Source organism: Streptomyces sp. NPDC007205, assembly GCF_040634095.1.
Taxonomy (GTDB): domain Bacteria; phylum Actinomycetota; class Actinomycetes; order Streptomycetales; family Streptomycetaceae; genus Streptomyces.
In genome coordinates this window covers 1-114293 of the sequence record NZ_JBEYEW010000009.1, presented here as the reverse complement: position 1 = coordinate 114293, position 114293 = coordinate 1, and the positions used below count along the sequence as shown (strand labels likewise).

General features: G+C 69.5%; 98 protein-coding genes and 8 pseudogenes (1 of these 106 running past the window's edge). 49 read left to right on the top strand and 57 right to left on the bottom strand.

The genetic code is table 11. The features are described from left to right. On the top strand, nt 1-1993 hold the 3' portion of the coding sequence (locus ABZ624_RS17600; RefSeq protein ID WP_360088891.1) for an FUSC family protein. The gene continues 446 nt to the left of window position 1, outside the view; 1993 of the gene's 2439 nt are visible here — the last part of the coding sequence; its start codon lies off the left edge, out of view; the stop codon is at nt 1991-1993. 79 nt (nt 1994-2072) lie between these two features. Here the strand turns inward: ABZ624_RS17600 and ABZ624_RS17595 are convergent, their stop codons facing one another. Next, on the bottom strand, nt 2073-3005 hold the full coding sequence (locus ABZ624_RS17595; RefSeq protein ID WP_360088888.1) for an alpha/beta hydrolase: 933 nt from the start codon (nt 3003-3005) through the stop codon (nt 2073-2075). A gap of 197 nt (nt 3006-3202) precedes the next feature. Here ABZ624_RS17595 and ABZ624_RS17590 point away from each other — a divergent pair, with 197 nt between their 5' ends. Next, nucleotides 3203-3766 carry a hypothetical protein gene (locus ABZ624_RS17590; protein ID WP_360088885.1) on the top strand — a complete coding sequence of 188 codons (564 nt, stop codon included), beginning with the start codon at nt 3203-3205 and terminating at the stop codon, nt 3764-3766. Nucleotides 3767-3814: 48 nt separating this feature from the next. On the opposite strand, the gene ABZ624_RS17585 is transcribed toward ABZ624_RS17590, so the two are convergent. Beyond that, a complete protein-coding gene (locus ABZ624_RS17585; protein WP_360088882.1) occupies nt 3815-4723 on the bottom strand; it encodes a hypothetical protein in 909 nt (302 codons plus the stop codon). A 277-nt stretch (nt 4724-5000) separates the two neighbouring features. On the opposite strand from ABZ624_RS17585, the gene ABZ624_RS17580 reads away from it, so the two are divergent. The 4 genes from ABZ624_RS17580 to ABZ624_RS17565 all read left to right on the top strand — a co-directional run bounded on the left by ABZ624_RS17580 (nt 5001) and on the right by ABZ624_RS17565 (nt 11796). After that, nucleotides 5001-6410 carry a hypothetical protein gene (locus tag ABZ624_RS17580; protein ID WP_360088879.1) on the top strand — a complete coding sequence of 470 codons (1410 nt, stop codon included), beginning with the start codon at nt 5001-5003 and terminating at the stop codon, nt 6408-6410. A gap of 286 nt (nt 6411-6696) precedes the next feature. Next, nucleotides 6697-7683: an ABC transporter ATP-binding protein gene (locus ABZ624_RS17575; RefSeq protein WP_360088876.1), complete on the top strand. Its 987-nt coding sequence runs from the start codon at nt 6697-6699 to the stop codon at nt 7681-7683. Then, the gene (locus ABZ624_RS17570) at nt 7680-9044 is read left to right on the top strand and encodes an ABC transporter permease (protein WP_360088873.1); all 1365 of its coding nucleotides are present in this window, start codon (nt 7680-7682) and stop codon (nt 9042-9044) included. Before ABZ624_RS17575 ends, ABZ624_RS17570 begins: the two co-directional genes overlap by 4 nt. Nucleotides 9045-9048: 4 nt before the next feature. Further along, entirely contained in the window at nt 9049-11796 is a 2748-nt protein-coding gene (locus tag ABZ624_RS17565; protein WP_360088870.1) for an alkaline phosphatase family protein, read from the top strand. Nucleotides 11797-12249: 453 nt separating this feature from the next. Here ABZ624_RS17565 and ABZ624_RS17560 read toward each other — a convergent pair whose 3' ends face one another. The 3 genes from ABZ624_RS17560 to ABZ624_RS17550 all read right to left on the bottom strand — a co-directional run bounded on the left by ABZ624_RS17560 (nt 12250) and on the right by ABZ624_RS17550 (nt 14513). Continuing rightward, complete coding sequence (locus ABZ624_RS17560) at nt 12250-12762, bottom strand: DUF2231 domain-containing protein (RefSeq protein WP_360088867.1); 513 nt, start codon at nt 12760-12762, stop codon at nt 12250-12252. 294 nt (nt 12763-13056) lie between these two features. Continuing rightward, nucleotides 13057-13614: a GNAT family protein gene (locus ABZ624_RS17555; protein ID WP_360088864.1), complete on the bottom strand. Its 558-nt coding sequence runs from the start codon at nt 13612-13614 to the stop codon at nt 13057-13059. Between the two features lie 83 nt (nt 13615-13697). Then, nucleotides 13698-14513 (bottom strand): SAM-dependent methyltransferase, encoded by an 816-nt coding sequence (locus tag ABZ624_RS17550; RefSeq protein ID WP_360088861.1) that lies wholly within the window; start codon nt 14511-14513, stop codon nt 13698-13700. 94 nt (nt 14514-14607) lie between these two features. Between ABZ624_RS17550 and ABZ624_RS17545 the strand changes: the two genes are divergently transcribed. Together ABZ624_RS17545 and ABZ624_RS17540 are read left to right on the top strand one after the other, a co-directional pair. Next, the gene (locus ABZ624_RS17545; RefSeq protein ID WP_360088858.1) at nt 14608-15744 is read left to right on the top strand and encodes a CapA family protein; all 1137 of its coding nucleotides are present in this window, start codon (nt 14608-14610) and stop codon (nt 15742-15744) included. Between the two features lie 103 nt (nt 15745-15847). Further along, the gene (locus ABZ624_RS17540) at nt 15848-16165 is read left to right on the top strand and encodes a hypothetical protein (RefSeq protein WP_360089391.1); all 318 of its coding nucleotides are present in this window, start codon (nt 15848-15850) and stop codon (nt 16163-16165) included. A gap of 82 nt (nt 16166-16247) precedes the next feature. Here the strand turns inward: ABZ624_RS17540 and ABZ624_RS17535 are convergent. The 5 genes and pseudogenes from ABZ624_RS17535 to ABZ624_RS17515 form a co-directional block, all read right to left on the bottom strand. Further along, nucleotides 16248-16507 (bottom strand): annotated as a pseudogene (locus tag ABZ624_RS17535) (TetR-like C-terminal domain-containing protein); the annotation flags it as partial. A 211-nt stretch (nt 16508-16718) separates the two neighbouring features. Then, on the bottom strand, nt 16719-17414 hold the full coding sequence (gene pyrF / locus ABZ624_RS17530) for an orotidine-5'-phosphate decarboxylase (protein WP_360088855.1): 696 nt from the start codon (nt 17412-17414) through the stop codon (nt 16719-16721). Between the two features lie 4 nt (nt 17415-17418). Then, complete coding sequence (locus tag ABZ624_RS17525; protein ID WP_360088852.1) at nt 17419-18954, bottom strand: aldehyde dehydrogenase family protein; 1536 nt, start codon at nt 18952-18954, stop codon at nt 17419-17421. Nucleotides 18955-18978: 24 nt separating this feature from the next. Then, on the bottom strand, nt 18979-19290 hold the full coding sequence (locus ABZ624_RS17520; protein WP_360088849.1) for a hypothetical protein: 312 nt from the start codon (nt 19288-19290) through the stop codon (nt 18979-18981). Nucleotides 19291-19312: 22 nt separating this feature from the next. Then, nucleotides 19313-20485, bottom strand: a complete 1173-nt coding sequence (locus ABZ624_RS17515; RefSeq protein ID WP_360088846.1) for an FAD-binding oxidoreductase — start codon at nt 20483-20485, stop codon at nt 19313-19315. A gap of 388 nt (nt 20486-20873) precedes the next feature. Between ABZ624_RS17515 and ABZ624_RS17510 the strand changes: the two are divergent. The 3 genes and pseudogenes from ABZ624_RS17510 to ABZ624_RS17500 all read left to right on the top strand — a co-directional run. After that, nucleotides 20874-21161, top strand: a pseudogene (locus tag ABZ624_RS17510) (helix-turn-helix domain-containing protein); the annotation flags it as partial. 16 nt (nt 21162-21177) lie between these two features. After that, nucleotides 21178-21795, top strand: a complete 618-nt coding sequence (locus ABZ624_RS17505) for a TOPRIM nucleotidyl transferase/hydrolase domain-containing protein (protein ID WP_360088843.1) — start codon at nt 21178-21180, stop codon at nt 21793-21795. 211 nt (nt 21796-22006) lie between these two features. Further along, nucleotides 22007-22711 carry a hypothetical protein gene (locus tag ABZ624_RS17500; RefSeq protein ID WP_360088840.1) on the top strand — a complete coding sequence of 235 codons (705 nt, stop codon included), beginning with the start codon at nt 22007-22009 and terminating at the stop codon, nt 22709-22711. A gap of 62 nt (nt 22712-22773) precedes the next feature. Here the strand turns inward: ABZ624_RS17500 and ABZ624_RS17495 are convergent, their stop codons facing one another. After that, entirely contained in the window at nt 22774-23748 is a 975-nt protein-coding gene (locus tag ABZ624_RS17495) for an aminoglycoside phosphotransferase family protein (RefSeq protein ID WP_360089388.1), read from the bottom strand. On the opposite strand from ABZ624_RS17495, the pseudogene ABZ624_RS17490 reads away from it, so the two are divergent. Both ABZ624_RS17490 and ABZ624_RS17485 read left to right on the top strand, forming a co-directional pair. Continuing rightward, nucleotides 23723-23845 (top strand): annotated as a pseudogene (locus tag ABZ624_RS17490) (carbohydrate ABC transporter permease); the annotation flags it as partial. The gene ABZ624_RS17495 and the pseudogene ABZ624_RS17490 sit on opposite strands and share 26 nt — an antisense overlap. Before the next feature lie 148 nt (nt 23846-23993). Further along, nucleotides 23994-24413: a hypothetical protein gene (locus ABZ624_RS17485; protein ID WP_360088837.1), complete on the top strand. Its 420-nt coding sequence runs from the start codon at nt 23994-23996 to the stop codon at nt 24411-24413. 169 nt (nt 24414-24582) lie between these two features. On the opposite strand, the gene ABZ624_RS17480 is transcribed toward ABZ624_RS17485, so the two are convergent. Beyond that, nucleotides 24583-25545, bottom strand: coding sequence for a YafY family protein (locus ABZ624_RS17480; RefSeq protein WP_360088834.1), 963 nt, complete (start codon nt 25543-25545; stop codon nt 24583-24585). Nucleotides 25546-25638: 93 nt separating this feature from the next. Between ABZ624_RS17480 and ABZ624_RS17475 the strand changes: the two genes are divergently transcribed. From ABZ624_RS17475 to ABZ624_RS17465, 3 genes are read left to right on the top strand one after another with little or no spacing between them, the layout of a single operon-like run. Then, nucleotides 25639-26358, top strand: a complete 720-nt coding sequence (locus ABZ624_RS17475) for an NAD(P)-binding domain-containing protein (protein WP_360088831.1) — start codon at nt 25639-25641, stop codon at nt 26356-26358. Between the two features lie 41 nt (nt 26359-26399). Next, on the top strand, nt 26400-26801 hold the full coding sequence (locus ABZ624_RS17470) for a VOC family protein (RefSeq protein ID WP_360088828.1): 402 nt from the start codon (nt 26400-26402) through the stop codon (nt 26799-26801). Nucleotides 26802-26817: 16 nt separating this feature from the next. Next, the gene (locus tag ABZ624_RS17465; protein ID WP_360088825.1) at nt 26818-28059 is read left to right on the top strand and encodes a winged helix DNA-binding domain-containing protein; all 1242 of its coding nucleotides are present in this window, start codon (nt 26818-26820) and stop codon (nt 28057-28059) included. Here ABZ624_RS17465 and ABZ624_RS17460 read toward each other — a convergent pair. The 4 genes from ABZ624_RS17460 to ABZ624_RS17445 form a co-directional block, all read right to left on the bottom strand. Further along, nucleotides 28025-29731 carry a DUF885 domain-containing protein gene (locus tag ABZ624_RS17460; protein WP_360088822.1) on the bottom strand — a complete coding sequence of 569 codons (1707 nt, stop codon included), beginning with the start codon at nt 29729-29731 and terminating at the stop codon, nt 28025-28027. The genes ABZ624_RS17465 and ABZ624_RS17460 overlap by 35 nt on opposite strands. Before the next feature lie 133 nt (nt 29732-29864). After that, nucleotides 29865-30539, bottom strand: coding sequence for a phosphate signaling complex protein PhoU (gene phoU / locus ABZ624_RS17455; RefSeq protein WP_360088819.1), 675 nt, complete (start codon nt 30537-30539; stop codon nt 29865-29867). Between the two features lie 90 nt (nt 30540-30629). After that, nucleotides 30630-31811: a PP2C family protein-serine/threonine phosphatase gene (locus ABZ624_RS17450; protein WP_360088816.1), complete on the bottom strand. Its 1182-nt coding sequence runs from the start codon at nt 31809-31811 to the stop codon at nt 30630-30632. A 130-nt stretch (nt 31812-31941) separates the two neighbouring features. After that, nucleotides 31942-32265, bottom strand: coding sequence for a hypothetical protein (locus ABZ624_RS17445; RefSeq protein WP_360088814.1), 324 nt, complete (start codon nt 32263-32265; stop codon nt 31942-31944). Nucleotides 32266-32518: 253 nt separating this feature from the next. On the opposite strand from ABZ624_RS17445, the gene ABZ624_RS17440 reads away from it, so the two are divergent. Continuing rightward, entirely contained in the window at nt 32519-34162 is a 1644-nt protein-coding gene (locus ABZ624_RS17440; RefSeq protein ID WP_360088811.1) for a sigma-70 family RNA polymerase sigma factor, read from the top strand. Between the two features lie 545 nt (nt 34163-34707). Here ABZ624_RS17440 and ABZ624_RS17435 read toward each other — a convergent pair. Both ABZ624_RS17435 and ABZ624_RS17430 read right to left on the bottom strand, forming a co-directional pair. After that, nucleotides 34708-34884, bottom strand: a complete 177-nt coding sequence (locus tag ABZ624_RS17435; RefSeq protein ID WP_360088807.1) for a hypothetical protein — start codon at nt 34882-34884, stop codon at nt 34708-34710. Between the two features lie 212 nt (nt 34885-35096). Beyond that, nucleotides 35097-35558 carry an SRPBCC family protein gene (locus tag ABZ624_RS17430; protein WP_360088804.1) on the bottom strand — a complete coding sequence of 154 codons (462 nt, stop codon included), beginning with the start codon at nt 35556-35558 and terminating at the stop codon, nt 35097-35099. A 175-nt stretch (nt 35559-35733) separates the two neighbouring features. Here ABZ624_RS17430 and ABZ624_RS17425 point away from each other — a divergent pair. Beyond that, nucleotides 35734-36093 (top strand): annotated as a pseudogene (locus ABZ624_RS17425) (MBL fold metallo-hydrolase); the annotation flags it as partial. Between the two features lie 212 nt (nt 36094-36305). Here ABZ624_RS17425 and ABZ624_RS17420 read toward each other — a convergent pair. The 3 genes from ABZ624_RS17420 to ABZ624_RS17410 form a co-directional block, all read right to left on the bottom strand. Continuing rightward, complete coding sequence (locus ABZ624_RS17420) at nt 36306-38207, bottom strand: glycosyltransferase family 39 protein (protein ID WP_360088801.1); 1902 nt, start codon at nt 38205-38207, stop codon at nt 36306-36308. A gap of 23 nt (nt 38208-38230) precedes the next feature. Then, nucleotides 38231-38542, bottom strand: a complete 312-nt coding sequence (locus tag ABZ624_RS17415) for a hypothetical protein (protein WP_360088798.1) — start codon at nt 38540-38542, stop codon at nt 38231-38233. Nucleotides 38543-39138: 596 nt separating this feature from the next. Further along, nucleotides 39139-40383 carry a hydrolase gene (locus tag ABZ624_RS17410; protein WP_360088795.1) on the bottom strand — a complete coding sequence of 415 codons (1245 nt, stop codon included), beginning with the start codon at nt 40381-40383 and terminating at the stop codon, nt 39139-39141. A gap of 551 nt (nt 40384-40934) precedes the next feature. Between ABZ624_RS17410 and ABZ624_RS17405 the strand changes: the two genes are divergently transcribed. Next, nucleotides 40935-42266 carry a phosphatase PAP2 family protein gene (locus ABZ624_RS17405; protein WP_360089385.1) on the top strand — a complete coding sequence of 444 codons (1332 nt, stop codon included), beginning with the start codon at nt 40935-40937 and terminating at the stop codon, nt 42264-42266. A gap of 783 nt (nt 42267-43049) precedes the next feature. Here the strand turns inward: ABZ624_RS17405 and ABZ624_RS17400 are convergent. The 4 genes from ABZ624_RS17400 to ABZ624_RS17385 all read right to left on the bottom strand — a co-directional run bounded on the left by ABZ624_RS17400 (nt 43050) and on the right by ABZ624_RS17385 (nt 47655). Beyond that, nucleotides 43050-44054, bottom strand: coding sequence for an urea transporter (locus ABZ624_RS17400; protein ID WP_360089382.1), 1005 nt, complete (start codon nt 44052-44054; stop codon nt 43050-43052). A 147-nt stretch (nt 44055-44201) separates the two neighbouring features. Next, nucleotides 44202-44657, bottom strand: coding sequence for an SAM-dependent methyltransferase (locus tag ABZ624_RS17395; protein WP_360088792.1), 456 nt, complete (start codon nt 44655-44657; stop codon nt 44202-44204). A 382-nt stretch (nt 44658-45039) separates the two neighbouring features. Further along, a complete protein-coding gene (locus ABZ624_RS17390; RefSeq protein ID WP_360088789.1) occupies nt 45040-46449 on the bottom strand; it encodes an FAD-dependent oxidoreductase in 1410 nt (469 codons plus the stop codon). 33 nt (nt 46450-46482) lie between these two features. Beyond that, nucleotides 46483-47655 carry a polysaccharide pyruvyl transferase family protein gene (locus ABZ624_RS17385; RefSeq protein ID WP_360088786.1) on the bottom strand — a complete coding sequence of 391 codons (1173 nt, stop codon included), beginning with the start codon at nt 47653-47655 and terminating at the stop codon, nt 46483-46485. A gap of 235 nt (nt 47656-47890) precedes the next feature. Here ABZ624_RS17385 and ABZ624_RS17380 point away from each other — a divergent pair, with 235 nt between their 5' ends. Next, complete coding sequence (locus tag ABZ624_RS17380; protein ID WP_360088784.1) at nt 47891-48352, top strand: ATP-binding protein; 462 nt, start codon at nt 47891-47893, stop codon at nt 48350-48352. Nucleotides 48353-48598: 246 nt separating this feature from the next. On the opposite strand, the gene ABZ624_RS17375 is transcribed toward ABZ624_RS17380, so the two are convergent. Next, the gene (locus ABZ624_RS17375) at nt 48599-49183 is read right to left on the bottom strand and encodes a TetR/AcrR family transcriptional regulator (protein WP_360088781.1); all 585 of its coding nucleotides are present in this window, start codon (nt 49181-49183) and stop codon (nt 48599-48601) included. A gap of 140 nt (nt 49184-49323) precedes the next feature. On the opposite strand from ABZ624_RS17375, the gene ABZ624_RS17370 reads away from it, so the two are divergent. The 4 genes from ABZ624_RS17370 (at nt 49324) to ABZ624_RS17355 (ending at nt 53095) form a co-directional block, all read left to right on the top strand. After that, complete coding sequence (locus tag ABZ624_RS17370; RefSeq protein WP_360088778.1) at nt 49324-50211, top strand: methyltransferase domain-containing protein; 888 nt, start codon at nt 49324-49326, stop codon at nt 50209-50211. Between the two features lie 666 nt (nt 50212-50877). Continuing rightward, on the top strand, nt 50878-51480 hold the full coding sequence (locus ABZ624_RS17365) for an ATP-binding cassette domain-containing protein (protein ID WP_360088775.1): 603 nt from the start codon (nt 50878-50880) through the stop codon (nt 51478-51480). After that, on the top strand, nt 51480-51818 hold the full coding sequence (locus ABZ624_RS17360; RefSeq protein WP_360089379.1) for an oligopeptide/dipeptide ABC transporter ATP-binding protein: 339 nt from the start codon (nt 51480-51482) through the stop codon (nt 51816-51818). Before ABZ624_RS17365 ends, ABZ624_RS17360 begins: the two co-directional genes overlap by 1 nt. Further along, the gene (locus ABZ624_RS17355; RefSeq protein WP_360088772.1) at nt 51815-53095 is read left to right on the top strand and encodes an alpha/beta fold hydrolase; all 1281 of its coding nucleotides are present in this window, start codon (nt 51815-51817) and stop codon (nt 53093-53095) included. Before ABZ624_RS17360 ends, ABZ624_RS17355 begins: the two co-directional genes overlap by 4 nt. Nucleotides 53096-54173: 1078 nt before the next feature. Here the strand turns inward: ABZ624_RS17355 and ABZ624_RS17350 are convergent. The 3 genes from ABZ624_RS17350 to ABZ624_RS17340 form a co-directional block, all read right to left on the bottom strand. Further along, a complete protein-coding gene (locus ABZ624_RS17350; RefSeq protein ID WP_360088769.1) occupies nt 54174-55139 on the bottom strand; it encodes a LysR family transcriptional regulator in 966 nt (321 codons plus the stop codon). 198 nt (nt 55140-55337) lie between these two features. Further along, the gene (locus ABZ624_RS17345; protein ID WP_360088766.1) at nt 55338-55952 is read right to left on the bottom strand and encodes a DUF3995 domain-containing protein; all 615 of its coding nucleotides are present in this window, start codon (nt 55950-55952) and stop codon (nt 55338-55340) included. Between the two features lie 363 nt (nt 55953-56315). Then, nucleotides 56316-56984 carry an HAD-IA family hydrolase gene (locus ABZ624_RS17340; RefSeq protein WP_360088763.1) on the bottom strand — a complete coding sequence of 223 codons (669 nt, stop codon included), beginning with the start codon at nt 56982-56984 and terminating at the stop codon, nt 56316-56318. Between the two features lie 37 nt (nt 56985-57021). On the opposite strand from ABZ624_RS17340, the pseudogene ABZ624_RS17335 reads away from it, so the two are divergent. Next, a pseudogene (locus ABZ624_RS17335) lies at nt 57022-57114 on the top strand (N-acetyltransferase); the annotation flags it as partial. Between the two features lie 77 nt (nt 57115-57191). On the opposite strand, the gene ABZ624_RS17330 reads toward ABZ624_RS17335, so the two are convergent. After that, the gene (locus ABZ624_RS17330; RefSeq protein WP_360088760.1) at nt 57192-57485 is read right to left on the bottom strand and encodes a hypothetical protein; all 294 of its coding nucleotides are present in this window, start codon (nt 57483-57485) and stop codon (nt 57192-57194) included. A 720-nt stretch (nt 57486-58205) separates the two neighbouring features. Beyond that, complete coding sequence (locus ABZ624_RS17325) at nt 58206-58562, bottom strand: MerR family transcriptional regulator (RefSeq protein WP_360088757.1); 357 nt, start codon at nt 58560-58562, stop codon at nt 58206-58208. A gap of 99 nt (nt 58563-58661) precedes the next feature. On the opposite strand from ABZ624_RS17325, the gene ABZ624_RS17320 reads away from it, so the two are divergent. Beyond that, nucleotides 58662-59450: an amidohydrolase family protein gene (locus ABZ624_RS17320; RefSeq protein WP_360088754.1), complete on the top strand. Its 789-nt coding sequence runs from the start codon at nt 58662-58664 to the stop codon at nt 59448-59450. Between the two features lie 185 nt (nt 59451-59635). On the opposite strand, the gene ABZ624_RS17315 is transcribed toward ABZ624_RS17320, so the two are convergent. After that, on the bottom strand, nt 59636-60631 hold the full coding sequence (locus tag ABZ624_RS17315) for a hypothetical protein (protein ID WP_360088751.1): 996 nt from the start codon (nt 60629-60631) through the stop codon (nt 59636-59638). A gap of 474 nt (nt 60632-61105) precedes the next feature. Here ABZ624_RS17315 and ABZ624_RS17310 point away from each other — a divergent pair, with 474 nt between their 5' ends. From ABZ624_RS17310 to ABZ624_RS17295, 4 genes are all read left to right on the top strand, one after another. Beyond that, complete coding sequence (locus ABZ624_RS17310) at nt 61106-63277, top strand: hypothetical protein (protein ID WP_360088748.1); 2172 nt, start codon at nt 61106-61108, stop codon at nt 63275-63277. A gap of 647 nt (nt 63278-63924) precedes the next feature. Then, the gene (locus tag ABZ624_RS17305) at nt 63925-64557 is read left to right on the top strand and encodes a transglycosylase family protein (RefSeq protein ID WP_360088745.1); all 633 of its coding nucleotides are present in this window, start codon (nt 63925-63927) and stop codon (nt 64555-64557) included. A gap of 425 nt (nt 64558-64982) precedes the next feature. Beyond that, nucleotides 64983-65411: a hypothetical protein gene (locus ABZ624_RS17300; protein WP_360088742.1), complete on the top strand. Its 429-nt coding sequence runs from the start codon at nt 64983-64985 to the stop codon at nt 65409-65411. A gap of 337 nt (nt 65412-65748) precedes the next feature. After that, the gene (locus ABZ624_RS17295; RefSeq protein ID WP_360088739.1) at nt 65749-67809 is read left to right on the top strand and encodes a restriction endonuclease; all 2061 of its coding nucleotides are present in this window, start codon (nt 65749-65751) and stop codon (nt 67807-67809) included. 146 nt (nt 67810-67955) lie between these two features. Here the strand turns inward: ABZ624_RS17295 and ABZ624_RS17290 are convergent, their stop codons facing one another. Beyond that, complete coding sequence (locus ABZ624_RS17290) at nt 67956-68513, bottom strand: hypothetical protein (protein ID WP_360088737.1); 558 nt, start codon at nt 68511-68513, stop codon at nt 67956-67958. A 139-nt stretch (nt 68514-68652) separates the two neighbouring features. On the opposite strand from ABZ624_RS17290, the pseudogene ABZ624_RS17285 reads away from it, so the two are divergent. From ABZ624_RS17285 to ABZ624_RS17275, 3 genes and pseudogenes are all read left to right on the top strand, one after another. Continuing rightward, nucleotides 68653-68784: pseudogene (locus ABZ624_RS17285) on the top strand (IS5/IS1182 family transposase); the annotation flags it as partial. Nucleotides 68785-69043: 259 nt separating this feature from the next. Beyond that, nucleotides 69044-69859: an alkaline phosphatase family protein gene (locus ABZ624_RS17280; protein WP_360089376.1), complete on the top strand. Its 816-nt coding sequence runs from the start codon at nt 69044-69046 to the stop codon at nt 69857-69859. A gap of 153 nt (nt 69860-70012) precedes the next feature. Continuing rightward, the gene (locus tag ABZ624_RS17275) at nt 70013-70411 is read left to right on the top strand and encodes a GNAT family protein (protein WP_360088734.1); all 399 of its coding nucleotides are present in this window, start codon (nt 70013-70015) and stop codon (nt 70409-70411) included. A 370-nt stretch (nt 70412-70781) separates the two neighbouring features. Here the strand turns inward: ABZ624_RS17275 and ABZ624_RS17270 are convergent, their stop codons facing one another. Then, nucleotides 70782-71177, bottom strand: a complete 396-nt coding sequence (locus ABZ624_RS17270; protein WP_360088731.1) for a hypothetical protein — start codon at nt 71175-71177, stop codon at nt 70782-70784. A 406-nt stretch (nt 71178-71583) separates the two neighbouring features. Between ABZ624_RS17270 and ABZ624_RS17265 the strand changes: the two genes are divergently transcribed. Next, on the top strand, nt 71584-72156 hold the full coding sequence (locus tag ABZ624_RS17265; RefSeq protein ID WP_360088728.1) for a PadR family transcriptional regulator: 573 nt from the start codon (nt 71584-71586) through the stop codon (nt 72154-72156). Nucleotides 72157-72275: 119 nt separating this feature from the next. Then, nucleotides 72276-74000 carry an acyl-CoA dehydrogenase family protein gene (locus tag ABZ624_RS17260; protein ID WP_360088725.1) on the top strand — a complete coding sequence of 575 codons (1725 nt, stop codon included), beginning with the start codon at nt 72276-72278 and terminating at the stop codon, nt 73998-74000. A 157-nt stretch (nt 74001-74157) separates the two neighbouring features. Here ABZ624_RS17260 and ABZ624_RS17255 read toward each other — a convergent pair whose 3' ends face one another. After that, on the bottom strand, nt 74158-76821 hold the full coding sequence (locus tag ABZ624_RS17255) for a SpoIIE family protein phosphatase (protein WP_360088722.1): 2664 nt from the start codon (nt 76819-76821) through the stop codon (nt 74158-74160). Nucleotides 76822-77253: 432 nt separating this feature from the next. Between ABZ624_RS17255 and ABZ624_RS17250 the strand changes: the two genes are divergently transcribed. Further along, the gene (locus ABZ624_RS17250; protein WP_031161015.1) at nt 77254-77457 is read left to right on the top strand and encodes a cold-shock protein; all 204 of its coding nucleotides are present in this window, start codon (nt 77254-77256) and stop codon (nt 77455-77457) included. Nucleotides 77458-77544: 87 nt separating this feature from the next. Next, a complete protein-coding gene (locus ABZ624_RS17245; RefSeq protein WP_360088719.1) occupies nt 77545-79263 on the top strand; it encodes a DEAD/DEAH box helicase in 1719 nt (572 codons plus the stop codon). Between the two features lie 523 nt (nt 79264-79786). Here the strand turns inward: ABZ624_RS17245 and ABZ624_RS17240 are convergent. From ABZ624_RS17240 to ABZ624_RS17205, 8 genes are all read right to left on the bottom strand, one after another. Further along, on the bottom strand, nt 79787-82960 hold the full coding sequence (locus tag ABZ624_RS17240) for an MFS transporter (protein ID WP_360088716.1): 3174 nt from the start codon (nt 82958-82960) through the stop codon (nt 79787-79789). A 56-nt stretch (nt 82961-83016) separates the two neighbouring features. After that, nucleotides 83017-83493 (bottom strand): carbamoyltransferase C-terminal domain-containing protein, encoded by a 477-nt coding sequence (locus ABZ624_RS17235; RefSeq protein ID WP_360088713.1) that lies wholly within the window; start codon nt 83491-83493, stop codon nt 83017-83019. Continuing rightward, nucleotides 83490-84038 carry a hypothetical protein gene (locus tag ABZ624_RS17230; RefSeq protein ID WP_360088710.1) on the bottom strand — a complete coding sequence of 183 codons (549 nt, stop codon included), beginning with the start codon at nt 84036-84038 and terminating at the stop codon, nt 83490-83492. Before ABZ624_RS17230 ends, ABZ624_RS17235 begins: the two co-directional genes overlap by 4 nt. Before the next feature lie 386 nt (nt 84039-84424). After that, on the bottom strand, nt 84425-85066 hold the full coding sequence (locus tag ABZ624_RS17225; RefSeq protein ID WP_360088706.1) for a 2OG-Fe(II) oxygenase: 642 nt from the start codon (nt 85064-85066) through the stop codon (nt 84425-84427). 10 nt (nt 85067-85076) lie between these two features. Next, on the bottom strand, nt 85077-85811 hold the full coding sequence (locus ABZ624_RS17220; RefSeq protein ID WP_360088703.1) for a tyrosine-protein phosphatase: 735 nt from the start codon (nt 85809-85811) through the stop codon (nt 85077-85079). After that, complete coding sequence (locus ABZ624_RS17215) at nt 85808-86932, bottom strand: pyridoxal phosphate-dependent aminotransferase (RefSeq protein WP_360088700.1); 1125 nt, start codon at nt 86930-86932, stop codon at nt 85808-85810. Before ABZ624_RS17215 ends, ABZ624_RS17220 begins: the two co-directional genes overlap by 4 nt. Then, the gene (locus tag ABZ624_RS17210) at nt 86929-88293 is read right to left on the bottom strand and encodes a radical SAM protein (protein ID WP_360088697.1); all 1365 of its coding nucleotides are present in this window, start codon (nt 88291-88293) and stop codon (nt 86929-86931) included. Before ABZ624_RS17210 ends, ABZ624_RS17215 begins: the two co-directional genes overlap by 4 nt. Before the next feature lie 47 nt (nt 88294-88340). After that, entirely contained in the window at nt 88341-88997 is a 657-nt protein-coding gene (locus ABZ624_RS17205; RefSeq protein WP_360088694.1) for a 2OG-Fe(II) oxygenase, read from the bottom strand. Nucleotides 88998-89270: 273 nt separating this feature from the next. Between ABZ624_RS17205 and ABZ624_RS17200 the strand changes: the two genes are divergently transcribed. After that, nucleotides 89271-89897: a 2OG-Fe(II) oxygenase gene (locus tag ABZ624_RS17200; RefSeq protein WP_360088691.1), complete on the top strand. Its 627-nt coding sequence runs from the start codon at nt 89271-89273 to the stop codon at nt 89895-89897. Between the two features lie 301 nt (nt 89898-90198). Here ABZ624_RS17200 and ABZ624_RS17195 read toward each other — a convergent pair whose 3' ends face one another. From ABZ624_RS17195 to ABZ624_RS17150, 10 genes are all read right to left on the bottom strand, one after another. After that, nucleotides 90199-90540, bottom strand: a complete 342-nt coding sequence (locus ABZ624_RS17195) for a recombinase family protein (protein ID WP_360088688.1) — start codon at nt 90538-90540, stop codon at nt 90199-90201. Next, on the bottom strand, nt 90537-90767 hold the full coding sequence (locus ABZ624_RS17190) for a hypothetical protein (protein WP_360088685.1): 231 nt from the start codon (nt 90765-90767) through the stop codon (nt 90537-90539). The genes ABZ624_RS17195 and ABZ624_RS17190 overlap by 4 nt, the downstream gene beginning before the upstream one ends. A 275-nt stretch (nt 90768-91042) precedes the next feature. After that, nucleotides 91043-91237 carry a ferredoxin gene (locus tag ABZ624_RS17185; RefSeq protein WP_360088682.1) on the bottom strand — a complete coding sequence of 65 codons (195 nt, stop codon included), beginning with the start codon at nt 91235-91237 and terminating at the stop codon, nt 91043-91045. 16 nt (nt 91238-91253) lie between these two features. Then, complete coding sequence (locus ABZ624_RS17180; protein WP_360088679.1) at nt 91254-92477, bottom strand: cytochrome P450; 1224 nt, start codon at nt 92475-92477, stop codon at nt 91254-91256. A gap of 114 nt (nt 92478-92591) precedes the next feature. Then, a complete protein-coding gene (locus ABZ624_RS17175) occupies nt 92592-94265 on the bottom strand; it encodes an AMP-binding protein (protein WP_360088676.1) in 1674 nt (557 codons plus the stop codon). A 166-nt stretch (nt 94266-94431) separates the two neighbouring features. After that, nucleotides 94432-95601, bottom strand: a complete 1170-nt coding sequence (locus ABZ624_RS17170; protein WP_360088673.1) for an FAD-dependent oxidoreductase — start codon at nt 95599-95601, stop codon at nt 94432-94434. After that, nucleotides 95598-96878: a DegT/DnrJ/EryC1/StrS family aminotransferase gene (locus tag ABZ624_RS17165; RefSeq protein ID WP_360088670.1), complete on the bottom strand. Its 1281-nt coding sequence runs from the start codon at nt 96876-96878 to the stop codon at nt 95598-95600. Before ABZ624_RS17165 ends, ABZ624_RS17170 begins: the two co-directional genes overlap by 4 nt. A gap of 159 nt (nt 96879-97037) precedes the next feature. Next, nucleotides 97038-98096, bottom strand: coding sequence for a 4-hydroxy-2-oxovalerate aldolase (gene dmpG / locus ABZ624_RS17160; RefSeq protein WP_360088667.1), 1059 nt, complete (start codon nt 98094-98096; stop codon nt 97038-97040). Next, entirely contained in the window at nt 98093-98983 is an 891-nt protein-coding gene (locus tag ABZ624_RS17155; protein WP_360088664.1) for an acetaldehyde dehydrogenase (acetylating), read from the bottom strand. The genes dmpG and ABZ624_RS17155 overlap by 4 nt, the downstream gene beginning before the upstream one ends. A gap of 292 nt (nt 98984-99275) precedes the next feature. Beyond that, nucleotides 99276-99785 carry an IS3 family transposase gene (locus ABZ624_RS17150; protein ID WP_360088661.1) on the bottom strand — a complete coding sequence of 170 codons (510 nt, stop codon included), beginning with the start codon at nt 99783-99785 and terminating at the stop codon, nt 99276-99278. A gap of 117 nt (nt 99786-99902) precedes the next feature. Between ABZ624_RS17150 and ABZ624_RS17145 the strand changes: the two are divergent. Continuing rightward, nucleotides 99903-99995: pseudogene (locus tag ABZ624_RS17145) on the top strand (IS5/IS1182 family transposase); the annotation flags it as partial. Nucleotides 99996-100038: 43 nt separating this feature from the next. On the opposite strand, the gene ABZ624_RS17140 reads toward ABZ624_RS17145, so the two are convergent. Beyond that, nucleotides 100039-100254, bottom strand: a complete 216-nt coding sequence (locus ABZ624_RS17140; RefSeq protein ID WP_360089418.1) for a hypothetical protein — start codon at nt 100252-100254, stop codon at nt 100039-100041. A gap of 522 nt (nt 100255-100776) precedes the next feature. Between ABZ624_RS17140 and ABZ624_RS17135 the strand changes: the two genes are divergently transcribed. From ABZ624_RS17135 to upp, 4 genes are all read left to right on the top strand, one after another. After that, on the top strand, nt 100777-102810 hold the full coding sequence (locus tag ABZ624_RS17135; protein ID WP_360088658.1) for an amino acid adenylation domain-containing protein: 2034 nt from the start codon (nt 100777-100779) through the stop codon (nt 102808-102810). Between the two features lie 108 nt (nt 102811-102918). Continuing rightward, a complete protein-coding gene (locus ABZ624_RS17130) occupies nt 102919-103677 on the top strand; it encodes an alpha/beta fold hydrolase (RefSeq protein ID WP_360088655.1) in 759 nt (252 codons plus the stop codon). Beyond that, nucleotides 103677-104867 (top strand): cytochrome P450, encoded by a 1191-nt coding sequence (locus tag ABZ624_RS17125; protein ID WP_360088652.1) that lies wholly within the window; start codon nt 103677-103679, stop codon nt 104865-104867. The genes ABZ624_RS17130 and ABZ624_RS17125 overlap by 1 nt, the downstream gene beginning before the upstream one ends. Before the next feature lie 13 nt (nt 104868-104880). Continuing rightward, a complete protein-coding gene (gene upp / locus ABZ624_RS17120) occupies nt 104881-105561 on the top strand; it encodes a uracil phosphoribosyltransferase (protein WP_360088649.1) in 681 nt (226 codons plus the stop codon). 297 nt (nt 105562-105858) lie between these two features. Here upp and ABZ624_RS17115 read toward each other — a convergent pair whose 3' ends face one another. Next, a complete protein-coding gene (locus ABZ624_RS17115; RefSeq protein ID WP_360088646.1) occupies nt 105859-106179 on the bottom strand; it encodes a hypothetical protein in 321 nt (106 codons plus the stop codon). Between the two features lie 997 nt (nt 106180-107176). Here ABZ624_RS17115 and ABZ624_RS17110 point away from each other — a divergent pair. The 3 genes from ABZ624_RS17110 (at nt 107177) to ABZ624_RS17100 (ending at nt 110908) form a co-directional block, all read left to right on the top strand. Next, a complete protein-coding gene (locus ABZ624_RS17110; RefSeq protein ID WP_360088643.1) occupies nt 107177-108478 on the top strand; it encodes a hypothetical protein in 1302 nt (433 codons plus the stop codon). Nucleotides 108479-108554: 76 nt separating this feature from the next. Then, complete coding sequence (locus ABZ624_RS17105; RefSeq protein WP_360088640.1) at nt 108555-109931, top strand: histidinol-phosphate transaminase; 1377 nt, start codon at nt 108555-108557, stop codon at nt 109929-109931. Nucleotides 109932-110395: 464 nt separating this feature from the next. Then, entirely contained in the window at nt 110396-110908 is a 513-nt protein-coding gene (locus tag ABZ624_RS17100; RefSeq protein WP_360088637.1) for a hypothetical protein, read from the top strand. On the opposite strand, the pseudogene ABZ624_RS17095 reads toward ABZ624_RS17100, so the two are convergent. Continuing rightward, nucleotides 110838-111122 (bottom strand): annotated as a pseudogene (locus ABZ624_RS17095) (transposase family protein); the annotation flags it as partial. The gene ABZ624_RS17100 and the pseudogene ABZ624_RS17095 overlap by 71 nt on opposite strands. A 306-nt stretch (nt 111123-111428) precedes the next feature. After that, complete coding sequence (locus ABZ624_RS17090) at nt 111429-111773, bottom strand: hypothetical protein (RefSeq protein WP_360088634.1); 345 nt, start codon at nt 111771-111773, stop codon at nt 111429-111431. A gap of 71 nt (nt 111774-111844) precedes the next feature. Between ABZ624_RS17090 and ABZ624_RS17085 the strand changes: the two genes are divergently transcribed. The 3 genes from ABZ624_RS17085 to ABZ624_RS17075 are packed head-to-tail and all read left to right on the top strand — an operon-like array spanning nt 111845 to nt 114083. After that, on the top strand, nt 111845-113128 hold the full coding sequence (locus tag ABZ624_RS17085) for a methylaspartate mutase (protein WP_360088631.1): 1284 nt from the start codon (nt 111845-111847) through the stop codon (nt 113126-113128). A 19-nt stretch (nt 113129-113147) separates the two neighbouring features. Then, entirely contained in the window at nt 113148-113471 is a 324-nt protein-coding gene (locus ABZ624_RS17080; RefSeq protein WP_360088628.1) for a DUF6444 domain-containing protein, read from the top strand. 57 nt (nt 113472-113528) lie between these two features. Next, entirely contained in the window at nt 113529-114083 is a 555-nt protein-coding gene (locus tag ABZ624_RS17075) for a hypothetical protein (protein ID WP_360088625.1), read from the top strand. The last annotated feature ends 210 nt before the right edge of the window (nt 114084-114293 follow it).

The following is a 114293-nucleotide window of genomic DNA, read 5'->3' as shown; positions in this document are numbered from 1 at the left end:
GGCACGGGCCACCCACGCCGTGCGCACCGTCGCACACTGCGCGGCCCTTCTCGCGGCGCCGCCGTACGCCCTGACCGACCCGGACATCCGGGCAGCCTGGGAGAGCGGCCGGTCACTGCGGTCCCTGACCGTGCCGGAGGCGGAACGCCCGGCCGGACCAGGGGTGCGCGACCGCGCCCTCGCCCACACCGGCCTCGCCACGCGCACCCTCCTCAGCCGCCTGGTGCAGCTGCCCGCCGCGCCGGACGGGCACCCGGGCCCCGAGGTGACCGCCGTACTGCAGGCCGTGGCACGACTGGCCACGGCGACCGTGACCTGTCTGCACGCCGGGGCGTCGCCGCTGGCGCCGTACGAGGACCTGGTCAGGACGCGGGCGCACCTGTCGGCGGTGTCCGCGGGGCCCCTCCCCACCGGGGACTCCGCGTGCACGGGCCCGGCCGCCGCCGGTGGATCGGCGTCCGCGGGCCTGTCCCCCGCCGGTGGTTCGGCGTCTGCCGGCCTGGACCCCGCCGGTGGTTCGGCGTCTGCGAGCCCGGCCGCCAGCGGTGGTTCGGCGTCTGCCGGTCTGTCCCCCGCCGGGGGTTCCGCGTCTGCGGGCCTGTCCCCTGCCGGTGGTTCGGCGTCTGCCGGCCTGGGCCCCGCCGGGGGTTCCGCGTCCGCGGGCCGGGCTCCTGCCGGGGATCCCGCGTCCGTTTGTCCCGCCCCCGCCGACCCGCCCCCCGCCGGGAATCCCGTGCCCGGCACCGCTCGCGCGCCGGAGTTCCCGCCTGCCGTACTGCGTCGGCACGCCGCCGTCCTGGAGATCGCCGACGCCGCGCTCGCCATGGCCGCGGCAGCCGATCTGGCGGTGCACGGCAGACACGCCCCGGTGGGGATTCCGCACGGCCGCTTCTGGTACGCCAGAGCCCGGGCACCGATGCTGTGGTGGCACCGGGCGCGGGGCCATGCCGGGCGCCGGTCGGTGTTCTTCCAGAACGCCGTCCGCATCGCCCTGGCCCTCACCGCCGCCCGGCTCGTGGCGGGGGTGGACACGCTGCCCCATGGATTCTGGGCCACGCTGGCCACGCTCACCCTCACCCGGACCACCATGGACGAAACCTGGCACACCATCCGGCTGGCCCTCGCAGGCACCCTGGCCGGAGCCCTCCTCACGGCCGGCGCACTGAGCCTGGCCGGGACCGACACCGCCGTCTACGCCGTCGTACTGCCCGTGTGGATGCTGTTCGCCTTCACGGTCGGCCCGGTCAAGGGCGTCGGCTGGGCGCAGGGCCTGTTCACCGTGCTCGTGGCGCTGGTTTTCGCCCAGCTGGCCCCGCCGACCTGGCGACTGGCGGAGGTCAGGATGCTGGACGTGCTGGTCGGCAGCGCGATCGGCGCCGTCTTCGGCCTGCTGGCCTGGCCGCGCGGCGCCCATGACGAGCTGCGGCACGCTGCGGCGGAACTCCTGCGCCGCGCAGCCGAGATCGTGGTGGCGACCGGGGCCTCGGTGGCGGGCGGCGGTGCGGTGCTCGCTTCCTCGGGCGTACCCGGCCCCCGGTCGCTGCAGCGTGCCATCATCCTCGCCGAGTCCGCGTACGCGCAGTTCCAGAGCGAGCCGACGCCGTTCGGCGGCGCGGCGCGCCGAGCCGGCCTGGCAACCGTGGACTGGCAGGCCACCCTGATGGCCGGTCACCACACCCTGTGGGGGTCCGACCGGCTGCTGACCCCGCCGCTGACCGGACTGGGCCCCGCGGCGGCCGGGGCCGTCAGCGGGCTGGGGGAGCGGGTGGCCGGGCGGATGCTGCTGGTGTCGGCGGCCCTGGACCCCGGAGCGGACACCCCTACCGGGCGGATTCCGCTGGTCGATCCGACCCTCGAGGGGCCCGGCACCGAGCCGCCCGGCGCACCGCGCCTCTACTACGCCACCGTGTCGTGGCTGGACTCGCTGATGACCGACCTGAGACGGATCCCGCGGGGCAGCCCCGAGACCGGACAGGGCCCCGAGGCGCCGTGACCGCGCCGCGCCACCGGTCGGGACGGGCGCCGTCGTCCCGGCGTCAGCGACCCCTCACCCGACCTGACCTACGGTCTGGTCAGGTGAGGATGCGCCGAAGCCAGCGGGTGCGGGCGTCGCGTGCGTCCCGGCTGAGAGCCGCCCCCGGCGCGAAGGTGTCGAAGCCGTGGAAGGCACCGGGCCACACATGCAACTCGGCTCGTCCTCCGGCCCGCCAGATCGCCTGGGCATAGGCGACGTCCTCGTCCCTCAAGGTCTCCGCCGACCCGACCTCGATGTAGGCCGGGGGCAGCCCGGACAGATCCGTGGCGCGGGCGGGAGCGGCGTAGGGCGGCAGGTCCGCGGCGCCGTACCGGTCGCCCAACGCCGCCCGCCACGCGGTCGCGTTGGAGGTGCGGTCCCAGAGGTCGATGCCGGCCATCTGGTGACCGGAGAACGTGTTGTTGCGGTCATCGAGCATCGGGCACAGCAGCAGTTGCCCGATCGGCGCGGGGCCGCCCCGGTCACGGGCGAGCAGGGCGAGTGCCGCGGCCAGTCCGCCGCCGGCGCTCTTTCCCCCTACGACGACACGGCCGGCGTCGATGCCGAGTCCGGCCGCGTGCGCGGCCACCCAGGTGAGTCCGGCGTAACAGTCGTCCAGCGCCGCCGGGTACTGCGCCCCGGGTGCCAGCCGGAACTCGACGGAGACGACGGCCAGTTCGAGAGGTACCGCCCACTCACGCAGGAGCCGGGGAAGCACGGACCACGCGTTGCCCGTGATCATTCCACCGCCGTGCATGTAGTACAGCAGGGGCAGCGGCCCCGCGCTCCCGGCGGGCCGTCCGCTCACCAGCGTGACCTCCGGCCCACCCGGCGGCCCCGGCACCCGCAGCTCCTCCACCTCGAAACGGCCGTCGGCCCGCAGCTCCCGGACCGTCGGTCGGGGCCGGGCCAGGGCATCCCGCTCCTGACGTTCCGCAAGGTTCTGCGGGGTGAACGGCTCCCGGGCCTCCGCCGCCAAACCACTGAGCACAGCGGCCAGTTCGGGAGCGAACGGGGGCGCGCCCCGAGCTGTCGAGGCAGGGCCGGTTTCCGGTGCCGGCATGTCATCCGCGAGGTTCATACGCCGTAGCCAACCACCTGCCGGGTCCCCGGCGGTCGTCTCCTGTGGCCTTGGCCGGAAGCCGTCGAGCCTGGTAGGCATGGCCTGTGCGATTCGAGAGTGTTCCCATGCCCGCGGCGGTCGAGGCACGACCCCGTGACGCTCGTGGGTATCCGGTGCCGGCGATCACTCCCTGGGAAGGGGAGGAGCCCCAGTTCGCGCTGACCGACTACGAGCGCAGCGCCGTGTGCGCGCGGAAGCGTCTGTGCTCGGTGTGCGACCAGGGCATGCCGCAGGGGCCGGTGTGGCGTGTGGTGGGCGCCGCGGAGAGCGCGGCGATCGGGGACGCGCTGGCCGCCGGGCGGCCCTACCGCAATCTGGCGCCGACCCTCGAAGGACCGGGGCACCGCGCGTGCATGCTGTACGCCTCGATGGTGTGCCCCTACCTGGCCCGCCCCAACGCCCGGCGCGGCATGTCCGCGGCGGAGCCGGACGACATGACCTCCCATGTGGTGCGGGGCGCCGTCCGGGGCGCCTTGGGCGCGGTGGTGGGGTTCGGTGCGTACGAGTACGCGGTCACCGGCAGCCGGGTGCTCTTCCGGTTCCTCGACGTCGTCGAGTTCCTGCCGCACGACACGTCCGACGCGCACCTGGACGAACTGCGGGCCGAACTCGCCCGGACCGCGAAGTGACCCGCACCTCGCGCCCCGGACCCGTCCGGCCCGTTCCGTCGACCCAGGTCAGGGGCGGTACGCCGCCAGGCCGACCGTCGAGGTGACCTCGGTCGGGTGCCCGCTGCCGTCGGCCGGCAGCGTCACCGTGCCGGAGGGGGTGCGCACCGCCAGGGTCTTGCCGTCGGGCGACCAGGCCGGCTCGGTGTAGTCGGTCGTGGCGTGCGGCGTGAGGTCCTTGATGTGGTTGCCGTGCATGAAGTCCTCGACGAGCACGTGGTCGTGGCCGGCGACCGAGCGCACGAAGACGACCTCCTCCTCGTTCGGGGACAGGTCCGGCTGGGAGCCCTTGGTGAGCTTGCTGCCCTGCTGGCGCAGGTAGTCGTCCCGGATGTAGACGTCGCCGGTGTGGTCGTTGGCGTACACCGCGGTGCCGTAGTGGCCTGCCACGTTCGGCCAGACGTTGCCGGTCTGCGGAAGCGCACCGTCCGGACCGGGCTCGCCGTACAGGGACAGCGTCTTGGGCGTGCCGTGGACCGCCTTGGCGGAGATGACCTTCAGCCGGGAGACACCGTTCGCGCGCGCCGCGAAGATGAGGTTGTCCTTGGCGGGGATGTTGTTCTGGGTGTCCTTCGCGGCCACCTGCCACGTCGGGTGCGACCAGTTCTGGTTTCCGGGGTTCTTCGCGACGACGACGCGCCCGCTGCCGTCGGGGTCGGCGATGTCCAGGTTGCCGGAGCCGTCGATGAAGGCGGCCTTGGCGCCGTTCGGGGACCAGGCGAGGTCCCGGACGGGCACGCCGAAGTTCACCTTGTGGCCGCCGATCAGCACGTACTTGGTGCCGTTGCTGATGGTCAGGGTCCCGTGCGAGGCGCTGGTGGCCGCCGAGGCGGCGGACGAGGCGCCCAGCAGTGCCGAGCCGGTGACGGCCGCGGCCACGGCGATGGCGGCGGCCATGGTGCGGGTACGGGTGGTCATGACGGAGTTCCCCCAGGGACGTCGACAGGTCAGGTCGTTGGGTGCAGCTACGCAGAGCCGCTCCGGCGTCGTCCTGGTCGCTGAAGGCCATGCGACCGCCTGCCGCTCTGTTCGAAGCCGAGCCTGTCAGGCGGTGATCCTCGAATCGTCCGTTCAGCGTCACAGGGGCGTAACACAGTGAGGAGCGGTATCGGTGGTGAGCCCGGAGTGTTCAGGGGCTAGGGTCCACCTGATCGCGCACTTGTGTGCGCAACCTCCTTCCCATCAGAGGATGTTGATGAGACGAAGATCCCTCACGGGTACGGCGTCGGTGTTCCTGTCCGCCGCGGGCCTGGCCGCGGCACTACTGGGCGCCGCCCCGGCCGGCGCGGTCACCGGGCAGCCGGTGATCACCCTGGACACCCCGCAGCCGGTCGCCCTGCCGGCCGCGCCCGCCACCGCGGACGTGCACTTCGATTTCCGGACCACGGCGAAGAACCTCCAGGCGGACGACGCCACCCTGACCGTGGACGCCCGGGGCCTGTCGAAGATCGCCAAGGTGATGTTCTCGGACAACTGCACGGCCAAGGGCCTGGTGGCCACCTGCTCGGAGGAGTTCCAGTCCGACTCCTCTCCCACCACGCACATGGGCGCCATGACCGGGCTGACCCTGACCCCGCTCAAGGGCACCGCGCTCGGTGCGGCGGGCACGTACAAGGTCACAGGGCGGTCCGCGCACGCGCAGATCGTGGGCGGCACCGGCAAGGTCGAGGTGGGCGGCCCCTCCTTCGGCCTGGACAACCTCACCGACCACACCAACCTGAAGGTCGGCAGCACGGTGTCCGAGCCGGTCCGGTTCAGCAACGTGGGCAATCGGCCCGCCAAGGGCGTCCAGACGGTCCTGGCCGCCTCACCCGGCCTCGACTTCGCCGACCACTACGCCAACTGCAAGTACGGGTCCAACGGCACCATCCACTTCGCGGAGTGCTACCCCAAGGGCGCGATCGGCATCGGAGAGACGGCGGCCCTGGCCGCACCGGTGCGGCTGCACGTGAACTCCGCGGCGCTGTACACCACCCTCGACACCCTCACCGCGCCCCTCGGCCAGCCGGGCTGGCCGGACGGTCAGGGCATCAAGTGGACGTGGGGCAAGGGCGCCACGCTGAAGCTGAAGGTGATCAAGGCGGGCCGGCGGTCCCCGGCTCCGGCGGGCTCCGTCTCCCTGCCGCAGACGGGCGAGGTCACCGACTACCGGATCGCTTCCCTCAAGGCCCGCAACACCGCCGACTTCGGTGTCACCGGCGCCGGTGCACAAGCCGGGCAGGGCAAGAACGCCACCCTCGCCTTCCGCCTGTCCGCGAACGGCCCGGCGACCCTGTACGACCGCAGCGGCGGTGAAGGGGTGCCCACCGTCTGGGTGACGCTCCCGACCGGTACCACCGCGGTCGGCCACTCTGCCAACTGCGGTCCATGGCAGGTGAACAATCCGACGGCCGAGGCTCACGGCCCGTACGTCTGCGGCCCGTCGGGCCTGGTCCTGCCCAAGGGAAACGTCACCGACTTCACCCTGACCCTCCGGGTCGACACAGTGGTCACCCATGCCGAGGGAAGCGTCCAGGTGGTCTGGGGCCCGGATCCGTCCCACTCCCACCGGCCGGCGTTCGACCCGAACAGCCGCAACGACTCCGCGGCCCTCACGCTGAACTGAGCCACGACGGCCGCGACACACACGGACGGGGCCGCCCGGCTCGGGCGACCCCGCCTCGCAGCACCGACGAGTGACGGATACGGCGCCGGTGAGCACCAGAGCCTGGAGGCCCCGAGACTCAGCCCCGCCACAGCCGCCGGTCAACTCGCCTGCGTCTTACGGAATTTACCGTCTATTGGCATGCCGAACGGCTGTGGTCTTCCGTTCTCTGAGCGTTCAACCGGGAATCCCTGTGAGTGTTGTGTGCTCTCCCTAGCCTCCTTGAGGTTTCGGAAAGAAGGGGCTCATGGACGACTCATTCCTCGCGGTCCGGGCGCGCGGGATCACCAAGAGTTTCGGTGATGTCGTCGCACTCGACGGCATCGATCTGGATGTGGCGCAGGGACAGATCCACGGCCTGGTCGGACCGAACGGCGCCGGCAAGACGACACTCCTCGGGCTCCTGCTCGGCCTGGCCGTGGCCGGCACCGGTCACCTGGAGATCCTCGGTACGCCGGTGGGCCGGACGTTCGCCGCTCCCGACGGTGTCGCCGGGTTCGTGGACGGACCGGGCCTGTACCCCTCGCTCACCGCCAGGCAGAACCTCGCCGCGCTGGCCGCTCTGCGCGGCCAGGACGCGCGGACGGCAGGCATCGACGACGTGCTCCGCCAGGTCGGCCTGACCGATGTCGCCCACGACCGGGTCCGCGGCTTCTCCCTGGGCATGCGTCAACGGCTCGGACTTGGCGCCGCGCTGCTCACCAGGCCCCGGCTCCTCGTGCTCGACGAGCCCGCCAACGGCCTCGACCCGGCCGGCAAGAAACACGTACACGGTGTACTGAGCCGGCTTGCGGCGGAGGGCACCGCTGTCGTGCTGTCGAGTCACCGCATGGACGACCTCGAAGCGCTGTGTTCCGAGGTCACCATCCTCGCCACCGGACGGGTCGTCTTCTCCGGCCCGCTGAGCAAACTGGCCGCCGAGCACCGTGAACTCGACTACCGCCTGGTCACCTCCGACCCCCAGGCAGCCCGCCGGCTGGCCGCCGAGACGCCCGGGCTCCATCTGGCCGACGGCACGGGAGGGCGCCACGGAGGCGACGCGCTCGTCGTACGGGCGCTGGTGCCCACCCTCGACGAACTGGTGGTACGACTCGTGCAGTCGGGGATCGCCCTGCGCGAACTCGCCCCCGTGGTCTCCCCCCTGGAGGCCGCCTTCCTGGCCCTGACCGAGCCACCGGACGCCAAAGCCCAGCCGCAGGGGACCGACACCCAGCCACGGGAGGCCGGCCGATGACCGCGACCACAACCGCCGTGGCCCCCCGCCCCACCGCCGGTGCCGGCCGGGTCTCCGTGGCCCGTGGCTACCGCTTCGAACTCGTCAAGCTCGTCTCGCAATGGCGGATCCGGCTGCTGGTCCTCGCCTGCTGGATCGCACCGGCGCTCTTCGTCGCCGGAGTGAGTCAGCAGAGCACACTCCCCTCCGACACGCTCTTCGGCCGCTGGATGCTCGCCACCGGGTGGGCCGGGCCCCTGGTGATCCTCGGTTTCTCGGGCACCTGGGCGCTCCCGCTGCTGACCTCGGTGGTCGCCGGTGATGTGTTCGCCGCCGAGGACCGGCTGGGCACCTGGCGTCACCTGCTGGTGGCGGTCCGCTCGCCGCGCCGGATCTTCGCCGCGAAGGCACTGGCGAGCCTCACCGTGATCCTGCTGCTCGTGGTCGGGCTGGCCGCTTCGAGCACGGTCGGCGGGCTCCTGGCGGTCGGCAACCGGCCACTGGTCGGCCTCGACGGCCATCTGCTGACCCCGGGGGACGCCGCCGGCAAGGTGCTGCTCGCCTGGGCCTGTGTGCTCGCCCCCACCCTGGCCCTCGCCGGGATCGGCCTCCTCGGGTCCGTCGTACTGGGACGCTCCCCGATGGGGCTGCTGCTGCCGGTGGTCGTCGCGCTCGTGCTGCAGCTCGCCCAGATGCTGCCGCTGCCCGTCGCCGTACGACTCGCCCTGCCCAGCTGGGCGTTCATCGCCTGGAACGGTCTGTTCACCAGCCCCGCACAGCTCGGGCCGCTCATGACCGGCATCGTCGTCAGCCTGGTGTGGGCCCTGACCGCCACCGTGCTGGCGTATCTCCTCTTCCTGCGGCGCGACTTCACCAACCTGACCGACGACGGCTCGGGACGCCGGGCGGTCACCGCCGGACTCCTGCCGCTCGCCGGGCTGGTCGCCGCGACCGTCGCCGTGGTGGCGGCAGCGACCGGGGCCACCGGCTCCGGGATCTCGCAGGACAAGGTGCAGCGCTCGCTCGCCACGGAGTTCGCCCACCTCTACCGCATGCAGACCGCACAGCTCAACCGTCCTGCCGTCACCGAAGCGCGGCTGAAGGCCACGGCGGCGTGCGACAAGGGCAGCGTCAGGGTCGCCGCCGAGGGGCCCGGCAACGACTGGCGCTGTGTCGTCTCCTGGCACCTCCCCGGCGTCGAGGCCACCGGGACGGCCGTCTACCAGCTCGACGTCACCTCGGACGGGCGGTTCGTGGCCGACGGTGACGGGCCGAAGGAAGTGAACGGCTACTTCCTGGTGCGGACCCCCCACGGAGACGCACCCAACCCGCTTTGGCAGTTCGACGGCACCGTCGGACTTCTTCGCACCTCGAAGGGATGACTTCATGCAGGTAACCCGCAACCGCCGCCCCGCCACGAGGGCGGTTCCCGGCAGACGCATCGGCCGTCGGGGCACCCTCACGGCCGGCGCCACCGCGGTCGTCCTCGCCGTCACCGCCGGCATCGGTTACGCCCAGACCCGCCAGTTCGGCACCGACCAGGTCGGCCAGATGACCGACCGGGGCCAGGTCATCTCCAGCGACCAGTACCTCGCCCCGTACGGCGACCGCCTCCTTCTCAACAACGGCAAGATCATGTCGTCTACGGTCAGCCCGGACGGCACCCACCTCGCCGCCGCGGTCACCGACGGCGGCAGCGCACTGACCATCGTCGACGTGCAGAACTGGAAGGTGCAGCAGGTCGTCGGCACCGCCGCGTCGTCGATCCCGCGCCTCAGCAGCAACTCCGTGGGCCAGGAGGGCCCGACGTACTCGCCCGACGGCAAGCAGCTGTGGCTGGGCCAGACCGACGGCTACACCAGGTTCACGGTCCACCCGGACGGCACGGTCGCCGACCCGACGCCGGTCACGATCCCGGCGGACGGAGCCAAGCGCGCCCTGGTCGGCCAGGCCGTGTTCTCGTCCGACGGCTCCACCGTGTACTCCGCGGTCAACGGCCAGAACCGGGTGGTCGCCATCGACGCGGCGACCGGCGCCATCGAGCAGAGCTGGCCCGTGGGCAACGCCCCACGCGACATGGTCCTGGCCGGCGGCAAGCTCTACGTCAGCAACGAGGGCGGACGCCCGGCGCAGTCCGGCGACACGACCATGAACTCGTACGGCACCCAGGTGCCGGCCGACCCGAAGACCGGTGCCACCACCACCGGCACGGTCAGCGTCATCGACCTGGCGAACCCGACCGCGGCCCCCGCGAGCATCGACGTCGGTCTGCACCCGACCGCCCTGTACGCCAGGGGCAGGTCCCTGTTCGTCACCAACACGGCCGGCAACGACGTGTCGGTCATCGACACCTCCCGCGACAAGGTCGTACAGACCATCTCCACCCAGCCGTGGCCGGAGGCATCGGTGGGCTACGAGCCCAACGCGGTGACGCTCACCGACGACGGCCGTCTCCTGGTGACGCTCGGCCGCGCCAACGCGGTCGCCGTCTACCGGTACGAGAACCCGCTGGAGCCGGTGCGCTTCGTCGGCCTGCTCCCGACGGACTACTTCCCCGCGGAGATCACGACCGTAGGCGACCAGGTGCTGGTCTCCAACACCCGTGGCATCGACGCCCGCCGCCCGAACAACCCCGCCGGGCACGGCACCCACGACACGACGTCGAGCGTGCAGCGGTTCACGCTGCCGGACGACAGCGTCATCCGGTCCGAGACGGTCAAGGTCTTCCGGCAGAACGGCTGGACCCCCGGCTCGGTCGAGCAGGCCAAGGGCAAGGGCCACGCCTGGCCGATTCCGGTCCCGACACGGCTCGGCGACCCCTCGACGATCAAGCACGTCTTCCTGATCGTCAAGGAGAACCGGACCTACGACCAGGTCTACGGTGACATGCCCCAGGGCAACGGCGACCCGTCGGTGACGCAGTTCGGCGAGAACGTGACGCCGAACCAGCACGAGCTGGCCCGGCAGTTCGGCCTGTACGACAACACCTACGACATCGGCACCAACTCCGCCGAGGGCCACAACTGGCTGATGCAGGCCGACGACCCGGAGTACACCGAGTCCTCGGCCGGTGAGTACCAGCGCAGCTACGACACCGAGAACGACGTCCTCGGCCACCAGAAGTCCGGCTTCATCTGGACGGGTGCGCAGGCGGCGGGCAAGACGGTACGGGACTTCGGCGAGTTCCAGTCGATCGAGAGCAAGCCGGCCGGCGCGACCTGGCAGAACCTGTACTGCGACGCCAAGGACATGGACGCGACCGGCCAGTCCACCGCCTACCCCATACAGACGGGCTCGGCGATCCCGTCGCTCAACGCCGTGTCCGCGCCCGGGTTCCCGATGTTCGACCTCGACGTCCCGGACATCTACAAGTACGAGATCTGGAAGCAGGACTTCGAGAAGAACGGGCCGGCGAACCTGAACATGTTCTGGCTCTCCAACGACCACACCGGTGGTCCGGCGAGCCCGGCGGCCCAGGTGGCGGACAACGACCTCGCGGTCGGCAGGATGGTCGACGAGATCTCCCACAGCGCGTACTGGAAGGACTCGGCGATCTTCGTGGTCGAGGACGACTCCCAGGCCGGCCTCGACCACGTCGACGGCCACCGTGCCCCGATCCAGATCATCAGCCCCTGGGCCCGGCGTGACACGGTCGACAGTCACTACTACTCCCAGATCACGGTGATCCGCACCATCGAGCAGATCCTCGGGATCCACCCGATGAACCAGAAGGACAGCGCGGCCACCCCGATGACCCGCGCCTTCACCTGGCGTCCGGACCTCACGCCGTTCACCGCGCTGCCCAACCGGACCTCGCTGACCGACGGCCTGAAGACGCCGCCCTCCTGCGGCGTGGACACCCCCGCGCCGCAGAACCCGAGCGCGGCGGCCGTGCCGTCGGCTAAGGTACCCGCGGACAAGCAGAAGCTCGCGGCCGAGTGGGACGCCTGGAAGTCCAAGCAGCACCTGACCGGTCCGCACGCCATACCCGACTTCGCCAATCCCGCGCAGATGAACCACCTCACGTGGTACCAGACGCACAACTGGACCAAGCCGTACCCCGGCGAGAAGAAGATCTACGCACCGAACGACGTACCGGGTGCCTACATCCCGTCGTCGGAGTCCGACGGCTGACGCAGACCGACCCCGTCGAGGACCCCTGGCCGGCCATACCGCCTGCCAGGGGTTCCGGTGAGTCCCGAAAGAGCCTCCTATGGGCGCATGAGGATGCGCGACGCTGACGAGACCTGTGGCATCGCTCCGGCCGCCCCCGTCCTGGGGGGCTGGTGGAACGTGCCGGTGCTGCGGGGGCGCATGACCTTGCCGCTGCGGGTGTGCGGCAGGTGCTGGTCGAAGGCGCTTACAGCCTGGGCCCGCCCGGCCCGCCACACCACGGGCCGCTCGGGCCCGACCGGGGGGCCTTCGGCCCATGTCTGCGGCGTCGCAGGCACCGGCTGACCGCCTCGCGAAGCACGGCTGTGGGCTGATGGGGCTCCGGCGGAGCGCCGTCGCCTCCTCGGCCCAGGTCAGGGGCGAGGCCGGTGGTACGACGCTCCCGAACGGCGCATCGGCTGCGCCGGCCGCGGATCAGGAGCCGTCCTGTGACCGCGTCGCCGTCTTGGAGTAGGCGTCATGCCAGGCAGCCTTCGCCCCCGAGTCGCCGATCCGGTAGACGTCCACGACCGCCCCCGCTGCGACCGCCAGCGAGAGCACGCCCACGACGATCCGCACCGGCAGGGCGGACCAGCGCGCGGCGCCGCCCTGTCCAGGCACGGCCGGAGCCCTCCGCCCCGCCCACCACACGAGCGCCGCCAGCACGAACAGACCCAGGGCCCACGGCAGCAGTCCGTCGCCCAGCTCGGTGTGCCGGCGTACCAGTGCGTCGTCGTCCACGTGCTGTTCGAGCCACTCACCGGCGTGCGTGGTCAGCGGAACGCTGACCAGAGCCACCAGAGCCAGCAGCGGCAGCAGGGGACCCAGCCGCCGGGCGGCGCGCGGCCACAGCGCGGCCGTCACCAGGGCCAGCGCGGTGAGGGGTATCAGCACGACGACCACATGGACCAGCAGGACATGGGCGGGCAGACCGTTGACCAGATTCATCAGTGGGCTCCAGAGGGGGCGAGGGCGCGCCAGCCTGGCACAGCAACCTCTCAGTTGCCTCTCAGCCGGTCCGGCGGGAGGCATCCCCGGGCGGGCCGCGAACTCGACTTCCTGGACGCGGGTACGGGCAACGGCACCCCGCGCGCCCGTCCGGCGCCGCGGTCCGCACCGGTCGGGGTCGGCGCCGGCCGGCCGGCAGCTGGGCCGCGGTTCCCGTGAACCACTCGATCGCCGGTCAGAGGACGAGAACCCCGCGGCCTTCGCGCACACCCGGGTCGCCGCTCACGACCGGCCTCATGCCTCGCGCATCGGATGCCGTCGGGCGAACTCTTCGGAGAGCATGCCCATCATGACGAGATCGCGGTGCCGGCCGGAGAGGAACACCCGATCGCGCAGCCGGCCCTCCTCGACGAACCCCAGCCGCTGGTGCAGCGCGAGCGACGCTTCGTTGTGCGCGAAGATCCGTGCTTCGCACCGGTGAAAACGCCGCTCGGCGAACATGAAGCGCAACAGCAGTACGGCGGCCTGTGCCGCATAGCCCTTGCGCCGGTGTTCCGCGCCGATCGTGATGCCGTACTCGAACCAGCCCGCGCATGGGTCGGCGTGGTACGAGCCGACAGCACCGACCAGTTCCCCCGAGTCGACGGCCTCGATGGCGAGTTGGAAGCAGTCACCGTCGGGTGTGGTGACGGCCTGCTCCTTGGCCCAGGTGCGCAAGCCCTCGGCGGAGCGCGGCGGGTTCAGCAGGTCTCCCAACTGCTCCTCGTCTTCGGCGAAGCGCATGAACGCGGCCCAGTCGTCGGGTTCGATACCGCGCAGGCGTATCCGCTCGCCCCTCCAGAACGATGTCATCACGCCATCCGATCATGGTGAAAGACGCGACGTCCAGGGCTTGCGCGGCTCAGCCGTGTGAACGGCGCTCCGCCGGTCGCTGGTCACGGCTTGCGGGCGAGTCCGCCGTGCTCGGCGATGACCTCCGGAGCGGGCGGGCCGGGCTCCGGACGCCACTGCGTGACGGACACGACGCCCGGCTCGATGAGCTCCAAGCCGTCGAAGAACGCGCTGATCTCGTCGACGGTCCGCAGGTTGTACGGCACGGCGCCGCTGTTGTTGTAGGCATCCTGGGCCTGCTCGAAGACGGGGTCGATGCCCCGCGAACCATCGTTGACAGAGAGGTAACTCCCCGACGGCAGGGCGTCCATGAGACGGGTGGCGATGGAGCGGGCCTGATCGTGGTCGGCGACGTGTCCGAGGATGTTGCTCAGGACCAGCGCGGTGGGGCGGCCGAAGTCGAGTGTCTCGGCGGCGGCCGCGAGGATGCGCTCCGGGTCGGTCACATCGGCGTCGATGTAGGCGGTCGCACCCTCCGGGGAGGAGTAGAGCAGGGCTCGGGCGTGCGCGAGGACCATCGGGTCGTTGTCGACGTAGACGATCCGTGCTTCAGGAGCGAGCCGCTGGGCGACCTCATGCGTGTTCTCGGCGGTCGGCAGGCCGGTGCCGACGTCCAGGAACTGCCGGATGCCCGCCTCACGGACCAGATACGAGATGGTGCGGTGCAGGAAGGCCCGGCTGCTGCGGGCGATCGTGACGATGCCGGGGAAGACCGCGGTGTACGCGTCGCCGGCCTCCTCGTCGACGGGGTAGTTGTCCTTGCCGCCGAGCCAGTAGTTCCAGATGCGGGCGGAGTGCGGCACCGAAGTGTCGATCTTCAGCCGGGTCGCTGCTTCGGGCGTCGTCGCGGGGTCGGTCATCAGTCGTGTCCGTCTTTTCCGTCGGGTTGTCCGTCGTGGCGTGGATCATTCACGGCACAACCTACGCCCGGGAGAACGAGCCTAGTGTGGGGTTATGGCCGGCGGTGTGGTGACGCTGTTCCTGTGCGGGGACGTGATGCTCGGGCGCGGCGTCGACCAGATCCTTCCGCACCCCGGAAGTCCGGTGCTGCGCGAGGGGTACGTGACGGATGCCCGGTCGTACGTCCAGCTGGCCGAGGCGGTCAGCGGCCCGATTCCCGCGCCCGTCGACCCGGCCTGGCCGTGGGGCGACGCGCTGCGGCTGCTCGACCGGTCCGTCCCGGACGCCCGGATCGTGAACCTGGAGACGGCTGTCACGGTGAGTGAGGAATTCGCGCAGGGGAAGGCGGTCCACTACCGGATGCACCCGGCCAACCTGCCGGCTCTGACGGTGGCCCGGCCCGACGTGTGCGTACTGGCCAACAACCATGTGCTGGACTTCGGCCGGCCGGGCCTGGAAGAAACACTGGACTCGCTCGCCGGCGCCGGGCTGCGGGCGGCGGGCGCGGGACGCACCGCCGACGAGGCCTGCGCGCCCGTCGCGGTCCCCGTGAGGCCCGGCCGCCGTATCCTGGTCCTCGCCCTGGGAACACTGTCCAGCGGCATCCCGCCTGACTGGGCCGCGACGCCGGACCGGCCCGGCGTCGCCTACGCCCGTGAGCTGTCGTCGTCGGCTGCCGAAGCGGCCGTCCGGCGCGTGCGGCGGTCGAAGCGGCCGGGAGACATCGTGGTCGTGTCGGTGCACTGGGGATCCAACTGGGGCTACCTCGTTCCCCGCGACCAGACGCGTTTCGCGCGCGCCCTGGTCGACGGTGGCGTCGACATCGTCCACGGGCACTCCTCACACCACCCCCGCCCCGTCGAGGTGTACCGGGACCGGTTGATCCTCTACGGCTGCGGCGACTTCATCGACGACTACGAGGGCATCTCGGGCTACGCGGAGTACCGCGACGACCTCCGGCTCGGCTACCTCGTCTCGGTGGACGCGGACACCGGGTGTACGACCGGCCTCCGGATGTTCCCCCTGCAGGCGCGGCGGATGCGGCTGGAGCCCGCGGCGGACCAGGACCGCGCATGGCTGCGTGCGACCCTCGACCGGATCAGCCACGGCGTACGGATCGGTGCGGAGGCCGACGGCATGCTCAGCCTCACACCCGGTGCGGCCGCCCCCCGGCCGGGGCCCTGCCGCTGAGCCGCGGGAGCGATGCCCGGTGCACCGCCCTTCGGGCCCGGTACGGCCGGAGAGGCGCGGGTACCCGTCCGGTCGGCAGACGTTCCCTGAGGAGATGACTCGGATGCTGTTCCTCGGACTGCTCCTGCTCGCGGGCACGGGCGCCTTCACCGCCCTGGCGATCGTCGGCAACATGTCCGGCGGCCCCGACTACACCGTTTCCGTCCTCGGCCACGACATCGCCACCATGAACGGCCTGGCCCTGTTCAGCTCCGGCCTCGCGCTGGCGCTCATCTTCTGCCTGGGCCTGGCGATGACGGCCATGAGCGCCGCCCACCGCCACCGCCACCGCCGCCCTCGCGCTCCCTGGACACGCAGGACGCAGGACACGACCACACTCGGCGGGATGACAGGGCCGGCAGGACCGGGGGCGCAGGCCTGAACCCATACGACAGGCGCTCGGCTCGGCTTCCAGTTCACATACGAGCTGGGTGCCGCGCCGGCCCGTCGCGACCGACCGCCCGTCACGCCGGCGCTTTGCCGTCCCGTACGCACGCCCCCGCGCGTGCGGCGATCGCGGCGGCCTCGTCGAGCGGGCCGCCGCTGATGAGCAGGTGGTAGCAGAGCGGGGTGGAGACCGCGCGGACCACCTCCTGGGCATCGGTGCCTCGGGCACCTCGCCCCGCTCGACGGCCTGTCGGACGCAGGGTGCCCATTCGCCGACGCGGATGTCGTAGAAGCGGTGCAGGGCCGCGGCCGTCTTCGCGTCGCCGGTGGCCGCGGCGGCACCGGTCGAAGAGGTGCTGGCGCCACTCTCGGCACCCTCGTACAGGCGGGAAAGGTGCGCTACGTCGGCCGCCGGCTGGTGGGCTGCCGGCGTCGACGGAGACCGAGCCGTGCACCGGATGGTCGAGACCCGAGCGGATCGCGGGGAGAAACGTCCCGCGTTGCTGGGGACCACCAACGTGACGGACCTGTCGGCCGGGTTGCCCCGCTCACCGGTCGAGGCTTGTACGGACGAGACGGAATGCGGCTGCCGGGTCCGCGGCCCGGGTGACGGTTCGGCCGACGACGACGTGGGAGGCGCCGGCGGCGATGGCGGCACGCGGTGTTCCGGGGCGGGCATGATCGGCCGGAGCGTCCCCGGGCAGGGTGACTCCGGGAGTGACGATCAGGGCATCGGTACCGAGCGTGCTGCGCAAGACCGCGGCATCCTGAGGCGAGGCGATCACACCATGACACCCGGCCTTGGCCGCCAGGCGGGCAAGCCTGAGCACCTGCTCCTCGACCGAGTCACCGACGCCGATGTCGGCAAGGTCCTCGCCGGTCATGCTGGTGACCACGGTCAAGGCAAGGATCCGCAGGCCGGGGAAGGCGCGGGCGGCGTCGACGGCGGCGGCCAGGATGCCCGTCCCACCCATGCCGTGCACCGTCACCATGGAGACGCCCAGTGCCCCTGCCGCGCGGACCGCACCTGCGACCGAGTGGGGGATCTCGAAGAGCTTGAGGTCCAGGAAGACCTCCTTGCCCTGGGCGACGAGGTGCTTGACGAAGTCGGGACCGGCCACGGTGAGGAGCTCCAGGCCGACCTTGTAGAAGCGGCACTCGTCGCCCAGCCGGTCGACTGTCCTCTCGGCGGTGGCGCGGTTGTCGCAGTCCAGCGCGACGATGATCGGGTTGTCTTGATCCACGCCGTCATTCTGCTGGGAAGCTGACGCCCTGGGCCAGGGTGAGTTCGCCGGAGTAGTTGATGGTGTTGGTGGCCGGGCGCATGTAGGACTTCCAGGCGTCGGAGCCCGACTCCCGGCCGCCTCCGGTGTCCTTCTCGCCGCCGAAGGCACCGCCGATCTCCGCGCCGGAGGTACCGATGTTGACGTTGGCGATGCCGCAGTCGGAACCGGCGGCGGACAGGAAGACCTCGGCTTCCTGCTGGTCGCGGGTGAAGATGCTCGACGACAGCCCCTGGGGAACGTCGTTGTGCAGGGTGATCGCCTCGTCGAGGGTGTCATAGGTGAGGACGTAGAGGATCGGCGCGAAGGTCTCCTCCCGTACGACGTCGGTCTGTTCGCCGACGCGGACGAGGACCGGTTCGGCGTAGGCCGCCGCGGGTGCGGCCTCGGCCAGGCGCCGGTTTCCGCCGGCCAGGACCTTGCCGCCCTGGGCCTGGACCCGGGAGAGTGCGTCGTGCATGGTGTCCAGCGCCTTGGCGGAGATGAGCGGGCCGACCAGCGTGGTGTCGTCGAACGGGTCACCGATGGGCAGCCGGGTGTAGGCGGCGGTCAGCCGCTCGATGACGGTGTCGGCGATGTCGCGGTGGACGATGAGGCGCCGCAGCGTCGTACAGCGCTGGCCCGCTGTGCCGGCCGCGGCGAAGACGATGGCCGGGACGGCGAGGTCCAGGTCGGCGGAAGGGGCGACGATCGCGGCGTTGTTGCCGCCGAGTTCCAGCAGGCTGCGGCCGAACCGGGCGGCCACGCGGGGGCCGACCTCGCGGCCCATGCGGGTGGAGCCGGTGGCGCTGACCAGGGCGACGCGGGGGTCGTCGACGAGCTTCTCGCCGACCGCGCGGCCACCGAGCAGCAGGCGGTGCACGTCCCGTGGTGCGCCCACCTCGTCGGCGGCGCGGGCGAGCAGGTGGTCGCAGGCCAGGGAGACCAGCGGCGTGAGCTCCGAAGGCTTCCAGATCACGGTGTCGCCGCAGACGAGGGCGATGGCGGTGTTCCATGACCACACCGCGGCGGGGAAGTTGAAGGCGGAGATGACACCGACCACGCCGAGCGGATGCCAGGTCTCCGCCAGCCGGTGACCAGGACGTTCCGAGGCGATCGTGCGGCCGTACAGCTGTCGGGACAGGCCTGCGGCGAAGTCGCAGATGTCGATCATCTCCTGGATCTCGCCCAGCGCTTCGGAGCGGATCTTGCCCGCCTCGATGGTCACGAGGTCGGCAAGATCGCCCTTGTGGCCGCGCAGCAACTCGCCCAGCCGGCGCACGAGTCCACCGCGGCGTGGCGCGGGCGTCGTGCGCCAGGTGAGGAAGGCCGTACGGGCGGCGGCGACGGCCTCTTCGGTGTCGGTGTCCATGGCCGCCGTCAGCCCGAAGAGGTGCTCGCCGGTCAGGGGCGTACGGGCGTGCAGGCCGCCGCCCTCGGGCACGCCGACGCCGATGTTCTCCAGCGCGGCACGGGCGCGGGCACGCAGGTCGTCCGTGGTGGGCAGTGCGGTGCTGGTCATGGCGGTCCTTGGAGGTGTGAGGGGTCAGCCGAGGGGGTGCGGGAGGTCGAGCTCACCGGCGACGCGGGAGAGGGAGCGGGTCTGCTGCTGCTCGTAGAGGGGGTAGGGGTCCAGGACGTCGAGGCCGATGGCGCCGGAGAGCCAGGCGTCGTCGTAGCCGGCGCCTGGCCGGTCGTCGTGGCGGATGCCCTCGCCACTCAGGTTGGACTGGAAGATGCCGACGGCGCAGCGGGGCAGGAAGTCCTCGTGGACGAGGGGTTCGGCGGTGACCCAGCCCTGCAGCGACAGCCGCGCCGCGAAGGCGGCCCGCAGCCGCCACTGACTGATCGTCGACATGCTTCGGCCTCTCGATCGGGGTTCACACCACGTGGGCTTCGGGGCGGGTTCCGGCGCCGTGACGGAACCGGTCGGCGCTGAGCGGGGAGATGTCGGTGAACGGCTCGCGCTCCAGATACAGGTCGCGTACGACCTCGCCGACCGCGGGCGCCTGGAGGAAGCCGTGCCCCGAGAACCCAGTGGCGTACAGGAAGCCGGGCAGTTCGCCGGAGCGGCCGATGAGCGCGTTGTGATCCGGCGTGACCTCGTACAGGCCGGCCCATCCACCGGCGGTCCGCAGGCCGGCCAGGGCCGGGGCACGGCGGCGGGCGACGGTGCGGAACAGCTCCAGCCAGTGCGGGGTCCAGGCGGTGTCGAAGCCGTCCTCCTCACCGGGATCGGCCAGCCCGAACAGCAGACCGTCGTCGCTGTTGTGGAAGTACGCGGTCGAGGAGAAGTCGATGGTGAACGGGATGCGCGGAGCGGGCGGCGTGAGCGGCTCGGTGAACGCCAGCTGCCGCCGTACGGGCCGGACCGGGAGGTCGACCCCGGCCATGGCGCCGATCCGCGCCGACCAGGCCCCCGCCGTACAGACGACAGTGGAACACGCGATACGGCCGTGACTGGTGTGCACGGCGACGACACGGTTTCCGGCCGTGTCGATGCCCACGACCGCGGTGTGGGCGACGAGGGTGACACCGGCCCGGGCCGCGGCCCGCGCATAGCCCTGGACGACCAGTGCGGGCCGGGCGTGCCCGTCGGCGGGGGAGTACGCGGCGGCCACGAGGCCGTCGGTGCCGAGGTAGGGGCACAGGCGCTGGGCGTCGGCGGGGCTGATCATGCGGCTCGGCACGGCGAGGCTGTTCTGCAGCTCGATGCCGGCCTCGAAATCGGTCGCCTGCTGATCGCTGTCGAGCAGGAAGAGATATCCGACGGTGTCGAGCTTGATATCGGCGCCGGGCCGCCGGGGGAACTCCCGGTAGGCGTGCAGGCTGCGGTTGCCCAGCTCGATGTTGAGCGGATCGGAGAACTGGGCGCGGACGCCGCCGATCGGCTTGCCGGAACTGCCGCAGCCGAGGTCGCCGCGTTCGACGACGACGATGTCCCGCACACCGGCCTCGGCGAGATGGAACGCGGTGCTCACACCCATGACACCGCCCCCGATGATCACCACATCGGCGGAGTCCGGAACGGTACGGAAGCCGGAGGAGGACAAGGGGCCACTCCCTTCCAGAGGCCACCCGGGTTCCTTTCCAAGGACGGCCCGTCAGTAACAAAGTGATACCGATCAGCTGCCAGAGCCATTGACCCCGGCGACGGACCGGGCGGCCCGCGGGCGTCCCGCAGGGCGTCGGGCCGCGTCCTGGGGAGCGACCGTGCGCTGCTGCGCCACGACCTCGCGGAGCGCGACGCCCGGCTGCTGCTGCGGGCCCAACGGGTCATGCGCAACTGAGCATCACGGCCGCGGCCCCGGCCGTCACTCGGCGATGCGCCACACGGTCGTGAGCCGGGCTCCGGGTGGGCCGACTCGGTTGACCTTCACCTTGGGGCAGGCCGCACCATCGACGGGGCCGGGCGATGTGCTCGGCGAGGGAGAAGCGAGCATGGGGTTGCTGACCATCGGGGCGTTCGCGAAGGCGTCCCGGCTGTCACCGAAGGCGCTGCGCCTCTACGACGATCTCGGTCTTCTGACTCCCGCCCGCGTCGACCCGGTGACCGGGTACCGCCTCTACGCACCCGCACAACTCGGCCGGGCCCGACTGGTCGCCTGGCTCAGGCGCCTGGGGATGCCGCTGGCCCGGATCCAGCACGTCTGCACGCTGGAGCCCGGCCCGGCGGCCCAGGAGGTGCGTGCGTTCTGGGCCCACGTGGAGGCCGACACCGCCGGCAAGGGCGGAGACTCGTTCCATGGCGGACATGGGGTCGTTCCGGGAAGCGGTCACCGCATGGGCGGCCGGTGGCCCCGGCGACCCCGCGCGTGAGCTGGCCGCTCGGCTGCGTGTCCGGGCGGCCGTCCTGCTCGAAGGGCCGAGCGACGCCGCAGCGGTCGACGCGCTGGCCGCGAGTCGCGGCCGGAACCTGGCGGCCGAAGGTGTCTGCGTCCTGGCGATGGGCGGTGCGATGGGCGTCGGACGCTTCGCCCGCCTCCTCGGGCCACCCGGGCTGGGTCTCCGCCTCACGGGACTGTGCGACGAGCGGGAGCGTGGCTACTACGCCCGCGGATGGGAGCGGGCCGGTGCGGCACAGCAGGAGTTCTTCGTCTGCGCGGCGGATCTGGAGGACGAGCTCATCCGCGCGCTGGGCGTGACCCACGTGGCGGAGCTGGTCCGGGCCGAGGGTGACCTGCGCGCCCTGCACACCTTCCTGCGCCAGCCCGCACAGCGGGGCCGCACCTCACAGCAGCAGTTGCGGCGCTTCCTCGGCACGAAGAAGGGGCGCAAGATCCACTACGGCCGCGTCCTCGTCGAGGCGCTCGACCCCGGCCGCACACCCGCCCCACTCGCCGGCCTGCTCAGCAGGCTGTGACGACGCGTGAGTCGGTGGGGTCACGCCTTTGAGCCGCAGCGCCGGACGGTGTCAGCGGCCGGTTCCTCCGAGCGCTCTCCGGCACCTGGCTACCGCGTCACCGGCCAGACGTGACATCGTTGCCCACGGCTGTCCCCTGCCGGCGCGGATCGGTGATGACCGTATACCTCTACCGCGGGGGGACGGACAGGACCGTGGGGAGTGGACTCTGGTGACGAGGTGGCAGCAGCCGCGGCTGCCGGTACGGGGACAGCGCCGGCCGGTTCCCGGTTCGCGCAGGCCGCAGCGAACGCATGCGGTTTCCGAACTCCGGGCCCAGGGCCTGTACGGCCCCGAACTCCGCGAGGTTCTCCCCGCGTTCGTGGGCCTCGGTCTTGCCGTGCTGGTCCCCGTCTGCCTGCTCGTCTGGCTTCAGCGCACCTCTGGCGTCCTCGGACTGGCGCTCGGCATCATCCTGCTGGCTTCGACCGCCGTGGTGGCCCTGCGCGTGCGCCGGACGGTCGTCCGCCGGCGCGGCGGCCGCTACACCGCGGCGGAGCTCGCCCGGCTCGACGAGCGCGGGCTGGCGGAGGCGGCGGCGCGCATCCTGCAGCGCGACGGCTGGCGCGTGGTCGACCTGACCCTGCAGCAGGGGAGGCGGCGCCTGCACGCCCGGGACCGCCAGGGGCGCCAACTGGACGTCGCGTTCCGCTCCGAGACGACGGCCGAGGAAGGTCGGAACTGGCGCGCATCCCTCGTCGAGAGGGGCCGCCCGGGCGCCGACCGCCCGATCCAGGTCATTGTCCACCCCGGCCGCTTCAGCCGCGCAGACATGGTGTGGGCCTCCCGCCAAGGCGACGTCCGCCTCCTGCCTGGCCGCCAACTGCAGCGCTGGGCGGCCGGCACGTCCCTGGACGATCTGGGGCTGCCAGGCTGACGCGGTACAAAGCCCGTCGGCCGGTGGGCGTTCGCCGCTCAGCGGTCGACGAGTGGCGGCAGTCAGGACACCTGGGCGCCGAACACGGCGTTGTGGCGGAGCTGTTCGGTGCACCACCGGAAATGTCCGTCAGTGTTGTCCATACCGAAGAGATCGTACGTGGTGAGGGCGTAGACGGCCTGGTAGACCGCAAGGGCGGCGGGCGCGTAGCCGAGCTCCTGTGCGAAGAGCCGGGTGAGTTCCGCAGCGTGCTCCCTGGCATAGGGGCCGTACATGTCCCAGACGGCTGCCGTGACCGCTGCTTCGAAGGCCGGATCGCCTGCCGTGGTGCAGAAACCGAAGTCGAGTACGGCGACGGGTCCGCCGGCACCGTCGGTGTGGATGTTGGGCGGGACCAGGTCACCGTGGATCGCTGTGACCGGAGCGTCGGGAAGCGACCTGAGCGCGCTCAGCGTGCGTGCGACTCCCGAGTCGAAGTCCGGCACCTGCCCGGCCAGGGCCCCGCCGTGCCGGGCCACGGCGCGGGTGACGAGCGCCGCGAGCGCGTCCTGGAAGCGGTGGTGGCCCTGCCACAGCGGACGGTCGTCGCCCTGCACGGTCAGCCGGCGCATCGCGTCCGTGCCCGGTACCGAGGCGAGGCCACGCAGTACGGTGAGCAGCGCGTTCTTGTGCTGGACGGGCAGCTCCCGCTCGGGGTCCTCGTGCGCGGAGTCGCCCCGCATCGGGGCGCCGGGCAGTGCGCGCTCGTACGTCACGACGACACCCTGGTGCTCCTGGACTTCAAGGATCTCCGGGGTGGCGAACGGCAGTGGGTGCTGCGCAAGCTCCGCATACACCCGGCGGGTGAGCGCGGTCGGCGGCCGACCGGTCCACACCTTGGCGACCCGGCCGTCGCCCAGCCGGTAGACGACGCCCTCGACGCCGGAGCCGACGCGGCGGGCGTTCGGGTGCCCGCGATCGGCGAAGTACCCGGGCCACGGGTCGGTAGTGGGGGACGGTACATCGGCGCCCCACGTCGGCCACTGGGGTTCGGTGATGGCGGCGTCCGTCCTGTCCGCGGTGCCGGCGGCGATGCTCCTCGTCCTCGCCCAGAAGTACGTCGCCGCCGGAATCACCGGCGGCTCCGTCAAGTGACCTCCGCGGCAGCTGTTACAAGACAGCGACATCACGCCGATGAACGCCTGCACCCACAGTGACGTCACTTCTAATGCCTACATCAATCGGCATGTAGCGCGCTTTCGATGCAAAAGCTGTTCCAGTCACGGAAAGGGACATATCTGTGATGGTCTCGAAGCGGCGTTCCCTGCGCACAGCCGTCGTCGGTGCCCTCGGCGCCGCCTCCCTCGCCCTCGCCGGCACCGCGATGGCCGCCACCCCGGCCCCGCACACCGCGTCTCCCGTCGCCGGTGCGCACAAGGCCCAGGCTCCCCAGGCCGGCATCACCGCCACGCCGTCGGTGTCCTCCGTCCGCGCCTGGCAGCTGTTCCGGGTCACCGGCAAGACGACCGGCCTCAAGGCGGGCAGCAAGGTGACCCTGCAGCAGAGGCAGCACGGCGCGTGGGTCAGCCTGCCCGCGTCCGCGCCCGTCGCGCGCAACGGCTCCTACTCGCTGGGCGTCAAGCTCGGTCTGAAGGGCAAGAACGACCTGCATGTCGTCAGCGGCAACACGGCCTCACCGGTCTTCAACGTGACGGTCCGCTGAGCCGGGCCGGCTCCGCGGCTCCGGCAAGCCGCCATCGGCGCGGGGACAGCCCTGCCCGCTCCGGTGGCGGGCAGGACCGTTCGCCGAACGCATGGATCGGTACGACGAGTCCGGCCACCTCGCCGAATCCCCTGGACGCGGACGCCCGGTGAGCAAGCCGCTGCTGAGGTCAGGGGCGTATCGCCCGCAGGGTGCGGTGGGCGGTGGTGCGGAGGTGGGTGAGGACGTCCGGGTCGGCGTCGAGGGTGTAGTCGCTGTCGAGGCCGGCCAGGGTCTGGGCGATGCGGGGCAGATGGTCGTCGGATGCGTTGACGCGGCAGGTGCGGTCGTCGATGGGCTCCAGACGGGTGGCCAGGCCGCGGGTGCGGGCGCGGACGTCCTCCGCGGGGGCGTGGACGGTGGCTACGGCGCGGTAGCGGGTGGGGGCGGCGGAGAGCCGGGCGGCGACGAACGCGGCGGGGTCGTCGCCGGGTACGGGACGGGGCGGGACGCGCCGGCCGGTGGGCAGGACGTCGGTGATGCGGTCCAGGCGGAAGAGGCGCCAGTCCTCTTTGCCGGTGTCGTACGCCAGCAGGTACCACAGGCCACCGGAATCGACGAGGTGGCAGGGTTCGGCCCGGCGCGGGGTGCCGGTGCCGTGGCGGGTGGTGTAGCCGAAGCCGACGATCTCGTGGTCACGGCAGGCGACGGCGAGTGTGGCCAGCAGCGCCGGGTCGACGCGCGGCCCCCGCTCCTCCCACACGATCCCGGCGAGGGAGGTCTGGAGGGCGGCGACCCGCCCGCGCAGCCGCTGCGGGAGGACCTGCTCCAGCTTGCCGAGGGCCCGCAGGGCGCTCTCCTCGATCCCGGCCAGGCCGCCGGCGGCGGTCCGCAGTGCGACGGCGATGGCGATGGCTTCCTCGTCGTCGAGGAGGAGGGGCGGCAGGCCGCTGCCCGAGGTGAGGCGGTAGCCGCCGGCGTGCCCGCGGGCGCTGTCGACGGCGTAGCCCAGTTCGCGCAGCCGGTCGATGTCACGGCGGACGGTGCGGACGGTCACATGGAGGCGTTCGGCGAGATCGGCGCCGGACCACTCCCGGCGGGTCTGCAGCAGGGACAGCAGCCGCAGCATCCGGGCGGTCATGTCACTCGTCATGCATTCCATGATGCCGCGCTCAAAGGACACCTCCTGTCCTGAAATCGCTCTACGGTGGACCCGTCCGCACGGAGCAAATCGGGAGGTTTCCCCATGACGATCGCCGTTCTCGGTACCGGTGGCGGTGCCCGCTGTCACATCGCCAAGCTGCTGGAACTCGGCCACGACGTGGTGGTCGGAACCCGCGACCCGGGGGCCACGCTGGCCCGCACCGAGCCCGACATGATGGGCACCCCGCCCTTCCGGCAGTTCCTCGGCGAGCACCCGCGCATCGAACTGCAGGCCTTCGGCGACGCGGCAGCCGCCTCGAACGGCCTCGTCATCAGCGGCATCGACGGCCACAACGCCGTCCGTGCGCTGTCCGCCATCGCCGACCAGCTCGCCGGCAAGACCCTGATCGACTACGCGGTGCCGTTCGTCTACCGGCACGAGCCCGAACACCCCTGGCCGACCCCGTGGGGGATCATGCCGAAACTGGAGCCGGTGGACACCGACAGCCTCGGTGAGCAGATCCAGCGCGCCCTGCCCCGGACGAAGGTCGTGAAGTCCTTCGTCACCCAGGAGCAGAGCACCGTCGTCGACCCGAAGAGCGTCGGCGGCGGGGAGCACACCATGTTCGTCGCCGGTGAGGACGCGGACGCCAAGCAGCAGGCCGTCGACCTCCTCACGTCCTACGGCTGGACCGACATCCTCGACCTCGGCCCGCTCGTCGCCGCACGCGGCATGGAGATGTACGCGCACATGCACTCGGCCATCGGCTTCGGTCTGGGTCAGCAGTTCGGCGGCCACTTCGGCATCAAGGTCGTCCGGTGACCTCGCGCACGACCGGAACGCCAGACGGTACGGAAAGAGAGATGACCGTGACGGGCACGAACACCCCGGCCCTGGCGGGGCAGGTCGCCTGCCAGGCGGTATGGGCACCCGACGGGCGCGCGCTGGCGGACTTCTACGCCGCCGCCCTGGGTACCGAGGTCAGCGAGATCTACCCGGACCAGGACGGCAACGAGACCGCCTTCGCCTTCTCCACCGGCGAGACGAGGTACGTCTTCTACACGTCCGCGTCCTTCACCGCCCCCGACTGGCCGAAGGGCGAACTCCCCTTCCACATCGACCTCGCCTACGACGACGTCACGGCAGCGGAGCAGCGGCTGCTGGAGCTGGGTGCCGCCAAGCCCGTCCACCAGCCCGGCGGCCGGCGCTGGACCGTCCTCCTGGACCCCTCCGGCCAGCCCTTCTGCATCCACCCGACCCACTGACCCCGGTACCGATGGAATGACTGTCCTGCCTCGCATCACCGCCGCGCAACGCCGTGCCCGCCTCGTCCTCCGTCACCTCCTGGCACCTTGCGCACGCAAGGACACGGCGGAGGGAGTCGCCGAGTCGCTGGTCGGTCTGCACGCCACCGACCCCGCCACCGTCTACCTCGCCGCCGCGGCCCGCATGCACGCCCCGACCGCGGCCGCCATCGACCACTCCCTCTACCACGCCCCCGACGGCGTTCCCGGGCTGGAGCGCATCCGCTGTATGCGCCGCACCATGTTCGTCGTCCCCGCCCCCCTGGCCCCGGCGATCCGGTCCGCCACCACCGCCCGCGACGCCCACCGCCACCGTGCCCACGCCACCGCCCAGTTGCGTGAGGGCCTCGGCTGGGACGAACGCCGCTGCGCCGCGATGGAGCAGGCTGTCCTGGAGGCCCTGACCGTACGCGGTGGGGCCACGGCGTCCGAACTCGCCCTCGACATACCCGACTTGCGTGAGCAGTTCATCACCTTCCCCGGGAAACCGTACGAGTCCCGGCAGCGCGCCAGCGGGCCCGTCCTGGCCCTGCTGGCTGCGGAGGGACACATCCGCCGCACCCGGCCGGCCGGCTCCTGGACCTCCGCCCAGTTCCGCTGGGTCCGCGCCCGCCCCCTGCCGGCCATCCCCGCAGCGGAGGCGAAGAGCACGCTCGCCCGCCACTACGTCGCCGCGTTCGGGCCGGTCACGGTCGAGGACCTGAAGTGGTGGACGGGCTGGAACGTGACCGACACCCGCAAGGCCCTCGCCGCCACCGGCGCTCAAGCCGTGGAACTCGACGAAGGCACCGGCTACCTCCTGCCCGAAGACCTCGAACACCTCCAAGCCCTCGAAGCCGCCGAGGGCCCCGAGCCCGCGGCAGCCCTGCTGCCCGGCCTGGACCCCACCCCCATGGGCTGGCGCCACCGCCACTGGTACCTCGACCCCGAACACACCAAGGCCCTCTTCGACCGCAACGGCAACATCGGCCCGACCATCTGGTGGAACGGCCGCATCGTCGGCAGCTGGGCCCAGCACGCGGACGGTCACCTCAACCACCACCTGCTGGCCGACCTCGGCAACGAGGCCCGCACCGCCATCGACGCCGAACTCCACCGCACCCTCACCTTCCTCGACGGCACCCGCGTCACCCCCTGCTACCGGACCCCCCTCGAACGCCGCCTCGCCTGCGCCGGCCGTCCGCTTACAGCGACGCGAGATTGTCGGCCAGGTCGGTGAGACCGAGTGAGCCCTGGCTGAGCGCGTTCATGTGCCAGGCCCGCAGGTCGAAACCGGTGCCGAGGCGGCGGCGGGACGCCTCACGGCCCTGCAGCCACGCGCGCTCTCCCAGCTTGTAGCCGATGGCCTGGCCGGGCCGGCCGAGGTACCGGTCGATCTCGCTGGTACGGCGGGCTGTGCCACTGCCGTGGTGGGCGGCCATGAACGCGGTGGCGAGCTCCGGCGTCCAGCGTTCGCCCGGGTGGAAGCCGGAGTCGTCGGGGATGACCAGTTCCAGGTGCATGCCGATGTCGATGATCACGCGGATGATACGGAGCATCTGCTTGTCGAGATAGCCCAGGCGGCGGGCGGGGTCGGTGAAGAAGCCCAGTTCGTCCATCAGACGCTCGGCGTACAGGGCCCAGCCCTCCTTGTTGGCGCTGACCGCGCCCAGAGTCATCTGGTAGGGGCTGAGGCGGTCTGCGGCGGCGGTCCATCGGGCGGTCTGCAAGTGGTGCCCGGGGACGCCCTCGTGGTACCAGGTGCTGACGAGCTGCCAGGTGGGGAAGGTGTGTTGCCCCAGAGTGGGCAGGTACGTGCGGCCGGGGCGGCTGAAGTCCAGGCTGGGACCGTTGTAGTACGGAGCGCCGGCACTGCCCGTCGGTGCGATCCTCGTCTCCACCCGACGCAGGGGCCCGGAGATGTCGAAGTGGGTGCCGTCGAGGGCGTCGATCGCCTCGTCCATGATCTGCTGGAGCCAGGCGCGGATGTTCTCCTCGCCCACGACGGAGTGCCCGTGCCGGTTCAGGTGGTCCATGGTCTCCCGGGCACCCGCGTCCGGAAGGATCCGGTCGGCCTCGGTCTGCATCTCGGCGACCGTCCGGTGGAACTCCTCCCAGGCCCAGGCGTACGCCTCGGCGGGGTTCACCTCGGCGCCGTTGGCCCAGCGGGCCGAGCGCAGGTAGCGCTCACGGCCGACGGCGTCCGGGGTGCCGTCCGCGGCGGGCAGGTAGGTGTCGCGCAGCCAGTCGCGGAAGCCGGCCACCGCGGTCGTCGCCCGGTCGGCGGCGGCGTCCAGTTCGGGCCTGAGCCGGTCCGGTCCACCGGCCACGAACGTGGCGAACCAGCTCGCGCCGCCGACGTCCTGCCCGGTCCAGGCGGCGAGCTGCCCGACGACGGCCCGGGCCTGCCGGGGCGCGCAGAGCAGCCCACGGGCGATCCCCTCGGTGAGGGTCGCCCGATAGCCGTCCAGCGCGCCGGGCAGGTTGCGCAGCCTCCCGGCCACCGTCTCCCAGTCCTCGTCCGTGTCGGTGGACATCAGCGTGAAGATGCTCCGCACCCTGTGCACCGGCGAGTTGGCGTTGCTCAGCTGGCGGAAGTGGTCACCCGCCTCGTGCAGGGCGCCTTCCGCCGTCAGCCGCTCCCGCAGCAGCCGGGCGCAGTTCCGCTCCACGTCCTCGAACACCACACCGTCCTTCTCTGCGGTCCGCTCGGTGGCGTCGAGCGCGGAGAGCGTTCGCCGGGCCAGTTCGGCGAGCGCCTCGAAGCCCTGCGGAGACAGATCCGGCTGCCGGTCGTCCTCGGGATGCAGCCCGAGTCGGGTCGAGATCACCGGGTCGAGGGCGGCGACCTGCGCGACGTAGTCGTCGGCGATCCGGCGCGGGGTGCTCATCTTCTCGGACACGGCGCTCATGCTGACGTACCGTCACCGACGGTGTCAGCCACACGCCGTCGGTTTCCGGCCGCTCGGCAACACATGCGGAACCTGAGGCCGGCGGAGTCCCACTCTCCGGAGCCGTACAGGGGCGGAAATGTGACGACAGGGCCTAGGGAGCATGCGGCGTGTCGGCGGTGTACTCGTCCGCGTGTGTGCCGGTGACCAGGAAGACCATGCGTCGGGCGACCGACACGGCGTGGTCGGCGAAGCGTTCGTAGTAGCGGCCGACCAGCGTGACGTCGACGGCGGTTTCCACGCCGTGCTGCCACCGGCCGTCCATCAGGTGCCGGAAGATCATGCGGTGCAGCTCGTCCATGCGGTCGTCCTCCTGCTCCAGCTGCAGCGCCGCGTCGACGTCCCTGGTGAGGATCACCTCGCCGGCCTGCGCCATCAGGCGCTGTGCGAGCTGGCCCATTTCCAGAATCGTCCGGTGCAGATCGCCCGGTACCGCGCACCCGGGATACCGCAGCCGGGCCAGCTGGGCCACGTGCCGGGCCAAGTCCCCGCACCGCTCCAGGTCCGCACTCATCCGCAGGGAGGTCACCACGGTCCGCAGGTCGGTGGCGACGGGCTGCTGCCGGGCCAGCAGGGCGATCGCCCGGTCCTCCAGATCCCTCTGGAGGTCGTCGACCTGCACATCGGCCGAGATGACACCCTCGGCGACCTGCAGGTCGGCGTCGAGCAGCGCGGTGGTGGCACGGCCGATCGCGGAGCCCACCAGCCGGGCCATCTCCACCAGCCCGTCACTGAGCGCCGCCAGTTCCTCGTGGTATGTCTCTCGCATCGCGTTCTCTCCCGCACGTATGTGCTCCTGCGTTTCCCCGGCCCCGGAGTGCGCGTGCAGTCGCCCCGCCGGCCGGCAGCATGGGGTGCCTCAGCGAGGCACCGATCCGGTGCCGTGAGCGAACCCACCGACATGGAGGCCCGGCCCATGCCGATGGGTCCGGTGGGGGCTGGGCGTGCGGCACAGCGCGATGAGCGCGGCGTCGTCGTCGAGGCGTCCCTCGACGTGATCGAGCAGATCGCGGCGGATGTGGTGCACCAGCTTCTCCGGGCTGCTCCCGGCCCACTGGGCGGCCCGTTCCGGGAGCGGATAGAAGGCGCCGTCGGCATCCCGGGCCTCGATGACGCCGTCGGTGTAGAGCAGGAGGGTGTCGCCGGGCTCGAAGGAGAACACGTCGACGGTGTAGTCCCCGGGTGCCGTCCCGTGGATCCCGAGCGGAGGCGCCGGGTGTACGGGAACGGTCACAGCGCTCCCGGGACTGAGCAGCAGGGGCGGGGGGTGACCGCAGCTGAGTATCCGGGTGACGTGGCCCTCGTCGGAGATCTCCACCAGCATCACGGTGGCGAACCGCTCGCCCAGCTCTTCGTCCGGTTCGAGCTCGGGCAGATTGCGGGCCACACTGAGCTCCAGGGCGGCGGCCAGCGTGGGCAGCGAGGTGTGGTGGTGGGCGGCTTCACGGAAGGCTCCGATGAGGAGCGCGGCCTCACCGATGGCGGACAGGCCCTTGCCGCGCACGTCGCCGATCATGACCCGTACGCCGCTGTCGGTGGGCGTCGCGGCGTACAGATCACCGCCGATCTGCGCCTCGGCCTCGGCGGCCAAGTACAGACAAGCGATCCTCATCGAGCCGATCTGCTCCGGCAGCGGCCACAGCAGAACGTGCTGCGCGGCCTCGGCGACCATGCGCACCTGGGCCAGCTGGCGCGTGCGCCGCTCGCGCACCACGCAGTAGAACACGGTCAGAGCCGACAGCACGGCCAGCGCGAGGATCTGCACCAGCACATTGCGCGAGAACAGCACGCCGAAGTGCCAGCCGATGTACGCCTGCGCCCCCACGGCCAGGAAGCCGATCAACCCGGTCAGCCAGGGGCCGGCGAACGACGCCGTGATCGCGGGGGCGATGACCAGCAGCGGCCCGAGATGGATGTCGGCCGGGACCAGCTGGTCCACCACCGTGATGACGACGATGAGCACGATCGGGATCACCAGCAGCGCATGACTCGACTGCCATGGCTGTCGCACACCGGCAGCAACGTCTCGCCGGACATCCACGTCTTCCACAGTGCACCATCGAGGCACCGCTGACGAGCGGACACTCGCTGCTGGGCCCGTCGTCCTCTCGTGGCGACGGGGGCCCAGCCGGTTCGTGCCGCGGCACTGCGGTCATGCTGTGAGACGGCCGTTACTTGAGTTCGATCACCAGGCCGAAGTCGTTGCCCGGGTGCCAGCCGCTGATGATCTCCGGGCTGTGGTGAGTGCCGTCGGCCCAGCTGTAGAAGTGCTGCCAGGTCACGTCGTCGCCGTACCAGTCGTTGTAGTCCGTCTCCGCGTAGGCCTGGACCCCCTTGCCGTTGACCTTCTTCGTGCACTCCATGTATTTGGCGGCGCCACCGGTGATGTGGATCTCCTTCCAGCCGGAGCACTTGTTGGCCGCGGCCGGGGCGGCGGCGAGGCCACCCGCGAGGGCGAGTCCGGCGGCTGCGAGGGCGATGCGCTTGCGGGACATCACGGTCTGTCATCCTTTCCGTCGGCCGGCGGACGGTCCCCCCCGTCGGGTCCCTGCGTGGTCCGTCGGCCCACCACCGGGTCGCCCCGTCCCGCCCCAGCGTTCTCGGACACATGAGGCACTCGCGGGATTTCCACCCCTGTGACCTGCCGGGACCAGAACTCGCTCACGAAGAAGTGTTATCGGGGGCGCATCGAGCGGTCTCCCAGGTATCGGACACAATCGTTCGGCCTCGAGGATGGGAAGCACCTTTATGAGCACGCAGGACGCGGCGGAGACGGCGGTACTGGTCACAGCCGCCCGAGAGGGCGATACGCAGGCTCAGGACGCTCTGGTCAACGCGTACCTCCCCCTGGTCTACAACATCGTCGGCCGGGCTCTGAACGGCTCGGTGGATGTCGACGACGTGGTGCAGGAGACCATGCTGCGTGCCCTGGACGGGCTGGGCGGACTGCGGACGCCCGAGCGCTTCCGGTCCTGGCTGGTGGCGATCGCGATGAACCAGATCCGGGTGCACTGGGAGCATCGGCGCTCCGCCCCGGGCGCCGTGGAGGAGGCCGAGGACCTGGCCGATCCCGGTGCTGACTTCGTCGACCTGACCGTGGTGCAGCTCCAGCTCGCAGGACAACGCCAGGAGACAGCGCAGGCGACGCGCTGGCTGGAGCCCGACGACCGGGGACTGCTGTCTCTGTGGTGGCTGGAGTGCGCAGGCGAACTCACCCGCGCCGAGGTCGCCGCGGCGCTGGACCTGTCGCCACAGCACACAGCGGTCCGGGTGCAGCGGATGAAGGCGCAGCTCGAGGCGGCCCGCGTGGTGGTACGAGCGCTCGACGCACGGCCGCTGTGCGAGGAACTCCGGACCGTGCTGGCCCCCTGGGACGGCCGGCCCTCGGCTCTGTGGCGCAAACGAATAGCCCGGCACGCACGCGGCTGCCCCCGCTGCAGCGGACTGTGGAGCGGACTGATGCCCGCGGAAGGACTGCTGGCCGGCCTGGCGCTGGTCGCGGTGTCATCCACGCTGCTGGGCAGGGAGTTCTCCGCGTCCGGGACGCTTGTCCCGGCTGGATCCGCCGCACCGTTCGAGGGCGTCGGTGACGGTACCCGAATGCGCCCCGGCACTGGACGACGCGGGGTACCGGGCACGGCCGCCGGCTCGCGCAGCCGGTCCCGTCGACGTCGGCGCATGCGGCGCCGCGCCGTCGGCGGCGCCGTCGTCGCGGCCTGCGTCGTGGGGGGCGGCCTGTGGTACTTCGGTACGGACTCCGGGACCAGCCCCGACCGGACGAACGCCGACCAAAGAGCAGCCGTACCCGTCCCGGACCTCTCCACGCCCACCGCCGGCGATGAGTCTCGGTCGGCCTCGCCCTCTCCGTCTCCGTCCGCGGCGAAGAAGAAGACAAAGCCGCGCCCTGCCAAGTCAGCGAGCCCTGCCGGGAAGAGCGCACCCACGGCCCGGCAGTCCACCCGACCGGCTCCGGCCCCGGCGAAGACGACGCAGGGCCCTGCCCAGCCCACCGACACGGTCGACCAAGTGGTTGCGCTGGTGAACAAGGAGCGGGCAGCCGCCGGTTGTGGTCCGCTGGCTGAGGATCCGCAACTGCAGAAGGCCGCCCAGGGCCAGTCCGACGACATGGCCGCTCGCCATTTCTTCGACCACACCAACCCGGACGGTGCCGACCCCGGACAGCGCATCACCGCCGCCGGCTATCGCTGGTCCACCTACGGCGAGAACATCGCCCAGGGACAGCAGACCGCCGCAGCAGTCATGGACTCCTGGATGAACAGCCCGGGCCACCGGGCGAACATCCTCAACTGCTCCTTCAAGGACATCGGCGTGGGGGTCCACAAGGGCACCGGCGGCCCCTGGTGGACGCAGGACTTCGGCGCCAGGCTGTGAGAAACCTCGGACGCGGTCTCGGTGACTGAGTACGGTGCGAGTTCCCCTCGGAAAAACGCCGTGGGGCCCCGTCCTCGGTCACGATCCTGCGGCGGAGGGATCACGAGCCGACTCCTGACGGTGGCCCGGTACCGGGACGCGTCGTTGATCCCGGCATGAGCGCTGCGATGGAGGACGGAGACGGTATGCCCTTCGCTCAGCTGACCGACGCCTCTCGTCCGGACGACAGGGGAGGGGATTGTCGCTGGTGCCGGGCTCTGTTCGGGCATAGCGATCAGCGGCACGCGTCGGCCCGTGCGCGCTACGACCTCACCGGTCGACTGGTTCGGCTCCGCATGGTCATACTGCCGGTCGCCGTACTCACGGTCGTGGCCGCGGTCCTGGCGGAGATGCTCGGCTGAACCCTCGTCGAGCAGGCGTGACAGCGTGGCGTACGGCCGCCGAGCTTTCCCTGCGCCTGGGGCACTCCGGCACCCGTCACCGTCCCGACGGCAGCACGCCCCGCTCCCGATTCTGCCGGGGCGGGGCGCTGGTGAACGGGTCGGTCACCGAACGGCGATCACGTTCGTGGCCTTGTGGCCGACGATGTCGAAGACCACTCGCTGACCCTCGCACGTGGTTTGCGTCTCCATGCCGGAGAACGGGCGCCTCTCGCCGTCCTCGTCGGTGATGACGCCCACGCCGTCCGCCCTGTTGTACACGGCGATTGTTCCGAGAGGCATCGTCTGTTCCTCCGTGGGTTGGCGGCTACTGATCTCCCCCGGTGAGCAGAGCATCACCCGACGTGAGCGGATGATGAAAGGGTGCCTCGGCGCGTCGGCCAGTGTTTGACCGGAAGTCAGCCGTCCGATCAGCGGGCACTCCCCGCTGGAGACCCGCCCGTCTCAACGCCTGGGCGCCGGCGGGCGGGTCGTGGGGCTTCAGGGAGTTACCACTAGCCCCCGGGGCGGATACGTCCGCGCCATGCTCCGGACTCTTCTCCGCGCTCTTCGATGTACTGCTTGAAGCGCTTCATGTCACCCTTGACGCGCCGGTCGAGCGTCCCGAGCATGTCCGCGACCTTCTCCGCGGCTCCGCTCGGTTCGACATCCATGACGAGTTCCACCCGAGTGTGCAGGTCGTCCATGCGCTCGAAGCGGACCATGCCCTTCTGGGTCGTGTCGCCTGTGGTGGTGCGCCATGTGATGCGTTCGTCGGGGAGCTGGTCGACGATCTCAGTGTCGAACTCCCGCCGCACTCCACCGATCTTGGTGGTCCAGTGGTTGTGACGATCGTCCAGTTGCCTGACCTCCTCCACGCCCTCCATGAAGTCCGGGAACGTCTCGAACTGCGTCCACTGGTTGTAGGCGGTGTGGACCGGCACGTCGACTTCTACCGTTTCCCTGACCGTGCTCATCAGCGTTGCCTCCGTTGCGTCGGTCTTCTGCTGGAGCCGAGTACCCATGGAGCTCCGACCACCACCACCGGCCTCAATCCCCGCAGCCAGTCACGACTTGCGCACGCAGCGTCACTGGCTGTCGGCCAGGCAGTGCTGCTCCAGGTCTCACGTGCCGCCCCACGACCTCGCTGTGGATGTCCGCCTCGCCGCACCGATCCCGCTCTACGGGCCGCCCGATATCGCCGACCGGCTGGCGGGCTTCCTCACCAACACGTCGGTCCGCAGCCCGACCGAATCCGCCTTCGCGGTCACCGAGTTGTACGACGGCCATCAAGTGGCCGTGGGCCCGCTGAGGTTGACCAGCCGGGCGGTGGCGCATGGCATCCCGGCCCTCGCGCTGCGCGTCCAGGCCGCAGGCCGGTCGCTGGTGTACTCCGTGGACACGGCGCCCTGTGCCGGTCTGACGAGTCCGGCCGAGGGATGCGACGTGCTGCTGTGCGAAGCCGAGAGCGCGCAGGCGCCCAATGAGGGCGACCACGTGCAACACACCCCCGCACACTTTGACTGGTGCGAGCCAGTCCGGCATCAGCGGCAACGGCAGCGGATGGGTGATTGCGCACCTGGTACCGACCATCCAAGCAACCTCACCCGGGCGGACACGAGGTGCCACCGCCCCGCACGTCCGGCCACCGCGATCGACGCCGAGATCCAGGCGCCGGGGTCCACACCCGCAGAACCTTCGGCCTGAGGGTCTGCGGCCGCCGTTCAGTCCTGTCGGCCGCAGTCGTAGAGGGCGAAGCTGCCCCTGGTGCGCCATCCGTAGGCCTTGGGGCGCAGGCGCGTGCAGTGGGACTTCACCCAGGTTGTGGCAGGAGTCGCGGGCCGCCGGGGAGTGAGCAGCGCGTAGCGCAGCTGGCGCGTGCTGACGAGGGTGCCGAGCTGCTGGGCGGTGGGAAAGGGGGTCTTGCCGGTGAAGCCGCCCATGACGAGCGTGGGCTGGGACTCGGCGCGCAGAAGGCGCTCCGCGGGGTAGGCGGCCTGGGTGGCCAGCAGGTACTTCTCGCCGTGGCGGTGCCTGATGAGGTAGTCGAGCAGGGCGGTGTCGCGGCGGCTGGGCTGGTCGAGTCCCACCCGGCGGAGGGCGGATCGGTGGTCGAGGGCGGTGTGGTAGACCTTGCCGACCGGACCTGCCGTCGGCGAGGTGGAGGCGCCCGCGTAGAGCGGATCGAGGCAGGAGGCGGCCCAGCCGAGCGGCACGAGCAGGGTGGCCACGACTCCGGCGGCCAGAGATCCTTGGACCAGCCGGCGGGAGACGCGCGGCCCACGGATCCACAGGCCCAGCGCGCCGCACACCGCGAGGATCACGGCGAGCGCCAGCAGCCAGGAGACGAATCCGGTCGCCCAGTCGAGCACCAGCGCCCAGGCCACCGTCAGCACGATGGCTGCCGGCAGCGCCGCGCGCCGGGGACCGCCCGCCTCGTGCGCGGACCGGAAGAGGGCGAGCCCCCCGCCCGCCAGCGCCGCGAGCGCAGGGGCGATGACGGCGGTGTAGTAGGGGTGATTGCCGTTGGAGACGCTGAACACCACGGCGTGTACGGCCAGCCACCCGCCCCACAGGAGAAATCCGGTACGCAGCAGGTCGGTTCGCGGTTCACGGGCGCGCCAGACGAGGCCCAGTACGGTGGCGAGCACGGCGAGCGGCAGGAACCAGGCGATCTGCGGGCCGATCGTGTGGTTGACCAGCATTCCCCAGCCGGTGTTTCCGTCGGTCCGGCTGGCGGCCGTGCCCGCGACGGCGCCGAACGCGCTCGGATCGTCGCTGAAGCGGCTCATGCCGTTGTAGCCGAAGACCAGGCTGAACGGACTGTTGTTGGAGGTGCCGTCGACGTAGGGGCGGTCCGCGGCGGGTGTCACCCAGGCGAGCAGCACCCACGAGCAGGAGACGGCCAGCGCGACCACGCCGCCCAGCAGACAGCGCAGGGCTCGTTTCAACGGGGTGCCGGGCGCGGCGATTTGGTGGACGACGGCGAAGACCGGCAGCACCAGCCACGCCTGCAGCATCTTCGCCTGGAAGGCGAGCCCGACCCAGACACCACAGGTGATGAGCGGTAGCAGCCGCTCGGCCCGCACCGCTTTCTGCAGGGCTCCGGCGGCTGCCACCAGCAGCAGGGTCAGTGCGGTGTCCGGAATGGTGGCCCGGTTGAGTACCACGGTGACCGGCGTGAAGGTGAGTATCAGCGCGGCGACCAGCGCGGCGAACGGCCCGGCCCAGGCCCGTACGATCCGGTGGAGCAGCCAGACCGTGAGCACACCCTCGATGACCTGCGGCAACGCCGCCGCCCATGTGTGCGGCCCGAAGAGCCAGACGGAGACGGCCTCGGGCCAAAAGGCGCCGGGGAGCTTGTCGAGGGTGATCGAACCGCTGGGGTCGAGGCCGCCGAAGAGGAAAGCGCGCCAACTGCCGGCCATCGACCGTATCGCCGCGCTGTAGTAGGGATGGATCGCCGCGTGCCCCATGCCCCAGGCGTACAGCAACGTGGCGACGACCAGGACCGTGGCGAGCGCCGGGCGCTCCCAGCGCAAGGGGGCTTCCGGCCGGCCGTCGTGGCGGTGCGATGCCCGGCGGCCGGGGTAGCCGGTGGGCTGGGCGGTGGGAGTGGTGGCCATGGGGTGGGTCCTCGGATCGGTGGTCAGGCGGTGCGGCGGGTCACGCGGCGGGCGGCTCGGAGATCACAGACATGGTCGGTGGCGTCCAGCAGCACACCGCCCGGCAGTGCGTGCCTGCTCGGGCCGTTGGCGGCAGAGCGGCTGGAGGACAAGCGGTGGCGGCTCCTGTCGTCGAGGCACATGTACAGGCCGCGGTGCTCGTCGGCTGCGGTCGGCGACGCCGCCCCGCCGGCGTGGGTGACGTCGGCGTCGCTGTAGGCGTCGAGCATGTAGACGGTGCGCCCGTTGCCGTGGTTGCAGCAGGGGCCGGCCCCTGCGGGACGGTGAGCAGCCATGGCGCGCTGTCCGAGCGGCGGTCTGGTGCCGGCGTACGGCGTCCTTTGCCCGCGGCCACCCGGCGCGGTTGCGTCATGCCGTGGCCGGACGCCAGAGCGGCGACGTGGGCCACGATCAGCGACAGTGACGCACGGCCGTACGGCAGCCGGGTGCCCGTGCCCGGTTCGAGCACCGTACTGCCGAGTACGGCCGCCTTCCCGGCGGAGACCGGCGCATTGAGCGCGGCGCCGCGGGAGCCGGTGCACCGGGCGCCGTACACGTGTCGGCCGCGAGAGCGGCCACCAGCGGCAGCTGCACGACGAGCGGGACGGTCGGCAGGCGCACCCTCGCCGATCCGCGGCATAGGGGAGGGGCCGGGGGGTGCGGTGTCGGCGCGGCGCCCGGGAAGCGGTGGGCAGGGCAGTGGATCCTCTCTCAACCGGCGACGAGCGCTCGAATGTTCGACAAGCGCACACTTTAGCCGCATGAGATCGCGCAGCCGTCACCCTCGCGTCCTTGCGCCATGCCTCCTAGAGGACCGCGCGGCGGCTGGTCAAGTCGGACCTGGACCAGAAGGGAGGGCCCCCGGTCGGGGGCCCGTTCTTGGAGCGTCCGGTCAGCGGACGAAGGAGATCTCCGGGTAGCTCTTGGCAGGTCCGTCCAGCAGGGTGCTGTGCTTGCGGCGCAGCTCCTGGTCGAAGAAGGCCGCGAGGTAGACGCGCTGGATCATGATCGCTCGGTCGGGATCGATGGTGCCGAACTGCTGCTTCAGCTGGTCCTGGGAGAGCCCGAGCAGGCCGGCCTCCTGCGGCACCATCGCCTCGTTGTCGCTGAACGACAGATGCCTCGAGCCGTGGAGCTGGATGTCGACCCGGTATCCCTTGAGATGGGGCCACAGTTTGCGCCACGACGAGTCGTTGTTCCGATTGTGGGTGCCGGAACTGAAGAACATGAAGGGGCGGCTCAGGTCCTTGCCGGGTGCCGAGCCGAAGAGCTGGCCGTCCAGGTTGGCGCCGGCGTCGATGCGGTGGTCGAGCTGCATGGCGGTGTCGACCGCCGCGCCGCCCAGCGACCAGCCGAACATCCCGATACGGGATGTGTCCACGGCGTGCGACAGACCGGAGGGGAGCTTGGCGTGATCGAAGTCCGGGTTGCCGCCCTTGGCGATGGTGCCGAGCTGGTCGATGACGAAACGGATGTCGGCGGCGCGCACGTTGAGCGTGTCGGACGAGTGCGCGCCGGCCGGCATGCTGTTGACCTCGAGCCGTCCGCCCGGGAATTCGACCTCGTTGGCGTCGTGGGTGTGATCGACGGTGACGACGAGGTAGCCGCGGCTGGCGAGGTCCTGAGCGAGCGCCGTGCCCATCGCGCGGTCCGAGTGCAGACCGGTCGAGTACAGCAGCACGGGCAGCTTGCCGAGCTGGGTGTCGACCGGGGCGAGGGCGTGTCCGGCGGTCTGCGGCAGCGTGACCTGCTGCGGCGACAGGCCGCGCGAGTAGAGGAAATGATCACCCGAGAGCGACGGCATCCACGGTGGCTGAGCGTGTCCGGACGTGGAGGCGGCCGGATACCAGTACGTCACCATCAGCTCGCGTGCCCGATTGCCGGACACGTACGGGTCGTTGCGGGACTTGTCGACGAGGTGCTGGCTGAACGTGCCGACTCGGTAGCGACCGCTCGGCGCGGGAAGCGTCAGCTGGAGAGCGGGGCTGCGCCCAAGGCTGGGCGTGAGGGCCGGGTGCACCGCCTTCTGCGGTGGGATGCTGTCGTTCTCGGGTGCCCAGGGCGCGGCCTGACCGGGTGAGGACGCGGTGGCCGTGGGCTTGTGGGGTGCCTTCTCAGCGGCTGTCGCCGGCGTCATTCCGGCACCTACCGCGACGGCCAGAGCGCCTGCGGTACCGACCGCACGGGCTATGAGTCTGCGGCGGTGGCGCGGACGGCGGTGTGGCATGGAACTCCCCTGGTCGATCCTAGGGCGTTGGCCCGGTGATTGTCTGCGGCACACCGTACCGCTGCTCCCACCGCCCGCCCGACGACTCACCCGCGACGCCGTGCGGGACCGGCGCACCACCTGAGCGGCGTCAACACCAGCGTCTGCTGCGGCGCCAGAGGGTCCCCCGTGATTCGTCCACGCGGACATGGAATCCGCACGCGGTCACGGGAAATTGTGCTGTGCGCCGGCACCTGCCGATCGGGCGGCTCGGGCGCGATACCCCACGAGTCGCGGCTCCACATGCTAGGAGTGTTGAGCGAGGGATCGACCGGCCTATGCGCCACCCTTGACCGGCGAAACACGCCCGCTCCGTTCCGATAACATGATCGAACTCACGAACGATCGCCCTGAAATCTGACAAATCGGCTGAAAAATTGATATCCAAAGCGTCGCGGGAGTCCTCGCGAAAAAACTGCAGAATTGGGTTCGCCGCGTGGCGTCGACCACGGGCGATCCTGTGGGCCGCGGTGGGTGTGGCAGCCCTGGGGTTCCTTATCGCGCTGGAGATCGCCGCGCGTGGTTACGGTCAACCGGGGCCGCTCACCGATCAGGCACGAGAGGTGATCTTCGCGCCGAAATCGGGGCCGCTGCTGTACGCCGGTATGGCGTTGATGATGGTGGTGCTCACCTGGCGGCAACGGTTCATCGCGGCCGGTGTCGCGATCGGCATCGACGTCGTCTTCGTGCTGGTGCGGTGGGTGATCGGCGTCAAGGCGACCGAGGGCCACCCCTTCGGCAACGGCGCGTTGTGGGTGATGTTGGGCTGTGCGGTCATCGCCCTCACGCGCCGCACCGGCGCCGAACGTGCCCTGCTGCTGAAGGGCGTCGGGCTGGGCCTGCTGCTGGTGACCGGCCGGAAGACGGGCGACACCTGGCTGCTCATCACGTCCAGGACCCGGCCGTCGGTGCTCGACCAGTACGTGGCAACCGCCGATCACGCACTGGGCAACCCGTCATGGCTGGTGGGCCGGATCGTCGGGGCCACCGGCCCGATCGGCGCTCATCTTCTCGACTACATCTACGCGCAGCTCGCGGTGGCCGCGGTCGTCGTCGCGCTGTACCAGCTGCGCGACGTGGCGGTCGAGCGCCGCTTCCCGAGCCATCATCTGGTGCGCACCTTCCTGGTGATCGGCCTCGTCGGACCGGGCATCTACATGATCTTCCCGGTGGTGGGACCGGTCTTCGCCTACGGCCCGGGTGCCTTCGGCACCGGGGGCCTGCACTGGGCGGTGGCCGACCTGTGGCCCCACACACCGCCGCCGATCAGCAGCCCGCACCCGATCGCGTACGACGGGATCACTCCTCGCAACTGCATGCCCAGCCTGCATACAGCGTGGGCTACCACGATCTTCATTCACTCCCGCAAGGGCCCGCGGATTCTGCGGTTCGCGGGCACGTTCTGGCTGGTCGCCACGCTCACCGCAACACTGGGATTCGGTTACCACTACGGCGTGGATCTCGTCGCCGGCCTGGTATTCGCGTTCACGGTCGAGGCGGCCCTGCGCTCGCTCGACCGCGGCTGGGACCGGTCAGGAATCCAGCTGGTCCTCCATGGCGCGACGGTATTTGCCGCGCTCTTGGTGTCGTACCGCTTTCTGCCGGTGGAGATGGCCAGGTATCCGTGGGTGTTCGGGCCGCTTCTCCTTCTGGCGATGGCCTCAGTGGTCTACGGCTACCTGCGGACCACCAAACAGTGGGATTCGAAGGCCGCAACAGCCCGGCTACCGGAACCGCAACCCGCACTGGCCTGAGGTACGAGGCCTACCAGATCAGGCACCAGTAGCTGCCCTGGTTCCCGATGCCGATGCGGATGCCTTGCGGGACGAGAACGGGGTCGGGCCGGCCCACGGCGGCCAGCGAGCACGCGGGGTCCCCGACCGCCCCGGCGGCGGCCATGCGGTGAGCGGCGGCGACCGCTGCGGGGGAGGTGTACCACGTCGTGGTCGGCGCACCGGTGCGACTGGCCGTCGGCGTGGGGGCGGGGGACGGCGCGAAGGTCGACGGCCCCGTAGGTGTCGGCGCCGGGGACGTCCGGGTCCGTGAGGGCGGTGCCGGGGGCGGGGGCGCTGTGGACCGGGTGGGTTCCGGGGTCGCCTGTGGTGTCCGGGCGGTCGGCGTCGGTGCGGCTGACGGGGGAGCCGGCGTCTGGCGGTGCGTCGGCTGGTTGGTCGGTGCCCCTGGGCGCTGGTTCGTCGCCGTCGGTGCTGTGGGTGTCGGTGTCGGGCTGGGTGCGGCCGTGCCTGTCTGTGTCGACCCTGCGGTGCTGGATGTTTCCGGTGCGGGGGGTTGGGACTGTGGCGGTTTCGGCGTCGGCAGGGACAGGTTCCCCGAGGCCGACGGGTGCGGCCTGGGCGTTCCGCCGTTCGGCACCGCCAGCCATACGCCGAGGCCGCCGAGCACGAGCACAGCAGCTCCGGCCGCGATCCACGGGGCCCTCCTGGAAGGGCGCCGGTGACGGCTCATGTCTCCCACTGTCAGCCAGCCCGTCGGCGACTTCAACCGGGGGCGGATCCCGCGCCTCGGCTGGCCGCCGATCAGGATCCTGTTCCGGCGGGTTCCGTCCGCCCGGCCCGGGGTTGCCCGGTTGCTGGTGCTTCGAGGCCGGTCATGCGCGGAAAGGAGCGGGCTGCCAGCAGGAAGCCGAGGGTCGTCAGCACGAACGGCCAGGTGAGCGGGTGGCCGCCGGACGGGGCGAGCAGACTGGCGAGGGCAGGTGTGAGGGTGGTCGCGGTCGCGGCGCCGAGCAGCGCGTACGACAGGGTCGCCGGGGCGGCGGGCAGGAACACCCCGCACAGCGCCAGCGCGACGAGCACCGCGTTGTAGCCCATCGTGCCGTCGGCGATCCGTGCGGCCGGCGCCCCGAGCGCCCACGCCGTCAGGATTCCTGTCGCACTGCCGGAGCAGGCCACCCACCCCGCCACCCGGCTCGCCAGGAAGAGGCCGGCGAGCAGCAGAGCCCCCGCGTACCACTGGTCCAGGAAGAAGACCTGGGCCATGTTGCGGAAGAACGCTGCCCCCACGTCGTTCAGTCGCAGGACGCTGGGTCCGGACGCGGCGTGGGGCAGCGCCGCGAGGCTCTCGCCATGAGGCCAGATCCGCCGGAAGGCGGGCGCGGCAAGGGTGACCGCGCCCGCCAGCAGGCAGTAGGGGAGGGTCAGCGTCGGCAGAGCCCACAGGTGCAGCAGGCGGACCACGGCCGCTGCTGCGACGGTGACCACGAGGCAGGCCGCGGCGGCCAGCAGCACCGTGGACAGCCTGCCCGCCTCGAAGAACACAGCGAAGCAGAGCGCGGTCAGACAGGAGTTGAAGCCTTCCAGCCCCGTCCGCACCCGGTCACGGGCGACGCCCAGCAGCTGCGCTGTGCCGGCGCCCAGGGCGGCGCCGCCCACACCGTAGGCGCCGTAGCGCCAGTCCGCCGTGCACAGCGCGAGGCCGAAGACGGCGCCTGCCCAAGCGCTGTCGAGGAACACGACCTGTGCCACGCCGCGCAGCACGAACGCCCCGAACTCCAGCAGGTTCACCCGCACGTCGCGCCACATACCCAACCCCCCAGGATAATTTTCCGCTACGCGGCATTGTATTTCCGCCATGCGACATCGCTGTGCGCCGGAAGCAAACCGGGACGGACCTCGTCGCGTCGGTGGATCGTGGCTGGTCTCAGCTGTTCGGCAGACGGGTGCCGACTATCACGCTGAGGTGATCACCACCGTGCCGCCGGCGGCGAGCAGGCGCGCGGGGTCTGCGGTGCCGTCGCCCTTGGCTTGGCCTCCGCCGTCGAGCACAAGCAGGTCGTAGGGGCCGTACCTTTCGATGAGCCGCCAGTCGCCGTGGAGGACCTCGACATGGTCACAGCCCTGGAAGACTTCGGCCGCGATGCGGGCTCGTTCCGCATCCCGCTCGACGCTGATCAGGCGGGCGCCTTCAGGCGCGCCCGAGGCGAGCCAGGCGAGGCCGACACCGCAGCCTGTTCCGGTCTCGGCGATGCTGTGGCGCGCTCCAGAGGCCAGCACGCGGAGCAGCCGCCCCTGCTCGGGCCTGCAGGAGAACGCAAATCCGTGCCTGCGCGCCGCCCCGACCGCCCGCTGGACCAGCGCGGGCAGTGTGTCGTCGTCTCGGTAGGCGTCGATTCCCTGGAGCGACATGCGGCGCATTATGGCTGCGCGGCGTTCTGCCGAGCCAGCGGGGGTGCGGTCGGTGGGGAGGGCGATGGCCTCTGCGACACCGGACAACCCAGGTATATGCCCCTGAGCGCGAGCAAGAGGGGGCGTATGGCCGGTGCGTGTCCCGGGGTAGGCATGCTGAGCCAGCAGCCGGTCCTGCTCCCTTGAGCAGTGATGTCCGTGATGCCTCGGGCCCCCGCCTCATCGAGCGGCTGCCCGAGTTCGAGCGTGCATCGATGATGAGCAACTGCGCCGCCTTCCGGACCTGGCCCTGGCCGTGCCGCCGGCCGAGCTGAGCCGGCGGCCCGGCGGGCTCCGCGGTCAGGTGCAGCTTCCGGTCACGTTCACCCTCGGCGGCCGGGCGTCAGTGCAGGCTTGCGCCTTGTGAGCGGAGTTCTCGCTGGACGGCACTCACCGGGATGTCCCGGGGCTGTCGGCCCTGCGTTGCCGCCAGGGCCGCGCAGACGCCCGCCGCTTGTCCGGTGGCCATGGAGATCGGCATCACGCGGTAGGAGGAGTGCGCCACATGGTCACCGGAGATGCAGCGGCCCGCGACCAGAACCCGGTCCAGGCCGCGGGGGAGGAGGCAGCGCAGGGGGATGTCGTAGGACTCGCCGCGTGGCAGCCGCTTGAGCGTGGTGCCGCGGCCGCTCGGGTTGTGGATGTCCACCGGGTAGGCGCCGCGCGCGATGGCGTCGTCGAACTTGCGGGCCGTGAGCACGTCCTCGCCCGTCAGCTGGTATTCACCCACGATCCGGCGCGTTTCACGGACGCCGACCTGGACACCGCTCTGGACGACGTAGGAGTCGGCGAAGCCCGGCACACGGTCGCGCAGGAAACGGGCGATCTGCGCCATCTGCCGGTGTGCGGTGAACTCCGCGCGGGTGAGGTCCCAGACGCTCGTGCCGAGCACTTCGGTGACGCGGGTGGAATTGACCGCCACCTCACCGGTGTTCGGGGTGGCGAAGAAGAGGATGTCCTCGCGATGCAGGTCCAGTTCCCCCGCGTCGGTGGCGGCGCGGACCAGGTCCCACAGCCCGTGCACGCCTCTCCACTGGTCAGGGTGGGCGCGGGTGTAGGCGGTGAACTCGTCGTGGTCGAAGCGGACCATGCGGAACATCAGTGTCATGGGCTGTGTCCAGCCGTCCTCGGGCCGGCCGATCTCGTACGCCGCCCCGGCCGCCGCGGCGATGTCCCCGTCCCCGGTGCAGTCGACGATCACGTCGGCGTCCATGACGAGCGGGCCCGACTTGGTCTCGAACACCGCACGGGCGCGCTCGGGCAGGCTGAGGACACCGGAGGCGAAGGCGTGGAGGAGCGTACGGACCTCATGGTTCTCCAGCAGCTCGTAGGCCACCAGCTTGAACAGCTCCGCGTCGAAGGGCACGGTGTAACCGGTCTCCAGCGAGGGCCGGATCGCCGCGCCCGCCCGCACCAGCTGGTCGAGCAGTACCCACAGCACACCGCCGACGACCGGCTCGCCCTCGCCGTGATCGGGCGGCAGCAGACGCGTCGTGTCGCCGGCCACGGCCTGCTTGACCTCGTTGTGGAAACTCATCAGCGGCATCACCAGTGCCGCGGTGGCGTTGCCGCCGAGGAACCCGTAACGCTCGACGAGGACCACCTCGGCGCCCGCGTTCGCTGCCCCGAGGGCCGCGCCGATACCGGCCGGCCCGCCGCCGATCACCAGCACCTGGGTGGACCCGGCGTGCAGGGCCTGACGCGGCGGAAGTTCCACCTTCCTGGGTACGCGGGGCGGCATCAGGTAGGACACGGTCACTCCCTCGGAAACCGGTGGCCGTCGGGTTCAGCCCGCTGTGGAGGCGGGCACCGGCGTGCCGTATCGGATGACATGGTGTGAAGCGGTCTCGTCCAGATAGGCAAGGAGCCGGTCGGCGGTCTGCGCCGCCCGCAGTCGCAGCGATGCCGTACGCGCGGCCGTGTCGGCTGCCCGGGCGGGCCGCTCGTCCCACAGGCGATCCACTTCCGCCAGCAGCAGCCCGGTCGTCTCCCTGATCACCCCGCGCAGGGCGGGCGCGCCGATCTGCTGGGCGAAGTCGAAGACCTTTCCCGCGTAGGGCAGGGGCAGCAAGGGAATCCCGGAGAGAGCGGCGAAGATCAGAAAATGCAGCCTCATGCCGACGGCCAGGTCCAGCCGTGTGACGATGTCGAGCACCTGCTGCGGCGCGTAGTCGCCGTGCAGCACCGTGCAGCGGTCCGCTGAGGCCATGCGGGACACCACCGCGTGCGCGTGCCGGATGTCGCCGCGTTCCATGGAGACGAAGACGAGGTGAGCATCGAGCCGGTGGACGAGGAAATCGCCCACACTGGCAAGGAGCTGGTGGTAACCGTCCTCATCGAGATGCTCGGCTGCGCGCCCCGGTTCTCGTACGCTCATCCCCACCAGGCGCACCCCGTCCGGCACGGCCTCCGCCCGGAGCAGCTCCCCGCCATGATCGCCCGGGACGAGCAGCAGCGCCGGATCGGCAGTGACGGAGATGGGCCGGGTCAGTCCGGCCTCTTCGAGGACGAGTCTCGACTCCTCGTCACGCACGGTGACCTCGACCGCGTCGGAGAGCACCCGGCGGACCCACGCGCAGTCCGCCTCGTCGGCGAGCGGGCCGGCCCCCACGGCATAGGTGAACACGGGCACGCCGAGATCCTGGGCAGTGCGGGCCAACCGCAGATATCGACGCGCCTCGGTGTCGTAGAGGATCCCCCCACCACCGAGCACCAGCACACTCAGCCGGCGCAGATGCGCGGAGATGCCCTCCCTGCACACGCCCTCCCAGCCGACGACCTCGACATCCGGATGGACGCGGCGGGTGTGCACGGGATTGCGGGAGAAGACGACGAAGCGCGTCTGAGGCCGCCCGGCCCGTACGCGGTCCAGCAGGGCGGTGAGGATCGCCTCGTCACCCACATTCCGGCCCCCGTAGGAGCCAAGTACGCCCACGGTTACGCTGCCCGCGCTGTCCATGACCGCTCCCTCACGACGTTCACCAGAAGTGCTGCCACGATGCGAGAACCGGAAGGCAGGCCGTTTGTCATGTGCCCCTTTTTGGCAGTTCTGTACCAGACCGGTGTGTCCTTCGCGGATGAGAAACCAGCCGACCGTAGAGCGAACGGCTACGCACCGTGACCGGCCGCGAGCGTAGCCGGGTTCGTGACGGCGAGGTTTCGTCCGGCGCCGGTCGCGTGTCATCGTGGCGTTCATGGTGACGGGAGTGGATGTCGCCGTGCTGGTCGGACTGCAGGCTTCGGGGAAGTCCACGTTCTACGCGCAGTGTCTGTCCGACCGGTACGTGCTGGTCAGCAAGGACCTGTTTCCGCGACGCGCCAGGAACAAGCAGCTGCGGCAGTTGCGGCTGCTGGCGGAGCACCTGGCGGCCGAGCGGGCGGTGGCGGTGGACAACACCAATCCCTCGCCGCGGGAGTGGGCACCGCTGGTGGAGGTGGCCCACACATATGGAGCGACGGTGACGGCCTACTGGTTCCCTCCGGACGCGGCCGGCTCGCTGCGGCGCAACGCCGGCCGCGAGGGCCGGCAGCGCGTCCCGGACGTCGGCGTCCTGGCCACGCTGAAGCGTCTGCGCACACCGTCCCGGGCGGATGGATTCGATCAGGTGCGCGAGGTGCGGTTCGACGGCCAGGGTGGCTTCGAGGTGCGAGGGTGAGGCAGGAGGCAGGCCGACCGGCCCGGTGAGGAAAGGGTGCCGCGAGAGCGGCATCACCCCGGGCCAGGGCATCGCCGTTCCGTAGGCGCACGCGTCAAGGGGGCGGCGGGACTGGTCACGCCTGCCCCATCTGACCGACACCGACATGTTCCAGGACGGCGGACGCTCGACCGCAACGCCCGAGTCGCGTGTGCACACGGCTCCTCCTGCGCGCGCTGTCCACCCGGCAGACGCGCCGCAGAATCCTCAGCCGGCCACCAACACGGCCACCAGGCGCGTGATGGCCGGCCTCGGATCAGGTGCGCTCGGCCAACTGGTCATCAGCAGGTGGTGGACGGAGCCGACGATGGCCAGGGCCACGGTGCTCGGGTCGACGTTCCCCGCCACCCGGCCGAGCCGCTGTTCGGCCTGCACATAGCCGGTGACGGCCTCCTGGATCGCGTCGAAGCCAGGCGCTCCGCCTTCCAGGGCCTCGCGGATGCGCAGCACCGCGCCGGGCCGGGACATGGCGAGTCCTGAGATGGCCGGACCGCCGGAGTCGAACAGCGCAAGGGCGACGGCATCGAGATTGCCCGCCACCGTGTTATGCCCTGCGAGTCCTGACAGGGCCCGCGCCTTCGCAGCGGTCCGCGCGAACCGGTCGAGACACAGCTCGGCCACGAATGCGTCCATACCCGCGAAGTGGGCATGCAGCAGCCCCTTCGCACAACCGGCTTCGCTTGTGACGGCCCGACTGGTGAGTGCGCCGGGGCCGAACTTCTCCACGACGCGCTCGGCGGCTGAGAACAGCTGCTCGCACACGTCCGAAGTCGCCACTCCACGCGGTGACATGGGCCTCTCTTCCGTTCCGCTTCCGTCGCCCGTGTAGCGAGCAACTTCACTGATGGTAGCGGAGATTGCAGGTTTGGGCAGATGCCCATACTGTTTGGGCGAACGCCCATTCCGCGTCATCCACCATAGGAGGCAGCACCGTGCCCGATCTCGTCAACACGGAGCAGGCGCAAGCGTGGAACGGCCGCGAAGGCAGGTACTGGGCCCGCAACCAAGACCGTTGGAACGCAGTGAACGAGGGCTTCAACGAGCCATTGCTCAACGCCGCCGAAATCACCACGACCCATCGGGTACTGGATCTCGGCTGCGGCTCCGGGCAAACCGCACGCCTTGCCGCGCTCAGGGCACCCCAAGGGTGCGCACTGGGCCTTGACCTGTCCGGCCCGATGCTGGCCGAGGCGCGGGCCCGCACACAGCAGGAGGGCATCCCCAACGCCTCCTTCGCACAAGGCGACGCACAGGTCCATCCCTTCGAGGCGGAGGCGTTTGACGCGGTGATCAGCCGCTACGGGGTGATGTTCTTCGCCGACCCCGTGGCCGCCTTCGCCAACGTGGGCCGGGCGTTGAGGCCCGGCGGCCGCCTGGCGTTCGTCTGCCCCGCCGATGCCATGCTCAACGGCTGGGTGGTGGCGATGGCCTCGCTGCGCGACATCCTGCCGGTCGGCGACTTCGGGCAACCGGGACTGCCTGGCATGTTCTCCCTGGCCGCCCCGGACCGCATCCGTGAGGTCCTCACCGCAGCCGGCTTCACCGGCGTCACCGTCAGCCAGGCACAGGCACACGGGGTATGGGGCCAGGGGGCCGAGGATGCCGCGGACTTCCTGCTGGGCACCGGCCCCGGCCGCCACCTGATGGAACAGACCGACGCCTCTGGACGGAACCGTGCCCGCCGCGCCCTGATCGACCACCTGCGTCCCCACGAGGCGCCGGACGGCACCGTCCGGCTGCGCAGCACCTCGTGGCTCGTCACGGCACACCGTCCGACCGACCCATCGGACATCCCCGGCTCCGGAGCCGACCACTGCTGAGGCCCGGCTGACGTTCGGACCGCAGCCGGTTCATGATCCAGCCGGGTCGTGGTTCATCAGGAACGAGCCGTCACCATCATGGCCAGGACCTCGTAGCCCACGTAGCCCGGCCCAGCCGGTGAGAGTGCGGGGGGCGTTCGGCGAGGAAGAGGGTGCCGGGGGCGGTGCCGCCGAGGTGGACCGAGCCGAGATCGCAGCTGTGAACGGGCGGGCGGAACCGTCGACTTCGGCCGCCTGAGACCCAGCCCATACGAGGCTCGCAGGGACCCCCGATCCCGTTTCGCGTCCATGCCCGGAGCCACCCGGCCGGCAGCCCGCGAATCACACCGCACCGGGGACCGCTGCAAGCGGATCGCCGTCCACGCCAGTCACGGACGGCCCTGCGGCCGCTGTACACCGTCCGCCACACCGGCCACACCCTCTACCGCCCCTACCCCGTACGCAGGAAGCGTCGCTATCCCGACCAGCGCATGCAGGCAGCCCGTCAAGCTTCACCTCACGCTTGGCCTTGTCCGCTGCACACCGCCAAGACCAGCGTCCATAACCCGACGTTCTGGGTAACTGAGAGCTGGCTGTGCGGGCTGGTCGCCCACAACCTTGACTCAGCCAGCGAAATGTCACATCGGATAGGGGCCCATCGTGAGAGCACGACGTTCCGGGATGGTCATGGCTGCCGCCCTTGGACTCGTCACCATCGCCGGCTGCGGAGGAGCCGGCGGCGTTCACGGGCAGGGCGGGGCCGCGAGCAAGGGGGGCACGCTTCACGTGCTCTCCAGCCTCGACCTGGAGCACCTCGGCCCGGAGGGCCTGCTCGCCTGCGTGCCCCGCGTCGACGGGCCGTTGCCCGATCGCCTGCCCACCCTCTCCGCACCGGAGGTGACCGCGCCCCTGCTCGAAGCCCGCGGCCCGGTCAAGCGGTTCCCCGTGCGGCACGGCCTGACCCGGCGGCTCGCCGGACACGCCAAGGCGGTCGACGTCGTGTCGCTGAGGCTGGACGCGGGGGAGACGCTGGGTCTGGTCGGCGAGTCCGGCTGCGGCAAGTCCACGGCCGCCCGGCTGCTGACCCGGCTCATCGAACCCACCTCGGGCACGGGCTCCGTGGCCGGACGGGAACTGACCACGCTGGCCCAGCCCATGATCCGGCCGGTACGACGCGACCTGCAGATGATCTCCCAGGACCCGTTCTCCTCGCTCAACCCCCGCCAGACCGTCCGGCAGATCCTGACGCCCCGTACCGCTACCAGCAGATCAGCACCCGCGTCGCCGTGATGTACCTGGGCACGGTCGTGGAAACGGCCGACCGGGACACGCTCTGCGCGGGTGCCGCGCACCCCTACACCCACGCCCTGCTCTCCGCCGTACCGCTGCCCGACCCGGACGCCGAACGGTCCCGCGAGCGGATCGTGCTGAGCGGCGACCTGCCCAGTCCGCTCGACCCGCCCAGCGGCTGCCCGTTGCGCACCCGTTGCCCCAGGGCGGCCGACCGCCGGGCCGCCGAGCGGCCGGTGCTGCGCCCGATCGCCTCGGGGCACGAGGCCCCCTGCCACCACCCGGAACCGCTGACCCAGCCGGTCTCCGAGCCGTCTGCCGAGAAGAGGACCGCATGAGCCGCACCTACCGCCTGCCCGGACTGGCCGTGACGGACCATGAGTTCACGGTACCGCTCGATCACGCCGACCCCGCCGGAGCCTCGATTCAGGTGTTCGCCCGGGAAGTGTCCGACCCGGCCCGGGCCGACGAGCGACTGCCCTGGCTGCTGTTCCTTCAGGGCGGCCCCGGAGGGAAGTCGCCCCGGCCGCTGAACGCCACCTCCGGGTGGCTCGCCCGCGCTCTCAGGACCCACCGGGTGCTGCTGCTGGACCAACGCGGCACCGGCCGCAGCACCCCGGTCACGGCCCGGTCGGCCGAGCGGTTCCCCGACGCCCGGGGGCTGGCAGGCCATCTCGCCCTCTTCCGTGCGGACTCGATCGTCGCCGACGCGGAGCTGATCCGGCATCAGTTGTGCGGTGACGAGCCCTGGGAGACGCTCGGCCAGAGCTACGGCGGCTTCATCACCCTCACCTACCTCTCCCAGGCCCCCGAGGGCCTGCGTGCCTGCTACATCACCGGCGGACTGCCCGGCCTGGAGGCCACCGCCGACGACGTCTACGCGGCCACGTATCCCCGGGTCAGGGAGAAGGTGACCGCGTTCTACGCCCGTCACCCCAGCCACCGCGACCTGGTCCGGCGGATCGCCGACCTGCTCGACCGCCGGACGGTCCGCCTGCCGGACGGCGACCGGCTCACCGTCCGTCGGCTGCGCACGCTCGGCCTGATGCTGGGGATGGGGGACGGAGCCGAGCGCCTGCACTGGCTGCTGGACGAGGCCCTCGGCGCTGACGGCGACCTCTCGGCGACCTTCCTGCAGCAGGTGACGCACCTGACCGGACTTGTCGACAACCCGCTGTTCGCCGTGCTCCAGGAGGCCTGCTTCGCGCAAGGGGGCAAGCCCACCGACTGGGCCGCCGCTCGCGCGATCGCCGACCGCCCCGAGTTCGCCGAGGACGCCGATCCGCTGCTGTTCACCGGCGAGATGTTCTATCCCTGGATGTACGAGGAGATCGCCGGGATGCGGCCGTTCCTGGACGCCGCCCAGCTGCTGGCCGAGCGAGCCGACTGGCCCGCGCTGTACTCGCCGGCGCGGCTGGCGGCCAACCAGGTGCCGGTGGCCGCAGCGGTCTACCACGACGACATGTACGTCCCCACGGAACTGTCCCTGCCGACCGCGCGCTCGGTCGGCGCGCTGCGCGCCTGGGTCACCAACGAGTGGGAGCACGACGGGGTGACCGCGTCCGGCGAAGGCGTGCTGTCCCGCCTGATGGACATGGCCGCGGGACGCGCCTGACGTTCCCGCACCCACCGAACGACACAGACGAGGAGACATGTCCGGATCCCCCAGAGACTCAGAGCCCTTGCCGGGAGTGCCGCAGCGACGGCCTTCCTGACGCTCGGAACCACCGTTCCGGCCGCGACCGCAGCGCCGGCGCAGAGCATCGCCCCGGCCGCCGACTGCGCCCTTCCCGGCAGAACCGGCTGGACGGACGAGGGCCACACCACCGACTCCACCCAGTTCCAGCAGCCCCTCGCCACCAAGCACATGCTCATGCTGTTCGTCGACTTCCCAGGCGTACGTCCGCCAGGCAGTGGCGGCCGCGGACCCGTACGCCGACTTCTCCCGGTACGGCATGGTCTACATCGTCCCGGCGAAGTCCGCCGCCGCGATCAGCTTCTCGCCGACGTACCTGTACGACCCCACCACCGAGGGCATCACCGCCGACGGCAAGCGCCTCAAGCGGGCGGTGACGTTCGGGCAGGACATGTGGCACTGGGGCTTCAAGGCCGCCGACCACGAGACCGGCCACACCTTCGGCCTGCCCGACCTCTACGCGTTCACCGGAACGGAATACCACCGGTTCGTCGGCGGCTGGGACCTCATGGGTGACATCGCCGGGGGCGCCCCGCAGCACCTCGGCTGGGAGCGGTGGAAGCTCGGCTGGATCGACGACCGCCAGGTGACCTGCCTTGCCTCGGCCGGAAGCCGCACGGTCCGCCTGAAGGCGGTCGAGAGCCCCGGCGGACCGAAGATCGCGGTGATCCGTACCGGCGAGACCACCGCCTACGTCGCCGAGTCCCGCAGGGCCATCGGCGCGGACAACCACACCTGTTCCGCCGGCGTGCTCGTCCACAAGGTGGACGCCTCGACCCAGACCGGCTACGGCCCGGTCCAGGTCATGGACGGCAACCCGGGTGCGGCCCCGCCCTCGGGCTGCCGGGCACTGGACATGGCGGCGTTCCACTCCGGCCAGACCTTCACCGATCCCGCCACAGGAGTCAGGATCGATGTCGACAGCAGCCCCCTGCCCCCCTGCAGGACGAGATCGCGTTCACCCGGCAGTGAGAGCCGCTCCTCGTCGCGTGGTGGCTCAGCCGGACCGGCACGCCGACTCCGGACGGCGCCGACGCCACCGTGCGTAGGCCGGTGCGGCCGCACCGGTGGCGAGATACCCCGCGGCCACCCTGCGCACGATCTCGTCACCGTGCGCGGCCAGCGGTCCGTCGCGGCGCAGGCCGAGCATGTGGCGGTACCAGAAAGGGTCGCCGGCGAGCGGGCGTACGGCGACGCCCGGCACCTCGATGAAGGTGGCCTGACAGAGACTGACGGCCAGGCCTGCCCGTACGATGTCGATCAGCTGTCGCCCCTCCGCCTCATAGGGCGTGTGCGGCTGACGGCCCGTCCGGGCGAAGACGGACGCCCAGTACTCACGGGTGCGGTCGCTGTCCGGGTGCGGCATGGCCCAGTCCTCTGCGATGAGTACCTCCAGACTCACCTCTTCGTGGCCGGCCAGGGGATGGGTGGACGGCAGCAGTGCGAAGACGGGCTCGGTGACCACCGGCCGCAGCACGACTCCCTCGCGGGGCGCGAGTTCATACCCCGGGCTGTCCCCGAGGACCGCCGCCTCCAGACGCCCCGCCGAGAGGTCGTCCGCCAGCGGCGACGGCGAGTACTGACACCGGGTCGTCACGTCCGATCCGGGAAGCAACTCCCTTGTCGCCACGACCAGATCGGCGAGCAACGGAGCGCCCACCGACCCCAGGCGGACACAGCCGGGGGCCGTCCCGCAGCGAGCGGCACGGGCGGTGTCGGAGAGCAGACCGTCGATGCCCGGCAGGATGGCCCGCGCGCGGGGCAGCACCAGCTCACCCAGCGCGGTGGGCACGGCGCCGGCCTGCCCCCGGTCGAAGATCGGCCCTCCCAGCACGGCTTCGATACGCCGCAGTTGGGCACTGAGCCCCGGTTGGGTCATGCACAGCGACGCGGCGGCGCGGGTCAGACTTCCGGCCTCCGCGATCGCGCAGATCACTCGCAAGTGCCGTACCTCTAGATCCATGGCGCGGATGGTAGGGAGCCGCGGGAGCCTCCCGGCAGGGGTCCGGGCCACCCCAGTCCCATATGTAATGTCACACGCCACAGAAATGCTATGGGTGCGGAACCCAGCCAGGAAGCAGCCCTCACTGCCGACGAGTTGCAGCCACGGCGGCTGCCCCTCAGATCATCTCGCCCGTGACCAGCAGTTACGTGACAGCTCTCAACCGATCCCGGTAGCCGTCGAGGCCAGGGACAGGACCAGGGCACCGAACGCACCCACGGCGCCGTAGAGCCGCAGCCTGCGACGATCACCGCAGGGGCGGACATGCAGCGCGGTGGCCCCGGCGAAGGCCAGACCACCGACGATGAACCACGGTCCCCACAGGTAGAGATACCAATCAGTCAGCGCAGCCAGATCTGGCTCGACAGAGACGGCCCCAGCCTCGACCAGCACCCCATGGACGACGAAGAGGCCACCGTGCCACATGAGCAAGACCGCCGCGCCCCCGCCACAGAACACCGTGAGTCGGCTGATCCGCGGGCCCCGCGGTCGCGTCAGGCCGATACCGACCAGTGCCCCGAAGAGCTTCAGGAAGCCGGTGACGACCAGGACAGCCAGGAACCACGGCACCCCGTCGCGAGCGAGTTTCACCAACGACGGCGCCACCGTGGACCGCGCCCCGAAGGTGCTGCCCGTCGCCCAGACGAAACTGGGTACCGCGAACAGGAAACCCCACGCCGCGGCGACGTATCCGGGCCACTTGCTCAGATGGACACGGACCGCCCGGGGCGGGACGGGAGGCACCGCATGTTCCAGGGAACGCATGATCGACATGACTCGACCATGGCCGGAAACAGCGACCACGTGCGTCATCCGCACGGAGGATCCGCCTCCCCCGCCGGAGCTACCTCCCGGCGCCCGAACCGCAAGCAGTCCAACGGACTCCGAACAGGCAACGGACTGAGGCTGGGCGTGGCTGACCAGCGTCTCGCAGCTGATCCCACTGGTTCAGGAGGTACCACCGGTGCGGGGATCTGGGCGTGAAGCCACTGTTCGCCCTCCGGAGCACCGAGCCCGGCTCCGGACGGGGCGCCAGCGCCGGGTCGCCGAGCGCGCGTTGGCTCATGTGCACTGGTTCCGCCATCCTGCCGTCGGGTCGCCCGGACCGGCCGGTGATGCCCGGGCCGGCGGTCGAGCTCAGGCCACGGCGTTCCCGGAGGACTCGGACGCGAAGGCCAGGATGTGCGGCACTGCTTCGCGCAGGCTCTCGAAGTGGCGGTGCACTCCCTCGACCGCCGCAGCGGCGTTCACACTCCACACCGTCATACCGGCACGCAGCCCGGACTGCACTCCGGACGGGGCATCCTCGATGACCAGGCAGTCTCCCGGCTCGGCGCCCAGTCGCGCAGCGGCCTGCAGGTACGGGACGGGAGAGGGCTTGCCCTCTTCAACAGCGGCTGCATCGACGATCAGGTCCGGCGCCGGGAGGCCCGTCCGCAGGAAACGGCCGCGCACCCGGTGCTCGTAGTTCGAGGTCACCAGCGCCCAGGACCCCGGCGGCAGGCCGCGCAGCACCTCTGCGGCACCGTCGAAGGCCGAGTAGAAGCCGGACCGGACGTCGTCGTCCTCCAGTTCGTGCAGCGTGGCCAGGCACTCCTGCGGATCACGGCACGCAGCGACCTGCGCGAAGGTTTCGGCGGGCCTTGTCCGCAGAGCCACCCTGTAGACCTCGTCCGGGTCGAGTCCGTAGCGCTCCGCCCACGCTCGCCATACCCGGCGCTGGTTGTCCAGGGCGTCGATCAACGTGCCGTCGACATCGAACAGGACATACCTCGTCCGGCCGGACTGCGCAGATTCACTCATCACACAATGATCATGCCAGGAGCCGGACAACTGCCTTGGTAGCACGGTGCGCCCTCCCTCGGACGACACGCTGACGGCCACAGTGATCGCCCGGGTGCTCGCTCCTCACCGTGGGCGGGGGGTCGGCGGGGAACGCGGTGGTTTCCGTACCAGGCAGGCGGTCAGCCGTTTCGCTGACCGCCTGTGAACCTCTGGCCGTGACAAGCCCGCCTAGAAGGCGCTGTTGTTGCAGCCCATCGTCGAGCCGAGGTGGCTGCTCTGGCTACCCGCGTCGCCTTCGCCGTTGAGACCGTTGCCCAGCAGGCCGTTGAGCAGCCCGACCGCGCCGAGGACATCGATGTTCAGGTCGTGGGACTTGCACTGGGTGCTCTGCTGGACGCTGAATTGGTTGCCCCCGTGGCCGTCGCCTCGACCCGAGCCTGCGGCGTGGGCGGTACCGGCGGTCAGCACTGCGACGCTGCTGAGGGCAGCGACCAGGACGGCGGCCTTGCGAAGGTTGTACATGTCATCTCCGGTGAAGCGAAGTGGATCGGTGAGTGAAGGATCGACTCCTTACAGCAAAAGGAGATTAGTGAGAAATGTCCGAAATAATCCATCGGCGCGCCGGACTTCGTGATCTTGCATCGCAAGCGACTTGATGTCGCATCTCATGTGAATAAATGTCTGCCGCAGCCGCTCGAAGTTCGAAGGCCTGCACAGCGAATTACGCGGCAGATAGGCTGATCGACGAGCATGTCGCGCAGGTGGAGGAGGAGGCGGTAGCGGTGCGGCAGAATGCCGCTTTGGCTGCCGAGTTCCGTCGCAACGCGCTGGTGCGAGCCGAAGCGACGCCGCACGGAATCCGGCTGCGCAGGGCCAACCGAGAAGACCGGCTCTGCCGGCTGCTGTCGGAGGAGTTCCCCTACCACCGGCTGATGCTCACGTCGCTGCCCGAGGTCACCACCCGCGTGACGGTCCCGAAGGACCCGCTGCTGCGCGCTCTGGAAGAACACCCGGGTGAGCGGATCTCGCTATGCGTGAACCACTACGGCCTCCACGTCCGGACGGTCGGTGACGAACACCCCGACGCCCCGTTCCGGGCCACCGTGACGGGGCAGGAACTCCGGATCTCCTTCGAACTGACCACGCTCTATCCAGCCGTCAGTACCGCCATCGGCCCCGACCTCCTCCCTGAAACAGGTTCTGACCGCGGTTGCGTGCTGGCTCCGGCGCCCCACACCAGGCTCAGCTTGCCGCGTTCTCCGTGGCGGCGATCGTCTGGCGCAGAAGGCGGCGCGCGGAGTCCAGGTCGGCGGCACGCTGGTCGAGGACGTCCAACTGACTGCGGAGGCTGGCGAGAACACCGGGACAGGGGCGCAGCGTCACCTCGTCGAAGGTGCAGGGCAGGATCTGGCGGATGATGCGGCTGGGCAAGCCGGCGGCCAGTAGGGCGCGAATGCGCCGCACTCTCTCCACCGTCTGGTCGTCGTACTCGCGATAGCCGTTGACGCGGCGCTCTGAACTGATCAGCTCCATCCGCTCGTAGTAGCGCAGCAGGCGCTCACTGACTCCGGTACGACGTGACAGCTCCCCGATCAGCACCGACGGGCTCCCTTCGGCTTGACCTTCCCACGGTGTCAGGGAGCAACAGTGCACTGGTCGGCCACATTCCGGGCCGATCGCCAAGGAGGGAGCGAGTCATTGATCATCGATGCGCACAGCCACGTCCACGACCCGGTCGAGGCACATGTCGGGCTGCTGGACGAGGCCGGGGTGGACCGCGCCGTGCTGTTCGCAACCCGCCCACACCCGGAGCGGGCCGGCGACCTTATCTCGCTGCGCCGTGAGATGGCGGTCCTTGACGAGGCCATAGGGGGTCGCGTCGGCAGCGTCGAGGGGTATCGCAGAGCGTGGAGGGAGCTGGACGCCGCGCTCGCCGCACAGCCGCAGAGGTTCATCGGCTTCCTGTCCGTGCCGCTGGACCTGGAGCCGGAGCAGACTGCAGCGACCGTGGAACGCGAGGTCGTCGGGCGTGGGCTGCGCGGAATCGGCGAGCTGACACCGCCGCCGGGACGGGCAGAGGTGATCGAACCAGTGCTCCAGGCTGCGGCAGATCACGGGGGGCTGCCCGTGGTCGTGCACGGCTTCGCTCCGACCACGGCGGACGATCTGACGAAGTTGTCGGCGCTCGCCGGCCGTTATCCGACAGTTCCGCTGGTGGTCAGCCAGCTCGGAGGGCTGAACTGGATGCAGGCAGTCGAGCTGGTGAGGGACACCCCGAGCATGTACCTGGAACTGTCCACGGCCAACATCGTCTTCGCGGTCCGGCTGGCCATCAAGGAGATCCCGGACCGGACTCTGTTCGGATCGGACGCGCCGTACGGCGATCCCGTCCTCAGCCGGGCGATGGTGGAGCGGGTCACCAGCCCCGGAGAGGTACGCGACCGGGTGCTCGGCGGGACGATCGCCGAATTGGTCGGGCTCGGCTGACGCAGGGCTGAAGCGCCCTGGTCCCGACGGATCGGGCGCTTCAACGGCGAACCCCGCCACCGGAGAGGTCGGACCGTGGTTGCGTCATGCCTGCGGCCGGCTGAGGATGCGCCCTCTGATCAGTGAGAAGGATGCCCGCTCGTACATCCGGCGCTTGATGCAAGAGGCGACCGTTCTGTAATGGATCAGGAGTCCGACGGGCCGTTGTAAAGCCGTACCGTGGCGGCGATCTTCCGAATGGTCGAGTCCGGTACCTCGGCGGGCACGTTCCTGGCGCCGAAGAACGACCAGGAGACCAGGTCCCCATCAGCGTTCTTGAAGCCGAAGACCCATGCCTTCCCGTCCGTTGTGCACTTCTTGGACTTCTTCGCGCCTACGGACCAGGCGGTGCCCAGAGTGCCCTTGAGGCCGGAATTCGTGGTGAACGCCTCGGCGGTGCCGGTCTTCACCCTTGTCTTGTCCGGCTGGGCATATCCCCCGTACACCCAGGTCTGCGGGTCGGAGCCGGCGATGTCCTGAGCACTTCGGTAACCGTTGTTGCCCCTTGTCCCCACCTGGGCCAGCGGGGTGTTCTCCAGAGTGCCGTCCCGGTTGTCGTCCGAGGAACACCAATTCTTCTGCAGCATCGCGACATTGCGTATCGCGATGAGTGGTTTGTCGTCCGGATCCCCGTCCTTGGAGACGTAGCTGACCCAGCTGGGGGACTGGATCTCCCATTGGGGCGGGATATCGAATGCGATGTGCTGGGTCGGGTTCGTCACGACCTTCCAGCCCTTGATCGTGGCGGTGGAGGTGTCGGGTCTCCGAGGGTTGGTCGAACTCGGCGACGGTGATGTGGCGTTGGTCGGCTTCGGGTCGGGCTCGTCGTGCCGGTGGCCGCCGAGCACAAGGAAGCCGGTGACACCGGCGGCAAGCACGATGGCTGCCGCGGCGATGACGGCGACGAGTCCGGTCCGGTTCCGGCCGCCTCCCGTCGACGGGGGCGTGGGTGGGCCGGCGGCCGGCTGCGTGGGTGTCTGCCAGGGGCTGGGCTGCTGGTAGGAGTTCGGCTGGTAGGGGGTGGGACCCGGCTGCTGGTACGGGTTCGGCGGCCCAGGCTGCTGGTACGGGTTCGACTGGCTTCCCACCGGGTGCTGCTGCGGGTTCTGTCCGCCGTTCGACGACTGCTCTCCTGGCCACATGTGCCGTAACGATACGGCAGCCGCTTCCGGCAAGAACTCCCGGAGTTGGCGCTCGGGAGCTGTCAGGTGGGCTGGGTCCGGCTCACCGCTCCTTTTGCACGGAAGGGGCCACCAGGACGAGGCGTGGCCCAGCGAGGCACACCGCGCACGACCTGTGCACGCAGCTCCACCTTCAGTTCTGGCGCAACAAGCATCTCCGCCGCGTCGCACTCAGGGCACACTCCGTCTGCGCCGACCAGCCGCGTACCGTCGTAGGTCCGCTCGCTGCTCGCCGCCAAACCCGCCCGGCACATTGGCTGTGGTGTGAGTTTGGCTGTGGTGTGAGTCAGGCATCCGTCGGGTCCCCAGGGTGCACTGCGTCTCCCGGCCCGCCCCATGCGTGTCCGCCCGGGCTGCGTGGCCGTTGGTGTGCTGACCAGACCTGTTGGACGTCACGGATTTCCATGGCAAGGACGTGCCCTAGGCTGGGCCCTGATGAGCGGGATGATCGACTACGGACGGTTCGCAGAACGCCTCAAGAGCGTGATGCCGCGGTGGGGCGAACGTGACCGGATGTCTCCGGACGAATTCGCCGCGCACCTCGCGGACACGGCACCGCGGTGGGAACTGCTGCGCCGCTTCCAGGAGGAGTGGGGCTACGAGGTCCCCGAGGACGCCGTTCCGTGGCAACGCTGGTCCGAGAGCGAGCACCGGCAGTACCTGCGCCGCCTGAAGGGCGAGGCGGCGGGTGAGGAGGGCGACGATCCGTTCGAGAGCGTGGACCTCAGCCTGCCGGTCCCGGCCGCGCTGGACGAGTGGTGGGAGCTGCCGTTCAACTCCTTCACGCACAGCCCGCGCCTGTACTGGACGAACCCCGAGTACCCGCCGACACTGCGACCCGACCCGGGCGGATACGGCATCGCGGGCGGGCTTCCCGACGACACGCCCCTCGTGCCCGCCGGCGCGGACCGCCGGGTCTGCGTGTTCAAGGCCGAGTACGAGTACTGCAACGAGTGGGGGTATCCGGCGGCCGAGGCAGGACTGCCGGACCCACGGGTGCTGGTCACCGTCTTCGAGGAAGGCTGGGTGCTCCAGGCGGGGTCCCTCTCCGAGTTCTTCCTGCAACTCGCCGTGCAGCGGCTGCCCGCGCACTACGGCTGGACGGTGTACGGCGACGACGACACCGAACGGATCGTGGCGTGGGTCAAGGAAGAACTGCCCACGCTGGGCTTCCAGCCGTGGCGTGAACTCGGTCAACACATCACCGTGTACGGCGCGCCCGACGCACTCGTGTTCCACGACACCGGAGACGGCGACTTCGAGCTGGTCGTTCACGGCCGTACCCCGGAGGCGCTGAAGACGCTGGGCGCCCGCATGGGACTCGACTGGTCCGAGCGGATACGGACGCCCCTTTCGGTGCAGGAGGCCCCGAAGCCGATCGCACTGCGCGCTGGTGACACGGACCAGAGTGGCCGCTGGACGGTGCTTTCGACATCCCCGGACCCCAGGGAGTCCGTGGGCGTCAAGTCCGCCGACAAGTCCGCCGACAAGTCCGCCGACGAGTCCGGCGACCAGTCCTCGGCGAGCGACGACGACTCCTGGGCCGTCTCCGGAACGCTCGCCGTCACCAGCGAAGAGGACGGCACCCTGCGGGTGCGCAGGCTGGACAGTGACGCCGATCCCGTCCTCGCCAACCCGCAGGCTGGACCCGCAACCGCCCTGGCCTGCATCCAACTACCGGACGACGGGCCACTGATCGCGAGCGGGCATCGCGACGGGACGCTTTACCTATGGACGCCGGAATCCGACGAAGGGCCGCTTGAGGTGGCGCGTCAGAGCCCGAAGCTCACCGGGCTCGCACTGTCCGACACCGCCACCGGGACGGTCCTCGCCGCCTGCTGGCGCGACGACGTGGTGGCCCTGTGGGACATCGCGTCGGGCGAACGTGCCGACATCGACCTCGGCCCCGGCATCACCGGGGTGCAACTGGACGAAGAGCTGCGGCTGACGGTCGATGGTCCGAGCGGACACGCTGTCGTTCAGCTCGACGCCGACGCGCTCTGGCCGGCCCGCGAGCTCATGCTGCGGGTGGTCTCCTTCGAGAAGGCAGAGTGTGTGACGGACAGCGACCCGGAGGTGGTTCCCCGGCGCCTCGCGAAGCTGCTGTCATGGGACACCGACGACGCGCGGCGCGCGATGGCCGAGCTGGACCTGCTCCTCGCCCCGGGGAACGGGCTGTGCTCGGCCGCGGTACTGGCCTTCCTGTATCTGACGCAGATCGGCGCTGCAGTGGGAGTAGGCGCACCCCATTGTCACGTCCGGCGCCGGGTGCTCGGCCTGGCACTGCGCATCATCAAGGCCATGGAGGTGGGCGAGGGACACTGGCACACGGTCGCGCGCGAGATGCTCGCGGACCTCTCGCGCGTACTCCCCGACATGATGGAGGAGGAGGATCCCGCCACGCGCACGGCAGGCGCACTCCTCGCCGCGGCGCTGCCGGAACGGGACGAAAGGACCGACGTGCTGCTGCGGGCGCTCGCCGGTGATCCCCATCCGGAAGCCGCGGCCGCGGCCGCGCTGGCGCTGGGCGACGCCAGCGCCGCGGACACGCTGGTCTCGGCCGGCTGGGAGCGGACCGACCTGGACGCGCTGCCGCGAGGACGGTAATGCGGTCACCCTCCTACTGATGGCGGGGCAGCAGATCCTGCTTATCTTCCTCCCACGACGTGACGTGACGTGACTGGACGGGTCGGGACGTGGCGATCTTCCTGCTCCGCCGTGCCCATGACGACAGCCCCGTACCCGGCGGCTGCCCCGCCTCGGCCCGATGGGCCACGGAGAAGGAATCCGCGGCGACGAAGGTCCGGCTGAGCGGGGCTGCTCGACGGCGGGCCAGAGCCCTGTAGTCCATCCCCGTGTCCTGCCCAAGACGCGGATCATCGCGTGGCAGGTGGCCGTGTGCGCCTCCCGGCTCCTCCGCGCAGTGCCGGGCGCTGTTTCGGCGCTGTTGCGGTCGCCGCACGGGGGCGGTGCGCTCCCACACCGGCCGCGGATGTGCGCTGCTCCTGCGGCGTGCCTGCGAAGGGGACGGCCGTCTGGAGCGGGAGCGGCTCAGCTTCCCCGCGCCCGTGCCTACTTGCATGCCCGCACTCAACGAAGCTGAGGGGGCGTCACGAAAGTGCGGGGTGGCACTGAGCGGCGCATGACCATGCGTGAAGCCCTCGCGCCTTGTGAGCGGCGGGGCGGCGCTGCGGTACTGCCTACAGCCCGTCGGGACCACCGGTGGGCGGGATCCGCAGTGGAGAGGAAGGCCTATGACCGCACGACCGCGGCACCGCCGTACCGCGCCCTCACGACTCCTGTCGTCGCTGTGCACGGCGCTGACCATCGGCGGCTTCGGCATTGTCCTGCCGCTCCTTGCCCCGGGTACCGGCGAAGCGGCGTCCGGCACCGTCTGGGACCGGGTCGCCGGCTGCGAGAGCAGCGGCGACTGGAGCAGCAACACCGGCAACGGCAACTACGGCGGGCTGCAGTTCACCCAGCCGACCTGGGTGGCGTACGGGGGCACCGCGTACGCTCCGCGGGCAGATCTGGCGAGCCGGGCGGAGCAGATCACCGTGGCCGAAGCGGTACTCGCCCGGCAGGGGCCGGGAGCGTGGCCGGTCTGCTCGGTGCGCGCGCACCTCACGCGGGGCGGCGGGCAGCGCGAGCCGGTCGTGCGTCCCGCCCATCCGCGGCGCGGCCTGACCCGCTCGGGTGGCGGCGCCGACGGACGCACCGGCACGTCGTACACCGTGCGCGACGGCGACACCCTGTCCGGCGTCGCGCGGCAGGCCGGCGTTGCCGGCGGCTGGCAGCGGCTGTACGAGGCCAACCGCGACGTCATCGGCCCCGACCCGGATGTGATCTGCCCGGGGCAGCGGCTCACTCTGCCGTCCGCCGGCTAGCGCTTCCGCAAGGGGCCTTGGCCGTCGAGGCGTCACGGGCTGTGGCACCTGCGACAGCAGGCCGCTGAAGCAGGCTGTGGCACCGCTCATCAGGCCTGCGTCGCCACCCACGGCACGGGCCACGGCCTGGCTGGTTGGCATCGTCCATGTCTGGCGGTTCTCGCGGTACCGGGACGCACTCGACGTGGGGGAGTCCTGGTCGCCACCGCGCCGCCCGGGGCCGATGGGGCACGCAGACGCGGGCCGGCACGGCGACGAGTGCGTCGGGTCGGGGCAACAGCGCCCGGCTGCGAGGATCGCCACCCACCCGAGATCACATAGGATTCAAGTCCGGAATCGATCAACTGTTTCAGTCACCCGCCCAGTTGGAGACCTCTCCACGCCTCAGACCAAGGGTGACCGTGCAGGGGGAAGGAAGAAAGCCGATGAAGTCAACCCGTACCTGGAGACGCCTTGCCGGGACCGCGGCCACTGCCCTGATGGTCACAGCCGGCGTTCTCGCGGCCGCCCCGTCGGCAGTGGCGAAGGCCAACGTGCTGACCATCGACAAGGTGTCGTTGCAGAAGCCGAACATACAGGTGAAGGTCACCTACTCCTGTGACCCGGGCATGGACCACGAGCTCGTGGCCAACGCCAGGACGCTCGGCACGGGTGCCCATGACCAACGCATCGCCGCCGGCACCATCAAGAAGGACAAGCTGGTCTGTGACGCCGGCAACCACATCTCCCAGGTGACCATGCGCCCGGCCCAGGGCTCGCACTTCGCCAAGGGGGACAAGGTCAAGGTCACCGTCTTCTACTTCGACAACGACGGGTTCAGCTACGCCCGCGAGGCGACCGTCGCCGTTCTGTGAGCGAGCCTGCGCCCCGCCACCGCGGATGGGGCGCAGGCGCCGTGACGGGCACCGCCATGAAGGTGGGCCACCTCCGGGTGGCCCACCTCTGCGCGATCTGAAGCATCACGGGGTAGGGCCGGTCACCGGGCAGGAGCTGCACCCGGGCCGCCGGAACCCGCTTCAATTGGCACCGGCACGGCTGCGGTCACTCTCCAGCCATGCTGACCTGCGGAGACGACTGAGCGAGATGGCCTTGCCCGGGCGGATGTGCGAGACGGCCATCGCTGGGTAGAGTCGTTCCCTTACAACTGGTTGTGGGGACAACCAGGGCGCCTTTGGGGAGGGCCTGCAACACATGAGTCGTCGCTCTCACGGCTTGGACGGCGTCTGGGCCGAGATGCAGAGGCAGCAGCAGCGCCAGAGGGAGGCCGACGCAAGACGGCAGAGACAAGAAGCACAGCAAGCTCGTGCGTATCAACGGCAAGCTGCCCAGAACTACCGCGAGCACAGGCGTGCAGAGGCACTGCGTCGCACCGAGGAACTGGACGCGCAGGTCACGGCGCTCCAAAGCCTCCTCGCCTCGGGTTGCCAGGCTCCGGCGTTCAGGGCTTCCTCTCTCATGCGCCCTGAAGAGATCGAGCCCTTCGCCCCGGGACGATTGGCGCAGCCCGTGCCCATGCCGAAGTTCGATCATTACCAGACGGACCGCGGGTGGACTGCCGGTCGCCGTGCTCAGGCTCAGACCGAAACCAGGGCGCGCTTTGAGCGGGACTGGCACGCGGCCCAGACGGCGGAGGCGCAGCGGCAGCACCAGCTGGCGTCGTACGAACGGCAGTACCGGGAATGGGCCGATGGCCAGCTGGCCGAGGTGCGGCGGCACAACGCCGGCGTCGCCGAGCTGACGGAAGGAGTCAGCCGCCGCGATCCCGCTTCTGTGGTCGAGTACTTCTCGGCCGCTCTCTACTTCTCGACCGCGTGGCCGGAGGGTTTCCCGCGTCAGGTCGCAGCGGCCTACGACTCGGCAGCCGGACAGTTGGTGCTGGACTGGGAGCTGCCCGCCTACAGCGTCGTGCCCGAGGTGAAGTCTGTTCGATACCTGTCCGGTGTGGACCAGGACAAGGAGACGCCCCGGCCAGTGGGTCAGCGTCGAGCCCTGTACCGGGAGGTACTGGCGCAGTGCATGCTGCTCGTACTGCACGAACTCTTCGCCGCGGATGAGCTGGACGCGCTCGAGTCCGTGACCCTGAACGGGTTCGTGGACGGACATGACCCTACGACGGGCCGACCAGGCCACATCTACCTGGCAACCGTCATGGCTCCACGCTCGACATTCCGCGACCTGCACCTGGCACAGGTGGACGCCGGAAGCTGCCTGGCCGATGCCCTGCGCGGGCAACTCTCGGCCCGCCCCGACCAACTCGCGTCGGTGCGGGTGAGTCGCCTGCCGCAGGAAGTCGGGAGCCGCATTGTCACGCATGGCAGCGACGACGAACCCGATCTGTACGAGATGGATCCGATCGCCTTCGAAAATCTCGTTGCCGATCTCTTCCGCGCCATGGGGATGCAGGCAGTCACCACTCAACGGTCGAACGACGGCGGGGTGGATGTCGACGCGGTGGACCCGACGCCGATCCGTGGCGGCAAGATCGTCGTGCAGGTGAAGCGCTACCGCAACACGGTGCCGCCCACCGCTGTGCGTGACTTGTACGGGACCGTTCAGGACGCCGGCGCCAACAAGGGCGTCCTCGTGACGACGTCGAAGTTCGGCCCCGGCTCACACGCCTTCGCCAACGGGAAGCCGCTGGAACTGATTTCAGGAACTGAACTCGTCGACCTGCTGCATCGTCACGGGCTGCACGGGCGTCTGGGCGACAGTGCCCGACGATCTGCAGCACAGGCGACGCCGACGGTTTCGGACACTCGATTGCCCGCCGGTTACAACGTCCTGGGAATGTCGTGGACCGGAAGTGTCGCCTTGGACGTATGTGCTCTCGTCTGCCGCGGCAACCAGGTCCTCAGTGATGACCACTTCGTCTTCTTCAACAACCCGCAGACGCCGAACGGCTCCGTGCGCGCTCTCTCCGCCAGTGCACCCGACAAGGCCGCGATCTGCGTCTCCTTCGACGGGTTGCCGGATGAGGCCGACCGGTTCGTCCTCGTGGCCGCCGTCGACCCAGAGGTCAACCCGGACGCCGATCTCTCCGGCTTCACGGACGCGTGCCTACGCCTCCTCGATCCTGGGATGACGGAACTAGGACGACTTGAGGTGTCCGACGGCCGGTCCCATGAGACCGCCTTGGTTCTCGGCTCCTTCCGCCGCAGGACCAATGGAGACTGGGACTTCGTCCTCGGCGGCAAGGGCTACCCGGGCGGGCTGGAGGAACTCCTCAAGGACTACGGCATCGAGGTGGAGTAGGCGATCCGCCCTTGCGCCCGGAACGCGCCCCACCGGTCGGGGGAAGGGGCTGGCGCCTGCGGGGGCACTGCCGGGGGCCGGCTGATCGGCCTGGACGTCGTGGATATCGACCTCATGCTCGACCAACTGACCATGTAGGACACGGTCTAAGGTGTCTGATCCGGGTCCTCGGCCAGGAACTCGGTGACCAGCTCTGCCGGATTGGCGTGCGAGGTCAGCCGGAACATCGCGTCCGGGTCGAACATGTCGTAAAGGATCACCGGGACCGGTCGTCCCAGTGCCCGGACGATCTGGCCGCTGTCGTGGAGGTGCCGGGCGGCTGCGACGCACACGTCGTAGAACCACTCGACCAGCTTCTCGTGGCGATCGTCGGGCTCGTCGTCGTCCTCGTACCACAGCCCCCGGGACTTCGCCTCCTGCCGGTGCAACTCGGTACCGTCCGGGTCGCACGCTACGGTCTTCACCCCGTCGAGCCCCGTCGTCGGGAAGAACGCGTAGCTCCAGCGTGCCTCCCAGGCGTCGGAAGTCTCCTGTTGCGACGCGGCGGCGTCGGCCTCGGTTGTGTAGCCGATCGCCAGGTACGGAAACCGTGGATCCTGATCGACGCTGTCCATACGGAATGTCACCGCGTAGATCCCGCTGTCTGCCGGGAACGCTGCGACGGCCTCGCCGGCTGCCCGTTCAACGTGTTCCTGAAATGCCATGTGACGTCCTCCTCGGCCGGAGCGGAGATCATAGTGTGCGCCCCATCTCGCCCTCACGCCGCGTCCGCGACCACCGATGACCCGCCCGATGTGCCCGTGCCGAGCGTCCTGGCGTCGGCCACCAACTCGTTCTCCATGTCGGGGCGTCCGGGCCGTCAAGCCCCAGCCCGCAGACCAGATCACCGAGCGCGAACAGCGCGGCCGGACCGGTGGCAGGCCACCGACCTTCGACAAGACCACCTACCGACAGCGCCACCTAGTCGAGCGGTGTCCGGTGCAACCCTCCGGAAGGTGAATACAGGGGATGGATGAGCCCCCGGCAGACAACGGCTGTTTGACGGTTTTTCACTGCGAGTCACCTGAAGCCTCCGACTGTGCCGTTCTACTCTCCTACCGCCTGATCAGAAAGGACCTGATCAGTGGACAACCTCCCCGCTCTCCGCTCACACAGGAGGTCCACCGTGTCCTTGCTGTCCCGCATCAAGCGCTCGCGCCGGGCGTTCTCCCTCGTCCCCGCCCTCCCCGCCGCCCTGGTCGGGGTGTGGGTCGCCGCCCCGGCTGCGCAGGCCGCCGCTCTTCCCGCTCCCGACCACGTGGTCGTGGTGGTGTTCGAGAACCACTCCTACGAACAGGTCATCGGCAGCACGAGCGCCCCGTACCTGAACAACACACTGAAGGCCGGCGGCGGCAACCTCACCAACTCGTTCGCCATCACCCACCCCAGCCAGCCGAACTACCTGGACCTGTTCTCCGGCAACAGCCAGGGCGTCACCAACGACAACTGCTACACCCCGCAGTTCAGCAGCGCCGCGAACCTCGGATCCGAACTCGTCGCCGCCGGCAAGACCTGGGGCAGCTACAACGAGGGTCTGCCCTCCCAGGGCTCCACGGTGTGCACCAACTCCGCCACCCATTACGCCCGGAAGCACAACCCCTGGTTCGCCTTCAGCAACGTCGCGCTGAACACGGCGCACACGTTCGCGCAGTTCCCGACGGACTACACAACCCTGCCGAAAGTCTCGTTCGTCATCCCGAACCTGTGCAACGACATGCACGACTGCTCGATCACGACGGGCGACACGTGGCTGCAGAACAACCTGGGTGCCTACGCCACCTGGGCCCAGACACACAACAGCATCCTGGCCGTCACCTTCGACGAGGACGACAGCTCGCACAGCAACCACATCGCCACCGTGTTCTACGGTGCGCACGTCGCGCCGGGCAGCTCCACCTCGACGCACTACAACCACTACGACACGCTGCGCACCCTTGAGGACCTGGCCGGGCTGACGACCCACGCCGGGGCCGCGGCCAGTGCCTCCGACATCGCCGGCATCTGGAACTGACTTCGGGGCGGACTTCACACCAGCCGGCTCAGGCTCCCGGCGGTGAGACAGCATCAGGACCGTCGCCTCCCAGGAGGCGGCGGTCCCGCCGTACCGGGTGAGCCGAGTACCCGAAGGTCGCCCGTCGCCTGGTGTGCGCCGGACACTGGTGGTGTGCGCGAGTATGCAGAGATTCCCGGCCGGTGGACCAACGGTTCGGCGTACTCCTTCGCCGTGGTCAATGCCGACGGCGTGGTGTCGGGCAATGTTGCCGTGGGCGCGGTCAACCGGGTGCACGGCACCGGATGGGTGTCGTACTGGACCACCTCCGCGGGACGGGGGCGCGGGGTGGCAACGAGGGCGTGTGCCGCGCCGGCCGACTGGGCCTTCGAGGACGCGGGCCTGTTCCGGCTGGAGCTGGGGCACCGGGTGAACAACCCGGTCTCGTGCCGAGTCACCAGCGGCGCCGGGTTCGGGGTGGAGGGCCTTCAGCGCCAGAAGCTCGTCTATGACGGCGTGCGCCATGACGTAGAGCTGCACGCTCGCCTGGCCAGTGATCCCGTCCCCGTCTGACAGATCGTCGGGCGGATATTCGGTGGCATGCGGAGCCGGATGAGAAGCCGCGACGGTGACGGTGCCAAGGAAGGCGGCCGTCGTGTGCGCGGTGTTCTCCCCCTGGTCCGGGGTACGACCCGGCTCGCGAGCACCTGCCCGCAGCCGGCCGGCGAGGCGCCCGGCGGCAGCACCGACGAGAACTGTCCCCACCTGAACGTCGGTCGGCTACAGCGTCTGCGCCCAGCCCGCCTCCCCCGCCGTCACGGGGCTCTGCGACCGGACGATCATCGGGTGCGGCCCGTACACAGGCCGCCCCGGCCTGCCGTTCGCCCCGTCCACGGCGAGGGGTGGCAGCAACGGCTCGACCAACGCCGTAGGCTCCGCCCGGCTATTTCTTGCCCTTCTCGTCGTTTTTCTTGAAGCAGACGACGAACCAATTTGGGGGGTCCGACTGGGTGAGCGAGCCGGTCGTGCCCGGGACGTCGGAGCACGCCAAGGTGTCGACGACTGCGCCCTTGTTCATCTTCAGGACCTTGTAGTCGGCGTGCGGGTCAGTGCAGTCGAGCTTCTTGGTCTTCGCTTCCTTGTCCGTCCCGATGTTCTGGAAACAGTCACCGGCCTTGAGCGTCGAGGACTGGTCCTTCGTGTCGTACGGGCCCAAGGCCCAGAACGCCACCAAGCCCGCGACGACAAGGACCAGACCGAGGAAGACCAGGCGGTTGCGTCGTATCTGCTCCGGGGTATGTGAGCCGTTCAGGCCGCCCTGGGGCGGTATGTGGGACACGGGCACTTCCTCAGGCAGCGGGGACTTGTGAAGGCGACCATGAATCTAGCCCATCCGCCTGTACTCGTCGTCCGTAGCCCCCTGTTGGCCCTGCCCGTCGACATCGGGATTGCCGGTGGCCGCCCCTCTGAGGATCGCGCACCGGTCGGCCCCGCCGCCAGTGGCACCGCCAGCACCTCGTGTCGTACCCATGCGTCAGGGCCGCCGCCGATGCCACCGCCGCGGCCGGCAACGGACCGCCGGGTCGCCCAGTTCACGGCCCGGGTTTCTGGTCGTTGCCGTTCGTGCTGCAACCCCGGATCGGCCCTCATCTCGGACCGGATGACGCATGGTGCGGGGGGTGAGCCGCGTCGCATCGGAGGGGGCAGGCTTGCTATGCAACGAGTTGCATAGGAGGATCTGCGGCATGGCGCTCGAACACGCGATTCTGGTGTCGCTCCTGGAGAAGCCAGGGTCCGGCTACGAGCTGGCCCGGCGCTTCGAGCGGTCCATCGGCTACTTCTGGACCGCGACCCACCAACAGATCTATCGCGTGCTCAAGCGCATGGAGAACGACGGCTGGGTCGACGTCCGGGACGTTCCGCAGCAGGGCCGGCCGGACAAGAAGGAGTACTCCGTCGCCGACCTCGGCCGGGCCGCGCTGTCCTCCTGGTTGCACGATCCGATCGAGCCGGAGAGCGTCCGCCACGACCTGGCCGTCAAGATCCGGGGCGCCGCCTTCGACGAACCGACCGCCCTGATCCGCGAGGTGGAGCGGCACCGGCAGGCGCACCGCGACCGGCTGGAGCACTATCTCGCGGGAGAGGCACGGGACTTCACCGGGCCCGAGGCAAGCGCGGCCGGTCCAGAGGCGCCGCTCGACGCCGAGCGGGAGCTCCAGCACGTCGTACTGCGCGGCGGCATCGCCTACGAGCGGATGATGATCGCCTGGCTGGACGACGTGCTCGCCACGCTGGCCCGCTTCCGTCCGGGCCGCTGATCGCCGCCGCGCCCTCCGCCGGGCCTCCCGATCCGACCGGTCCAGCCGACGGACCTCACGAATCGAATCCCACGGTCCCACCTGTCCCACCCGTCCACCAGCCGAAAGGCGTCATCCCCATGGCTGACCAGCTGCTGTTCAACCCGCGCACCTACGACCCCGCACACTTCGACCCCGAGACGCGCCGCTTGCTGCGTGCCACCGTCGACTGGTTCGAGGAGCGTGGGAAGGGGCGGCTGATCGAGGACTACCGGACCCGCGCATGGCTCGGCGACTTCCTCGCCTTCGCAGCGAAGGAGAACCTCTTCGCCACCTTCCTGACGCCGTCGTCCGCCGCGGGGGAGGGGGAACCGGACAAGCGGTGGGACACCGCCCGGATCGCCGCGCTCAACGAGATCCTGGGCTTCTACGGCCTGGACTACTGGTACGCCTGGCAGGTCACGATCCTCGGCCTGGGCCCCGTCTGGCAGAGTGACAACGCCGCCGCCCGTTCCCGCGCCGCTGAACTCCTCGCCCAGGGAGAGGTGTTCGCGTTCGGCCTGTCCGAGAAGGCCCACGGCGCCGACATCTACTCGACCGACATGCTGCTCGAGCCCGACGGCAACGGCGGCTTCCGGGCCACCGGCTCCAAGTACTACATCGGCAACGGCAACGCCGCCGGACTCGTCTCCGTCTTCGGCCGCCGTACCGATGTCGAGGGCCCCGACGGCTACGTGTTCTTCGCCGCAGACAGCCGTCACCCGGCCTACCACCTGGTCAAGAACGTCGTCGACTCCTCGAAGTTCGTCAGCGAGTTCCGCCTGGAGGAGTATCCCGTAGCGGCCGAGGACGTCCTGCACACCGGCCGTGAGGCCTTCGACGCCGCCCTCAACACCGTCAACGTCGGCAAGTTCAACCTGTGCACCGCCTCGATCGGCATCTGCGAGCACGCGATGTACGAGGCCGTCACCCACGCCCACAACCGCATCCTCTACGGCCGTCCCGTCACCAGCTTCCCGCACGTGCGGCGCGAGCTGACCGACGCGTACGTCAGGCTCGTCGGCATGAAGTTGTTCAGCGACCGTGCTGTCGACTACTTCCGCTCCGCCGGCCCCGACGACCGCCGTTACCTGCTCTTCAACCCGATGACGAAGATGAAGGTGACCACGGAGGGCGAGAAGGTCATCGACCTGATGTGGGACGTCATCGCGGCCAAGGGCTTCGAGAAGGACAACTACTTCGGCCAGGCGGCCGTGGAGATCCGCGGCCTGCCGAAGCTCGAAGGCACGGTCCACGTCAACCTGGCGCTGATCCTGAAGTTCATGCGCAGCCACCTCCTCGACCCGGTCGAGTACCCCGCCGTCCCGACCCGCCTCGACGCGGCCGACGACGACTTCCTGTTCCGGCAGGGGCCGGCTCGCGGCCTCGGCGCGGTGCGCTTCCACGACTGGCGTCCCGCCTTCGACGCGTACGCGCACCTGCCCAACGTGACCCGCTTCCGCGAACAGGCCGACGCGCTCTGCGCGTTCGTCGCCACCGCCGCCCCCGACGCGGAGCAGAGCCGCGACCTCGACCTCGTCCTCGCGGTCGGTCAGCTCTTCGCCCTCGTCGTGCACGGGCAGCTCGTCCTGGAGCAGGTCGCCCTGACCGGCCTCGACGAGGACGTGCTCGACGAACTCTTCGCCGTCCTCGTGCGGGACTTCTCCGCGCACGCCGTCGAGCTGCACGGCAAGGACTCGGCGACCGAACAGCAGCAGGACTGGGCCCTGGGTGCGGTCCGGCGGCCGGTCGTCGACGAGACACGCACGGAGCGGGTCTGGCAGCGGGTCGAGGCGCTGTCCGGCGCGTACGAGATGGCCCCGTAGACACGCCGTACGCATCACCGGTGGCCGGGCCGTGCAGGCCCGGCCACCGGTCGGTCTGGGTTCAGCAGGGGGGAACTGGCTGACGGACTTTTCCGCCACTCCCCAGGTGTGCAGTCGGCGCGCACACATGCGACGAGATGCTCCAAGACCATCGGCCTCAGAAGGCCATGTCGTCGAACAGCGCGGACATGTCCGGTGTCGAGGTGCGGCCCAGTTTCTGTTCGGCCCAGATCACCTTTCCCTGCGTGGCGTAGCGCGTACCCCAGCCGTCCGCGAACTGGGAGACGAGGAAGAGGCCTCGCCCTCCTTCGTCGGTGGTGGCCGCCCGCCGGAGCCGAGGCGAGGTGTTGCTGCCGTCCGACACCTCGCAGACGAGACCGCGGCCCAGCAGCATTCTGACGCGCACGGGCGGGGCGCCGTAGCGGATCGCGTTGGTGAGGAGTTCACTGATGATCAGTTCCGTGGCGAACGCCTGGTCCTCCAGCCCCCAGTCGGTGAGTTGTCGGCCCACCTCGCCGCGTATCGGGGACACGGCCGTCACGTCGAACGGTACGTCCCACGTCGCGACGCAGGACGGGGCGAGCAGCCGTGTCCCGGCCACCAGCAGCGCCACGTCGTCGCTGGGGTGCTCGGGCAGCATGGTCTCCACGAGGGCACCGCAGATCTCCTCCGGAGTCTCACCTGCGTGGGCGATGGCGGAGCGGAGCATCTCCATGCCCTCGTCGATGTCCCGGCCGCGGTTCTCGATCAGGCCGTCGGTGAACAGCACGAGGCGGCTGCCCTCGGCGAGGTCCAGTTCGCCTGCCTCGAAGGGATGCCCGCCCACTCCCAGCGGCGGAGACAGCGGCAGGTCGGGAAAGGTCACCCCGCCCTCAGGAGACACCACCGCGGGTGCGACATGCCCGGCGCGGGCGAAGGCGCAATGCCCCCCGACGGGGTCATAAACGGCGTAGAGACAGGTGGCGCCGGTGAGCGGAGCACGGTCGTCGTCGGCGTGCGCCGTCTGCGCGTCCAGCCGGGTCACCATCTCGTCGAGATGTCCCAGCAGCTCGTCCGGGGCCAGGTCCAGCGAGGAGAAGTTCAGCACCGCGGTCCGCAGCCGTCCCATGGTCACCGCGGCCTGCAGTCCGTGTCCCACGATGTCACCGACGACCAGTGCGACGCGGAAGCCGGGCAGGGGAATGACGTCGAACCAGTCGCCGCCGACGCCGGACTCCGCCGGCAGATAGCGCGAGGCGATCTCCAGCGCGTCCTGTTCGGGTAGGCCCAGGGGCAGCAGGCTGCTCTGCAGTGTCACGGCCATCGCGTGCTCGCGGCCGTACCGACGCGCGTTGTCGATGGCGACGGCGGCACGGGCCACGAGTTCTTCGGCTACGGCGACGTCCTCCTCCTCGAACCGGGGTGAGGTTGCGGCCCGCCAGAAGTTGGCGATGCCGAGGACCACCCCGCGTGCCCGTACCGGCACGGTGATCAGGGATTGGATGCCGTACTCCAGCGCCTGGCGAGCGCCCTGCGGGTCCTGGGCCCGCCAGTCCTGGGCGGTGCGCAGGTCCGGCACCAGGACGGCCTTGCCGCGGTTGAGTGCCGCCACCATCGGGGTGTCGGCCATGACGAACCGGATCACGTCTCCCACTGGCTGCAGGGGATGGCCGGTCCGCGCTTCGCGCAGCGCCGTGCGGCGCATCCGGTGCACGGCTCCTGTCGGCTCGTCGCCGCGAAGGACGGATTCGAGGAGTTCCACGGTGACGAAGTCGGCCAATCGGGGGACCGCCACCTCGGAGAGCTCCTCCGCCGTACGGCGTACGTCGAGTGTGGTGCCGATCCGCATACCCGCCTCATACAGGAAGGAAAGGCGTCCACGGGCGACCGCGGCCTGGCCGGACAGCGCTGTCAGCTCCGTGGTGTCGCGGAAGGTGGCGACCAGACCTGGCACCTCGCCGAACGGCGCGGTGAGCCGGATGTTCACGGCCAGCAGCCGGTCACCCGCCGGGATCACCTCATCGGAGGCGGGCTGCCCCGACACCAGCAACCGCTTCAGCGCGGGCCCCAGGGCAAGATCCGTCACCGGTCGCTGTTCGACGTCCTCGGGAAGACCCAGCAGCCGCCGTGCCTCGTCGTTGGAGAGCAGCAGGCGCCCGTCGCCGCCGACGATCAGGACTCCCTCGCGCACCGCGTGCAGCACGGCGTCGTGATGCTCGTACATCCGGGTCATCTCTGCCGGACCGAGTCCACGGGTCTGTCTGCGCAGGCGGCGGCTGACCAGTGCCGTGCCGACGGTGGCCAGCGCGAGGGCTGCCGCGGCCGCCCCGAGCAGCATGGGCAGCTGCTGGTTCAGCACATGGCCCAGCGTGGCGTACTCGATACCGGCGCTGACCATCCCCACCACACGCCTGCTCGGATCCAGCACGGGTACGACCGCGCGCACGGCGTCGGCAGGCCGGCCGTGGAACGTCTCCGTGAACGTCTCTCCCGCGGCAGCCCGGCCGACACCCTGTGCTTTCGTACCGATCAGGGCGGGGTCGGGGTCAGTGAGCCGGATCCCGCGCTTGTCCAGGACGGTGATGAAGTCGACGCCGGCCCCCTTTCTCGCCTGCTCTGCCGCCGTCTCAAGCCGTGCCGTGGGATTCGGTGACATGAGCGCCGACACCGTGCCGGGCGCGTGTGCGAAGGCTTCGGCCGCGGCCAGCGACCGGTTCTGTGCGCTGCGCTCGCCGTCGTACCGGCCCTGCACGACCAGGGCCGCGGCCGCCACCGCGACCAGTACGAGCACGACCAGTGCCTGGAGCAGAAAAACCTGCGCGGCAAGGGTTCGGACGCTCATGGAGGGCGACATGCGGCGCCTGCCGGACGGACCGGGCCCTGGCCGTCGGAAAGGACCCCATGACCACCGTGTGCCGGGTGGCGGCGCCGCTCTGGCCCATGGCCTGCGGAAACGTCCGCTCATGTCCCTTTTCTAGCACTGGGTCTCCGTGGTCGGCGAGCGGTACGGCCGCGGGCCGTGTGGTCGAGAGGCGTCAGCTGTCAGGGCTGGCCCCGAGCGCGAAGCTCCGCACCGGGCGCCACATGTGCGGGAAGTGCGGGAAGATCGTGCGTGAAGCGGCGGTCGGGCGAACTTCGCTGTGCTACCGTCTTGCTGTTGCAGTTGTGGTACCCATGAAGCTATGTGCGCCTGACGGGAATGTTTCTCCTTCGGGCGCACTGTTTGTTTTCCGGCGTCTCCGGATGGGGCCTCTGCCTACAGAAGGAGAAGGTCATGGCACAGGGAACCGTGAAGTGGTTCAACGCCGAAAAGGGTTTCGGCTTCATCGCGCAGGACGGCGGCGGCCCCGACGTCTTCGCCCACTACTCGAACATCGCGACCCAGGGCTTCCGTGAGCTGCAGGAGGGCCAGCGGGTCTCCTTCGACGTCACGCAGGGCCAGAAGGGCCCGCAGGCGGAGAACATCGTCCCCGCCTGATCGCCGGACGCGTATCCGCTCTCCGGGGTCCGCACCGTCATGGTGCGGACCCCGGTTTGTGCTGTTTCCAGGAAGGCAGACAACCGCATGTCCCGTAGGCCCCAGAAGTCCAACCGACGCGCTTCGTCACCCCGACCGTCCGCGTCGTCGTCGACGGAGTTCCGGCTGCCGGAAGGCACGACACCCGCACTTCCCGCCGTCGAGGACTTCGCCGGTCTGGACATGCCCGCGGGGCTGCTGAAGACCCTCACCGCGCAGGGCGTGACCACCCCCTTCCCCATCCAGGCCGCCACGCTGCCCAACTCGCTCGCGGGCCGTGATCTGCTGGGGCGGGGGCGCACCGGCTCCGGCAAGACCCTCGCGTTCGGGCTTGCGCTCCTGGCCCGCACCGCCGGACTGAGCGCGGAGCCCAAGGCACCCCTTGCCCTCGTGCTGGTGCCCACCCGGGAACTCGCCCAGCAGGTGACCGACGCGCTGACCCCCTACGCGACGGCGGTCAACCTCAAGCTGGCCACTGTGGTCGGCGGGCTGTCCGTCACCAAGCAGGCCGCAGCGCTCCGGCGTGGCGCCGAGGTACTCGTGGCGACTCCGGGCAGGCTCAACGACCTCGTGGAACGCGGGGACTGTGTGCTCGACCACGTACGCATCACCGTGCTGGACGAAGCCGACCAGATGACCGACATGGGCTTCCTGCCGCAGATCACCAAGCTGATCCGGCAAGTACGGCCCGACGGACAGCGCATGCTCTTCTCGGCCACCCTGGACCGCAACATCGACCGCCTGGTGCAGCAGTTCCTGACCGACCCCGTGGTGCACTCCGTGGACCCGTCCGCGGGAGCGGTGACCACCATGGAGCACCACCTGCTCCACATCCAGGACGAGACCGACAAGAAGGCCGTCACCACGCGCATCGCCGCCCGTGACGGCCGGGTCATCCTGTTCCTCGACACCAAGAGGTCCGCCGACCGTCTCACCAAGCGGCTTCTGGCCGTAGGTGTCCGCGCGGCGGCACTGCACGGAGGCCGCTCCCAGCCGCAGCGCAACCGCACCCTGGAACAGTTCAAGAACGGTCAGGTCACCGCGCTGGTGGCGACGAACGTCGCGGCCCGGGGCATACACATCGAGGACCTCGACCTGGTCGTGAACGTCGATCCCCCCACCGACCACAAGGACTACCTCCACCGGGGCGGACGCACGGCCCGCGCCGGCGGCTCCGGCAGCGTGGTCACCCTGGTCCTGCCCGACCAGAACCGGGACGTCACCCGGCTCATGTCGGACGCGGGCATCCGCCCCCGGACGGCCCGCATCAAGTCCAGCGACGCGGAACTGGCCACCATCACCGGCGCCCGTGAGCCGTCCGGCGTACCCGTCATCATCGAGGTCCCCCAGCCGGCGACACCGTCGGGGTCCCGTTCGGACCGCAAGACTGGCACGAAGCCCGGCAGACGATCCGGCCGCCGACGCGGAAACGGCGGCGGGGCCGAAGCGGCGACAGACGCTCCCGCCAGGACGGCGAGCCGGACCTCCGACCGCCGCACCGCCGCCGGGGGGACAGCGTCGGGCGGCACTTCCGCAACCGGCGGACGCGGTTCTGCCCGCCGGGCGGGTTCCGGCGGCGCCAAGGGCGGTGCCGTCAAAGCGGGCGGCCGCACGTCCGAGCGCCCGTCCGCGACCGGCGCCGCCTCCGGCAAGGCTGTCCGCGGATCCGGCCGACGGGCGGCGGCCGGCGGAGCCACGGGCGGCGCTGCCGGGACCGGCGGCCCCAACTCCGACCGCCGAGGCGGCCGCCGCAGCTCTGCCACCTAGCTACAACCACCACCGCGGACACCCCGCGCTCAAGGGCCAGCTACCCGCCAGCCGTGTCCCCAACCTCTCAGGGCAACACAACTAGGCGGGGCAGGAGGAGATGCAGTAGGAGAAGTCGTCTAGGCGAGCCCGGATCGCGGCGAGCTGATCGACTCGCTGCAAGGCCCCAGGCGCGCAGCCGCGGACCGTACGCGGCGCGCCACGTCGACCCGTCGTCGGAGAAGTCGGCGGCCATCGGCAGGTACCGGTCGGGAACTCAAGGTCGTTCCGGCCGGCCAGGACCCAGAGCGTCTCCGCGATCTGGGCGAACACGTTGTTGTTGCGCTGCGGGACGGCGAGGGCGCGCTCGCTCGGACGGTCGATGGTGACGAGCGCGCCCAGGACCTCTTTACTGTTCGCCGCCGCGAGAGGGCACGGCCGATCCGTCCCGGTCGATGGTGGTGAGCACGTCCCGCAGGGCGTCGTTGATGTCGCGACTCATGATGTGAACTCCTGAACGGTGTGCGTTCGGACGGCTGAGGGGTCAGGCCGGGTCGGCACCCGCCGGTAGCTTCGTGAGGACGTCCGGTGCGGTCGTGTGCCGGATGTCGGCGCCTAGGCTCACCAGGTCCGCGACGAGGTCGCGGTAGCCGCGGGCGAGGTGGTGGTGGTTGCGCAGCGAGGTCCGGCCCGGTACCGCGAGAGCGGCGAGAAGCAGGACCGCGGCGGCGCGCAGGTCGGTGGCGTAGAGGTCGTTGCCGGGCCGGTGCGGCGGGCAAGGGCCGTCGACGCGCAGGATCGTGTCGTCGACCGCCGTCCGCATGCCGAGTGCCGCCAGCTCCGGGACGAAGCCGAAACGGTGCTCCCAGACGGCTTCCGTGATGTAGGTGGGGCCTTCGGCGTACGCCGCCAGCAGGGCGAAGAAGGGCTGGCTGTCGCTGAACACGCCCCGCGACGCGGCGGTGAACTCCACGGGCCGCAACGGCTTCGTCAACGGGTGCACGATCACCTCGTCGGTGCCGACGTCGACGCGGACTCCCATGCGGTCCAGCAGGTCGAACTCGGGCGCGAGCGCCCGGACCGCGCGGTCGATACTCGGGCCGGTGATCCGCAGCGGTTCGTCCGCCAGCACGACGCCGGCGCAGATCCAGGTGACCACCTCGATCAAGTCGGGGATCAGCGTGAGGTCGACGGGACGGTTGAGCGACTCCGGGCCGCGGCCGTGGATCACCCACGTTTCAGGCCCGGCTATCTCGATGTCGGCGCCGAGACTGCGGAGCACGGTGACCAGATCGGTCACGTCGGGCTTGAGGTACGGGTGGTGCAGCGTGGTCGTCCCGTGCGTGACCGCGCCCATCAGCAGTGCGGTCTTGACCGCACTGCTGTAGCACGGCCCGCTCATGAGCGCTTTGTTGCGCGTGTAGTCGAGCATGTCGATGGTGCACGGCGTGAACCGCTCCGCGGTGAGCTCCACGGAACCGTCCGCAGTGAGCCGGGTGGTGACTCCGAACCGCTCCATCACGCCCAGAAGGTGCTCGACGGGCCGCCCGCGGGGTCCTTCGCCGATCAGGCAGCCGCCGCTCGCGGGCAGCCGAGCCATGCCGTTGCGGGAGATGAGGGCGGGGAGCAGGTAGAGCGAACCGTGAATCCGGCTGACGAGATCGGCCGGCAGCTCTGCACTGTCCCAAGTGGACGCGTCGAGGGTGAACGTCTCGGTCGGCCCGTCGTAGTGCGCGTTTGCCCCCGTGGCGCGGAAGAGCTCGCCCAGCACAGTGGTTTCGACGATGTCCGGGCAGTTCCTGATACGCACCGGCGCGCTCGCGGTGGCCGCGGCGGCCGCGGTGGTGACCAGGGAGTGCTTGAACCCGGAGGTTCGGACGGACCCGGAGATCCGGTTCCCGCCATGGATCTCGAGCAGCGGCTCGCCCGGGCGAGCGGGTTCTCGTTGACGTTCCTGCATGGTGATACCTCCTGCGCTGAGTAGTGAGAGGTTGGGCGAAGCGGTCTGGTGAGGGCAGGCCGTGGCCGGAATCGAGCGCAGCCACTGCCGCGCCTCCCTCGCGCTGGTCAGGTGAACGACAGTGAGGTCGGGGTGCAGATCGAGAAACGCAGCCGTCTCGGCCCGCCGGGTGGCGTGCTGGGACCAGGCCCAGCGCAGCGGGTGGCGCGGGTTGCGCAGCATCGACCGCCAGGTTTCCCGGTTGCCGTGCCACAGCTGCCGACCGGTGGCGGCCCGGACCACCGAGCGCCGCAGTACGCGGCTCATGACTGTTCGGCGGGGCAGGTCGAGCCAGACGAACGTGTCGGCGCGATCGCCGAGCAAGTCACCGACGACCCAGTGGTACTGGGCGTCGCAGATCCACGACGGCGTCCGCGTGACGCGCTCCACGTCGCTCTCGAACTCCGCGCGGCGGGTCCACCCGGGCCCGTGGTAGAGCGCGTCCATTTCGATGTGGCGGATGCCCAGCACCCCGGCGAGGGCCGCGGCCAGAGTTGTCTTGCCCGCGCCGGAAATTCCGCCGATGACGATCCGCTGCATCGGCCCCGGCTCGGGCGCCGCCACCGGCCGGGTCGGCCGCGTGAGAAACCCGACCGCCGGAATCGTCACCGCGCAGACAACAGCCAGGCCGACCCACAGGACGGTGTTCCCCTGTGCCAGCAGTGCCGTCCCGGCCGCGGGAGCGACTGCGCCCGCGATTCCGAAGGACGTCTGGAAGGTCGCGTTGTAGCGACCTTCCAGACCGACCGGGGCGGCGGTGTTCGCCATCGTGGTGACGACCGGGGCGAACAACGCATCGCCGAGCGTGCCGACCAGCGCTGCGCAGAGTACAACCACGGTCGTGGCCGGCCCCGCCCAGCCGGTCGCCGCCATGACGAGGACCGACAGTCCGAAAAGGCCGGTCGCCAGGCGCAGTGCCCGCGGGGCGGAGACGCGCCGCGCGTAGGCGACCGCGGGCCGCCGAGCCACGGCCATCGACACACAGGCAACGGCGATCACCACCCCCGGCACCCACGACGGCTGCCCCAGCACCACGATGGCGACCACCGGGAGCATCGCCGTCAGGCAGTCGGAGATGAACGCCAGCGCGAGCGTCAGCAGGCACAACCGCAGGAAGCCGGGGTCGTCACGAAGGTCGCGCCACCGCCACGCTCGCCTGTCAGCCGAGGACTGGGCTTCGGGGGAGGCCCGGACGTGCCGGCGCACTGTGAGCACCAGGACCATGGCCGCCACGTAGGTCAGGCCGTTGACGTAGGCGACCATGTGCAGGCCTGTGGTGCTGCCGATCAGCAGCCCGCCGGCGGTCGCGCCGATCGCGCCGCCGACCGCCCACCCGATGACCTTCAGCACGCTCGACGTGCTCAGCACACCGATGAGCGCGTCGGCCGGGACCAACCGGGCCAGAAGCGGTGTACTGGCCGTCCAGAACAGCCGGTCCGCGGCCGCCGCGACGACGGCGAGCGCGCCGACCTCCCACGTGGCGGAGACGAAGGGGAACAGCGCGAAGACCGCGGTGCGCACGGCGTAGCTCAGGGCGGCCGCGTTCGCCGGACCCCACCGGTCCACCAACAGGCCGTTCACCGGTCCCGCCAGGAGGCCGAGGAGCCCGCCGATCGTCAGTGCGAGACCGACGTCTGCCAGGGAAAGGTGCTGCCCCTGGGTGAAGAAGATCAGCGCGACGGGGGTCCACAAGCCGTTGCCCACGCAGTCGATGGTCATGGCCAGCAGGTAGGTGCGTTTCCCGGGCGATTCACGTCCCCGGCGCACCCGGCTGATCACGGCGTCTCCGATTCGGTACCGACGCGCTGGTACAGCTTGCCTTCGCTCCAGACCCGGTCGACCCCGCCCCAGGCCGTGACGGAGGTGACGTCGGGGAAGAAGCCGCTGCCGTCGAGGTTCGCGCAGGTGTTGCACAGTATGTGCGGGTCCGGCGTGCCCGGGTCGAAGATCGCCGGGGCCTCGTTGACGAGGCAGATCGGTGCGACCGGCCGGAAGTGCTCACGGTACTTGAGGTCGTTCGGCCGGTCCTTGATCCGCGGTGAGGTCGCCGCGGCGAGAACGCTGCGCCCGCCCAGCTCCGCCCGGCCGTTGAGCACGACGACCGGTTCGCCGGTCTCGTGCAGGACCCGGGCCAGTTCCGCCGTCGTGCACGGTGCCGAGGTCCCGCCCTCCGGCACCTCGGTGGTAGGCAGCAGTGTCGGGCCGCTTCGCACGTTCCGCTCGATCGCCTCGATGCCGGTGTGGCGGATCATCCCAAGCTCCACTTGGTGTTCAGGGCACGGCCGCCGGCGAAGCAGAGGTTGAACCTCGCGAGCACGTCCCCGTCGGAGTGGCCGGAGCCGGACAGCCGGGTGCGGGCGGCGTCGAAGAAACGGTGCAGGACAGGCATGGACGGCTCGGCCGGGCTGCCGGACCCGCCGACCGAGTGGCGGAACCGCAGGGCGCGCTCCGGCTCCGACTCGCCGTCGAGCTCGTCGTCGAACACCTCGGACAGCAGCGTCACGATCGACTTGTGGACCTTGCCGAGCGCGAGGTACGCCATCAGGTCCCCGGACACGGAAAGGGCATCGACGCGGTCGGACCGCAGCTCCCGTCGGACGACCACGTCCGACGCCACCTCTCGGTCGCGGGTCCCGACCGTGCCCGGGACAGCGCCTTCGCCGCCGTTGACCACCCACTCGTCGACGTCTTCGGTCCGGAAACCGAAGTCCGCCGGCACCGAGGTCACCACGCGCAGGTCCGGGATCGCGCTGTGGCTGGGGTTGTCGGCCGGCTTCTCCATCTCGACGCTGAACACGAGGCGGGGCCATCGTCCACCAAAGCGATGGCGCCGTCATGAGTGAGACTAAGTCCGCACACGATCACGATCGAACGCTTCTTTCGTCGGGTAGGAGAGGGTGCCGAGGTCATCGGCCAGGCGGGGTGGCGGTCGGCAGCACCGTCGAACCGCACGTGGGAGAACCCGGCCCCGGGCGGGCCCGGTGCGATGCAGGTGACGACGTGCCCGTGCCCTTGCTCGACCAACCCGGGGAGCACGGCCGAGGTGACGTTGCGGCCAGGACTCGCGCCACCTGACGGCCTGAGCCGGACGAAATGCCCGTCACGACTACCGCGCCGCGTCGGCCTTCTGCCATGGTTCTCATCCCACCGAGGTCGTCCCGTCGCGGGTTCGGATCCGCCGGGTCACGGGCGGATGAAATGGACGAGCAATGCCAGCCGGTCCACGGGACAGGTCTCGGCGACCGGCGGGACGCCGTGCCAAGACCGGTCCGAACGGACGAGCACGACGGACGTTCCGGTGGTCGGCAGCACCCGCTTCGCGCAGTCGTCCATGTCGGCACTGCGGAGCAGGCGGAGATCGCCGCTCCAGTCCGCATTCCACCCGTCGTTGAAGTAGAAGAGGTGTGTCACCGCCTTGTCCGGGCGGTCGGTGTGTGGCTCAATCCAGCAACCACGGGCATAGCGGGTCATGCGAGCCTCGACCAGGCACTGGTCCAAGGACACGTCGGTGAGCGCGGACACCGCCTCGCGGTAGGACTTCGAAACGATGTCCTCGACGAGCAGCTGCCAACTCGCGGGGAGCGCGCGCACTTGGTCCTTGTCGACCACACCGGCAGTGACGAGGTTGCGGTTGAACATCCGGTACTGCTTGTCGGACCGGGTCACTTCCGTGCGCTCCGACTGCGCGAAGCCGACATCGCTGAATTCGCTGCGCAGGTTCTCGGCGATGTCGCCCGTGACGAACGAGCGAGGGATCACGGCGTGGCCGAACGGATCCTGCTCGAGCTCGGTCCGGCTGATGGTCTCGATGTCGACGAGGGACACTTCTTATTCCTCACAGGTGAACGGGGTGGGTGAACGCGCTGGCGACACTGCGCAGCCGGGTTTCCTCCTGGAGGCCGTGGAGCATGAGCAGCCGGGCGACGCTGCCGTGATCGGCTTCGATTCCGGCAATCAGCGCCTGCATCGTCGCCGCCGGCGTGGAGGTCCGCAGCCGCAGCTGCGCGAGTGTGTCCGTGCGGGTCCAGTTGGGGCGAGGATCACCACTCCGCAATGCGCGGTAGGCGCGGGCGGTCAGGGCGTAGTCCCGGGCGACGTCTGCCGTGCGCACCCCCAGCGCCCGCAGGACCAGGGCGCTGACGACACCGGTGCGGTCCTTGCCCATCGCGCAGCAGATGTAGAGGGGAACCTCCGCCTCGTCGGCGAGCAGGCCCACGATCTCCGCGGCGACCGGCGCCGCTCTGGCCAGCATGTCGCGGTAATTCGCGAGGTAGTCGCTGGGCAGCGGCCGCAGATTACCCCGGATCCGGCTCATGTCGCCGGCCACGGGACGGGGCAGCACGGTCGCACCGGTGCACTCAGGCCCCCGGTACTGTCGGCGTTCGTCGTCCAATCGCAGATCGATGACCGTGCGAATGCCCAGGTTGCCGATCGCCGGCGCCGTCTCCGGTGACGGTGCCGGCCCTCGGACGAGGATGCCCCGCCGGAGGTACCCTCTGCCAGGACCGCGCAGCCCTCCCAGGTCGCGCACGTTGGGCAGGCCCGGGACCGTGATCTTCCGGGTGCTCATGCCACCTCTCCGCGGTACCAGCCGCCCAGGGCGGCGACAACGTGACGGACGACGGGCTGGTTCGCGACCGCGATGCGGACCGCAGCGGGGAGCCCCGGCGCGCCCGACAGGTCCCGTACGACGACGCCCTGGTCCAGGAGGTACCGGCTCGCGGCCATGGCGGCTGTCCGGTCGGGGACGTCCCAGGTCACGAAGTTTCCGCCGCTCGGCCGGGCGTGCCAGCCGGGCACCGCGCGCTGGACCTCGGTCGCGAAATGCTCCCGCAGCTGTCGCACGTCGGCCCAGATCTTGGTGAAGACGGCCTGTTCCTGCAGCGAACGCTGTAGCAGCGCGAGCGCGAGAGTGGAGACCGAGCCTTCCGGATCAAGGTCGAACAGGTGGCGGGCGATCGCCGGGTGCGCGATCGTCACCGCGATTCGGGCGCCTGACAGCCCGTAGCACTTGGAGAACGTGTTGACGCGGACGACGTGGCGCAGACCGGCGAGCTCGCGCACGAGCTCTTCGCCGCCTTCGGTGAACGCCAAGTAGGCGGTGTCCACGATCAGGAGACTGCCGTGCTCCGCCACGGCGGCGGCCAACTCGGCCAGCTCCTCCGCGCCGTGTACCTGCCCGGTGAAGCTGTGCGGTGTGGTGACGACGACGAACGCCGGCGCTCCTGCGTACAGCCGCCGTGCGAGGTCACGGAGGTTGAACAGCCTGGTCTCGGGATCCGGGGCGACGGGGTCGAGGACACAACCCGAGATCGCCGCGAACTTCGCCCACCCGTCGAAGTTCGGCTGGTGGAGAACGATCCGCGACACCCCCGGGAACGCCCGGGTCAGCAGGTTCAACCCGGGATCGCTGCCCGCGGTGAGGACGAGGGAATCGACGTCCACACCGAACCGGTCGGCCAGCGTGCTGTAGACCGGTTGCAGGATGGGGTAGGTCAGCACGTCGTTCGGGTCGAACGCCGCCAGCGTGGCCCGGTGCACCGCCGCGGCCCGACTGTCGAGCAGCCCGCAGCTCTTGAGGTTGATTTCGTTGGGGATCCGGATACGCCGGTTGCGGAACCGACCGGTGCTTTCCCGCCGGAAAGGGGAACTCGCCCGTTCCCGCGCCGTCACGAGCGTCTCGTCGGTCATGCCGGGCGCAGGGCCGGGCCGGCGGTGCGGGCGGGGATGTTCTCGAACACCTGCGTGACATCCGGCTGGCTGCCGAAGATGATGTCGTAGCCGCGGGCCAGCTCGTCGTCGGTCAGCGTGTGGGTGCCTGGCACGAACAGTTGCCGGTTGAACGCGGCCATCTCGTGGTCGAGGAGGTCCGGGCGGGCCTCTTCCCAGGGGGCGTATACGGTCGGCCGGGCGCGGCCGCCGCGTTCCTGGACGGCTTCAATGGTCCGCTCGGCACCCTCGATCGTGGTGCCGGGCAACCCGACGATGACGAAGCAGTTCAGCTCGATGCCCGACTCCGTGCACCAGGCCGAAAGCCGGTCGAGGTCCATTGCGGACTTCTGCTTCGGCCGGGGCAGCGACGAGCTTTCCTCCGGGTCGAGCGTCTCCAGCCCGACGCTGATCCGGATGCAGCCGGCCGCACCCATTGATCGGATCAAACCTTCGCTGAGGTGGTGGATCGTCGTCGCGCACTTCCACGGGTACGGGGACCCGCGGCCGATCAGCTCCTGGCAGAGCTCCTCCATCCACTTCTTGTCCAGAGTGAACGTCGGCGCGTAGAACGCCACGTACTCGAACGGTGCCGCATCGAAGGACTCTTCGATGTACTGGATCGTCCGCTCGACCGTGAGCCGCCGTTCCTTCTTTGTGAAGATGAGCGGCACCTCGCAGTAGGAGCAGCCGATCGGGCACCCGCGAGCCGCGGGTACGACCAGTTCGCGACGGCGCGGGATGCCACAGAACTTGTTGGCGTCGTCGAAGTAGAGAGTGTCGTAGAGCGCGTGAGGAATCTCGTCGGGTGTGGGCAGGTACCAATCTTCCGCCGGGAGCAAGTCACCACGGCGAGTCGGAGCGACCCAGGAGCCGTCGCGACGCAGGTGGACCCCCGCGGCTTCGGTCGCACGGTCGCGGAAGGTCTCGATCGCGGCGCCGACGCCGGCCTCGAAGTCACCGTTCTCCACGATCGCGTCGATGTCAAAGCGCTCGAAGTAGCGGGGGTTGACCCCGGACAGCCTGCCGAACGTGACGATCGAGGTGTTCGGGTTCAACGCCTTGGCGTAGGCGACGAACCGGCGGAACCCGTCGATGCCGTCGAACTCGTTCATCACGGCGATCACGTCGTACCGCTCCTGGAAGAGCTTGTTGCCGAGGTCCTTCCACGTCAGTCGCTCGACACTGGCGTCGATCGTGGTCACCTGCGCGCCGGGATAGATGGCGCGCAGGTGACCGGCGACCTGGTAGAGCGCGAGGTGGTGCCCCGCGTTGAAGTAGCTGAGCACCTGCGGTGGCCAGATCACGAGGATCTTCCCGGGCTCATCCAAGATCTTTGCCATGTGTGGTCCTTTCGGTTCCAGCACCGTGGGTGCCAGGCGCCGGACAGTCAGTTCTGCGGCCGGTATGCGGAGCCGGCGAGCCCGGTGGTCAGCCAGTACTCGATCTGGACCGTGATCCGCTCGGTCCCATCCGGGTGCTCGATCCTGGAGACCGCGTGCCAGGACTTGTCGGTGGGAGGGAAGGCGAGCAGTTGGCCGCCGACAGGGCTGATCTCCTCCGTCGGGCCCGAGCGAGGAGATTCGAAGATCTGGAACTGCCCGCCGGCCTCGACCGGCCAGTCGCGGTTCAGGTAGAGGATCACGGTGATCGCTTTGGTCGGCTTGTCCTTGTGCACCGACAGGTAGTCGCCGTTGCGGTGGGTGTAGAGGCCGATGCTGCGCTGCAGGCCGGCCAGCTTGATCCCGGTCGCCTCTTCGAGCCAGGTCGTGAATTCCGCACCGCGCAGGTCTTCCACGAGGTCGCGCCAGATGGCCGGCAGGCGCGGGAACACGGGGGCGTCCTTTTCGAGGACGACGAGATCCACGAGGTTCATCCGATACTGCTTTTCGTGTCGCGGGTCTTCGACCGCGATCTCCGCGACGTCGGCGGTCGGCATGGTGGAGAGCAACTGTTCGAGTTGATCGCCACTGAGCAGGTCACGGCCGCGGAAGAGCTGGAACGGCTGGGTGCGTTCCTCCAGAGCCGAGTCGAGCGTCAGCACCACAGTGCCTCCTTGGGGTTGATGCGGGATTCTCAGGACGGCCGGTCGGCGGCCAGGAATCGATCTGGCCATAGCCTGTACGCGGTCCCCTGCCGACGCCTTGTCGATCCGCTGCCCGGCCGCTGTCGGTGACTTGCAGCCGCTGCCACGGATCCGCAAGGTCTTCGCAATCCGGTGCGCCATCGCACGGCAAGCGCGACGACGACACTGGCAGGGCAGCCCTGATATCCGAACAGGTGCACAAGCCGACGGACGGACCGCTGAAAGGTGCGACTCTTGATCAACCTGGACGCCCGGCTCGAGACCTGCGATCACCCTTTCCGGCATTTCCGCGGGGCCGGTCTTCTCTCTGCGCGCAGCCTGGCCGACCTCAACGCCACCGCACCGGATCCGGACCTGTTCAAGCGAATAGACACGTCGACTGGCGACGTCCGGCGTCGCTACCGCTCGTCCGTCCTGCCGTTGGCCGACAACAAGAGCGGGCTCACACCCGATCTGGACGTACTGGCGCCGCCTTGGCGCGAACTGGTTACCGATCTGCTGTCCGACGAGTTCACCGGCTGGATTCGACGCGAGACCGGGGTGGACACCACCGGGCTTCATCGCAGGAGCGAGATTTTTCGCCACTACGACGGTGACTTCGAGGATCTCAGCACCGGCAAGCTTCACAAGAAGCTGTATGTATCACTTCACGTCAATGAGAACTGGCCGAGCGACGGCGGCGGAGAATGGGAGTTCTGGTCCGGTCCGGACAAGTCGGCCGGCCCCGCCTCGACGATGTCACCGGCCGGGGGCACCGCCTGGCTCTATTCGGCCTCGACCTCGTCCTGGCACCAAATGGCGCCGGTCAGCGAGGGGCGAGGCCTGGTGCGGCAGTGGGTCTCCGTGTCCTTCTTCGCCTAGACGGCGAACTCCGGGAGCAGCGGACCGATGAGGTGCCGGACCGGTGGAAGGCGTCCCCCCGATATCGGAGCTGCTGTCCGCATAGGACGGGGCCCGCAACGCCGAGCAGTAGGGGACGGCCGGGGGCAATCTCTCCGCGAAGACTGACTTCCGCAGCTCGACACCGCTCCACCTCGTCGGGTTCCTCGGCCCGCCCGGCCGCCCGAAGGGACTGGGCGAGCAGGGCGAGATGCAGCAGAGACCGCGTGAGTGCGCCGATCCTCGACAACTCACCCATGCCGTGCTTCATCATGAGCTGGTGTCAGCCCCGGCCGGTCCGCGCCAGCCGGGACATCTCCACCCCCACCACCAGCCCGACCCTGCCCAAGGTCACCTCGGTCACCAGCTTGGCGAACCCCGTCCGGGGCTCGGCGACCGCCGCCGAGCAGCCCAGGTCGTCGTCGATCACCTCCACCCTCGAACGGGCCCAGCCCAGCACGACGGCCCGCTCGATCAGCCGGTACGGCATCCGCGTGGACTCGGCGTGCTCAACCACCTGCTGGCGGGTGGACTGAGGGACGTAGACCACGGCCGCCCGGTCCAGATGGCTGGAGCGGAACTTGTCCTGAGACCGGCCCCACGGCGGCAGCAACTTCGCGTTCACCTCTCCCGCCCCCATCCTGGCTCCGGCGCGTCGCCGCGCGCCGCCCAGGCCGCCGGCAGACGCACCGTCAGCTCCCGCCGCGCGGCGGGCAGCGTCGCCCACACTGCGGTCAAAGGGCTGGACGTCGGGGTCGGACACCGCACCCCACCCCCTGCCGCATCCGCCAGGGCGGCCCCGGTCTGGTCCTGCGCTCCCAGCACCCGGACGGCGTCGAACAAGAGGTCCACGCGTTCTTCCTGGTGCACCACGCGATCCGGGACCTGATGCACCAGGCCGCCCGGCGGTCCGATCGCGATCCGGGCCGCCTCTTTTTCACCACTCTGCGTGAGATCGGCGAACGTCTCCTGGAGCCCCGGCGGTTGCGTGCTAACCCCCGCGTGATCAAACGCAAGGTGTCCAACTGGGCGCTGAAGCGCGCCGAGTACCGCGCTCCGCCGCGACCCGACGCTCCGATCGTCGACATGGTGGTAGGAGATTCAGCCCGGCCGGCCGCCGGAGACGGTCACTCCTTGTCGGTCCGGATGGCCAATGAGGGGCACAGGTTGACCGCCTGCCGGACGGCCGGCTGGTCCCCCTCGGCCGGATCCACCGTCAGCGGCGCGACCAGTCCGTCGTCGTCCTGATCGAAGACGGCGGGCGCGGCCAGCACGCATTGGCCGGCGCCGACGCACTGGTCCCTGTCCGCGGTGATATGCATGGGTGTGCCTCTTCCCTCAGAAATTCACCGGCACCTGGTAGATACCGTAGATCCCGGCGTCGTTCTTGTACGGCAGGTCGTCGGCCGGCACGGCCAGCGACAGGCTTGGCACTCGCCGGAACAACGTCTCGAAGACGATCTCAAGCTCCACCCGGGCCAGATTCTGGCCGAGGCACTGGTGCACGCCGTAGCCGAATGCGACGTGGTGCCGCGCGCCGCGGTGGAAGTCCAACTGGTCCGGGTTCTCGAAGACCTCGTCGTCCCAGTCGGCGGCCAGGCTGGACACCATGATGCCCTCGTCCTTGCGGATGGTCACGCCGCCGAGCTCGATGTCCTCGGTGGCCACCCGAGCGGGCGCGTTCTCCACGATGCTGAAGTAGCGCAGCATCTCCTCGATCGCCGAGGGCAGCAGCGACGAGTCGGCCGTGACCTGCGCCTTGTGCTCCGGGTTCGCCAGCAGCGCGACCGTCCCCAGCGAGATCATGTTCGCGGTGGTCTGGTGCCCGGCGACCAGCAGCATGACGGCGGTGCCGACGATCTCGTCGTGCGTCATAACCGGGGTCTCCCGGTTGCGCGCGATGAGCCGGCCGATCACGTCGTCGGTGGGCTCGCCCTGCTCCTTCTCGGTGACCAGGGCCTCCAGGCAGTCGTTGAGCGCGTCGGAGGCCGCGGTGCGCTCCTCCGTCGAGATGGTCCGGCTGATCAGCTTGCGCGCCCACTCGTGGAAGTCGTGCCGCTGCTCGTAGGACACGCCCAGCAGCTCGCAGATCACCAGCGACGGCACCGCCTGCGACACGTGCTCGACCAGGTCGGCCGGCTGCGGTGCGGCCAGCAGGTCGTCGATGCTCTGGTCGACGATCTCCTGGATGCGCGGGCGCAGCGCGGCGATCCGACGCAGGGAGAACTCGCCGGTCAGAATCTTGCGGTGGGACCCGTGCTCGGCCCCGTCCAGGTGGATCATGGACCGGCGGATGCTGAGCCGGCGGATGCGCTGGACCGCCGAGCGCTGCTCGGCGGTCAGCCTTCCCGGGAACGCCGGGTGCCGGCGGTCGGCGCTGACCCGCGGGTCGACGAGCAGCTTGCGGGCCAGCTCGTACTTGGTGACCAGCCAGGCCAGCTGGCCGTCGGGCATGCGAACCCGGCTGACCGGCTCCTGCTTGCGGAGCTCCCGGTACTCGGCCGGCGGGCGCATGGGGCACTCGCGGGCCATCGGGAACGACGGCACTTCATGTTCGAGCATCTCGGTCATTGGACCCGTTCCCCAGCGTTCAAATCGGTCGGCGCCATTTCGGCACTCCTACTTATCCTGATATATCCGGCTGTTGTTCCCATCAGCTCACACCTGCAGCGCCCGTCACGCTTGGGCCTGCCGTTCCGCTGCCGCCGCACGAAGGGCGACCCGGTTGATCTTGCCGACACCGACCATCGGGAGAGCGCCGACGATCCTCAGTTCCTCGGGCAGTTTGAACGTGGCAACTCCGCGTTCGGTGAGGAAACGGCGGAGTTCGAGCAGTGTCGGCTGTGTCTCGGGGTCGAAGGGGACGGCAAAAACGCACACTGTCTGCCCCCAAACCGCGTGCGGCATCGCGACCGCTGCGACTGCTTGCAACAACGGATGTTCACTGAGCAATGATTCGATTTCACCGGCTGATATTTTCTCTCCTCCGCGGTTGATGACATCGCCGATCCGACCTTCCACTACTAGGCCACCTGACGGGTGAATCCGCACCAAGTCGCCGGTACGGTAAAAGCCGTTGTCAGTGAAGGCGCGCGCGTTAGCCTCCGGTGCCGCGTAATATCCGGCAACCGTGTACGGGCCCCTGGTCAGCAGTTCTCCCGCCTCACCCTGAGCCACTTCTTTGCCGTCCTCATCCACAATGCGGATCTCGTCGCCAGGTGAGGCCGGCCGCCCCTGAGTGTGGGCAATGACGTCACCGGAATCATCCAGAGCGGTGTAGGTCAGCAGCCCTTCGCTCATGCCGTAGCACTGCTGCACCGTGCAGCCGAGCAGCATCTGGGCCTCGGTCGCAGGGGCAGGCTCCAAACGGGCGCCACCGACCTGCAGCACGCGCAGCGACCCCGGCCCGTGGCCCCTTTGACGGACCTCGTTCAGCCACTGGGTGACCAGTGCGGGCACCAACGTCGTATGCGTCACCCGCTCGTGGTCGATGAGATCGAGTGTCGCAGCGGGATCTCCCGGCGAGCCCAGAACTACCCGGCCGCCGAAGGCCAGGGCGCCAAATATCCCAGGGCAGTTCAGGACGAATCCATGAGCCCCCGACATGACGGCGAGGTAGACCGTGTCCGGTGACAGCGCGGCCCACTGCGCGGCCGTCCGAATCATGTAGCCGTAGCCTTCGTGGGCGCGCGCGATTGCCTTCGGAGGACCGGTGGTCCCGCTGGACACAAGGAAGACGGCAGGCTCATCGTCCAGCGGCGGTCCCAGATCGGGCATGTGCCTGGCTTCGGGATCCGGTCGGCACATCTCGACCAGGTCTGTGGTACCAGGACCTGCGAGACCGACGTCCGGCGTGCGATCGGCGACCAGGATGTGCCGGATGCTCGGACAGTTCTGCTGTAGTTCCCTCGCCAGTGCGGCATGATCGAAACGCTGCCAGCGGCGCGGTACGGCCACGGCCGTAGGCCGGGTGGCCGCTACTACGGACAGCAGCTCGCGGCGACGCAACGAGGGCACCGCCATGACCGGGTGCGCACCCAACCTCATCAGCGCCAGCGGCAGTATGACCAACTCCAGGTCGTTCGGGAGTTGGACCAGCACGCGATCCCCCCGCGAGATCCCGAGGGCGGACAGCTTGGCGGCGGCGCCGGCGACCGCGTGCGCCAGCTCGCGCCTGGTCAGACGGCCGCTGGGGCCGGAGACGGCCTCTTTTTCAGGGTGGTCGGCCACATGTCGCAGCACCAGGCGGTCAACCCGCTCAGGAAGCCACCACCGACGGTGGCGATACTCCCGCGCGCGATCTGGCGGGATTCGCGGAAGATCGAGATCCTCGGGGCGGAATGAATTCACGCCCCGTCACCTGCCTGGGCCTCCGGTTCCACGCCAAGAATGATGACGATTGACGTCAGTTCTTCCAGGACCGTCACTGCACATGCCTTTCTCGCGACTACTGAGCGTAGGAACGCCAAGGAGTGCCAAGATGATTACTGGTGTCACGTTCACCCTGCGGACTGGCTCAGACAGTCGATTGCAGGGCGAGCCGTGAGATGTCGTATTTGATGGCATCCTCCACAGCCAGGTCGGCGCAGATCCGACCAAAAAGCGGTACAAACTTGAACGCCCAGCCTGCCCCGTAAACAACGAGTTTGTCTCCGTGCGTCATCAGGTCCTGCGCGGTGCCGAGGAAGAATTGCCGTTCGGGATCCGTGGGCAGCACGGCCAGGCAGGTTGAGGTCCGTGCTGGTTCGGGATCGACACTGGGCAAATGGTCCCGCAGCCATCCTGACAGCCGTTCCATCTGGCGCCGGTCGGCAACGCCTGTGGCCGTCGATGGGTGGCCAAGTGGATCCACTTCGAAGATCGGCCCGCAGCGCACAAACTCCCCGGGAGCCCATGGGTTGTGACCGAATCCGTAGAACAGGTTGGTGTCTTCCTGCGTTGGCTGCTGGAAGGCGAACCAGAACGGCGCCTCAGCTACCGGATCGGCCTGCCTGTAGGTCGCAATTGCCATCTCGTACACCGAGTACGCCAGTCGCGCCCCCAGCGGCTCCAGCAGGTCGTTGGTGTAGGGACCGCAGGCCAGCACGACTTTGCCGGCACGGTAGGTGCCCCGATCGGTGGTAATGGTCACGCCACTTGCGTCCGGCAGAAGTGCCGTCACCGTCTCAGCGGCATGCAAGGAGCAATTTGCCGCCTGCGCGAGAGTGAATAGAGCCGACAACGTACCCCTGACGTCGATCGTGCCGCCGTCAGGCTGGAGGAACCCCTCATAGTTTTTGGGAAGGCCGCGGAATCCGAATCGCCGCTCAATATCGGTGACGTTGAGCCATTCGTAGCGCACCGAGAGCTTGTCCATCATCGCCGCGGTCCCCGATATCTGGCCCTCGTTCGTAACTACGTCGGTGTCCCCGAACCAAAGGCTGCCGATCTCGTGGATGAGGCGACGCTCGCAACGGCTCTCCAACGCGCGCCACATCGGAAGGGTCTCCAATGTCAAGCGGAACAGGTCCTCCTGGGTGTATTGCAGTCGCCAGTGACGTTCGGCGCCGCTTGTTCCCACCATTTCGTTGAAGAACGTGTGCCGCTCCAAGACCAAGACCCGATGGCCGCGTTCAGCTACCTGCCAGGCGGTAGCCAGGCCGATGGGCCCGCCTCCCACGACCACCACATCATAGGACTCCGTCATGCCCGAGCCTCCTCGTAACTCGACGCTCCGCCATCGCCGATGCCTCGCCGTCCGGCGAGCGCGGACTTCAAAGCCAGCACCAGATGCTCAACCTGGCCGTCGATCATCGATGGGTAGCACGGCAGATTGACCTGCTCGTGAAACCAGATCCTTTCGGTAACCGGACACTCACCCAGACGATGACCTCGTCCTCGCCACTCAGGACGAAGATGGAGGGGGAAGTAGCGCACCTGTACTTGAACTCCAGCATCTTCGAGAGCGCGGATGACCTCGTCGCGGCTCTTCCCTTGGCCTTGCTGGATGAAGAAGGTAAACAAGTGGTAGGGATGGTAGATGTCCTCGGGTACTTCAGCCAGCCGCACGTACGGGAATTCCGCCAGCGTCTGGGTGAGGCGTCCAGCGATCCACCGCCGCCGCTCGGTCAGCTCCTTGAGACGCTGCAACTGGGTGAGTCCGACGGCCGCCCCAGCCTCGCTGAGAGTGGCATTACTACCGGGATGACGGACGCTGAGGCACTGTTTCTCGTATGAATCCCCCGCCCACATCATCCATGGTTCCGAGCGTTTGTACGGCCCGGCCAGCAATGGTGAAGGGACGAACACTCCGTCGGCGGCATTGGAGCGGATGCGGTCGATGCGCTCAGCCCACTCCGGGTCGTCGAAGGTGACCATCCCGCCCTCGCCGAGCGTCGTGATGTTCTTGCTGGAGTGGAAGCTGAAACACCCGATGTCGCCAAGCACGCCAGGCCGCCGGCCACGGTAAAGGGCGCCCAGCGCGTGAGCACAGTCCTCGATCACACGGACGCCGTGCCGGCGGGCCACACGCATGATCTCGTCCATCCGAGCCGGCCGGCCTCCATAGTGGACGAGGATCAGGGCCCTGGTTCTCGGGGTGATCAGCGACTCGAACGAGGCGACATCCACGTTCAGAGTGTCTGGCTCCACGTCGCAAAAACGAACGGTCACATCGTGGGCCAGCAATGGGTCAGCGGTAGCCTTGAAAGTCTGCGGAGTCACGATGACTTCGTCACCGGGCGCGAGGTCCAGCAGGTGCACCGCGAGCATGACTGCAACTGTTCCACTTGTGACAGTCATCGCATACCGGCTGCCAATGTGCTCGCGCATCGCCTGCTCGAACTTGTCCCTCCACCGTCCTTGCGAGAGGCTCTCGCCGGACCGGATAAGCCTGCTCAGCACTGCCAACTCGGCGTCCCCGAGGACACTTCCCACGCTGGGGGCCGGTATGAAGTACCTGGAATTTTCGTTCACAATCAGCATGCCGCCCGTATTGATGTGCCGCCCGCGGACTCGAGCACGACAGCATCCGCCGCGGCCGCGAGGTCGGATATGGCCCGGCCTGGCTCGATATCAGTGACGGCCCGGTCTGGCAACCGGTACCCGGTGCGGCAGATGACCGCGGGGTCTCCCGTCCCGATCTCACTGGCCGTCATGGCTTCCCCCGTTCCGGGCGGCGCGCAGGGCCAGCGCCACCTCCACGATGAGATCCTCTTGGCCCGCGACCGCTTGACGCCTGCCGAGTTCGAAGAAGACATCGCGCGGGTCGACTCCCTCGCGCTCGGAGATGTCGAGCACCGGTTTCTTGAATCCGGAGAATACGCCGGCCAGCCCGCTGACAATGGAGATGGAGTCGATTGTGGGCGGTGCGGACATCAGCTCTCGCCTGGCAATGTCCGAAGCGTCCAGGAGCCGATACAGGTCGATGCCCGTCCGGAACCCCAGTCGTTCGAGCACGGGCACCAGGACCTCAAGCTGGGTGTTGCCGGCGCCGGCGCCGAAGCCCCGAGCGCACGCGTCGAGGATGTCAGCTCCCGCTTCGGCGGCCGCGATCGAGTTCGCCACGGCCATACCGAGGTTGTTGTGCCCGTGGAACATTACCGGCACATCGACGGCGGCACGGATGGCCCGGATGCGCTCCGTGACGTCCACGGGAAGGAAATGCCCCGAAGAATCGAGAATGCCCACGCCGCTTGCACCGAACCCGACCAGGCGCGCACACTCCTCGGCGAGCTGATCCGGGCTCGCCATGTGAGTCATCAGGAGTATGCCGTGCGCCTCCACGCCCTCATCGCGTAGGAAGCCGAGGTGCCGCTCGGCGACGTTGGCCTCAGTGCAATGAGTTGCAATGCGTACTAAGTCGACCTCGTACGCGATGGCGTTCTTGATGTCCTGGGTCGTGGCCCATCCCGGAAACATGAGAACACCCAGCTTGCTGTTCGTCAGGGTTTCCCTGGCGATCGACAGCATCTCGTCATCGCTCAGCCGAGCCCGGCCGACCTGAAGGGAGGAGGCAGCCAGGCCGTTGCCGTGGCCGACCTCGACGACCGGAATGGACGCGGCGTCGGCGGCCCTCAGGTATGCACGCAACTGCTCTGGGCCGAGGTTATGCCGGACGGCATGCTGGCCGTCGCGCAGAGTCGGGTCGTGGATCTGGATCTGCCTGCCCGGGACGGCGTCCCGAACCGCTGCCTGACTCATGACGTCTCCCTACCTGCCAGCGAGAGCCGGTCCGCCGCATAACACTCGGCGGCCTGAATCGCGGCGGAATTGATGATGTCGAGATTCCCGGCATACTGAGGTAAGCGATCGCTGGATGACGTGACCTCCACGGAGACAAAGGCCATGGAATCATTGACGGTGCACACGTTGACGTCGAAGCCCCTGACGAACGAGCGGATTTCATCCGCGGCTCCTGTCACCAGCGAGCGCACCGAGTCAGTGGTGAGATCCCTTCCCAGCAGGTACATGGCGACCCGGAAGGTGGCTGCAGGCCGTGCTGGGCTGATATTGACGAGCGCCTTGACGTCTTCGACGCCGGTGAACGAGCGGATCGCATCCTGCGTGGTTTCTACGTACTCATCGAGGTTCAGGCGCGACGCGCGGCCCACGCTCAGGGTGGCGGCCGTGGTCACGACCTCGATGTAGTCGATCTCGTGCACCCTTGATATCGCGTGCAGGATCGGTACGCACGCCTGCCCACCACAGGTCACCATGCTGATGTCGCGGTGGGAGCCGATGTCCGCCCTGTTGACGGTCGGGACGATCATCTGCCCGACTCTGCTGGGCGTCAGGTCGATGAGCATCGCGCCGGACGCCGAGAGCTTCTCCGCGTGCTCGGCATGGAAGGACGCGTTGGTGGCATCGAACACCACATCGAAATCCTCCTCGGCGTCGACGAGGGACTGGATGCCCCCGGTCGCGACCGGCAGGCCGCGCCGGGCCGCCCGCCGGAGCTCTGCGGCATCATGCCGGCCCGCGACGAGCCGCAGGTCGAGACAGTCTGAACGCATGATCTTGGTCGCCAGGTCCATACCGATGAGTCCGGCGCCAAGTACCGATACGGACAGCCGTCCAGTTGCTTGCATTTTACGGTCGCCTTTCCGCCAAGGTGCAGCGTGATCCGTCCTAGGGCCAGTTGCAAAACGCGGTTCCGGAGGTCTCGTCCTCCCAGATCCAGGTCCGCCGATTGGTGAGGAGGACAGATGTAGTGATTCCACGGGCCGGTCGGACACCTCTTGTAGGGGTGTCGCGTCCCACGGTGGATGCGTGGTCAGCGCGGTACACGGCCGGTTCCGAACGACGACCAGCTTGTGCCCGGGACCTTGCCGACGGCTTGTCGTCGCGCTGACCAGTCGCCGCTGGGAACCTTGCCGCGACTCAAGCGAGGGGGATTGTGAACCGCCCTGGGTTCGATAGAGATCTCAGGGTCGCGGCGATGTCGGCGGCGTCCAGATGCTCGGCGTGCCGGAAACTCGTGTATTGCGACCCCGCATCCGAATGACGGATCAACTCGCCTGGCTGAACAGGGAGTTGGTCGCGGTCGCGCTGCCGGATCGCCATCTCCACAGCGTCGTCCAGGACGAAGACCGCCGCCTTCACGGTGGCCGCGGACCAGCCGACGAGCCGGCGGGAGAAGGTGGCCACGACGAAGTCGCGCTCCAGGCGGTCGGGAGCCCGTTCGGCCTGTCCGCCGGGGAGCGTGGTGATCACCTTCTTGCCGCGGACGGCGCCGCTGATGCCGAGTTCGCGCATGAGGCGCTCGACGGTGCGGCGGGCCACGGCATGTCCCTGCCGGTTCAGCTCGCGCCAGATCTTCCGTGCCCCGTAGACACGGTGGTTGGACGTCTGGAACTCCTGGACCCCCTCTTTGAGTTCCTCGTCGCGCACGGAACGGGCGGACGGAGTTTCGAGGCGTCTCTTGTAGGCGTAGTACGTGGAAGGGGCGGTCTTGCAGTCGTGCCCGGTGAGTGTCCTGCAGATCGGCTCGACACCGCCGACGGACGGCGCGGATTTGTCGTACTGGCCCGCAGGTGGGTTGTGGAACGCACGCTGAGCCGGCTCTCCCGCTCACGCCGTCTCAACCGAGACCACGATCGCCGTACCGATCACCACCGGCAGATGGTGTGGAGGGCCGCCGTGATCAGGCTGTCTTGCCAGCTGGTCGAGGACACTCCGCACTGGCCGGAGAAGTGTCCCGGCCGGCTGCTTCAGGTGCGGGCGTGAACCATCCGTTCTTCGCCCGCACCAGCCGGCCCCGCTTCTCGAGCGCGTAGGCACGGTGACGGATCTTCTCCACCTCGTTCTTGATCTCCGCCTCCCGGTCCACCGCCCGCGTCAACTGCACCTCCTTGCCCATGCCCGACCGCCACACCGGCGGCCGCTCGCCATAGCCCGCACCGGAGGCGCTCTATCCCACAGCGGCAGCCGCCTCACCACCGGCCAGCACGGAAGCCGGCGTATCCACCGTGCCCTCCTCGGCCGGCACCGACACGAACTCCTCACGCCCCACCCGGGCCCGCTCGACTCGCTCCCGCGCGGCATTCACCTCCGCTTGGGCCTGCTCCAGGACCCCGTCCAGGACTCCGGCTCCTGCCCCTGCCCCTGCCCCTGCCCCTGCCCCGAAGAGTATGCGGGAGGGACTCCCGCGGCCGGCTCGCCGTAACGCCTGGGCCGCCGCTGCAAGCGTCGGCAAGCGCACGGCGGGCAGTGGCCGCGAGCGGGGCAAGCGAGGCGTCGAGGCCCTTGCAGGGACGCGGCGCCATGCTGTGCGGGCATCGCCCTGGGAGCAGCGCCTGCCGCCTTCTTCGTGGGGGCTTTCCCCCCAGCACAACGCCAGTCCGTACGCCGCACATTCAACATCCGAAGGGGACTGCGAGCCGTGGTCAACCCGATTCATGACGTCAACGGTGCCTCTCTGGTCCTGGTGAACAGCGAGGGCCGGCACGCTCTGTGGGCCGGCGGTCTCGACGTACCACCGGGCTGGCGCGTCGCGCACCGGGCGGAGAGCCGCCGGGAGTGCCTGGAGTACGTCGGCGCCCACTGGACGGACATCCGGCCCGCCAGGTCGCCGGACGACGGGAAGGCCGCGGGCGCCTGCCTGCACGACCTGTTCGCCGCCCAGGCCGCGCGCACCCCGCGGGCACCGGCCCTGATTTGGCGGGACCAGCAGCTGACGTTCCGTCAACTCGACGATGCGTCCAACAGGTTGGCCGCGTTTCTGCGGCAACGCGGCATCGGGCCCGGCGCGTTCGTGGGGCTGTGCGTCGAGCGGTCACCGCAGATGATCACTGCCCTGCTCGGTGTCCTGAAGACCGGTGCGGCCTACGTGCCCCTCGACCCGGAGTACCCGGTCGGGCGGCTGCGGTATGTCCTGGCCGACACGGGAGCACGGCTGCTCCTGACCCAGGAGCCGCTCCGGCCGCTCTTTCCCGACTACGACGGTGAGATCGTCTGCCTCGACCGGCACCGGCGGGACATCGACGCACTGCCCACCGCGTCGGCGACGGACAGCCCCGCCCCGCTTCCGTCGGACGTCGCCTACGTCATCCACACCTCCGGATCCACGGGCCGGCCCAAGGGCGTCCTGGTGACGCACCGTTCGCTGACGAACCACAGCTCCGCGGTGAACCGGCACTTCACCTTCGCCCCCGGCGACCGCGTACTGCAGTGCAGGCCACTGAGCTTCGACGCCGCCGCCGAGGAGATCTTCCCTCCGCTCCTGCACGGCGCGGCCCTGGTCCTCGGCAGCGATCCTCTGCGCCAGACGTTCCGGGCCCTGACCCAGCAGGTGATCGACACCAAGACGACCTTCCTGAGCGTGCCGACGGCTTTCTGGCACAGCTGGGTGGCGGAGGAGGACTGTCTGCTCCGGCTGGCCACGGAGTCCTCGCTGCGCACGATGATCGTGGCCGGCGAGAAGGCATCGCGGCAGGCGCTGCTGACCTGGAAGAAACGGGTCGGTGAGGACATCCGCTGGTTCAATGTCTACGGCCCGACCGAGGGGACCATCACCTCGACGGTCCACGAGCCAGGAGCCGACTGGGAGGCCGGCGAGTACGCGTCCGTCCCGATCGGCCGCCCCATCGAGAACGTCCGGACGTACGTCCTCGACGACGCCATGCGGCCGGTCCCGGGGGGAACGCCCGGCGAGCTGTACATCGGCGGAGCGGGAGTGGCCGTCGGCTATCTGAACGCGCCGGAGACGACCGCCGAGCGGTTCCTGCCCGACCCCTTCTCCGGCGTACCCGGCAGCCGCCTGTACCGCACCGGGGACCTGGTGCGCGCGGAAGCCGACGGCTGCATCGAGTTCATCGGCCGCCGGGATCACCAGGTGAAGCTGCGCGGCTACCGCATCGAACTCGGCGAGATCGAGGCCGTGCTCGGCGAGCACCAGGACGTCCGGGCGTGCATCGCCCTGGTGAAGGGCGACGGCCCGGACAGCACCCTGGTGTGCTTCGTGGTCGCCGACGGGCGGGCCGCACCGCCGGCGGCCGAGCTGATCGCCCATCTGAGAAGGCAGCTGCCGTGGTACATGATCCCGGCGGCCGTCCATGTCCTGGACGCGTTCCCCATGACACCCAACGGGAAGACCGACCGGACCGCCCTGCTCGCCCTGGAACCGGACGACGACGGCGAGGCCGCCCACATCGCGCCACGCACCCCCGTGGAAGCGGCCCTGGCGGCCATCTGGGAGGAAATACTCGGCCAGCAGAACATCAGCGTCGACGCCGACTTCTTCCAGGTGGGCGGTCACTCCCTGCTCGCCGCGAGCCTGATCTCCCGGATCCGCGCCCGGTTCGACACCGGCATGACGGCCCGCGTGCTGTTCGAGTCCCCGACCATCGCCGGGCTCGCCGAGGCCGTCACCCGCGTGACGGGCGACGGCGCGGCGGACCGCGCCGGGCGGAGCTGACCGGCAGTGGTGCGGCGACAGACCGCTGCCACGAGGCCGGGACGGCGGCCGGACAGCCCGTGGATCCGCGCCTTCGGGCCGCCGGCGCCGTCGGTCCCGACTCGGCTCGTGTGCTTTCCGCACGCCGGGGGCGCGGCCAGCTACTTCCGGGACTGGGGTGGCCGGAACACCGCCGGGGCGGAGGTGTGGGCGGTCCAGTATCCGGGCCGGGAGAACAGGATCCGGGAGCCGTTCGCGCCCGACCTGCACACTCTGGCGGACCAGGTCACCGAGGAGCTGAGCGGGTTCCTCGACCGGCCCGCCGTCTTCTTCGGGCACAGCATGGGCGCGGTCGTCGGCTATGAGGTCGTCCGCCGCCTGACGGCCGACGGCCGGGACCACGCCGTGCGCCACCTCATGGTCTCGGGATGCGGCGCCCCCCACCGGGTGCGCCCCTTCGCCGGCCAGGAAGGGGCCCATCTCCTGGACGACGACCGGCTCGTGGCCCTGCTCAAGGACTTGGGCTCCGGCAACGCGGGGCTACTGGACGACCCGGACATGCGCTCAGCCTTCCTGCCGGCGGTCCGCGACGACTACCGGATCGTCCAGTCCTACGTCCCGCGCACCGGCGGCCCGGTCCTGCGGACCGACGTCACCGCGTTCGTGGGCCGCCAGGACGAGGCGGTGGGCGCCGACGACGCGGGTGCCTGGGCCGGCGCGACCCGGGGCCGCTTCGCGCTCCGCACGTTCCCCGGAGGCCACTTCTACCTGGGAGAGCACCCGGATGAGGTCCTGCGAGCCGTGCGCGAGGTACTCAGCCCGCTCGACCGGGCGGCGCACGCGGCGGCGCCGAGTCCTGCAAGCATCATCGACACCGGGGAGAGCTGATGAACGTTGACCTTTCGGACCCGCTTTTCTACCGGAACTCCGATCCGGTACCGGTCTGGTCGCAGTTGCGCGCCGAACACCCCGTGTACCGCAACCAGCGGGCGAACGGGGAGCGCTTCTGGGCGGTGATGACCCACGGCCTGTGCACGGACATGCTGACCAACCCCCGCCTGTTCAGCTCCGAGAACGGGATGCGGCTGGACTCCGACCCGCAGGTCCTCGCCGCCGCGGCCGGCAAGATGCTCAACATCACCGACCCGCCCCGGCACGACAAGATCCGGAAGGTCGTCAGCTCAGCGTTCACGCCGAAAATGGTGAGCCGGCTGGAGACCAACATGCGGGCGACGGCCGCCAAGGCCATCGACGAGGCGCTGGCCGCGGGTGAGTGCGAGTTCACGCGGGTCGCGCAGAAACTGCCGGTCTCGGTCATCTGCGACATGCTGGGTGTCGCGCCGGCCGACTGGGACTTCATGGTCGAGCGCACCCGCTTCGCCTGGAGCTCCACCGCGCTCGACGAGGCGGAAGAGGCGCGGAAGGTACAGGCCCACACCGAAATCCTGCTCTACTTCCAGGACTTGGCCGCCGAACGCAGGCGGGCGCCGAAGGACGACCTCATGAGCGCCCTGGTGTGCGGCGAGATCGACGGTGCCCCGCTGACCGACGAGGAGATCTTCTACAACTGCGACGCCCTCGTCTCCGGCGGCAACGAGACGACCCGGCACGCCACCGTGGGCGGACTGCTCGCCCTCATCGACAACCCGGACCAGTGGCACGCACTGCGGGACAACCCCGGCCTCATGCCCTCGGCGATCCAGGAGATCGTGCGCTACACCTCGCCCGTCATGCACGCGCTGCGCACCGCGACCGAGGACGTCGAGTTCGGCGGAGCGCGCATCAGCGCCGGCGACCACGTCGCCGCGTGGCTGCCCTCGGCCAACCGCGACGAGACGGTGTTCGACGATCCGGAACGCTTCGACATCGAGCGGGACCCCAACCGCCACCTGGGCTTCATCCAGGGCAACCACTACTGCATCGGCTCCTCGCTCGCCAAGCTGGAACTCACGGTGATGTTCGAGGAACTCCTGGGGCGGGTCGAGGTCGCCGAACTCACCGGCCAGGTCCGCCGCCTGCGCTCGAACCTGCTGTGGGGGTTCGACTCGCTTCCCGTGAAGTTCGTTCCGAGAGCCTGAGGAGACATACTCCATGACCGCGCCGACCACCCCCTCGATCGAGAAGTACCTCGGCACCAGCGTCCGTCTGCTGCCCCAGACCGACCAACTGCGCGCCCTGCACACCGTGATCCGCGACCGGGACGCCCGCCGGGAGGACTTCGTCCACTACTCGCGCCGGATCATCCGCATGCTGATCGAGGCCGGAATGGATCTGCTGCCCTTCGAGCCGCACGAGGTCCGCACCCCGACCGGCGCGGCCTACCAGGGGCTGCGCTTCGCCTCCGGGCTGTGCGGGGTGACCGTGGTGCGCGCCGGGGAGAGCATGGAGGGCGAACTGCGGGCCGTCTGCCCAGGGATCCGGATCGGGAAGATCCTCATCCAGCGGGACGAGACGACCAAAGAGGCCCGCCTGTACTACACCGCCCTGCCCGCCGACATCGCCGAGCGGCACGTCCTGCTGCTCGACCCGGTCATGGCGACCGGCGGGACCGCGCTGTCGGCGCTCCGGGTGCTGAGGGACCTCGGCGTGCCCGAGGAGAACATCGTCTTCGTCAACTTCATCACCGTCCCGGAGGGCATCGCCGCCGTGTGCGAGCAGCATCCGCAGGTCAGGATCGTGACCTCCGCCATCGAGGAGAGGCTGAACGAGAACGCGTGGATGCTGCCCGGCGTAGGGGACTTCGGGGACCGTTACTTCGGCACGGACACATAGCGCCGGCGCGGCTGCAGCAGCCCTCGTAGGGCCGGTGCGGCTGTGGCAGCCGATTGAACGACAGCGTGGGGCTGGCGTACGCCAGTTCTCCGCGGGATCTGATCTCCTGTTCCGCCCGGCGCAGTACAGGGCCAGCAGCCCGAGATGCAGCGGCAGACGGATTGGCACACGGCGTTCGCGCAGCTCGGCCACCGCAGATTCGAGGCCGGCGAGCGCGCCGGGTGCCGCCAACTGCTGCTGCGCCCAGCTCCGGCACACCCGGAGCATAGGGGACCAGTGCGTCGGTGGGTCAGTGCGTCAGTGCGTCAGTGCGTGGGCGTCGGCGATGTCGAGGCCCTGGCTGCTGGACGCCGCGGCCGTCTGGGGATCGCCGGCCAGCGCGGCCACCAGCGCGTGGAAGCAGTGGGCGCTCGCCCGGTCCACGGGCGTGCCGTCGTGACTGGTAAGCGGGATCAGGATCTCGCACACCCGAAGCGCCTCGTCGGTGGCGCCAAGGAGGCTCAGGCCGAGGGCGCGGTGGTTCATGGCGACGTGGCGCAAGTCGTGCTGAATTGTTGCGGTCAGCCCCGCGCGTTCGCCGGGGGAGAGGTTCTCGGCGGTATGCACCGCTTCGGTCACTGCGGCCAGGGCACAACGGGCGCTGCATCGTTGTCTTGTCGGCGGATGGCAGCGCGGACATTTCGAGGAGAAGCACTACGCCAACCAGGCAACGACCGAACGGCGGAGAGCCTGAACGCTTCTCGCGAACGCGAGACCCTGCCGGGTGCCGGAAGCTGGGCCACCGCAAGGGAAGCTGCTCCGGCGGCGTTCGGCCGGCTCCACCGCTACAACACCCGACGCCTTCATTCCTGCTTCGGGCAACGGTCCCCCGACCGTCTACGAGGACAGTCTCGACTCAACATCGGCTACGTCCCGAAGTCGCATAACCCTGTGTCCAACATCCAGGGTTAGCCGCTGGACCAAATCCGGCTGACCCCTTCTGGGAATCGCGTCGACCGGTTCGTGGACGGCAAGATCTTCGCAAGCTCCTGGGCCATTGGACGGCAACCGTGCCGATGACACTGGAGGTGTCCCAGTCGGCCTGCGAATCGAGCGGAAAGCAGCCGCGTGATCAACACCGATGCCCTCCTGACCGTTTTGGACCGGCCCTTCCCGGAGTTGACAGGGCCGATCAGCTCCGGGAACTGCACGACACCCGTCCGGAGCCCGACCGCCATGTGCGCGCCGACGGTTCGATCGGCACTGCACGGCGGCACCACCGCGTCCATGCGTGAAAGTTCTGGGACGGGAGTCGACAGGACTGCGACCGCCCGGCGAGCAGTTGGCTCCGTCCTGGCAGGAACTCGTCTCGGAGGTCGTGTCGGCGCGCTTCGACCGGTAGCCGCGCGAAGCGGCCGGCTTCACCGAGCACCGCAAGCATCGGACCTGCGGGACCTACGAACATCGACGGCGACTTCGAAGAGCTCAGCACCGGCAAGCCGCACAAACGGCGGGACGTGCGTCGTGTACTCGGCGTCGTTTCTTTTGGGGCACAACACCGCGCCAATGGCCAGTGGGCGTGGCCTGGAACGGGGTGTGCTGATCCTGTCCTACTTCAACGGCACCGGGGAAGACCGTGGAAACAACGACTGACCGAAGGGTGAAAATGGCGGCCGAACAGGGTCCGTTTCTCCTGCTGAACACCAAGCACATCGTCTCGCGCCTGCACGAGTGGTTCCCGGACGCCGCGCGAGAGCTGGTTGTGGTGACCACCAGAGCGGACATCCCTCCTGCCGACGATGCCGAATACGCACGGCGGTTCCGGCACCTGGAGGTGGTGACCAGCCTCGCAGAGGTATCGGACGACGCGTTTGTCGAACTCGCCCGACGGTTCGGCGTGCGCCGGATTCTGTCGCTCGGTGAACGTGAGGTGCTGCTTGCGGCGCGAATCCGGGCCGCACTCGGCCTGCCTGGACAGAGCCTCGCTTCGGCCACGGCGTATCGGGACAAGCACGTCATGAAGTCGACTTTGGCGGCAGCAGGGATCGACGTCGCACCCATGCGCAAGATCCAGACCAACGACGAGCTTGCCGATTTCACGCGACAGGTCGGCTACCCGGTCGTGGTCAAAGAACTCGACTCCGGCGCGTCGAACGGCACCCTGGTCCTGATGGACGAACAAGCCCTGTGCAGCCTCCCGGCTCTTCCCACCGGATCCTCCCGATTGGCCGAAGCCTGGATCGAGGGCGACTTCTACCATGTCAACGGCCTCATGAAGGGCGGTGAGGTGGTGTTGGGGGTGCCTTCCCGCAACCTCTACTCCGACTGGTTCTCGGTCGCGTTCGACGCCCCGGCCATGACGGGGATGCTGCCCGACGAGCACCCACTGTCCGAGAAGTTGCGGCGTGCTGCGCAGCGGGTCGTGGCTGCGCTGCCCGCAGTACCGGACCTGTGCGCTTTCCATCTCGAACTGTTCCATACCGCCGACGATCGCCTGGTCGTCTGCGAGATCGCCTGCCGGGCGGGCGCGGCACTCGTCACCGATGTACATGAAGCCGTGCTGGGGGTCAATTTCCACGGCGCAAGTCTGCTCGGCCAAGCCGGACGCGGCGATCAGGTCGATATTCGCCCGAGCGGCGAACGACTCGGCTTCGCCTGGTTCCCACCGGCCAGGGGAATCCTGCGCGCGCTGCCCGGCTCATGCTCGCTACCGCGGGTGGTGAGTTACCGATCCTGCGGCGACGTCGGACGCTCTTACGACGGCACCACCGGACTCGGCCCCCATATCGCAGAGATGGTCTTCCGGCTCACCGAGCGGGACACCGAGGCGGAACTGCGGCAGGTCGAACAGTGGTGGGACAACAACGTTGTCTGGGAACGCCGGACCAATCCGGTACCCGACCGCTGGAAGACGTCCCGACGGCCGGCACGGATGTGACGGGTGTCTTCGAGGGCATCAGCCGCATCTCTGTGACCAGCGCATAACAGCCCAGCTATCGGACACCGGAGGACCCATGTACGAACTGCTGAAGACGATCATGATTGACGATCTGCAATTGGAAGCCGACCAGGTGTCCCCGGACGTAAGCCGCGAAGATGCGGGCCTGGACTCACTCGCCACCTTTGAACTGTCCTTGGCGCTCAGCCAGCGCCTTGGCATCAAAATCGCTGACGAAGAACTGTTCAGTCTCAAGACACTGGCAGACATTGCTGAGTTCATCGAGAAGCGGACCGCCGGCCTCCCAAGTTTCCCAGGAGAAACCGGTTCCCAGGCGGTGGACCATGCCGAAGTCAGCGAGGATGCCGGACTCGCCCGATTGCTCGGCGTCCCGGACAGCTTCCGCCCTGACTGTCCCAGCGGTCTTGCCCGCGCCGCGGACGGCCGCGCCTATCTGCTTTCCCGCAACGAAACTCCGTTCCAGCCACCCGAGTCCGTAGTAAACGCGATCACCCGCGCTGCGGCCGAGGCCAACCGGTACCCGGACCCGGCATGCGGAGCGCTGCTAGCCGAACTCGCCCGGCATTTCGACGTCTCCCCGGATCATATCGCGGTAGGTGCCGGGTCAATCACGCTCATTCAGGCGCTGCTCGCAGTGACCACCGAGCCGGGGGCCGCCGCTGTCTACTCGTGGCCGTCGTTTGATGGCTATTCAGTGCTCGCGGATCTCGCCGGGTTCCGCTCTGTGCGAGTGCCACTGGCTGCGGGCAAACATGACCTCGACGCTTTGGCCGCAGCGGTCGATGAGCGGACGCGTCTGGTGCTGGTCTGCAACCCCAATAACCCGACCGGCACGGCGTCGAGCGAGGACGACCTCCTGCGGTTCCTCGACTCGGTCCCGCGGACGTGCCTAGTGGTGCTTGACGAGGCCTATTGCGAGTATGCGCGGGATCCCGGCCTGGGCGTCCGCCTGCTCAGGTCGTGGCCGAACCTGATCGTCGCCCGGACCTTCTCCAAGGCCTACGGCCTCGCCGGCCTGCGGGTCGGTTACATGCTCGCGGATCCCTGCCTCGTCTCCCGGATCCAGCGTATGATCATGCCGTTGAGCGTCAGCGACGTTGCCCAGGCCGCTGCCATCGCGTCGCTGGCGGCGGAGACAGAGCTCCTCAGCCGCGTCCAGCATACGGTTGCCGAACGTGACCGGGTCCGCGCCGCAATGCTCGCCCTGGGATTCGACGTTCCGCCATCGGAGGCGAACTTCATCTGGCTGCCGCTTGGTAGTCGTACACAGGAGTTCGCCGTCACGTGCGCGTCGGTCGGGGTCAACGTGCGGCCTTACCCGGATGAAGGCGTCCGAGTGACGATAGGGACCGCAGAGGACAACAACGCGTTCCTGGCAGCGGCCAAGCAATACGGGCTGGATCGGATGGGTGCGGTTGGCCCGAACTTTTAGGGCCTCCGTACTCAATCCGTTTGAGCGGCCAGTCGAACGATTTCGTTGCCGTGCCGACGTGGCATCGAGTCCGCAGTGGCCGGTCGAAGTCGCCGTGTCTCAGTCTCGTCCAGTGGTCGTGGGCTGCGACTGTTTCGACCGGATCGCCTGTCACCTGTGGCAGGCCGAAGCGGTGTTCGACCAGGAGGCGTCGGCGCATACGCTGCGGGCGGGCAGCAGGCCATCCGGCGACACGCCTACGACACGGCCGAGCAGTGATTCGCCGTGGACTGCGATTGCTTACGCACCGGCTCAACTCTCCCGCGCACACCGAACCGCGATGCCGTTGTACCGGCACCTGACCATCATGCTGGGTACGGTGCGCGTCGGGAGCGACAGCCTCGGCACGGGACGCCGCGTCATTGCAGAGGACGTGGCGTTACATACAACTGGTCAGCGGGCGCTACGACAAGTGCCGCCCCCACGTGGAGAACCTGCGCGGAGTCGCCGAGGCGCACCGCGATCCGCTGGCGAAGGCGGCACATCAGCTCACCAGCGGCGCGATCACGCACGTACGCGGCCGGTTCGGGCAAGCGCTTGCTGAGTTCGACGCCGCAATTGAGCACAATGACGCCCTTCCCGGCGGGGGTCGGCAGCAGGTGCCGACCTGCCGTCGGCGCCTGCCGATCCGGATCTGCCGTGCGCTCGCCCTCTGGTTGATCGGCGAGCAGACCCGTGCCGCCCGGCAGCGCGACGAACTGCTGTTGCCGACCGAGCGCGCCGCGACGCCCCATGACCGGGCCATTGCGCTCTACGCCTGTGCAGCGGTGTCCGCGCTCGGCGGCGATGCCGACACCGAGCTGTGTGCCAGCCAGAAAGGGCTGGAGCCGCCGAGCAGCAGCGGGCTCGGCGTAGGAGCCGGTGGTGGTAGGGGGTGCGGAAGGTGGCGCCGGCGCCCTGGTGGGCGCGGTCGGCGAGGACGGGGATCTGTCTGGTGAGGCAGGCTTGGACGATGCCGTGTGCGCGGGCCGCGGTGAGGTCGTGGGTGCGGCCCGGCAATGCGGGTGAGAACCACAGCGGGGTGCCGTCCGGGCGTGCGACGACCTGGACGTTCATGCCGTGCTGCTTGTGTTTCTGGGAGTGGTACGGCTGGTCCGCGGCGATGCGGCCGGTGGGGAGGAGCGTGCCGTCGACGATGACGAAGTCTCCTTGTACGGGACCGAGCGAGGCTCCTGGTCGTTGCGGTGGTGCGTAGAGAACACCACCGCAACGACCAGGAGCTTCGCCTCGTCACACCACCCCAAGGAATCAGCTAAGGCCGCTGCAAGAGGCTGGCAAGCGCGGTCCGATAAAGTGTGACAATTAGCTGCTCCGATAAGCGCCGTCGGCATGACCAGATCACAGAACACAGACTGCTTCTGCGTCAGCTCGAATTTTCACGTCACAAGGAAGCGAGATGAACCGCCCGTGAATTCTATTTCCCATAGAAGCGGAGGTAAATTCGTTGTGACCAGCGTGTCATCGGATGCTCATATGTGGAACCTCGTGTTTCTTCAGCTGCTGCTCGAGGAACATGACGGGCAGGTGGTGAATCTGGGCGCGTGCACTCCGGACGAGCTCATCATATCTGAATGTATCAGAGTCCAGCCAGACGCCTTGGTCATTAGCACGGTAAACGGGCACGGTCATATCGATGGCCTGCGACTGATCAGGAAGATTCGCCAGAATCCGGAGCTTGCCCCTATGAAAGTTGTTATCGGCGGCAAGTTGGGCGTTCACGGTTCCCGGCATGGAGGATTCGGAGCGGAACTGGTCGCGAATGGCTTCGATGCGGTATTCGAAGCGGACGCCGAATTTGACCAATTCCTCGATTATCTCGGACTGGTGTCGTCGGCACCGAAGCAAATTCCGTCCTCGAAAACCCGGAGTATCTGATGGCAACTCCTCCCAGCCCCGGACGCTTCACCCGGTTTATTCGGCAGGCTTCGAATGAAGGGAAACTGGTTGTCCAGCCGCGCATGGGGTTCGGCACGGTCGATCAGATGCGCGCGGGACTTGATGCGGTCAGCAAAGTCAGTGCAGCCACTGTAGGTACCATCACTGTTGACAGTTATACTCGGGTGAACGACCATGCCTCAGCACTTCTCGCTCTGGAGAAGGGTGAGGACCTCAATGGATACCCGCTGGTGGCCCACGGCGCGGCGGTGACTCGCCAGATGCTTGCCGGAATCGCGGCAGACGACTTTCCGGTGCAGGTAAGGCATGGATCAGCATTGCCTGGCGAGTTGTTTGCGGGACTGATGGCGGCCGGCATCGACGCCACCGAAGGCGGCCCTGTCTCCTACTGTCTGCCCTATAGTCGCGTCCCTCTGTCGCAAGCCGTCGCCGCATGGGCGGAATGCTGTGAGATGCTCGCGAGAATCAGTGAACCGGTGCATCTAGAGAGCTTCGGCGGATGCATGCTGGGGCAATTGTGCCCGCCGAGCCTGCTTATCGCCCTGAGTATCTTGGAAGGCTTGTTCTTCCGCGAACACGGACTGCATGATATTTCCGTCAGCTACGCTCAGCAAACTCATCCGCAGCAGGATATCGAGGCAATTTCTGCCCTGCGCGCACTGGCGAACGACTGGCTCGGAGATACTAACTGGCATTCTGTCTTGTACACCTACATGGGTGTTTATCCACGCAGTCGACTGGGGGCATACAGGCTGCTTGAGGAGAGCGCGATGCTTGCTGCCCATTCCGGGACCGAGCGACTGATCGTTAAGACTGCGGCGGAAGCCAGCAGAATCCCATCGATTACGGAGAATGTTTACGCCCTGGAATTCGCGGCGTCGGTAGCCGAGCGAGACACGGTGGTCGAACCGGCCGGAATTCCAGATTCTGGGATCTATGAAGAGGCTCAGGCAATCATCACTCACACGCTAACCCTGGGAAGCGACGTGGGATCAGCGCTCATACGCGCATTCGAGCTCGGAAATCTCGACGTTCCGTTCTGCCTGCATCAAGACAACGCGAACCGCTGCCGGGCTCAGATTGACGGCCGCGGCTGGCTGACATGGGTCAACCCTGGAGGAGTGCCGATCCCGCAGGCCCGTAGCTTGACCGAAAACCAGCAACGGCTCACCGCCCGGGGCCTCATTGACATGCTCAGCTACAACGAACGGCGTTATGACGGTGAAGAACTGGCAGGATCAGAAGTTTGGAGGCTCGGGTGATTCGAGTAGTTGAAGTGCGGTGTCCATTCACGGGTGGTGCCGAGCTGCGGCAAGGCCCGAGAACGCCGAGTTGAAGCGTCGGCTGGGGAAGGACTCCACCGACAGCAGCAGGCCGTCGTCGTCGGACGGGCCGGAGAAGAAGGCGACGCGGTCGCAGCGTGAGCGGTCGAAGGACCGTAATCCGGGTGGACAGCCGGGGCGGGCGGGCCGTTGCCTGGAGCCATCGTGGAGCCTGACCGTGTGGAACGGGTCGAGCCGGCCGGATGCGCCGACTGCGACAGCCCGTTGTCCGGTGCGGCGCAGAAGGGTTTCCGGGCGGTCCAGGTCTTCGACGTCCCGCTGATCGAGCGGGAAGTCACCGAGACGCGCCTGGTCCGGCGCCGCTGCCGATGCGGGGGCGGTGACCTGCGCGGACGCGCCACCGGGGATCAGTGGTCCGACCTGCTACGGGCCGAACCTGCGGGCCGTCGCGACACTGCTGGCCGCGGAGGGGCAGATCGGCACCAAGTCCACCGTCACCCTCATTGCCGGGCTCCTGGATATGGAGGTCTCCACCGGGTTCGTCGGCCGATGCTTGTCGCGGCTGGACGCTTCGCTCGGCCGGTTCGAGGCGGAGCTGAAGCAGGCCCTGCGCCGCTCGGAGGTGCTGGGTGCGGACGAGTCCCCGATTAGCCTGGCAGGTGAGCGCGGCTACGCCTACACCGTCCGGGCCACCGGCCTGACCCGGTACGGAGCAGCGGGCACCCGCCTGGCCGGAGTGCGGCTGTGCTGCGCGCATCTGCTGCGGGACCCGCAGGGCGTCATCGGCAACGCACCCGACCAAGAGCACGCGGCCTGGGCGACGGCCGCCCAGCGGATCCTGCGCGAGGCCGACAGACCGTCGAGAAGGCCCACGCCGCCGGACACACCACGCTGCACGAGAGCGAACACGCCCGGATCGAGAAGGAGTTCCTGAACGCTGCCGGGTGCGGGATCAGCGTCAACCTTCACAACGGCGGGAAGAAGCCCAAGGCCCGCCAATCAGTGATTCCCAATCAGGTTTGTCAAGGGCTGCGGTAGCGGACGGTGACCGCGTTATGCCGCTGCGGGGCCAGGTTGAGGTGGCTCGACGGTGAAGGTCCGCTGGTCGCGTATGAGGGCCCACAAGACGTCGAGGCGGCGCCGG

What these genes read in the sequence shown, in the direction of transcription:
- upp (WP_360088649.1), top strand. Translation starts at nt 104,881, where the DNA reads ATGACCGCGCCGACCACCCCCTCGATCGAGAAGTACCTCGGCACCAGC.
- ABZ624_RS17295 (WP_360088739.1), top strand. Translation starts at nt 65,749, where the DNA reads ATGAGTCGTCGCTCTCACGGCTTGGACGGCGTCTGGGCCGAGATGCAG.
- ABZ624_RS17525 (WP_360088852.1), bottom strand. Translation starts at nt 18,954, where the DNA reads ATGACCAGCACCGCACTGCCCACCACGGACGACCTGCGTGCCCGCGCC.
- ABZ624_RS17330 (WP_360088760.1), bottom strand. Translation starts at nt 57,485, where the DNA reads ATGTACAACCTTCGCAAGGCCGCCGTCCTGGTCGCTGCCCTCAGCAGC.
- ABZ624_RS17420 (WP_360088801.1), bottom strand. Translation starts at nt 38,207, where the DNA reads ATGGCCACCACTCCCACCGCCCAGCCCACCGGCTACCCCGGCCGCCGG.
- ABZ624_RS17290 (WP_360088737.1), bottom strand. Translation starts at nt 68,513, where the DNA reads ATGGCATTTCAGGAACACGTTGAACGGGCAGCCGGCGAGGCCGTCGCA.
- ABZ624_RS17470 (WP_360088828.1), top strand. Translation starts at nt 26,400, where the DNA reads ATGACCGTGACGGGCACGAACACCCCGGCCCTGGCGGGGCAGGTCGCC.
- ABZ624_RS17465 (WP_360088825.1), top strand. Translation starts at nt 26,818, where the DNA reads ATGACTGTCCTGCCTCGCATCACCGCCGCGCAACGCCGTGCCCGCCTC.
- ABZ624_RS17400 (WP_360089382.1), bottom strand. Translation starts at nt 44,054, where the DNA reads ATGTGGCGCGACGTGCGGGTGAACCTGCTGGAGTTCGGGGCGTTCGTG.
- ABZ624_RS17575 (WP_360088876.1), top strand. Translation starts at nt 6,697, where the DNA reads ATGGACGACTCATTCCTCGCGGTCCGGGCGCGCGGGATCACCAAGAGT.
- dmpG (WP_360088667.1), bottom strand. Translation starts at nt 98,096, where the DNA reads ATGAGTCAGGCAGCGGTTCGGGACGCCGTCCCGGGCAGGCAGATCCAG.
- ABZ624_RS17240 (WP_360088716.1), bottom strand. Translation starts at nt 82,960, where the DNA reads ATGACCATCGACTGCGTGGGCAACGGCTTGTGGACCCCCGTCGCGCTG.
- ABZ624_RS17235 (WP_360088713.1), bottom strand. Translation starts at nt 83,493, where the DNA reads ATGATCCGCCACACCGGCATCGAGGCGATCGAGCGGAACGTGCGAAGC.
- ABZ624_RS17220 (WP_360088703.1), bottom strand. Translation starts at nt 85,811, where the DNA reads ATGAGCACCCGGAAGATCACGGTCCCGGGCCTGCCCAACGTGCGCGAC.
- ABZ624_RS17550 (WP_360088861.1), bottom strand. Translation starts at nt 14,513, where the DNA reads ATGACCGACCCCGCGACGACGCCCGAAGCAGCGACCCGGCTGAAGATC.
- ABZ624_RS17415 (WP_360088798.1), bottom strand. Translation starts at nt 38,542, where the DNA reads ATGGCTGCTCACCGTCCCGCAGGGGCCGGCCCCTGCTGCAACCACGGC.
- ABZ624_RS17355 (WP_360088772.1), top strand. Translation starts at nt 51,815, where the DNA reads ATGAGCCGCACCTACCGCCTGCCCGGACTGGCCGTGACGGACCATGAG.
- ABZ624_RS17585 (WP_360088882.1), bottom strand. Translation starts at nt 4,723, where the DNA reads ATGACCACCCGTACCCGCACCATGGCCGCCGCCATCGCCGTGGCCGCG.
- ABZ624_RS17460 (WP_360088822.1), bottom strand. Translation starts at nt 29,731, where the DNA reads ATGAGCGCCGTGTCCGAGAAGATGAGCACCCCGCGCCGGATCGCCGAC.
- ABZ624_RS17210 (WP_360088697.1), bottom strand. Translation starts at nt 88,293, where the DNA reads ATGGCAAAGATCTTGGATGAGCCCGGGAAGATCCTCGTGATCTGGCCA.
- ABZ624_RS17245 (WP_360088719.1), top strand. Translation starts at nt 77,545, where the DNA reads ATGTCCCGTAGGCCCCAGAAGTCCAACCGACGCGCTTCGTCACCCCGA.
- ABZ624_RS17445 (WP_360088814.1), bottom strand. Translation starts at nt 32,265, where the DNA reads ATGTCCCGCAAGCGCATCGCCCTCGCAGCCGCCGGACTCGCCCTCGCG.
- ABZ624_RS17345 (WP_360088766.1), bottom strand. Translation starts at nt 55,952, where the DNA reads ATGTCGATCATGCGTTCCCTGGAACATGCGGTGCCTCCCGTCCCGCCC.
- ABZ624_RS17105 (WP_360088640.1), top strand. Translation starts at nt 108,555, where the DNA reads ATGTACGAACTGCTGAAGACGATCATGATTGACGATCTGCAATTGGAA.
- ABZ624_RS17440 (WP_360088811.1), top strand. Translation starts at nt 32,519, where the DNA reads ATGAGCACGCAGGACGCGGCGGAGACGGCGGTACTGGTCACAGCCGCC.
- ABZ624_RS17305 (WP_360088745.1), top strand. Translation starts at nt 63,925, where the DNA reads ATGACCGCACGACCGCGGCACCGCCGTACCGCGCCCTCACGACTCCTG.
- ABZ624_RS17185 (WP_360088682.1), bottom strand. Translation starts at nt 91,237, where the DNA reads ATGCATATCACCGCGGACAGGGACCAGTGCGTCGGCGCCGGCCAATGC.
- ABZ624_RS17410 (WP_360088795.1), bottom strand. Translation starts at nt 40,383, where the DNA reads ATGACGCCGGCGACAGCCGCTGAGAAGGCACCCCACAAGCCCACGGCC.
- ABZ624_RS17565 (WP_360088870.1), top strand. Translation starts at nt 9,049, where the DNA reads ATGCAGGTAACCCGCAACCGCCGCCCCGCCACGAGGGCGGTTCCCGGC.
- ABZ624_RS17315 (WP_360088751.1), bottom strand. Translation starts at nt 60,631, where the DNA reads ATGTGGCCAGGAGAGCAGTCGTCGAACGGCGGACAGAACCCGCAGCAG.
- ABZ624_RS17430 (WP_360088804.1), bottom strand. Translation starts at nt 35,558, where the DNA reads ATGAGCACGGTCAGGGAAACGGTAGAAGTCGACGTGCCGGTCCACACC.
- ABZ624_RS17165 (WP_360088670.1), bottom strand. Translation starts at nt 96,878, where the DNA reads ATGCTGATTGTGAACGAAAATTCCAGGTACTTCATACCGGCCCCCAGC.
- ABZ624_RS17475 (WP_360088831.1), top strand. Translation starts at nt 25,639, where the DNA reads ATGACGATCGCCGTTCTCGGTACCGGTGGCGGTGCCCGCTGTCACATC.
- ABZ624_RS17545 (WP_360088858.1), top strand. Translation starts at nt 14,608, where the DNA reads ATGGCCGGCGGTGTGGTGACGCTGTTCCTGTGCGGGGACGTGATGCTC.
- ABZ624_RS17395 (WP_360088792.1), bottom strand. Translation starts at nt 44,657, where the DNA reads ATGTCGCTCCAGGGAATCGACGCCTACCGAGACGACGACACACTGCCC.
- ABZ624_RS17590 (WP_360088885.1), top strand. Translation starts at nt 3,203, where the DNA reads ATGCCCGCGGCGGTCGAGGCACGACCCCGTGACGCTCGTGGGTATCCG.
- ABZ624_RS17215 (WP_360088700.1), bottom strand. Translation starts at nt 86,932, where the DNA reads ATGACCGACGAGACGCTCGTGACGGCGCGGGAACGGGCGAGTTCCCCT.
- ABZ624_RS17085 (WP_360088631.1), top strand. Translation starts at nt 111,845, where the DNA reads ATGGCAACTCCTCCCAGCCCCGGACGCTTCACCCGGTTTATTCGGCAG.
- ABZ624_RS17560 (WP_360088867.1), bottom strand. Translation starts at nt 12,762, where the DNA reads ATGAATCTGGTCAACGGTCTGCCCGCCCATGTCCTGCTGGTCCATGTG.
- ABZ624_RS17555 (WP_360088864.1), bottom strand. Translation starts at nt 13,614, where the DNA reads ATGACATCGTTCTGGAGGGGCGAGCGGATACGCCTGCGCGGTATCGAA.
- ABZ624_RS17300 (WP_360088742.1), top strand. Translation starts at nt 64,983, where the DNA reads ATGAAGTCAACCCGTACCTGGAGACGCCTTGCCGGGACCGCGGCCACT.
- ABZ624_RS17350 (WP_360088769.1), bottom strand. Translation starts at nt 55,139, where the DNA reads ATGGATCTAGAGGTACGGCACTTGCGAGTGATCTGCGCGATCGCGGAG.
- ABZ624_RS17505 (WP_360088843.1), top strand. Translation starts at nt 21,178, where the DNA reads ATGGCGGACATGGGGTCGTTCCGGGAAGCGGTCACCGCATGGGCGGCC.
- ABZ624_RS17155 (WP_360088664.1), bottom strand. Translation starts at nt 98,983, where the DNA reads ATGCAAGCAACTGGACGGCTGTCCGTATCGGTACTTGGCGCCGGACTC.
- ABZ624_RS17255 (WP_360088722.1), bottom strand. Translation starts at nt 76,821, where the DNA reads ATGAGCGTCCGAACCCTTGCCGCGCAGGTTTTTCTGCTCCAGGCACTG.
- ABZ624_RS17520 (WP_360088849.1), bottom strand. Translation starts at nt 19,290, where the DNA reads ATGTCGACGATCAGTCAGTGGCGGCTGCGGGCCGCCTTCGCGGCGCGG.
- ABZ624_RS17180 (WP_360088679.1), bottom strand. Translation starts at nt 92,477, where the DNA reads ATGCTCGAACATGAAGTGCCGTCGTTCCCGATGGCCCGCGAGTGCCCC.
- ABZ624_RS17260 (WP_360088725.1), top strand. Translation starts at nt 72,276, where the DNA reads ATGGCTGACCAGCTGCTGTTCAACCCGCGCACCTACGACCCCGCACAC.
- phoU (WP_360088819.1), bottom strand. Translation starts at nt 30,539, where the DNA reads ATGCGAGAGACATACCACGAGGAACTGGCGGCGCTCAGTGACGGGCTG.
- ABZ624_RS17265 (WP_360088728.1), top strand. Translation starts at nt 71,584, where the DNA reads ATGGCGCTCGAACACGCGATTCTGGTGTCGCTCCTGGAGAAGCCAGGG.
- ABZ624_RS17310 (WP_360088748.1), top strand. Translation starts at nt 61,106, where the DNA reads ATGAGCGGGATGATCGACTACGGACGGTTCGCAGAACGCCTCAAGAGC.
- ABZ624_RS17360 (WP_360089379.1), top strand. Translation starts at nt 51,480, where the DNA reads ATGTACCTGGGCACGGTCGTGGAAACGGCCGACCGGGACACGCTCTGC.
- ABZ624_RS17170 (WP_360088673.1), bottom strand. Translation starts at nt 95,601, where the DNA reads ATGACGGAGTCCTATGATGTGGTGGTCGTGGGAGGCGGGCCCATCGGC.
- ABZ624_RS17480 (WP_360088834.1), bottom strand. Translation starts at nt 25,545, where the DNA reads ATGACGAGTGACATGACCGCCCGGATGCTGCGGCTGCTGTCCCTGCTG.
- ABZ624_RS17580 (WP_360088879.1), top strand. Translation starts at nt 5,001, where the DNA reads ATGAGACGAAGATCCCTCACGGGTACGGCGTCGGTGTTCCTGTCCGCC.
- ABZ624_RS17380 (WP_360088784.1), top strand. Translation starts at nt 47,891, where the DNA reads ATGGTGACGGGAGTGGATGTCGCCGTGCTGGTCGGACTGCAGGCTTCG.
- ABZ624_RS17570 (WP_360088873.1), top strand. Translation starts at nt 7,680, where the DNA reads ATGACCGCGACCACAACCGCCGTGGCCCCCCGCCCCACCGCCGGTGCC.
- ABZ624_RS17385 (WP_360088786.1), bottom strand. Translation starts at nt 47,655, where the DNA reads ATGGACAGCGCGGGCAGCGTAACCGTGGGCGTACTTGGCTCCTACGGG.
- ABZ624_RS17365 (WP_360088775.1), top strand. Translation starts at nt 50,878, where the DNA reads ATGGCTGCCGCCCTTGGACTCGTCACCATCGCCGGCTGCGGAGGAGCC.
- ABZ624_RS17435 (WP_360088807.1), bottom strand. Translation starts at nt 34,884, where the DNA reads ATGCCTCTCGGAACAATCGCCGTGTACAACAGGGCGGACGGCGTGGGC.
- ABZ624_RS17485 (WP_360088837.1), top strand. Translation starts at nt 23,994, where the DNA reads ATGGTCTCGAAGCGGCGTTCCCTGCGCACAGCCGTCGTCGGTGCCCTC.
- ABZ624_RS17140 (WP_360089418.1), bottom strand. Translation starts at nt 100,254, where the DNA reads ATGGGCAAGGAGGTGCAGTTGACGCGGGCGGTGGACCGGGAGGCGGAG.
- ABZ624_RS17375 (WP_360088781.1), bottom strand. Translation starts at nt 49,183, where the DNA reads ATGTCACCGCGTGGAGTGGCGACTTCGGACGTGTGCGAGCAGCTGTTC.
- ABZ624_RS17540 (WP_360089391.1), top strand. Translation starts at nt 15,848, where the DNA reads ATGCTGTTCCTCGGACTGCTCCTGCTCGCGGGCACGGGCGCCTTCACC.
- ABZ624_RS17250 (WP_031161015.1), top strand. Translation starts at nt 77,254, where the DNA reads ATGGCACAGGGAACCGTGAAGTGGTTCAACGCCGAAAAGGGTTTCGGC.
- ABZ624_RS17125 (WP_360088652.1), top strand. Translation starts at nt 103,677, where the DNA reads ATGAACGTTGACCTTTCGGACCCGCTTTTCTACCGGAACTCCGATCCG.